Source organism: Gilliamella sp. B2785, from assembly GCF_026537005.1.
In the GTDB taxonomy this organism is placed as follows: Bacteria; Pseudomonadota; Gammaproteobacteria; order Enterobacterales; family Orbaceae; genus Gilliamella; species Gilliamella apicola_E.
The window spans coordinates 1-115,343 of sequence record NZ_JAFNNC010000006.1 but is presented as its reverse complement, the minus strand read 5'-3'; the positions used below and the strand labels follow the sequence as shown (position 1 = coordinate 115,343).

Sequence of the window (115,343 nt, the reverse complement as noted above, 5' to 3'; positions counted from 1 at the left end):
AAAATTAGCAGGTACTTTAATTATTATTGGCAGTATACTCTTTATCCCTTTAGGTTTAATAGGGATTTTTGGTGGAAGAAAAATAATTAACAAAGCTAATGAAAAAACATTAGAAGAAAGACGTAATTTATAGAAAAATTGGATATTAATTTTAAGGATAAAAATGGACTCTCAAAATATAAAATGTTTTCATGCTCGACGACACATCATACTTTTAATTATATTAAGTATAGTTATCTTTTTCGTGTCTTTGTCTTTACCAGGTAATCTAAAGATAAGTATAGGATTGCCCATATTAATAATTATTCGTGTTTTTTGGCAATACAATTTGGTTTATATTTCAATTGGGGAAGACTTTATAACTTATCGACCTGCTGCTCCAATAAGAAGTAGTGTGAGCATACTTTTTAAGGAAATCACATCAGTTAGTTATAAATATAATAAAGTTGTCATCAATTACATAAATAATATTAGTAACAAGCAATACACTGTAAATATTCCTTTATCAGTTATGGAAGACGCGGAAAAAGAGAAACTTTTAAGCACGTTACATATCATTCTGAAAGATAAAGAAATATAAACTATAAAATTTTAACTTTATGCAAAAAAGGTATCTTTACCCATACCTTTTTTTATTAATTCAAAAGTTTATTTTATGAATTTATAATACATTGCCAATGCTGTAATTAAAATTAATTATTATTAAGTGATATAAATCATTAATTTAAATACTTAACTATTGGTTACAGCTTTTTAGCAAAACATAATTAAAAGTTACTTAATGAGCATTGAGAACTATTGTGTAAATTGGCGATAGATGATCAAATTTGAGAACATTATTAACTTATATATTACAGCCTTTATAATAGATTTGTTTACTGGCTATATTGGTTTCTTTTTTACATTAAATACCTTCATATCTCAGCTTACTTTTAAGCTTCATATTTGACAATCGCCTGAAAAATACATTATTGTTGGAATAAATTGATTCCTATTAGCAAAATTTGTTTAAGGTGACAGCTCATACCTCTTTAACTCTATTATTTATTCTATAAGTTTTATAAATAAGAATTAGAGTGGGATGTATAATATCATTAGATAAATTATTTTTTAGAGAATCTGTATTCTGTCAAACACAGTTGTGAGTAAAATCTATTAAGGTTAAGCAATGATAAACCAAATTGGAAAGTTAGCAAAACAAGCCTCATATCAATTAGCACAATGCCCAACTAAAATCAAAAATCAGGCTTTAATTAGTATTGCTGATTTATTGGAGCAAAGCTCTCAAAGCATTTTAGAGGCGAATCAAAAAGATATTGCTATAGCAAAAAATCAAGGATTGAGTGAAGCAATGCTTGATCGTTTATTATTAACGCCAGAGCGACTATCCTCTATTGCTAATGATGTTCGCAAAGTTGTCTCCTTAACCGATCCTATTGGGCAAACTATCGATGGGTCAGTTTTAGAGAACGGATTAAAGTTACAACGTCACCGAGTTCCGCTAGGTGTAATTGGTGTAATATATGAAGCCCGCCCTAATGTTACTATAGATATTGCTGCTCTTTGTTTAAAAACAGGTAATGCAGCGATACTTCGTGGTGGAAAAGAAACGGTTAATACTAATACGGCTATCATATCCATTATTCAACAAGCATTAAATCAAGCCGGCTTACCTGAAACTGCTATTCAATCAATCGATAATCCTGATCGTAAATATATCACTGAGTTACTCAAACTTGATAAATATGTGGATATGATTATTCCTCGAGGCGGTGAGGCTCTACATAAACTTTGCCGTGAACATTCAACCATTCCGGTCATAACTGGCGGTATTGGAGTTTGCCATATCTTTGTCGATGAAAGTGCAGATTTTGACGCAGCTTTTTCAATCATTCTAAATGCGAAAACTCAACGACCAAGTACATGTAACTCTGTAGAAACATTACTCGTACATACTGAAATTGCAAATACTTTTCTGCCTAAACTTAGTCAAATTATGGCTGATAATCACGTCATATTACATGCTGATCCTGATGCTTATAAAATTTTAAATTCAGGTGTAGCAAATCTATTTCCAGTAGAAGATGACGAACTTAGACAAGAGTGGCTTTCCAAAGATCTGAACATAGTGATTGTTGATTCACTTGAATTAGCAGTTGAACATATTCGGGAATATGGAAGTGGCCATTCAGAAGCCATTCTAACTCGAAGTCTACTTAATGCAGAGCAATTCATTAAGCTAGTTGATGCGGCTGCAGTTTATGTTAATGCATCAACTCGATTTACGGATGGCGCACAATTTGGTTTAGGTGCCGAAGTTGCTGTCAGTACTCAAAAATTACATGCCAGAGGACCAATGGGTCTAGAAGCATTAACAACTTATAAATGGATTGGTTATGGTGAAGATTTAATCCGTCAATAATGATATTAGCTAACTGTTTATAAATTCAAACAGTTAGCTAAATAGAGATGGACTAATCAAAATTACGCATTAAAAGCGCATAATTTAAATCGATATCTTCAGCTACCGGAATATAAACAATATGGCCATCACCGAGTCCAGCAGGAACAGGTTGGCCTTTTTTATTTTCCATTCGTTCAATAATGAACGTTGTGTTACCTTTTGGTGTCATCATCTCAACACTATCACCTACTGAAAATTTATTTTTCACAATAATTTCAGCTAATCCATTTAAACGTTGACCACTAAACTCACCAACAAACTGTTGTCTATCTGACACTGAATGGCTATGAACATAGTTCTGCATATCTTCATATTTATGACGACGCAAAAAGCCTTCGGTGTATCCTCGATGAGCGAGTGAATCAAGTTCAGTTAATAAACGAGGATCAAATGGCTTACCTTCACTCGCTGCATCAATAGCTTGACGATAAACCTGAGCGGTTCTAGCGCAGTAATAAAAGGATTTTGTCCGCCCTTCAATTTTTAATGAATGTACGCCAATTTTCGTCAAATCTTCAACTAATTCAACCGCTCTTAAATCTTTGGAATTCATGATATAAGTTCCATGTTCATCTTCAAAAGCTTGCATATATTCGCCAGGACGACCTGATTCTTCTAACATAAAGACTTGATCTGTTGTTGTGCCAATGCCCAAAGTCGGTTCAATTTGCTTTACAGGAATTGGTTCATATTTATGTACTATCTGCCCTACTTCGTCCTCCTTACCTTCGGACACTTTATATTCCCAACGACAAGCATTGGTACAAGTTCCTTGGTTAGAGTCACGTTTGTTAATATAACCAGATAATAAGCATCGTCCGGAATAAGCCATACAAAGCGCACCATGAATAAAAACTTCAAGTTCCATCTCGGGTACTTTTTCACGAATTTCTTTTATTTCATCAAGAGACAACTCTCGTGATAATACAACGCGGGTTAATCCAATATTGTGCCAAAATTTTACCGTAGCCCAGTTAACGGCGTTTGATTGTACAGACAAATGAATTTCCATTTCAGGAAAATGCTCACGTACCAACATAATTAAGCCAGGATCAGACATGATAAAAGCATCAGGCTTCATATTTACTATAGGCTCTAAATCTCGAATAAAGGTTTTCAGCTTTGAATTGTGAGGAGCTATATTTACAACTACATAAAATTTTTTGCCTTGCGCATGTGCTTCATTAATTCCAATCGCTAAATTTTCATGATTGAATTCATTATTTCGAACACGCAAACTATAACGTGGTTGACCAGCATAAACCGCATCTGCCCCATAGGCAAAAGCGTATCGCATATTTTTAAGCGAACCAGCAGGAGAAAGTAATTCTGGTTTTGAATATAAATTTGTCATTAAAAAATGCCTCTGATTTCAAGTCAGTATTACCCTATAAGGTAATAGGTTAAGCAAAATAGGATGGGCATTTTACGCTTTAGCTATAGGATTGGCAAATTAATTGCATTTACAATAAAGATCAAAAAAATCGCAATAAGAAACAATAATTTCACAAATCTAATCTTATCGCCTAATTTTATATGAGCTGTTGACCTAGATTTTTATAAAATTGGATGCGTGAAACGCACTAACTTTGTGACGAAGATCACATAACGCTATTATAAAGCCCAATATTTTTTTGTTTTTATAGCTCACATTTGTGCAAAACCACATAGATAGCAAACTAATTCGATAATAAAATTAGCGCAATACTTTTTAATAGTCATAGAAACATGAGGAAAATTTAAATGACTGAACTCATTAGTTGGTATGGAGCTATAATAGGACTTTTTCTTGCAATATTTCTTATATTACGTGGAATAAATCCAGTCTATTCGTTATTTTTTGGTGCGATAATTGGTGCTTTCATTGGTGGAGCAAATCTAATACAAACTGTCACAATTTTAACTACTGGTACTCAAAGTATCATGGGCACTGTGATTAGAGTATTAGCTGCGGGTATTCTAGCCGGGGTAATGATGGAATCGGGCGCAGCGGAAACTATTGCTCAAGCTGTCGTTAGAAAATTAGGTGAGAAAAAAGCATTACTCGCTTTAGCATTAGCTACAGGTATTATTACTGCATCAGGCGTATTTATTCCAGTTGCTGTATTAATAGTTGCACCTATTGCTTTATCTGTTGGTAATAAAATGGGCATTTCTCGATTAGCGTTATTATTAGCACTTTCTGGTGGTGGTAAAGCTGGGAATATTATATCACCTAACCCAAATACTATCGCTGTTGCCAATGGCTTCAATTTAAGCTTAAGTGATGTGATGATAGCGGGTTTTATTCCTGCTCTATTTGGTTTAATTGCAACTGTCGTTATCGCTTCATTGATAAAAAATAAAGGCGATAAAATTGCTAACGACGAAGTCGTTGCATTACAAAAAAATGATGCTGAACAGAAAAATAAAAATCCATCATTAGGCAAAGCAATCGTTGCTCCTGTAACAGCAATCCTTCTATTAATGGTTAGCCCTATAGGCAATATTTTCCATATTGAAGCACTAGCTAATTTAAAGATTGATGCATTATATGTGCTTCCTGTAGCAGGGATCATCGGCATGTTAGCAATGGGACAACATCGTAACATTGCAATGTATACCAAATCTGGGATTGAAAAAATGACACCAACTGTACTTATTCTTGTCGGTGCTGGTGCTATCGCAGGTTTAATTGGTTCATCAAACCTAGCAGCTCAAGTTATCAATATCATTGATTCAATGGGAATTTCTGGTTATTACTTATCACCAATTTCAGGTATCTTAATGGCAGCAGCTACAGCATCAACTTCAACAGGTGTAATTTTAGCAACAGGTACATTTGGTTCAACCATCACAGATTTAGGAATACCAGCTCTTAGTGCAGCTGTTATGATGCATACTGGTGCAACAGTTATTGATTCATTACCGCAAGGGAATTACTTTCATGTAACTGGCGGTAGTATGAATATGACAATTAAACAACGTATGAAATTGATTCCATATGAAGCGATGGTTGGTGGAACAATGACAATTATTGCCATTATTTTCTATCAATTTATTATGTAATATTAAGAGTAATTTTTATGAAACAGAAAACATTTGTTCTTGCTCCTGACTCATTTAAAGAAAGCTTAACAGCAAAGGAAGTGTGTCAAGCAATGGAGTCAGGTTTAAAAAAGGTATTTCCTGATGCCAAATATATTCATGTCCCAATGGCTGATGGTGGTGAAGGTACAACACAATCACTAGTCGATGCGACTAATGGAACTTTACATGCTTGTGAAGTTACTGGTCCACTTGGTAACAAAGTGACTGCCTATTATGGAATCCTAGGAGATAACACCACAGCAGTCATTGAAATGGCTTCAGCAAGTGGTATCCATCTTGTTACCAAAGAACAACGTAATCCATTAATTACCACAACCTTTGGTACAGGTGAATTGATTCTTGCCTGCTTAAAACAGGGTATTAAAAAAATTATTTTAGGTATTGGCGGTAGCGCGACAAATGATGGTGGAGCCGGAATGGCACAAGCCTTAGGCGTAAAGCTTTACGATAAAAACAATCAACTACTCCCTAAAGGTGGAGGAGCATTAGGCAATTTAGCTAGAATTGATATGTCTGAAGTAAATCCTCAACTTGATAGTGTAGAATTTATTGTTGCAAGTGATGTTACCAACCCACTCTGTGGTGAAAAAGGTGCTTCAAGAGTATTTGGACCACAGAAGGGAGCAACCCCTGAGATGGTTGAACAATTGGATGCGAACTTACAACATTATGCATCAATCATAAAATCTCAGTTAAATAAAGATGTTGCGACTATTCCTGGTGCTGGTGCTGCTGGCGGATTAGGGGCAGGATTAATGGCATTTACCAATAGTAAAATGGAAAAAGGCATCGATATTGTTATCAAATATAGTAATTTAGAAAACCAATTAATTGGTGCCGATTTTTGTTTTACAGGAGAAGGTGGAATTGATTTTCAAACCAAATTTGGAAAAACGCCTTATGGTGTGGCACAAACTGCCAAAAAACACAATATTCCAGTTATTGCATTAGCAGGAATGATTGGTGAAAACATCGAAGAACTTTATCCAGAAGGAATTAATGCCATTTTTGGAATCATCCCATCTCTATCTAAGATTGAAGATTTATTGGCTGATGGATTCAAAAATATTGAACGAACCAGTGAAAATATTGGTCGCTTAATTAGTATTACTAAACTTTAACACTTTTAGACACTAACAAACAAAAGCATGGGGAAATAAAGAGGCTATTCTTTACTCCCCAATTATTATCTAATTAAACATAGATAAATCTTAATATTAAATTAACAGACCTAAAGTCTGCTATAATTAAAAAGTTTTAACACGATCTCAACAAAAGTTATAGTAATAAAATTAAAATCAATGAGTTATGAATTAGAACTTGTTAATAATATAAGGTTTATCGCTATGAAGTCGCAAAGCATCTCACCAATACTTGCTCAATATATTGTTGATAAAACTATGAAAATCATCAACTGTAATGTCAATATAATGAACAATCATGGTGAAATTATAGGTAGTGGTGATACACAACGTATTGGCGAATTACATGAAGGTGCGGTGTTAGCTATATCACAAGGCAGAGTTGTTACCATTGACAATCCAACTGCAAAAAAGCTTAAAGGAGTTAAACCTGGTGTTAATTTTCCACTAAAACTAAAAAAAGAAATTGTTGGCGTTATTGGCATAACAGGTGAACCCGCACAAATAATCCAATTTGCTGAACTTGTGAGCATGACAGCAGAGATGATGATGGAACAAGCTTTATCATTCAATCAACAATCTCAAGAAAATCGGTTAAAAGAAGAGTTTATATTATCAATAATTCAATCAGATAAAACGCTTTCAAATATAAATGAATGGAGTCGAAAATTAAATGTTGACTTATCGTTAGCTTATGTTGCTGTTATTATTGAAATCGAGAGTGGTCAGCTGGGAATTCAAACAGCAATGGAGGAGTTACAACAAATCCGAAATGAACTCGAAACACTAACCAAACTAGTAGCCATAAAGTCACTAACCGAAATTGTTATATTACTACCTGCTTTAAATAAGTTTAACCGATGGGATTTTTCAGAACATAAGGCAAAACTAGAAAAACTAGTTAGCCATACAAAATTACTTAGTCAATTTGCAATAAAAATATCTTTAGGAAAATATTTTCATCAGGGAAACGACACAATAGCAAGATCTTATCAAACAGCTAAAACAGCTTTAGAAATCGGTAAAAAAAGATTACCAGAATACCGTAACTACTATTATCAAGATCTTATCTTACCGGTTTTATTAGATGGTTTAAATCAAGATTGGCAAGCTGAAGAATTACTTTCCCCTTTAAATAAATTAAAAGCATCTGATACAAATGGTTTATTGCAAAATACGCTTGAAACTTGGTTTTTTAATAACTTGCACAATAGCAATACTGCCAAAAATCTATTTATACATCGCAATACACTTGAGTATAGATTAAATAATATTGCTAAACTGACTGGATTAGATTTATCGAAATTTGATGACCGTGTATTGCTTTATATTGCACTACAACTCGATAAATAACCTTAAATTTTCAAATATAATTAAATTATTCATCACCAGCTTCAATAAGCGGCAAATACTCTTGCCAGCGATATTCTCTTATCGGCATTGGATTTGAATTCTCAAAATATAAAACTAGTGCTGGTTTGATGCCATTCCAATTATCGACAAACTCATATCGAGTAAGAAAACCCTCTTTTATCAATTTTTTGGCTTTAGCATGATAATTAAAATAACTCATAATTTATATTATCCTAATTATTGATAAAAATAATAAAAAAATCGCAAGTTAATCAATTTTGAATTATAAATGATAAATCTTCATTGAAGATATAAAGTAAACTTTTAAAAATAAAAATCGGAACCATGGATAAAAGTGCTAACCACAAAGATTTAATAAAAATAAAATGCAACGGCTTAATTTAGTTTATTAATAATATGGCAAGTTCCGATTATCGAGCAATATTAAATAATAAGATATAAATAAATATTACATAAAACCATTAGTGAACTTTGTTAACTTAATGAATTATAAAATTATTTTTAAAAGACTTTGGATTAAGGTTGGTATCTCTACCACTAATCTATAGCAACTTAGTTTTATTACAGAAATTTTAATTAATTAAAACATTGACGTTAATGGAGACGAGTCCCTAGTCGAGGTAGACGGATTTTCAATTTGTTATAATTTTAATTCTTACATATTCTAACATTCTTTCAATTCGCCTCAACGTTGTTAGAGTAAATCTTTTATAACTAAATATTGGTTTTTGACAAATTTAATTAATTTCATTAAATAAGCACACAAAAAAAACAGGCCACCTTGTGTGAGATTTTTATTACTCATAATTTTTACTCAAATAACTAACCTATAAAGAAGATTGGCCTTTCGGACTCAAAGGACTAAGGTATACTAGAGGAAGTACAGCATGTCTATTATCTTCATATTGGTAAAAACATCCATCGTATGGAGTTATACTGATTCCATTTAAAGAGAAATCCATTAAGCAATCAATATAATCTCTATGTGTGCTTTTATTGATTCGATTTTCATTATCATCTGTATCATTCACTAAAGAAAAATCCATTTTAAAAGCCTTATCTTCATTTTTTAATTTACTCATCTTTACCTCTTATTTTTTAGGCCATTATATGATTTATTTTTTATTACGTTCTTAGGTATTCTACTTACCGAGGTATATAGGAAAACGATTTGATAATGCTTTATATTAAATATATCACCGGTTTATCCCTATGTATATAGGGAACACGATCCCAATTGATAATCTGTGTTTTCCCATGGCGGTTTATCCCTATGTATATAGGGAACACCGAATTAAAGAATATTCAAAAGCCTTTTAAATCGGTTTATCCCTATGTATATAGGGAACACCCTTATTATAACTTATTGTTTATTAATTAAAATAGCAAGGTATAAAATTCCACCAATTTTTTTGATGTTTTTTTAATCAGATTACACTTAAACCTCAACCGGTTAAATCTATAATTTTATCAATGTGTTAAATGAAATTAATAAAAAATTCTGTATACTACCCGTTTTTGTGGTTTTTGTTGGTACCAAGCAATATTTTGTTGGTTAATAGTTCATAGCCGATAGTAAGCTCTCGAACATCTAATGTCGCGTTACTTTTATCTTTGATAATTTTAAACATTAAGAAAAGAGAGTTTTAAAAAACTTTTTGTGGATTGGATACATTAAACCAATAGTTTTAATAAAATTTAGCCTGTATTGTTTTACGAACAAAATAAAATTCTTGGGATTTTAATGGAGGCGCGTCCCGGAGTCGAACCGAGGTAGACGGATTTGCAATCCGCAGCATGGCCACTCTGCCAACGCGCCGTAGAGGTCTATCTGAATAGGTGGCAAATATTAGCATTGGCTTACTCTATCGTCAAGGTTAAATAGGTTATAAATACAGCAGTCGTAGCGATTATTTCAATTGTCCTATATTTGGGACATTAATAAAAAATTTAAAATCACCTACGTCAAGATAAATTATTGCAAAAAAAGTTGAGGAACGGGGTTTTTGAGTTTAAAAATCGACTTTATCCGTAAAAAAATACCTTTTTATATACCTAGAAATAAAAAGAATATAATTCGTGTTATAGATTCCAACTTTTTAAAATAATATTTATTTTTGTATAGAAATTGATTTATCACTTGATAATTGACCGTATTTAGTATAAAAATAGCGCTGCATTTAACAATATATTTTTAAGGAAAGGAAATGTTCAAAAAATTACTAGCTGTATCATTATTAAGTTTTGTCCTAGTTGGTTGTGGTGACGATGGACCTAAAATTGATTTATCTACTCAAGAAACTTATGCAACTTCTATTCAAAAAGCTACTGAAAAATTAAGTGACTCTGATAAGCTTGCTTTTGGACGAGCAGTAACTAAAGTAGCTTCTACTGCTGCACTTAACCCAGCTAATGCTGGCGATCAAAATAAAATCTTTACTGAAATGAAAAATAAACTTGATGGAAAAACAGCAAAAGAAATTATCAGTGAATTTGATAAATAATTTTCTTTTATTACACTAAAAACCCGCTTTTGCGGGTTTTTTTATGGAAAAGTTTAATATTATTGAATCTTTTTTATTATTGATAGCAACTAATAGGATTATGTGAAGTAAATTTGATTAATAAATTATAAAATTATTTTTAATTTCTGGGACGAATTTTATATACTTGCTTCACTAAAATAGTTTTTTGAGGTGTGCAATGATTGAACTAAAACTCAGAGAAGTAAAAAAAGACTTATCAACTAAGGAGTTAAAAGTATCCGAATATATTATTGCAAATACTCAAGCGCTAAAAAATATGAGTATACAAACCTTAGCAAAACACAATCATGTTAGCACAACGACCATTTTACGACTTTGTAACAAATTAGGTTATAAAGGTTTTAGTGATTTTAAGGTCGATCTTATCGGCTCAATTCCTCAAAAGCTTAGTACTGAAATTCTTCAAGATGATATTAATTTGAATGACTCTCTTGAGGAAGTAAATAGCAAAGTTCAAGCTATGGAAAAATCCTCTATAGACGAAACTCATTCCATTGTTAATACTCATGCATTAAACAGTGCCATCGAATTAATAATCAAAAGTAACAAAATTGTGATATTTGGCGTAGGAAGCAGTGGCTTGGTTGGTAAAGAGTTTGAATATCAACTAATTAAAATCAAGAAAGATGTAAATTGTCATTTTGATGCTCATATTTCACGTAGTTTGATCAGCACGTTAGACAAGAATGATCTTGTTATTATTATTTCGCATTCTGGTGAAACACCTGAATGTGTAGATTTACTTAAACTTGCTGGACAATCATCAGTCCCTTCTATTGCTATTACTAAAATGGGGCAAAGTCAAATTTCATCATTAGCCTCTTTTGTCTTACATACGACATCTATGGAACACGCTTCTAGATTGATTCCTGTTCGTTCCAAAATTTCACAAATATCAGTCATTAATATGTTGTTAACTAACTTATTTATTCGTAAATATGATGAAAGGTTACTACAGCAAACTCAAAATCGTGAAAAACGAAAATATCCTCGATATACCCAGAAGTAATAACAAATTTACCAATCAAATAATCTCATCAAGTTGAAAAGTCATTAACTTAAACTTTTCCTTTAATAAATTTGATCTTGTTCACAAAATTATAAAAATTTCTTAAAAAATGGATGACTATTTTTAAATGTAGATGTAACTTTATTACTAAACATACTTACATATTTAGTAATAAAGTTACAAACAAGGAAATTTTTATGTCTAATCCTTTACCTATCATTTTAGCAAGTCATGGCCCTTTTGCTCAGGGTGCACTTGAATGTGCACAGATGCTTATGGGCGAGCAAGAAAGTATCCACATTATTTCAGTTTTAGTTGATAGCAATATCAATAACTTACGACAAGAAATGCAAAGTAGTTATAAAAAACTTAATCAAGGCAATGGAGTAATTATTTTGGTTGATATTATGGGAGGAACTCCCTGCAATCTTGCTAGCGAATTACTGATATCCCATGACGATGTTTTACTATTTTGTGGTTTTAATATTCCCGTACTACTTGAAGTTTTAAACAATCGAGAAGGAACATTGAACGATGCCAAACAAGCTATTGAAGAAGCATTTCCTCAAAGCTGTAAAGACGTTAGACAACTGCTAAATATTAAAAATGAAGAAGTTAATGAATTGTAAGGAGAACACCAATGCCAATTAATGTAGCACGAATCGATGACCGATTAATTCATGGACAAGTTATTACTACTTGGGTGAAAAACTATGATATCGAGCAAGTATTAGTCATCAACGATAAAGTTGCTGATGACAAAGTTCAACAATCAGTATTAACCATGTCTGCACCGCCAGGATTAAAGGTTTTGATCTTTGGAGTACAGCAATTTATCGAAATCTTAAAAAAGACACCTATCAAAAAAAGAACAATGTTACTGTTCACCAATAGTATTGACGTTGACGCATTAGTGGACGGTGGATTGTCACTGGAAAAACTCAATGTAGGTGGAATGAGAATGCAAGATGGTCGTCATCAATTATCAAGAGCGGTGTCTGTCACACCAGAAGAAGAACAAGCGTTTAGAAATCTCATTGCAAAAAATGTTGAAGTTGAAATTCAGATGGTGCCTAAAGATCCCATTGTCGATCTAAAAACCCTACTCAGCTAACACTATTTATTAAAACATTTATTTCTATAATTTGGAGGTTAACACATGTTAACACAAGCTATTCTTGTCGCCATTTGGGCGGGAATTTGTTCACTCGATGATGTCGGGCCACAAATGTTACGTCGGCCTTTATTAACCGGTACTGTAGCAGGCATCATCATGGGTGATATGGTTCAAGGATTAGCCATTGGTGCAACACTTGAACTTATGTGGATGGGCGTTGGAAATGTTGGAGCTTACTCAGCGCCAGATATTGTTGCTGGTGCAATTATTGGCGTTTCATTAGGTATTTCAACTGGCGGTGGCGTTGCCACTGGAGTTGCATTAGCCCTACCCGTTTCAATACTTTGCCAACAATTACTTATTCTATGGCGTTCATTTGCTTGTTTCTTAAATCCATGGGCTGAAAAAAGCATACAAAATGGAGATTATAAAGGACTAGTTAAAGTACATTATTTTTCAACACCTATATGGTTTTTAATTAGAGCTGTTCCATGCTTTTTAGCAATTTATTTTGGCAGTGATCTGATTAAAACAATTTTAGACGCTATTCCAAAGAATATAATTGATGGTATGGGTGTCGCTTCAAAATTAATCCCAGCAGTAGGTATTTGTATTTTATTGTTGATGTTATTAAAAGGCTCAATGTGGTTCTTCTTTTTACTCGGATTTGTTTTAACTAGTTACCTAAAACTACCAATCATACCAGTTACCTTTGTTGCACTTGCCTTTGCTGTCTTATATGACATGGCATTCACCGCGGGCAAAAACAATAATCAAAATAATCAAGAAAAACCTATGCAAAATGACAGTATTGAAGAGGAATATGACCTATGAACAATGAAAAGAAAATTACTAAAAAAGATCTTAATAGTGTCTTTTGGAAAATACAAACAATCCCTTTTTCATTCAACTATGAAAAATTACAAACGATTGGATTTGCTCACTGTATGATTCCAATTCTAGACCGTCTTTATAAGGACGCCGATAAAGAAACTCGCGTTAGAGCAATGCAACGCCATTTTGAGTTTTTCAATACGCAAGTTAATGCCGGAGCATTAGTTCTTGGCGTTACAGCTGCTGTCGAAGAGAAAACAACGGAAGAAGAAAAAGATGCGGTCATTTCGTTAAAAGCTGGATTAATGGGCCCGTTTGCAGGTTTGGGTGATAGTCTACTGAAATTTACTTGGATGCCGATATGTGGAAGTATTGGCGCAGCTTTTGCGTTACAAGGTAATATCATTGGCCCCATATTAATGTTTTTCATCTATAATTTAGTCAACATTTTTACAAAATATTTCTTTGTTCATTATGGATATAACAAAGGAATTGATCTTATAGAACAATCTAAAAATTCAAATATTATTCAGCGAATTAGTAACGTTGCTAATGTCGTTGGCGTAATGGTGCTAGGATCGTTAATAGCCTCAACAGTAAAAGTATCAACACCTTATTTAATTGAAGTTGGTGAGCAATCAATAAAAGTTCAAGAAATGTTTGATAAGGTAATGCCAAATTTATTAACGCTTCTTTTTACCTTAGCTGTATTTTTCTTAGTTAGGAAATTTCAAGGTAAATATACAGTATCGCTCATTATTGCTGTAATGGTAATTGGAGTCGTTCTTTCATCAGTCGGCATATTACACTAGGTAGGAAGAAAGTTATGTTAGAAAAAAATAATGAAATATCAGTAATTAGGAATAAGCAAGGAAAATTAGAAGTTACTTTTAATAGTGATAAGCCTGCAGATTTATATTGGACAACCGAAGCTGATGTAAATACTAATAATAAAACGCTAATTGGAAAAGCATTAAAATCCCCAGTAATATTTGATGATCCATTAAATGCTAAAAGCCGAATCTATCTCATATTACAAATAAATGACCAAAAACCATTTTTATTTGGAGAACGAACATTACCAATCAATGGACTAAATAATTTCCGTGATTTTGGAGGTTATGTCGGTGCAAAAGGAAAACGTATAAAATGGGGAATGTTGTATCGTTCTAATCATCTTCATGGCCTAAAACCTGATGCACAACAATATATAAAAGCATTGAATATAAAAACAATCATTGATTATCGTTGTGAAAATGAGGTTAAAACAAGCCCGAATTGTTCAATTGGTGAAAGACAAACTTTTAATTTGGATGCCTCTGCTCAAACAGCAGAATTAGCTGCACAATTTGCAGCTGATCCAAGCAATGAAGATCGGGCATTGATTGAAAGTGTTCTTCGTGATATTCCAAAGGAGTTAGTTAATGGTGACGGTATACAAGTACTTGAGCAATATCGTAACTTTGTACTAAGTGAAAAATCTAAAAAAGCCTATCGAGAAATGTTAAGAGTAATTTTAGATTCAAATAACAGCCCTAGCCTTCAACACTGTCGAGGCGGTAAAGATCGGACGGGTTATGGTGTATTGTTAATTCAAGTTATGTTAGGTGTATCTGAATCAGATATTATATATGATTATATGCTAACACATGATAATCGATTGGAACGCAATAAAATAAAAATGGCTGCTTATCGAGAGATCACTGATAATGAAGACGTTTTGGGTTATCTACTAAGTTTAATTGATACCCGAGAAATCTTTATTAATGAGGTTTTCGATACTATGAGAAAAATTGCAGGCTCACCTAGCAATTACATTAAGCAAGAACTTGGTTTTACCGATGAAGATTTCGAAAAAATGGCATCTATTTATCTCGAAGCTTAATCATTCAGTTAATAATTTAAAAGCGTAATTGTAAAATTGCGCTTTTTTCAATTTAAACAAATTATTGAAATTAATTGTAAAAACATGAAGCATAAATAAAAACTGATGAAAAACTTTAAAATGAGCTTTCTACTTTTTCCACTGTTCAACTAAATCTAATTAATCTCAGTATAATTTTCGAAAACACAAGAAAATCAATAATCACCAATTATCAAAAGATGTCAGATGTATTTCCATGCTGAAGTGAAATTGAATTTATATTCAATAATGAAGAAAAATTTTAAAAAACTGATGATTATAAAGCTATGAATCCATTACTATATTTGATTAAATTCTTAATCTAATGCTTTTAATTATTTTTTGAAGTATTAATTGAGACAAAGAATATAACCATCATTATTAATGCATAACGCTGTAATGTTTATCATGCTAAATGACAAAAACTAATATTGTTAGAAGACATTTAACCCAAAAAAACTTATTTAAAATTTTGTAATATCGTTAACCAATCATCACTTAATTTTGCATGAATAGTGATAGGGGTAGATGTAATGGGATGAATCATTTTAATAGTACTAGCATGTAACATCAGGCGCTTAATATCAAAATATTGACTAAAAGCTCGATTTTGATGAAGATCACCATGTTTACTATCACCTATGATAGGGTGAAAAATATGTTTAAGATGACGACGTAATTGGTGCTTTCTTCCTGTTTGTGGTTTTAATTCAACAAAGCTATATCTAGCTGTTTTATATTTACCCACTTCAATAGGCAACTCTATTTTACTCAAACCTTTATAAAAAGTTATAGCATCTTGGGCCGGCTTATCTTTACGAGTAAACTTATCAGCGATTTTATCCAACTCTTCAACTAAGGGATAATCAATGATTGCTTCATCATCAACATAACCACGTACAATAGCATGGTAAACTTTTTCTATTTGTTTGGATGCAAATTGTTCAGATAACAATCTTGCAATCTCACTAGATAAAGCAAAAATTAATACACCTGATGTTGGTCGATCAAGACGGTGGATGGGATAAACATGCTGTCCGATTTGATCGCGCAACGTTTGCATGACAACGACAGTTTCATTTTTATCAAGCCAGCTTCGGTGTACTAACCACCCTTCTGGCTTGTTGATTGCGATTAAATCATTATCTTGATAAAGAATTTCAAAGACCATCTTAAAATTAATATTTCTAATTTAAAAATATTTTTTCAAGTTCAGCGGCAATACTTGGGCTGTTATTATCGCCAATTGAATAATTGGCTTTTTCTTTGACTTCTTTATCCGCATTACCCATTGCTATGCCTAATCCTGCTATGGATAACATACTGATATCATTGTAACTATCACCAAAAGCTACAATTTCACTTAATTTGATATTTTCATGTTCAGCCCAATGCTTTAATCCGTTTCCTTTAGTATTCCCTTTTACCGCCACATCAGCACGATTTGACCATGACCATTCACAAGAAAACTCACCAAGCGCATCAACCGCATTTGAAAATTGTTTTAATGCTGAAATATCATGGCTACTAGTCGCAAATTTGAAAATCAAATTTGCTTGATCAATCAGTCTCTCGAAGTCATCAACTTTTTTAACTTCTGGTTGTAGAAATTCAGGTAAAGACTTCACCCATTGAAAGAAACCTTCTAAATGATCATCAAGAACTTCATAATTCATAAACTGATCAGTATAAATCATAGTATGAATGCCATATTGGTTAACTAAATTTAACAATGTTTTTGCTTGTTGTTTAGTCATTGGTTTTGCAGCAAAGTTTTGCTGCTTTTCGAAATCGTATAAATAGGTTCCATTACAGCAAATCGCAGGTGTAGATAAATTTAGTTGGTAGTAATAAGGGTGAATCACGGTATGATGACGACCTGATACCAAAATGACTTTAATTCCTTTATCACTAATTCTTTGTATCATATCTACTGTTTCAGGAAGGATTAAACGATTACTACCAAGTAACGTACCGTCCATATCAAATGCGACTGCTTTATATTTCATAAGATTTCTCTTCCTCTTTCTTCTTAATACCCATTAATAGCTAATAATCTGATTGTTGGTAAATTATCAAAAGCTAAAAATCTATCTTTTGTCGCCCAACAAAGGAATGTGACAATGTCGTACCATCAACCATTTCAAGCTCTCCACCCACTGGTACACCGTGCGCAATGCGAGTCGCAACGATATTAAATTCATTACACATCTGGGCGATATAATTGGCGGTAGCATCACCTTCAACCGTGGGATTGGTAGCTAAAATAACTTCACTAATTGATTCTGAACTTAACCTACTTTTTAAAAGGTCGAGACCAATATCATTCGGGCCAATACCATCAAGTGGTGACAGATGCCCCAGTAAAACGAAATAACGACCACTATACTGCCCTGTTTGTTCAATAGCAAAAATATCTGCTGGCGATTCAACCACACAGAGTTGATCGCTACTTTGCCGACGGACATTCGCGCAAATATTGCAGATCTCTTGTTCAGTAAAGGTACGACATTGTTTGCAATGACCAATATTATTCATTGCCTCATTTAACTCTTGAGCCAAATGGAGACCTGCTTGGCGATTACGTTGTAATAGATGATAAGCCATTCGTTGTGCTGATTTTGGACCAACCCCAGGTAAGCAGCGAAGTGCGCTAATAAGTGATTCTAATAACGGACTGATTTGCATGAATTAACCACATAATTAAAAGATGAATAATAATACCTTGTTTGAATTGTCTGTAAAACAAAAAATATTCTATTACTATAATTTAAAAATAATTAATCTTTCATATATCACTAATAACGATTAGTGACTGAAAATTAAGCTTAGTTGTGTTTTAGATTATTTTTTACTGCGACGATAAAAGCTTTTGGGCTCTTCGCCTTTTAATAGGCGCATTATGTTGCTACTATGGCGAATAATGATTAAGCATGAAAGCATTGTAACAGGTAATGTCAATTCTGGTTTAAATAACCAAACATATAAAGGTGCAAAAAGAAAACCGACTATTGCCGCCACAGAAGAATAACCCGTTGTAATTAATGTAAAAAACCAAGTCAACAAAAAGCAACCTGTAAAATCAAGTCCAATCGGCGCCATCATTCCTAACGCAGTTGCAACACCTTTTCCACCACGAAAATGAAAAAAGCATGGAAAAATGTGTCCAAGACAAGCCGAAATACCAATAATACCTAAAAAGAAAGGTGATATTCCAAGTCGATAAGCAATATAGACCGGAATAGCACCTTTTAACATATCAAAGATTAATACAAAAACAGCAGGTAATCGCCCATTAATCCTTAATACATTTGTCGCACCGGGGTTATGAGAACCATATAAAGAAGGATTATGTAACTTCATCAAATGGCAAATTATCATAGCACCTGAAAGTGAACCACAGAGATAAGCAATAATGATCATTAGTATAATCTGTAATGACAAAACCCTTCTCCTATGGTTAACTTTATTTATATAACAATACTTACTACTTTTGCTTTTCCAGTAATGGTTTTAAGTATTTACCAGTATAAGATTTTTTCGATTTAGAAACGTCTTCTGGTGTTCCTTCGGCGATGATTTCTCCACCGCCACTACCGCCTTCTGGACCTAAATCGACAATCCAATCGGCAGTTTTGACAACATCTAAATTATGTTCGATAACTACAATAGTATTGCCTTTATCTCTCAATGAGTGTAGTTGAGCAAGCAATTGTTTTACATCCGCAAAATGTAAGCCCGTAGTTGGTTCATCTAGGATATAAAGTGTGCTACCAGTATCTCGCTTAGATAACTCTTTTGCAAGTTTTACTCGTTGCGCTTCACCTCCAGATAATGTTGTTGCTGATTGACCAATGGTAATATAAGCAAGACCAACATCAATTAAAGTCTGTAATTTGCGTGAAATCATCGGTACCGCGTCAAAAAATTCTCGACCTTCTTCAACAGTCATGTTGAGGATTTCATTAATCGACTTACCTTTGTATTTGATTTCTAATGTTTCTCGATTATATCGTGCGCCATGACACTGATCACAAGGTACATAGATATCAGGTAAAAAATGCATTTCAACTTTAATTAAACCATCACCTTGGCAAGCTTCACAACGTCCACCTTTAACATTAAAGCTAAAACGTCCAGGATTATAGCCTCTTGCCCTGGCTTCTGGTACCCCTGCATAAAGCTCACGAATTGATGTAAAAAAGCCAGTATAAGTTGCTGGATTAGATCGTGGTGTCCGTCCAATTGGGCTCTGATCTATCGCAATAACTTTATCAAAAAAGTTTAATCCTTTAATTGATTTGAATGGTGCAATTTCGGTTTTTTCAGCGCCATTTAATTCGTTTTGAGCTAATGGATATAAGGTGTCATTAATTAATGTTGATTTACCTGATCCAGAGACGCCAGTAATACAAGTAAATAGCCCTACAGGAATGTTTAATGTGACATCTTTAAGATTATTTCCTGTCGCGCCAATCAATGATAACATTTTTTTCTTATCAACTTTATGACGTTTAGCTGGGATCTCAATTTTCTCTTTTCCAGAAAGATATTTACCAGTCAAAGAGTTCTTACTTGCCATAATCTGTTTTGGCGTACCTTGAGCAACAACTTCACCACCATGGACACCAGCGCCTGGTCCAATATCAATCACATAATCAGCAGCCATTATCGCTTCTTCATCATGTTCAACAACAATGACGGTATTACCTAAATCGCGTAAGTGAGTTAATGTATCAATCAAGCGACTATTATCACGCTGGTGCAAACCAATTGATGGTTCATCGAGAACATACATAACACCGACAAGCCCCGCACCAATTTGACTAGCCAGTCGAATTCTTTGAGCTTCTCCACCCGATAAGGTTTCAGCTGAACGTGACAGGGTTAAATAATTCAAACCAACATTGATTAGAAATTGCAGGCGATCATTAATTTCTTTTAGAATCTTTTCGGCTATCTGCGCTCGTTGTCCGGTTAAAGTAAGCTTATCAAAGAAATCTTTAGCTTGTTGTGTACTTAAATCACTAATTGTTGGTAAATTAGTATCATTAATAAACACATGACGCGCAGTTCTACATAATCGTGAACCGCCACAACATGGGCAAGGACGATTACTGATATATTTAGCTAACTCTTCACGGATAGTTTGTGAATCAGTTTCTTTATAACGACGACTAAGGTTATTGATGATCCCTTCAAAAGGGTGATTACGTTTAACGACATCACCACGATCATTGGTATAAACGAACTGTATTTCTTCATCACCAGAGCCATTTAATAAAATATCTTTTACTTTGTCAGATAATTTTTCATATGGCTTATCGATATCAAATTTATAATGGTTTGCTAACGATTTTAACATTTGAAAATAGTAGAAATTACGTCTATCCCATCCTTTGATTGCTCCAGCAGCTAAAGAAACCTCAGGCATTTGAACAATACGCTTTGGATCAAAATATTGTTGTACACCTAAACCGTCACATTCCGGACATGCACCAGCAGGATTATTGAATGAGAATAATCGCGGCTCAAGTTCAGGAATGCTATAACCACATATAGGACAAGCAAAATTGGCAGAAAATAGATGCTCTTCTGCTTTCGGATCATCTAAATTCGCGACTTTGACAATACCATTAGTTATGGAAAGCACAGTTTCGATTGATTCGGCTAAACGTAATTTCAAATCATCCCGAATTCGGAAACGGTCAACAACGACTTCAATTGTGTGTTTTTTCTGAAGCTCAAGTATTGGTGGATCTGAAAGGTCATAAACATCACCATCAACTCGAACTCGAATATAACCACTTGCTGCAAGTTGTTCAAACAATTTAACGAACTCACCTTTACGCTCAGTAACAACCGGCGCAAGCAACATATAGCGGTTTTCAGATGGCAGAGCAATAATACTATCAACCATTTGCGACACAGTCTGTGCAGCTAAGGGTAAATTATGATTTGGACAGCGTGGCTCACCGATTCGAGCAAATAAAAGTCGCAAATAGTCATAAATCTCAGTGATTGTTCCCACTGTTGAGCGAGGATTATGCGATGTTGATTTTTGCTCAATCGAAATGGCAGGAGATAATCCTTCAATATGATCGACGTCAGGCTTTTCCATTAGTGATAAAAATTGACGAGCATAAGCTGATAATGACTCAACATATCGCCTTTGTCCTTCAGCATATAAGGTATCAAATGCTAATGATGATTTACCAGAGCCGGAAAGACCGGTGATAACAACCAATTTATCTCTTGGTATAACTACATTTATATTTTTTAAATTGTGTGTTCTTGCACCACGAATATCGATATCTTTAATTGACATAGATCTCTTCTTATGTGTGTTTTTAGATAAATAAAATTAACTGTATATTATACCAGTATCAAGTGATTAAATATACAACTATATAGCTCAATAGGGTCTATTAGCAGAAATTCAATAATATAAGCCAAAATTGTCAATTAAATAGCACAAATTAAGCATTTTTTACCCCTCAAAAACCCCGTTCCTCAACTTTTTTTCAAAATAGATTAGAACTAAAAGTTATATTTCTATAACTCTAAATTATTGGTTTCTTGAATTTAATCATCTTACAATAAATCATTGATACACTTTTTTGATATAAGGAATAATTTTGAATAACGACGTTTTACAAGCATTAAATTTATTAAAATCGAAAAAATGGATAGATTTGACTCATGCATTTGATCACAATTCGCCCCATTTTTTTATGTTTAAACCGGCTGAAATAAAAACACTATTTGACCACAGTGATGGCTTTTTAGCGCAAAACTTTAGTTTTGCTGGTCAATATGGTACTCATTTAGATGCACCAATTCATTTTGTTCCTAATACTCGATATTTGCATGAACTTGAATTACAGGAATTAGTATTACCTCTAATCGTAATTGACCAATCTATACGTGCAAAGCAAGATCCCAATTTTTCTTTTTCTAAAGATGACGTTTTAGCTTTTGAAAAGCAACATGGGCTAATTGAAGCGGGTAGTTTTGTTGCACTGAGAACAGACTGGAGTAAGAAATGGCCATCACAATCTGCAATGGAAAATAAAGATGAGGATGGAAACAATCAAATCCCAGGCTGGGGACTTGATGCATTAAAATTTTTATTTGAAGAGCGAAAGATTAAAGCTATTGGCCACGAAACTTTTGATACCGATTCAGCGAAAGCATTTCGAGAAAATAATGCGCTAAAAGGCGAATACTATGTTTTAGAGCAAGATACTTATCAAGTAGAATTAATGACAAATTTAGATCAATTGCCAACCAAAGGCGCGGTTATCTTTAATATTGTAGCCAAACCAAATAACGCTTCGGGTTTTCCAGTACGCTCTTTTGCAATACTACCGTAATCTATTTTGCCTAAAAATCGATATTAAATATTTTTAGAGCCAAACTATTCTGATATAAAAAACGGTCATTACTGACCGTTTTATTTACTAACCTTCAATTAGTTTTGGCGTAGCATCCAAAGGAATAATAGCACCTCGATACTGAATCACGGTACCGGCAACTAGGTGACCTTGGCTTGCTGATTGTGAAGGATTTTTACCACTTAAACGTGCAGCTAAATAACCCGCACTAAATGAATCCCCAGCTGCCGTGGTATCAATAACATCTTCTTTAGCGATTTTATTTGCTGGAACGTCAAAACGCCCTTCCACAGAATCAATAATACAACTATCGCTACCACGTTTAATGACTACTTCAGAAACACCAAACTTTTTAGTTCGTTCAATTACTTGTTCGTACGGTAACTTGCCCCATAATAAGTCTTCATCATCTAAAGTTAAAAACGCAATATCAGTAAATGATAAAATATCAGAATAGACACTTCGAGCCAAATCCAAGCTACTCCATAAACGTGGTCTGAAGTTATTATCAAAAATCACTTTACCACCATTGGCTTTAACTTGTTTTAATAGATCTAATAATTTGATAATACTTTCCGCATCTAAAATTGCAATACTGATACCACTTAGATAGACATAATCGTATTTAGCAATTTGCTCAGCAATTTTTGCTGTTTCAGCTGTTTTTAACCAAAATTTAGCAGCTGCATCATTACGCCAATAATAGAAAGAACGCTCACCCTGTTCATCAGTCACAATAGAATAAAGTCCTGGCATTTTATCAGACATTCTTTGTACCAAATCAGTTGAAATATGCTCTTTTTGCCAGCTATCAAGCATCTCTTGACTGAAAGGATCTGTTCCTAAACCAGTCACATAATGAATTGAAAAATCTTTATTTTTTAATAAACGAGATAAATAAACCGACGTGTTAAGAGTATCTCCCCCAAAGCTACGGGTTGTTGAATCTTGTTTTATTGAAAGTTCAATCATACATTCGCCAATAACAGCGATTTTTGTTATCATAGTGCTACCTAAAATCCTTACTTCTATTTATAAATAATCTAATGCGATTTTTACCACAACTTTACGAACCGTTGCAATCTTATTATCGACAGCACAAAGCGGTTTATGTACTTCATTAGGTAAAAATACAATAAAATCGTCTTTCTGTAATACTAACATAGTTTCTTCGTTAGGTGTTTTGATAAAAGCGATATCATTTTCTGCTATTTTATCTTCTAATACTTGTGTATGAGGAGGTAGAGTGGAAACAGCCATTCCTTCTTGACCATCTAAAACAATCTGCACATCAATATACTTTTTATGGTACTCAGGGTTTGCTTCATGAATATATCTTAATGAATTGTCAGAAACCATAAAAAACATATTATCGCTGTCAATATCATAACGACCAGCTGGTGTATTGCTATTAACGTTGTCTTTTACATATTCAATTGATTGTTTAATCTTGGTAGGCAAATAAGGAATTAAATCCAAATGATTAACATTACCTAAAATCATACTTAACGGTCCTTAATTTCTCAAATGAGGTAATAACTTAAATTAGCTTTATCCGCTTTTACTCAATAGCGAAGAAACCTATATAAAAAGAAGTATATACTTAAGTTAGTCATTTTTGTAGATCATTTAGCAATAAGTTTCTAAAGGTTTTTATATTTTAATTAAAATGCTATTTCACACTGAGTGTTTAAGTTTATCCCCTAAACCTTAAAAATCCATCATTCAAAGATAGAAATGATATAAAAAAGCCTTGATAAACAAGGCTTAAGATAAAAAGATTATATGGTATTTGTTGCAATTATTCCCACTCAATAGTGGCAGGCGGTTTTCCACTTATATCATATACAACTCGTGATATTCCATTGACTTCGTTGATAATACGATTTGATACTCGCCCTAAGAATTCGTAAGGTAAATGTGCCCAGTGAGCGGTCATGAAGTCGATAGTTTCAACAGCACGTAATGAAACAACCCAATCATATTTACGTCCGTCTCCCATCACTCCAACTGAACGTACTGGTAAGAATACGGTAAATGCTTGGCTGACTTTGTGGTATAGGTCAGCTTTATAAAGTTCTTCGATAAAAATAGCATCGGCTTGACGCAGTAAATCACAATACTCTTTTTTCACTTCACCGAGAACACGCACTCCTAAACCTGGACCTGGGAATGGATGACGGTAAAGCATATCGTAAGGTAAACCGAGTTCTAAACCAACTTTACGTACTTCATCTTTGAATAATTCTCTTAATGGTTCTACTAGCCCCATTTTCATATCTTCAGGTAAACCACCAACATTATGATGTGATTTAATCACGTGGGCTTTACCTGTATCAGCAGCAGCAGATTCAATGACATCTGGATAGATAGTACCTTGAGCAAGCCATTTGACATCTTTTAATTTTGCCGCCTCTTCATCAAAAACAGCGACAAATTCACGACCAATGATTTTACGTTTAGCTTCAGGATCAGCCTCTCCCTTCAGAGCAGCCATAAAGCGATCTTCGGCATTAATTGCGATAATATTTAACCCAAATTTATCACCAAACATATCCATGACTTGCTTTGCTTCATTTAAACGTAATAAGCCATGATCAACAAATACGCAAGTTAACTGGTCACCAATGGCTTGATGTAATAATAATGCAGTAACCGAAGAATCAACACCACCTGATAAACCTAATAATACTTTATCTTTACCGACTTTTTCTTTTATACGAGCAATTGCATCAGTAATAATAGAAGACGGTGTCCATAGCTTTTCACACTGACAAATATCAATAACAAAACGCGTTAATAACTCTAATCCTTTAACCGTATGCGTGACCTCTGGATGAAACTGTACGCCATAAAACTGTTTTTCATCGTTGGCCATAATGGCGAATGGACAAGTTTCTGTTTGCCCAATTAAGGTAAATGTGTCAGGTAATGAAGTAACTTTATCACCATGACTCATCCATACATCAAGTTGCTCTATACCAGCATCATTGGTGCTATCTAAAATACCGTCTGTTAATTTTGATTTTGCAACAATATCAACTTTAGCATAACCAAACTCTCGTTGATTAGAAGCTGTAACTTGTCCACCCTTACCTACTTGAATTGCCATAGTTTGCATACCATAGCAGATACCTAACACTGGCACGCCAGCGTTGAACACATATTCTGGTGCTCGAGGGCTATTTTGGTCAGTAGTACTTTCAGGACCACCAGATAGAATGATACCTTTAGGGTTAAATTGTTTGATTTTTTCTTCCGAAACATCCCATGGCCAAAGTTCACAATAAACACCTATTTCACGAACCCGTCGAGCAATTAATTGGGTAACTTGTGAACCAAAATCAAGAATTAAAATACGTTGCTGGTGGATGTCATTTTTCATCAAATTTATTCCTAAACTATGGACTAATACAAAATCAAGGCGCTATTGTAACATTTACCGATTAAATTGAACGGATTAAATGAAAAACAATTGTAAATATTTTACATTAATATATTTTAAATCTGTTAAACATTTAATCTTGTTAATTTTATTAGATAATTAATTATATTAAAGAATCAAATACCTGACTATATAATACTTATTTATTCATTACGTTAATTGAGGAATTTTGAATAATCCCACAATTTTAATCTATGCAAAAAATTTTCTTTACCTATTTAATAAGTATACTTATAATAAGCTTACTTATTAAATATAGGAAAAAAATAATGAACACAATTTCAATCTCTTTCGTATTACCAACAAAGGCAAAACCATCTAAAATTTGGCAATACTATACCGATCTTAATTTAAGAAAATTATGGGAAACTGATCTTGAAGACTTTCGTATTTTTGGTGACTTGAAAACCGGCACTAAAGGTATTTTTAAATTACAAAATATACCAGAAATGGAAGTGACTTTATCAAAAATCATTGATGAGCAAGAATTTACTGAACAATTTGATATGCCTGATATAGGTTTATTATTTTTCTCCCATCAAATTGTTGAAATTTCAGAAAATCAATATGCTTTGAAATCAGAGATTTCATTAAAACCAGATACAAAAATGGACACTAAAGCATCCTATGATTTTATAAAACAGATTTCTGATGATATTATTGATAAAACTTACAAATTAAATGGCTTAGTTGAAGGATAAATTATGGCAAAGGGCGATAAGTTTCTGACACAATTTCAAAATGATTCTCAATCCATTGGTTTTATTTTTATGAAAACTTATTCGTCCTGGCATACAAATATCAAAAGTTGTTTGAAAAAACAGTCTATCACTCATCCTCAATTTATCGTACTTGCAACACTTGCTTATTTATCACAATACAACGATGAAATAACACAAGTCACTCTATCCAATCGAACAAATATCGATGTGATGACAATCTCACAAATTTTAGAGAATTTAGAGAAAAAAGATTATATTGAGCGCCACTGTTCAAGCAAAGATAGTCGAGCAAAATCCATTCAACTGACACAAAAAGGGTTTGATAAAGCAAATGAAACTGTACCTTTAGTTGAACAAATAGATACAGAATTTTTTTCAACATTAAAGGCTGATAAAAAACTATTTATGTCAATGTTATTAAGACTATTAGAAAGTCAAGGTGAGTAAAGTAATTATCCTCTATTATATTTATTCAAGTTTAAAACATTAAATGGCTTTAATTCATCTAAAAATCAATTTGTTAAGTATTAATAAATGAGTTCTATTTAACAAAAATTTCATTATAAAATGATTTGTTGGGTTAAATTTATTCCAATCTTAAAAATATCACTTTTGCCATTTGCAATAAGTTTTACGCGATGAACATTAAGCCATATTATTTTATTTAACTTGATTATTAGTTACTTTTTTATAAAAAAGTCTATACGTAATGCATGACTAGCCATTACGTATAGAACAGAGAAATAAACTTATAATTCTAAATTACCATTTATGTTCTATTCCAATATTTCCTTTATAGCCTTGATGCTTGGTACTTCCAAAATCATGTTCATAACGAGCATCACCATAAAGAAAATTATCTTTGCCTAATTCCGTTTTTATACCAACCCCCAATTCTCCCCAAGTAGTTGCATAATTTTCACGTAAACTATCTTTACCTATTGTGACATGAGTTGGCTTAATAAAGTCATGCCAAACATTACCAATTGCATAAATCGACATTATTTGTCGATCTGCTGCTTGATTATTATGGTCTACTCGTACACCTATTCTGCCACGCAATTGATCCTGATTATTCTGATCGACTTGACGATATTTATCTTTAAAACTATCCAAATTAAGATATTGATAAACAAGTTGAGCTTGAGGTTCGATTAGCCATTGGCTTGAATCAAGACTATTTTGACTAAAGTTGAAGGCATGTCCGGCTTCTGCTGAAACAGCTACACCAAAACCATTTTGATGGATAGAACGGGCTTCTTTTCGTGCATCATATTTATTGCGGATTGAAGAGAACTGTCCAACTAAATCTAAATAACTGTTATTAGCAGAAAAATAGGTATTAGTTAACCCAAGGCTAAATGCTTCCGAAGTACCTTTTCCGGTTTTTTTGTTATGAGAAATTAAACCATTAACCGCTCGATATTTATCGGAAAAATCAGTATTAGCTTTAGTATATGAAAGATAAGCACCAGTATAATTGTGGCTTCCATCTTCGAATAAATTGTTTACCAGATCATGGCCAAGTTGTAATCCATAAACGTCAGTTTCTAAATTCAACCGTTTTTTTCCGTCTGATTTGAGATGTTTGCCTAATATTCTTCCCCAAGTTTCACTTAAATGTTCATCGCAAGTACTACAATTAGCTAAGTTAAAGTTAGCATATTCGCCTCTACGTTCATGCAAAGTACCAATACTTAATAATCCTTGTTCTTGGTTTACTCGTGGCATTGATACATAACCAGAAACGGCATTTGAATAGATCACCTTCTTAGGTGGTTTTACTGGTTCAACTGGTTCAACGGGTTTGACTGGTCCAACTGGGCCAACGGGTTCACCTGGATTACTTGCCTTCATAGTCCAATAGTATTCATCACCATTAGTTGTTTGACGTTTTGCCAATTGAACTTCTGTTGCACCTGTCGTTTGTGCATCACCAGTAAAATTGCTTTCTGAGCTTGAAGTTCCTACATTAATAACAGGAATACTATTCAATATTGCAGCAACTTGCTTTATGTTACCATCAATAAAATTTTCAGCTCCATTTGCATTAACAGGAATAACTTTAGTAACACCACTGGCAGCTCCAGTAATTTTTAGTAAGTCTGATTGTGAAGTATTATTATTCCATAACGTATTCATCTTAACTATTGCATTATTTGATGCCGAATAATTACCTTGAATAGTTAAACTATCATTATATTTTCCATGAGAATGATTATCCAAACTAATAATACCACCATCACTAATAACATTACCTTGTAAAATAAACTCATTTGCACCCGCATCATCAAATGCAGCATTAAGTAACGCACCATTTGATAAGGTTAAATTATCAAATAAAGCAGTTTTACTGGTATCATTTGCTTTCAAGTTCCAAGTAAAGCCATTATTTAAGTTTAAGTTGAGTGTAGGCGTTTTATTGGCATCTAAAACTTCACCCTCTTCAGTTTTAACCAAACCTTTATAAACCAGCCCAGTCATACTTCCCTTGTCAGAAGCATTAAAGGTAACTGATGACGCTTGATAATCATCATGACTTTGTTCTGTTCCAGTTTGATCATAGGTATTTGAAAAGAACTGATAACCAGATGCGGTATAATTTCCACTCACGTTAAGAATATAACCCGCATCATTTGCTGTTAGATCAGTTTTATCACCGGTAAAAGATAATACAGTATCGACTTGACCTTGATCGACAAAAATTAAATCTTTGCGACCAACAGAACCACTGATAACCGGGTCAGCACTAGTACCATTCGTAGTAAATATCGCATTTTTAAAGCTTGCACTTACACCATGTGATGCAGCCTGTTCAAATACTCCACTTGAATTCGCATCATCATGAGTCCCGATTTCAAGTGCATAACCATTTGTTTTGATGATTGTCGAACTATCGTCATAATCTGCTTTTAATAAAGAATTGCGAACCATCTTAATACCAGAACCATTTAAAGCATTTGTAGTATCAATATTAAGTTCACCATGAGATTCTAAAATACCAGCACCTTCACCAGTATTACGCGTCTTTCCTAATTTGACACCCACACTGTCCCAGTTCAATGATGAACTATCGCTACCTTTATTCAACACTATGCTATTTTTAGCGCCTTTTAAAATCACTATTGGTGTTAATTGACCATCAGCACCAGTATCATTCGCGCCACCATGATTGGTTGCATTACCCGATACATAAATACCGATGGCGCGATTACCAGTCAAAGTCATATCCAAATCATCATTAACAATAACTCGCCCTGCAGAACCTTGACCATTATTGTCATATGCACCTTGAATAGCACGAATACCATTATTTAATATTGGAGAGGTTTTACCACCTGATGTTGTTTGGTTGATCGTCAGTTTATCAACTGTGACTGTGCTATATTTACCATTATAGGCGTTTCTCTCACCGGCATTTGCAGCTGAACCGGTTAATATCCCATAAGCAGCCACACCACCACTAGAGTTACGACCACGTGTATAGTTATCAGTTATATTTAATACAACATCTTTAGCAGTGATATCGACATTGTGATAAGTCGTAAGCCCCATCACATTACCATCATTCTTTATAGTAAAATTTAAATTGCCCGCTTTAATTGAGCCACCAGAAACACCATAAGTATATTGGTTACCTAAGCCAGTATAATCGGCACTGACATTTGCAGTAAGGGTCGTATCACCCACATTTAGTTGTTCATGCAGTTTACTTCTAGTTAAAATATAAAAACCAGCATTACCACTTTGCGTTGCAGTAGCAGCATTTATATTATTACAACTAGGAGCGTCTTGGCCTACTAAATAAGATCCATCAGGATTTGGTGTACAATCTAACGCAAATAAAGAGGTTGAGGCTGATAAAATTGAAACAGTTATCGCTACTTTACTAACACGTCGTGCCAATTCAGAACAAACTATGCTAGTACCAGTTAGAAAATTAAATTTTGTTTGGTATATTTGATTCATAATTCTTTCCTTATAGACTCTAACATTGAACTTTTTTTACAACGGTGTTTGTTTTTGACTTGTGGTAACCGAAAAAGCAGAGATTATTTTTTAGAACTTTTTTACAAATAGATTTCAACAAGAAAGATTCATTCCGTCCAAATGGGCAAAAGAAAGATAAAAGCCATAATTGTTTACTTTCATCTTTCTTATTACATTGAACAAAATTCACATAACTTTTCGTTTTGTTTAGATATTCCCGTTCCTCATCTTTATTTAAATATGCCCAATTGAGATAACCGAGTGGTCGATTATTTTTAATGAGTAAAATAAAATTCCTAGACTGAATAGTAGGCAGTAAAGTTTCCAATGCTGAACTTATGGCAACATTTCTATAATTGGAATTCCTGTTCCATAACCAAACCATGGCGCCTAATACTTCGGCTTCATTCCATGAAGTATCATGATAAATGCTGGGAGCAATGACTCTAATGGAGTCCTGATTAAGACAATTCATTCCGTTATACCTTTAGTATTTTTAATTAAAAATAATATTGAAAATAAAACTTATCTTTCTTAAAACTTAGGAATATAAAAACAGCTTTGCTTAATCTTTAAACAGGTAATGAAATGGACAAATAATTAACAAATTGATTAAATTAGGGAGATATAGACCATGTGTAGTCATATAGCTTGAATAAATTAATCAAAAAGAACTTTATAATGTATAGAATTGGAACAAAAAACAGCGCTAAATAATGTATAACTTACATCATCCTTAACTAATTTCGTCACTTTATGTGATTGGACTTATCGGACAGATAAAAAATGAGAGGTCTTTGAAAAACCTCTCATAAATTTAAACATAAATATTAATAATTTACTAGCTATTTTTTTCTTGCGCGGATTGAATAGCGGTTAATGCAATTGTATAAACAATATCATCAACTAACGCACCACGAGACAAATCATTAACTGGCTTACGCATACCTTGTAACATAGGTCCAATTGAAACAAGATCAGCTGAACGTTGTACAGCTTTGTAAGTTGTATTACCAGTATTTAAATCAGGGAATATAAACACCGTCGCTTTACCTGCAACTTTAGAATTTGGCGCTTTTGATTTCGCAACATCAGGCATAACCGCAGCATCATATTGTAAAGGGCCATCAATCATTAAATCTGGACGTTTTTCTTGAGCAATACGTGTTGCTTCTTTCACTTTTTCAACATCAGCACCTTGACCAGAACTACCGGTTGAGTAAGAGATCATCGCCACACGTGGTTCAATACCAAAAGCAATAGCAGTATCAGCAGATTGAATAGCGATTTCAGCAAGTTCTTGCGCATTTGGATCTGGATTAATAGCGCAATCCCCATAGATATAAACTTGATCAGGCATTAACATAAAGAACACCGATGAAACAAGCGAACTACCTGGAGCAGTCTTGATTAATTGTAGCGGAGGGCGAATAGTATTGGCCGTAGTATGAACAGCACCAGAGACTAAACCATCAACCTCATTTGCTTCAAGCATCATTGTACCAAGCACAACATTATCAGCTAATTGCTCACGCGCAATAACTTCAGTCATACCTTTGTTTTTACGTAATTCAACTAAACGAGGTACATATTTATCACGAATGCGTTCTGGGTCAACAATTTCAACACCTGCACCTAAAGTAACACCTTGCGACGCAGCCACTTTACGGACTTCATCAGGATTACCAATTAACACACACTTAGCAATATGACGCTCTGCACAAATTGCAGCTGCTTTAATTGTTCTCGGTTCATCCCCTTCTGGTAACACCACCACTTTTTTCGCATTACGTGCAAGCTCAGTTAATTGATAACGAAATGCTGGAGGAGATAATCGACGAGCAGAACTAACCACTTCATTCAGTGATTTAATCCAACTTGGATCAATGTGATCGGCAACAAAATTCTGAGTATTATCCATACGTTCTTTATCATCGACCGGGATTTCTAAATTGAATTGCTGTAAATTGATTGAAGTTTGGAATGTATTGGTTTTAACAGTAAATACTGGTAATCCTGTATCAAAAGCAGGTTGACACAATTTATAGATTTTTTCATCAATATCATAGCCACCAGTCAATAATACACCACCAATAGCAACACCATTCATGGCAGCTAAACAGATTGTTACTAAAACATCAGCACGATCAGCTGAAGTAACTAATAACGCGTTCGGTTGAAGGTGATTAATGATATTTGGAACGCTACGAGAACAGAAAGAAACATGTTTAATTCGACGATTTTTAATACCGCCTTCATTAATGATTTTAGCTTGCAAATGATTAGCAATGTCATATGTACGACAAGAACTTAAATCGATGTTCCAAGGAATACAGCCAAGTACAGGTAATGGGCTATGCTCGCTTAAATCATTAATTGTAATTTTCTTACCATCAAATTTAGGTGTATGATAAATTTCAACAACATCTGGACGAGCGAGATTTTGTTCTTCTACTGGTGCATTGACTTTGTTAACAATCACACCAATAATTTTATCATTTTTGATGCCACCAAAATTAGAGCGAGCAATCTCAATGCGTTCTTTTAACTGCTCTGGATCATCTTTACCCATATTAACCACAAAAATAATCTCAGCGCCTAAAGTTTTCGCGATGTTATTATTTAGTTCATTAGCAAATGGATAATCAATAGTTGGTACAATACCTTCAACTAAAACAACATCTGCACCTTTAGTATTTTCTGCATATAGTGCAACGATTTCTTCCATCAAAACATCTTGTTGATTCAAACCTAATAAGTTTTCAACATAACTCATTTTTAAAGGTTTCAAAGTTGGAATCGATGTATTATTACTAACTAAAGTCGTTGTATTATCAGGCGCATCACCACCTGCTCTTGGTTGGGCAACTGGTTTAAATACATTTAAGTTAATACCTTGACGTTCCATTGCTCGAATAACACCAAGACTTACACCCGTTAATCCAACATTGGTACCAGTTGGAATCAGCATAATGGTACGAGACATAATAAGTTTCCTCTTAATTCTTTATTAAATCCAAAACAAACCGCCTTAACGGCGGTTTTAAAGTGCTTAAGCTGTTAAGCGTGCTGCATCTTGTGCGATGACAAGTTCTTCATTGGTAGGAATAACCATTGCAATAGCAGAACCATCTTTAGTGATCACACCACCGTTACCAAAACGTGCAGCTAAATTGCGTTCTTTATCAATCTCAAAACCAAGTATACTTAATTTTTCTAAAGTTTTACGACGAATACATTCAGCATTTTCACCAATACCACCAGTAAACACGATTGCATCTAAACGGCCGTCTAACAACATCGCATAACCACCAATGTATTTGACTAAACGGTGAACAAATACTTCTAAAGCATTTTTAGCATTTTCGTCTTTATCTGCATTATCTGTTACATAACGGCAGTCGCTACTTACACCAGTTAAACCTAATAATCCTGATTTTTTATTTAATAAATTATTAATACCAGCAACTGACATATTTAAATTGTCATGTAAAAAGAACATGATAGCAGGATCGATATCACCACTTCGTGTACCCATCACTAGACCTTCAAGTGGTGTTAGCCCCATAGAAGTTTCAATACTTTTACCGTTTTTCACAGCAGTGATTGAAGCACCATTACCTAAGTGGCATGTAATCACATTCGTTTGATCAACCGGTTTATTTAATAATTTCGCCGCTTCTCGGCTGACATAATAATGACTAGTACCATGAGCACCATAACGGCGAACACCGTACTTAGTATATAATTCATTAGGAATTGCATATAAATATGCTTCTTTAGGCATTGTAGTATGGAAAGCTGTATCAAATACTGCAACATTCTTATTTTTTAAATGAGGAAATGCAATAAAAGCTTCGCGAATACCAATTAAATGTGCTGGATTATGTAAAGGCGCAAAAGCAGAAGCTTCTTCAATACCTTTTAAAACGGAATCATCAATCACAACTGATTGGGTATACTTCTCACCACCATGAACAATACGGTGCCCAATTGATTTTATGCTGTCTAATAATTCTGGTTTTTGTGGAAAAATGTTATTAACAATGAATTTAATCGCTTCGCTATGTGCTGCACCAGCTCCTAAAGAAGCTTCTTGCTTTTCACCATCTAATTTCCATTTGATACGAGCATCAGGAAGGTGAAAACATTCAGCTAAACCAGATAAAAACTCATCACCATTTTCAGGGTTAATAATAGCAAATTTTAAAGATGAACTTCCACAATTCAGAACGAGAGCGTTATTACTTGATGACATAGTAATTCCTATAAATTGAATAAAAGATTTTTACCAATCAATATTGGCAACTCTACACATTAATCAATGTGTTATATAAGGCGACTTCTGATATCTTGAAATTTGAGATAAAATAAAGAGAGCCCCCAATTTGAATGGCTCTATTTTAAGACAATAAAATGTGAATGTCGAGGAATCCAAACCAGATGAACTTAGTTAAAATTTTTAAGGCAGGTCAAATATATATGGATATTTGCCCAAAAGATAAAGCCCTATCCTATTCATTTCCTGAATTAAAAATTATTAACTACATCAAAGTTGCAAAAAAAATTTTACCGCCGATCATCATCGGCTTAATTCTTTGGCAATATTATTTACCCGCGCAATTAGCGGTAACAGCAATCACAATTCTATTTGCCTTAAGTTTACCTATTCAAGGGATCTTGTGGTTAGGATATCGTTCTCAATCGCCATTACCGCTCAACTTAATTGACAGCTACAACCGAATCAAATTGCAATTAATTGAAAAAAAGATATTAAGTCCGAATAAAAATCCAAATGAAAAATTAACTTTTGAATCGTTAATGAAACTAATAAACTTATCTAAAATTCATTTAGGGAATTATTTTGGGCAAAATGACGATAACCAACCATAAAGATATATCCATGCAAAAATTTTTGGAAAAATTGAAAAATCAAATAAACGAGCTTGAACAGCATTTGAACTTATCCGAACAACAAAGCTATCAAGAGCATTATTTTGATGAGCATCTGTTTAACACCAGTAAAATTGAAACCGACAATCAATTCTATTTAGATAAAGTAAAGCAAACCTATCTAGCACTTTGTGATGCAGTACTTTCGGAAAAACGCACACAAATCGAATTTTTATCAGAAAGACTTATAAACCAAATTACCGCCCTAACACGTGAGCTTGCCACAGTACATTTACGTAAACAAACTACTGGCCATATTATTACAGAAACATTAGCTGAAAAACATTCAAGACATTTAGATTATTTACGACGATTACAAGAGATGAAATATGAGCTCGAACTCTCTTTAGAGTCAATAGAACACACCAAAATCGCTGCCCTTGATAATCGAATATACCGCTGCGAACAAGCTATTAAAAGGATTGAATTAGACATGGAAAATAGTTTCATTGAATAATGGTTTCATAGATAATCATAAATTTCTGAATATTTGATGATCAACGATTACCTAACTTAAAATAATGTCTTAACAAAACACGCCTGAATATGGCGTATATGTAAATTCACATTTCAATACTATAGTAAGATCCCAGCACTAAAAAGGATACCAGCTAGTCAAAATAAAGGCCCTTATATCAAAAATGCATATGAATATAATTAATAATTAGTATCATCTTTTCAGTTCAATCTATAATATAGTCATCAACATTAATTAATTACTTGCCACCACTTTTGAATCTAAGAATAAACTAATAAGGACTTTTTCCATGAGTAAGATATTTGATGATAACTCACAAACCATCGGCCATACTCCCCTAGTTCGATTAAAACATTTTGGGAATGGTAATATATTAGCTAAAGTCGAATCTCGTAATCCAAGTTTCAGCGTCAAATGCCGAATTGCATCAAATATGATTTGGGATGCCGAAAAACGTGGTTTACTTAACCCTGACGTCGAACTTATAGAGCCAACTAGTGGTAATACTGGTATCGCATTAGCTGCTGTTGCCGCTGCTCGTGGTTATAAATTAACCTTAACCATGCCAGAAAGCATGAGTATTGAACGCCGCAAACTTCTAAAAGCGTTAGGTGCAAACCTTGTATTAACTGAAGCTGCCAAGGGAATGAAAGGTGCGATTGAAAAAGCGGAAGAAATCGTTGCTAGTAATCCAAAACACAATATTATGCTCCAACAATTTAGCAATCCCGCCAATCCAGAAATTCACGAAAAAACCACTGGGCCAGAAATTTGGCTTGATACAGATGGTAAAATCGAGATTTTCGTTGCAGGAGTGGGAACTGGTGGAACCTTTACTGGTGTAACAAAATACATCAAAAAAGTTCAAGGAAAAAACATTACGGCTGTCGCAGTTGAGCCAACTACCTCACCTGTAATTACGCAAGCACTTGCTGGCGAACCCATCAAACCTGGCCCACACAAAATACAAGGTATCGGAGCTGGATTTATTCCTGGTAACTTAGATTTGAGTTTGATTGATTTGGTCGAAAAAGTATCTAACGAAGAAGCAATCGAAACAGCTCGCATTATAATGGAAAAAGAAGGTATCTTAGCAGGAATTTCATCTGGTGCTGCGGTATTTGCAGCTGATCGTTTGGCTCGATTACCAGAAAATGCGAATAAAACCATCGTGGTAATATTACCCTCTTCAGGTGAACGTTACCTTAGTACTGATTTATTTAGTGGTATTTTCACTGAGAAAGAACTTGGTTAATTATCCTATAAACGCAAAACACCGCCATTTGGCGGTGTTGGATTAAAAATCGGATAATTCAAATTAAAATAAATCAAATTAATCATCTTGAACAATACCAAAATGTCGATAAGCATGAGGTGTTGCAATCCGTCCTCTTGGTGTTCTTTGGATATAACCTTGCTGAATTAAAAATGGCTCTAACACATCTTCAATCGTTTCACGTTCCTCACCAATTGCTGCAGCAATATTATCTAATCCTACTGGACCACCCATGAATTTTTCGATGATGGCAAGAAGTAGCTTACGATCCATATAGTCAAAGCCTTCATTATCCACATCTAACATATCTAAAGCTTGAGTCGCAATACGCTCATCAATAACACCTTTGGATTTAACATCCGCATAATCTCTCACACGTCGCAATAAACGATTAGCAATACGAGGCGTTCCGCGTGAGCGTTTAGCTATTAAAAATGCCCCCTCTTTAGAAAGATCTAAACCTAAAAACTTAGCACTACGACTAACGATATACTCCAAATCCTCAACACGGTAAAACTCAAGGCGTTGCACAATCCCAAAACGATCGCGTAATGGCGATGTTAACGAACCCGCTCGAGTAGTGGCGCCAATAAGCGTAAAGGGCGGAAGATCGATTTTAATTGAACGTGCGGCTGGACCTTCACCAATCATAATATCGAGCTGATAATCTTCCATAGCAGGATATAATATTTCTTCAACAACTGGAGATAAACGATGGATTTCATCAATAAACAGCACATCATTAGGCTCGAGATTGGTTAACATTGCAGCCAGATCACCTGCTTTTTCCAACACTGGGCCAGAGGTAGTGCGCAAATTAACATTCATTTCATTAGCAACAATATTAGCTAAAGTGGTTTTACCAAGACCAGGAGGACCAAAAATTAAAACATGATCAAGCGCATCACTACGTTGCTTGGCAGCCTGAATAAAGATTTTCATCTGCTCTCGCACTTGAGGTTGACCAATATACTCATCCAAATATTTAGGACGAATAGCCCGATCTAACGACTCTTCTTCTTTTTGAGCCTGTGGCGCAATTAAACGATCCGCTTCAATCATCATCGTTCCCTATTTTCTTTATAATGCTGACTTTAATGCTTCACGTATTAGCATTTCACAATCCATGTCTGGCTTAATGACTTTACTAATAATACGACTTGCTTCTTGTGGTTTATAACCCAAAGCGATAAGTGCCGAAACGGCTTCACCTTCAATCTGACTTGAGGATTTTTTAAGACTTCCAGTCTCAACAGTTACGTTTACATTAGCTAACTCTTCACCAAACCGTTTAACTCGATCCTTCATTTCGACAATCAATCGTTCAGCCGTTTTAGTACCCACGCCAGGTAATTTAACTAACGTCTTGATTTCACCTTGCTCAACTGCACTAATAAATTGCCCTGCTGACATTCCTGATAAAATTGCTAACGCTAATTTGGGACCAACACCATTCACTTTAATCAACTCACGAAACAATTCACGCTCTTGTTCATGATTAAAGCCATACAGCACTTGAGCATCTTCACGAACGGCAAAATGAGTTAACACAATCACTTCTTTACCATTATCAGGTAATTCATAAAAACAGGTCATTGGCATAAACACTTCATAGCCAACACCACCAACTTCAATTAACACTTTGGGTGGTTGCTTTTCAATAATGATTCCACGTAAACGACCTATCACAATATATCCTTAATAAATAATGTCAATTAAACAACATTGATCAATCAGTATTAAACGAAAACTCTCGTTCAACATCAGCCTAATTATTATGATCAAAATTGAATGTGAATTAAAAAAACAATTGTGAGTTAGTTTACCTGATAGGAGGAAATTAATAAAGACAAACTGTATAAATAAACAGTCAGTAGACAAAAATATTGCCGACAAAAGTCAGCAATATCAGAAAAATAGAGTTAAAGATTCAAATTAGAATGGCATTTTAAAACCAGGTGGTAATTGCATTCCACCAGTAACTTGAGCCATACGTTCTTTTTGAGCTTCTTCCAAACGGCGAGTAGCATCATTATAGGCTGCAGCGATAAGATCTTCTAACATCTCCTTATCATCTTCGGTTAATAAAGACGGATCGATATCAACGCGTTTACAACTATGTGCACCATTTACAGTAACTTTAACGATACCCGCGCCAGACTCTCCAGTAACCTCTAATTTAGCAATCTCTTCCTGAGCTTGCTGCATTTTTGCTTGCATTTGTTGGGCTTGTTTCATCAAATTGCCCAAACCACCTTTTCCACCTGGAAACATAATTATTCCTCATTAAAAACATTTAGTCTGTAATTATACAGGACGAATACTCGATTCATCAATCTTGGCATCAAAATATTGACAAATCGTCTCAACTTTAGGATCTTGATGTATCGTTTGTTTAGCTTGTTCAAGCTTCTGCTGATATAAATCTTCACGTAATTCTAATGGCGTTTTTATATCCTTACTATCATCAATCACAACCTCTAAATTAAGTGTTTTTTGACGATAAGCTGACATCGCAGTTCGTAGCTTAATACAATTTGCCGACGACTTAGTTAAATGCTCAACAGCCGAACGCGTATGCAAAATTACACTATTATCATCGACTATTTCAGGATACGAATTAACCGCAATCTGTTTAATTAGCGGTGCAATCTCCAATTTTTCAATTTCCGCACTCCAAGCATCTTTTTCGATCATCTCTTCAATCAATTTTTTTGTCATCTCTGGAGTTTTATCAACCTTAAGTGACTCCCTAACTGACTTCGCATCTATCACCGGCTCATTCTTAGACTCAAACAGTCCAGTCGATTGCCATTGATAATTTTCTGCTGTAATTTCCTCTTCGTCGTCCTCTACAACCTCATCCACCACTGCACTATTAACTTCAGTCTTAGTAGCCTGTTTAACACGGCTCAAGTTAACTAAATCGCTTGATGGTTGATTGGCACCAACCGGTTCAGACTTTTTTGAACTTTGTTCCTCCATTAACTGCATTCGCATCTCTAAAATATTTTTAGTGATAGACGAAGCATCATCTGGAAGCGATATAGAATGGGCTGGCATCGAATTATTAGCTTGATGCACAGGAGAAACATTATTATCAGCTAATGATGATTGTGAATGTGCCGTTGATTGAACTGATGACTTAGCTGCATCCTTCTTTACTGGAATCGGTGGCACAGAAGCTGATGTTGCTGATTCAACTTTTGGCGGATTAGACTTTGGGACAGGTGCGTGTCCTACAGCTGAAGGATTAGTGGTTGAAACCGGTTGAGAAATCGAATCAACATCTTTTGGCATAAAGGCTAACGCGCGTAAAAAGCTCATCTCCACGCCCATTTTCTTGTCAGGTACAAGCGCGAGTTCTTTTCGACCCATCAATAAAATTTGATAAAACAATTGCACATCATTTGGCGAAATGTATTGAGCTAAAAAACGCAATTGCTCCTCACTATCGGCATAATCACCTAAGGCTGTAGGTACTACTTGTAATAAAGCAATTTGATGCAACAAAGAAATGCTTTCAGCTAATAAATTATCCCAATCCGCTCCTTGCATTGCCGCCAATTCAATTTGTTGCATTAACGCATTACCATCGCCTTGGTAAAGTGCATTAACTAACGCAAAAGGAATAGCCTTATCTAATGTTCCAAGCATTGATGCAACTGATACGGCATCGACTTTACCATTACCTAGCGCAATAGCCTGATCGGTTAAACTTAACGCATCTCGCATACTTCCATTGGCTGCTTTGGCTAATAAATGAATAGCTTTTGGCTCACTTTCAATATGCTCTAATTGTAAAATGTGATTTAACTGATCACCAATTAAAGATGTGTCAAGCACATTCAAATGTAAATGCAAACAGCGAGACAAAATAGTAATAGGTAATTTTTGAGGATCGGTTGTCGCTAACAAAAATTTAACATGTTCAGGTGGTTCTTCCAAAGTTTTTAATAATGCATTAAAACTGTTGCGAGACAACATATGCACTTCATCGATCAAGTAAACTTTAAAACGCCCTTTAGTTGGCAAGTATTGGATATTATCTAGAATTTCACGCGTATCTTCGACTTTAGTTCGTGATGCAGCATCAATTTCTAACAAATCAACAAAACGACCTTGCTCAATCTCACGACAATTATCACAAACACCACAAGGTGTTGCAGTGATACCACTTTCACAATTCAAGCCTTTAGCTAACAAACGAGCAATCGACGTCTTTCCTACACCTCGTGTACCAGAAAACAGATAAGCATGATGCACCCGACCAAGAGAGAGGGCATTAGATAAAATTTTCAACACATGTTGCTGCCCTACTACCTCAGAAAACGACTTTGGTCGCCACTTACGTGCTAAAACTTGATAACTCATAATCACCATTACTTATTACGATTAAATTTTGCTAATCATATCATAAAGAGCCAAATTAGTCTTTAAGATGCCACTTTTCGAATTAATAATAGACCTTAATTAATTTATAAACAAATTAGATTATAAAAACGCAATTTTAAGTAAAACATATAATAATTAGCGTCATATTACAGGATTTTTTTGCTCAAAAACCCCGTTCCTCAACTTTTTTTTCAACGAATAAATTGATTTAAATTTTAACTTACAGCGTTATATATTTTTAATTACAAAGTCATTAATCTCATCCAAAAACAGATTGCCGTATTTCTCCAATTTAATTTTACCAACACCTGACACATTAATAAGTTGTGTCTTACTTTCAGGCATCGTTTGCACCATTTCAAGTAAGGTTGCATCACTAAATACAATATAAGGAGCGATATCTTCCATATCGGCAATCTCTTTACGTAATCGTCTAAGATTATTAAATAAAATTCGCTCTTCATAAGATAGAATAGTCGTTAAATTAATTGATCGAGCATAACGATTTAAACGACTCTTCTTAACAATTTCTAATCGTGGTTTTGCTAACTTTAACTGCACCTCACCTTTCAATATTGCCCGTGCGTTTTCAGTCAATTGCAAAGTATTAAAATTGGAAATATTTTGCCGCAAATAGCCTAAAAAAATTAACTGCCTTATTACACTAAGCCAATAATCAGCGTTATGCTCTTTACCAATTCCATAAACTGAAAGCTTATTATGTCGATTATCTTTAATTTGTGAACGCCCCGAACCACGTAAAATATCCACTATGTATTGGGCACCATAGCGCTGCTCAACCCGATAAACACAAGACAAAACTTTTTGCGCATCAATCAACGCATCATATTGCTTAGGTGGATAAAGGCAAATATCACAGTTATTGCAAGGCTCAGTTCTATGTTCACCAAAATAATTTAACAACACAATACGGCGACACGTCATACATTGCGCAAATGACTCCATCGCCTGAATCTTATGAAGCTCCACTTGCTTCTGATCGTTATCATACTTTTCAATGATTTGCTGCTTATACCAACTTAAATCATTACTTTTAAACAATAGCATCGCTTCTGCAGGAACACCATCGCGCCCAGCACGACCTGTTTCTTGATAATAAGCCTCAATTGAACGCGGACAATCTGCATGAACAACAAACCGAACATTTGGCTTATTAATCCCCATTCCAAAAGCAACTGTTGCCACAATAATTTGTGTATTATCCTTTAAAAAACTCTCCTGAGCGCTTTGCCGTTCGCTTGTAGACAATCCAGCATGATAAGCGATAGCCGAAAACCCTCTTGCCACAAGCCTTGTTGTCATGTCCTCAACTTTAGAACGGCTAGAACAATAAATAATCCCGCTATTCCCTTTTTGCGTTTCAATAAACGACACAACTTGTTCAGTAAGATTAAACTTTTCTACCACGGTATAGCGAATATTCGGCCTATCAAAACTACGAACCACAAACAACGGATCAACTAAATTGAGCTGATTAAGAATATCCCTCTGTGTCATTTCATCGGCAGTGGCTGTAAGCGCGATAATTGGTACATCAGGAAAACGTTTTGATAACTGGTTTAATTGGCGATAATCAGGTCTAAAGTCATGTCCCCATTGTGAAATACAATGCGCCTCATCGATCGCAATTAAAGAAGGAGGATGCTGATCCAGTAACGCGCCAAAAGATGATACTGTCAACCGCTCGGGGGAAATATACAACAATTTAATTGAATGGTTTAGATACTGGTTGATAACATTTTGTTGTTCGATGCCTGATTGAGTTGCATTTAAAAATGCGGCAGGAATACCATTCACCAACAATTGATCGACCTGATCTTTCATTAACGAAATAAGTGGCGAAATGACTATAGCTGTGCCTGGTAATACGACCGCTGGAATTTGATAACAAAGCGACTTACCGCCACCGGTAGGGATAACGGCCAAAACATCACGCCCGTCAATCACTGATTCAATAATATCTTTTTGTTGATTCCTAAACGACTTATAACCAAAAATATTATGTAGAACATCTTCAATCTGATCTTTAAACGACATAACAACCTGAACCAGTAATAACTTAACGACGCTGTGGAGTATAGCTAATTTAGCACCAACAAACCACCGAGAACATGCATTTACCTATAAACAATATTAAAAACAGAATCCATATCGAACTGTTAAATGAATTAGTGAAAATAAAAAGTACAAAAATGTGACAAATATCTGAATTTTCAATATTGGTTTTGCCTATTTTATCACCAATCTAGTTCAAAAGATTAAAAAAACAGCTATTTTTAATTATTTTACTTGAAACAAAACTATTTGCCCGCTAATATTTGCGTGTTTTCTAAATATACGCCCGTAGCTCAGTTGGTTAGAGCATCACCTTGACATGGTGGGGGTCAGTGGTTCGAGTCCACCCGGGCGTACCATCCTAAAGCCTTATACTAAAAGGCTTCATAAAGGTTCTGTTTCACATCATTTTTTTGCTGGGGTAAAACCGGGGTAAAACTCATACCATTTTTATCAAATTTTTGCGATCCACTTTTTCATAATTTCACATCATAGCTTCACACTTTAGAAGATTAATTTATTATGAATAAAATACAAAACGACTTGAGGCGCCTTGATTTTTAGTAAAACAATGAATAGCCCAACTTTAGTTCAGGCCCATTTTTATTTTAATTAAATATGCTTCCTAATTTATTTCATTGTTTTTGGCAACTACTATTATCCACATGAATGACTAAAGGCTCTCCATTATCAAAAGAATATACATAAGATGCCCCATTTGGGAATATATTTTTTAGACGTTGCAGTATTTTATTGTCAGACTTATCAATATCACAGTATTTATCTACTGCAAATACGCTTAAAAAGGCTTTTAATGTTTCATCATTAGCATCTTTTATTGAAAAATTTTTTATGGTTAATTTAAAGAACAATTCATTATTATTCTTATAAACATCTTGCAATACTGTGTATACATCTAAATCTTTAGGAGTCTGTTTTTTAAAGCCTTCTATAATTTTATCCTGCAATATATTCAAATAATCTTGAAGTTTTTTTCTATCAACTTTATGACTAAAAGGGTTTACTGTGTTAAATTCACAAAAAGGCTGGGTATTCTTACCGGTGGTGTTTAAGAAATTGATTTCTAATTTATTGTAAAAGTAATCTGGCATGTCATAGACAAGTTTTAGTCTGGAGTTTTCTATATTTTCTACTTTTAGTTTTTCGATATATCCATCCTCAACTAATAATTCGCCTAAGTATATAACTCCATCCTCTACTTTATATTGCTTAAAAAATTCGCCATCATATAATGCTTTTTGGGAATTATCATTACAAATATAAGTTTTATAACTAACTTTTCCATCATCATAAAATGTAACAATTTGTGCTCGTTGACCAATTTGATACATATTCCACTTTCCAATAATTTTTTGTTTAATTTCTTGATTTGATAAACTCTGTTTATCATTAGCAAAAACAAAAAACGGAATCATTAAAAGAATTAACAGTATTTTTTTCATATCTATTTCCCTTAGAATAATTAATCCAAATATTAACAAAAATAATGAGGAGAAATACCCAAAAAATTTAATTTTTGAGTACTTTTGTTCATTTTCAATTTATTGCAATCGATATCTCTCAATAAAGTATTTACGGGGAATAAAGTTAAATGCATCAAGCTTCATGCTGTCGATATAGAATTGATTGAGTAAGCAAGTCCCAGACTTTTATATCGCAAAGTCTAAAGTTGTCATTAATGCAGTTAAGTCCAATTAAAACAACAGGCCAAATTAACTAAAGCGAAATAATAGCATAGCAAATTTACCACATAACTCCCTTACACCATCTCTCTGTTTTTGTAGGAGTAATTAACTCAAAGTTATTTCTGCGCATACATTGTTGAAAATGATACTTATTAAAATAATAGAAAAACTGAGAATCGGGACCGATTCCTTGATAATGATAACGTATGTTATTTTGGGGTATATAACGAGCACATGCTTTATGAAGTAAATCTGCATTAAGCGGTTTATTTTCGATATTTTCGCCTAAAAGCCGGAGAAAAATTTGGTCCGTTGTTCCTATCAAATTTTTAGGTCTTGATCTAAAATGGTCCTCAAGATAATTGTGCTGAATCGCAATTGCATTAGGTAAATTTTCCTGAGATATATGCCCACTTGAACACAACTCGGTAAAGATATTAACCATAATTACTCTTGTATTTTCTGTTTCTTGATTACATTTTTCAAGATCACTTTTTGAAGCTTTTGATTTATTCTTTACAACTGATCGCCAATATTCTTTATCATAATCTGGAAATTCATTGTCAGTATAGCCAAACAAACATAAATCGCCTCTACTTGAACAGGAGTTCACGCTAATAACCATCAGCGTTAAAATAAAAATTCTTATTAATTTAGCCATTAATTATTTCCTAAATAATTCATATAAAATACATTTTATATTTATACATATATTTTCATTCATTACAATACTTTAACAGCAAAGGTTTAAGCTTTTTGTTTTTAGATAAATATTATCGATATATCAACAATCTTTTATCGTACAAGAGAAAGATTAAGAAAAGAGATGCAGAAGATGTTCAAAAAACCCCGCTCCTCAACTTTTTTAATTGAATAAATTACAAGATTAATAGGCAGGATTAAAGTAAAAAGGCGTCATAATGAATATAAGGGAATTTGACCCAGCAGGAATTAATTTAAAATATTAATTAGTTAATTTATAACAACATCCTTCATGATACAAAGTATGTCTTATATCAAATACAAAATCACTAGATAAAATAGTAAATTTTGCTATATCTGGTAACCAATTGCTGTTATTTTTAAATAAATTGTTGCTAATTAGTTGAATCAAATATATATTTATCACTCAGCAGTATTGTAAATTATGTTAGTGAAAAGTTAATTAATGAAAACATTTGTAATAAATCTGGACAGCGCGGTTGATAAACGAAATAGAATTTCTAATTTATGTGATAAATTGAAAATGGATTTTGAGATTTTCACAGCTATTGATGGGAGTAAACTAGATGAAAGTTTTATACGTGACAACGTTTACGATTATCAAAATTGTTTTTTGACAAACGGAGAAATTGGGTGTGCGCTCAGTCATATTGGCGTATACAGGGAAATTATAAGCAGAGGTTTACCATACGCGCTAATTATCGAGGACGATGCTGTCCTTGATAATAGAACTCTAGATTTTATGAGGGATTTTGAAAAAAAAACAAAAAACGGGATTTTTTTGCTAACTGGCGATTTCGAATACGCAAAAAATAAAAAAATTAAACTCGGCAATTTTAAGGTTTTTCCCGTTGCCAAAGCTGTTCGAACTACTGGTTATATTATCACGCTAAAAACAGCAAAAAAAATGGTTGATTTTTTGTTGCCAATCAGATACGAAGCCGATATGTTTGAAATTTTCAGAACGTGCGGAAATGTAAAAATATATGCCACCCTGCCGCATCTAATTGAAACCAACGATCGAGATAAAATTAGCTCCTCAATAGAGGCGGAGCGCAAATTGGTTGTTGCTGATCGAGAAAATTACCGACAAAAATTATACAGCCTAGAAAAGCGACCTAAAATCAATTTTGTTTTTTCAATACTGCAAAAACTATCAAAAAAACCTAAATATAGGAATTATCTAGATTACTGACTGATTATCAGGCAGTGTAGGGAAATCAATATCAATACTATTAACGTCACCACGCGTAAATAGTATTCAGTGTTTTCCATAATTCTAATGATTAAACTCATCGCTCTCAAACGTCTCAAGTTTGATTATATCCTGTAAAGTTGAAATTTTTTATTAGTAATATTAATCAGTTAATGTTTTTCCAAATTATTTTTGTTAATAATTTGCTCAGCAGTAAAAACTAATTCTGAGATCATAATGTATGAATGCAAGCTTTAATAATAAGGCAATTTATTTAGTTTAGTTTTTATGTTGAGGTTTAGATTGATTTAATTGTTAGCATGATTTACGGTATTTTTCATTACGGTATTAAAATATACCGTAAATATACCGTAAAAAAATTTGCGTTGTCAAACGTAAAAGAGAGTGTGGCGGAGTGATAAAAATACTATAAACCCAGTTTTATAGAGGCTTTGAGCGTAAGAGGGAGTAATAATGAATATAAGGGAATTTGACCCCAGCAGGAATCGAACCTGCAACTAGCCCTTAGGAGGGGCTCGTTATATCCATTTAACTATGAGGTCATCTCGGGCGGTTATTCTAATAAATTTATCAAGATATTACTATTTAAATAATGAAAAATTTTCTATTTTGAACAAACATGATACAATCTTAACATTCGTCAATTATGATTTATAACATTATGAAAAAAAGAATAATAGGTATGATGTTCTCGGTTTTAGCACTGACAAGTTGTGCCACTTATCAAGCTGAAACCAACAGTTATAGTGACCCATTATCGGGTTTTAACAAAACCATGTTTGATGTTAACTATTATGCCCTTGATCCTTATATTTTACGCCCTGCAGCTGTGGTATGGAAAGATTATGTACCAACACCTGTGCGTAAAGGCGTTGTTAATTTTTCATCTAACCTTTCTGAGCCAGCTTCAGTAGTTAATAGTGCACTACAAGGTGAAGGCCGTGAATCTGGTAAACATTTAGCTCGATTCTTTATCAATACCGTTTTTGGTGTGGCGGGTATATTTGATGTTGCTGGAATGGCGGATCCTCAATTGCAAAAAGGCTCTAAACGTAGTTTTGGTCAAACATTAGGTCACTATGATGTACCTTATGGTCCTTATGTTGTATTACCTTTCTATGGTTCTGCGACACTTCGTCAGGAAGGTGGTGACATCGTTGACACCTTATACCCACCACTTGTTTGGTTAGATTGGGAATGGGCACTAGTTCGTGGCGTTGTTGATGGCGTTGAAGCTCGTGCCGTAGCTATTGAGTATGAAGATCTGCTTAAAAATAGTGATGACCCTTATAACTTTATGCGTAATGCTTACTTCCAACGTAATGACTTTAATGCGTCAGGCGGTAAAGTTGATGAGAAAAAAGAGAAACAACGCCAAGAAAGCATCAACGGTATTATTAGCGATATCGACGCCCAATAGAATTTTCCCTACATTAATAAAAAACGCCGGCTTGTTCGGCGTTTTTTATTTTTGCTGCATTTCAGGTAAGTGTTGCCAAAATCGTCTTGGCATATTTTGTCGTTGTAATTTTGGGTTAATTCTTTCTTTTATCGTTAGTGCATTACAATAACGGTACCACATGGTCTGAAAAAGTTTTTCATCATCAGTTAAATAATCTTGGTTAATTTTGTTATTGACAATCAGATCATCGTTTAACGATATTTTCTCTAATTTTTCTAAATCATAAAAATAACCATACTGGCGTTTTTCATCATAAATAGCCCATTTTTGGTCGGCATAACGATCTTTAAAGAATCGTGTCGTTAATGGTAAAGCATTATAAATGGGACCAATAACCGCAAAATAGATCTTTTCATCACTTGTTGGATTTTTGATAGCATTAAATCGAACAAATTGTTGGATATGGTGTTTTTCTTTATTCACTTTTTTAGCGATATCATGAATGACTAATACATCTGGATCGCCAAAATCAGTTTCAATTGAATAGTTAGATTTAAATACTTTGCAAATATAACGAAAAATGATTAAATCACTTTCAGGCAGCTCTGATAACCAAGTAAATAAGATCTGATTTAGTGCAATCTTGGATAACTTTTTTTGTAGCGCCGAGTATACCCTTTCATACTTGCTATTACGAAATTCAACATGGTGAGAATCAGATACCAAAAGCGGTACAACATCATCATCCGACAACAAGCATTCCGGCATTTTTTTAAGTTTAAACGCATCAAAAACCGCGCATAACAATCCTTCGAAAGATTTGTCATAATAAAAAGCTAGCATAACTTACCATCCCATCACAAGCTGCTGAGGAATAGGATCTTTTTTAGGTTCAAGTAATGGCGGATCTTGCAGGTTCAGTCGAATATATTCAGCAGATGACTCGAGCAATTTATAGGTACTCATTTCGTGACATACAATAAAAAATTGCGCACGTTTAAGCACAACGCCTATGCGTTTTAACGCTTCAATATTAAGTTTTCTATGTCGCCTTGCCATCACTATTAGTTTTGCTGATTTAACACCAATGCCAGGAACTCGCAAAATTTTTCGATAACTGTCACGATTGATATCTACCGGAAAAAACTGCGGATTACGAATCGCCCAAGACAATTTTGGATCGACAGTTAAATCAAGATCAGGATGTTCATCATTAACAATCTCATCAACGCTAAAATCATAAAAACGAAGTAACCAATCAGCTTGGTATAAACGATTTTCGCGAACGCGTGGAACTTCTTGCAACACCGGCAATCGCTTGTCATAACTATTGACCGGAATAAACCCCGAATAGTAAACCCGCTTCATGCTTGGGCGTTTATAAAGTTTGGCGGTAAGTTGTAATATTTGATTATCGGTTTCATCTGTCGCCCCAATAATAACCTGGGTGCTCTGCCCTGCTGGTACAAATTTTGGAGTAGACTTAATTTTTTTGCGATCTTCAATATTTTCCATCAAATTTTGTTGGATATGACGCATTGGTTGATAGATCGTTTGATGATCTTTATCTGGTGCAAGTAATTTTAAATTACGTTCAGTAGGAATCTCTAGATTGACACTCATTCTATCTACTAATAAACCGGCTTCTTTGATAAGCTCATTACTTGCGCCAGGAATAGCTTTCATATGGATATAACCATTAAAATTGTATTCTTGACGTAGAATTTTGACTACCCGAATCATTTTTTCCATTGTGTGATCAGCACTACGCATAATGCCAGAACTTAAAAAAAGTCCTTCGATATAATTGCGACGGTAAAATTCAATGGTTAAATCGGCTAATTCTTTTGGAGTAAATCCAGCTCGTGGGATATCATTACTTTGGCGATTAATACAGTAAGCACAATCAAACATGCAGTAATTGGTTAGCATAATCTTTAATAATGAGACACATCGACCATCGGCGGTAAAAGAATGACAGATACCACAACGAGAGGCACTACCAATACCTTTATTTTTATTATTGCGTGAGGTACCGCTTGATGCGCACGAAATATCATATTTTGCTGATTCTGCCAAGATCTCAAGCTTTGACATCATTTTGTCTTGAATCATAATTACCACCAATGACTGTATATATTTACAGTATTATAGCTATTTTACTTGCATCTGCAAGTAAATTATCAGATCAAAAATAGGAAATATTTGCTCAATAAAACTGCATATAAACTCTACTTTATTAAGAGACTATAAATAAAATGTAAAAAGCGGGAGTATTATTGATTACTTATTCCACTAACCCTATCTTATTTAAAAATTGTGAAATAAAATCAATCATAGGGTATTGTTCAGCTTACAAGTGTACGCTATAATCACACCAATTTTTCATACGAAGCTGGTTAACTTAGGAGTAAAGCATTAGATGAAACGTGTAGTAATCACAGGATTAGGTATTCTTTCAAGTATTGGGAATAATACCAAAGAAGTTTTAGAATCATTGAAAGTGGGCCGAAGTGGTATTACTTTCTCTCAAGAAATGAAAGATAGCGGAATGCGCAGTCATGTATGTGGTAATGTAAAATTAGATACAACTGGGCTTATTGATCGCAAAGTTGTCCGTTTTATGAACGATGCATCTATTTATGGTTATCTGGCTCTACAGCAAGCAATCGAAGATGCAAAATTAACCCCAGAACAAGTATCCAATCCTCGTACTGGTCTAATCGCTGGTTATGGTGGCTCAACCAAAACTCAATATAATGTCGTTGCCGGCATGAAAGAAAAAGGTTTAAGAGGTGTTGGTCCTTACGCAGTAACTAAATCAATGTCATCTGCAATATCTGCATGTTTAGCCACACCATTTAAAATTAAAGGTGTTAGCTACTCAATGACATCTGCTTGTGCAACATCAGTTCACTGTATTGGTCATGCAGCAGAACTTATCCAACTTGGCAAACAAGACATTGTATTTGCTGGTGGTGGAGAAGAACTTTGCTGGGAAATGTCATGTGAATTTGACGCAATGGGCGCATTATCAACCAAATACAACGACACCCCAGAAAAAGCATCACGCGCTTATGATAAAAACCGTGACGGTTTCGTTATCGCTGGCGGTGCTGGAATGGTAGTTGTTGAAGAACTTGAACACGCCCTTGCACGTGGTGCACATATCTATGGTGAACTAGTTGGTTACGGTGCAACATCTGATGGTTATGACATGGTTGCACCATCTGGTGAAGGTGCTATGCGTTGTATGCAACTCGCTATTCAAGGTCTTGACGCACCAGTTGATTATATCAACACACACGGAACTTCAACACCAGTTGGTGACGTTAAAGAATTATGGGCAATCAAGCAAGTATTTGGAGATAACATTCCAGCTATCTCTTCGACTAAATCAATGACAGGTCACTCATTGAGTGCAACCGGAGCTCAAGAATTAATCTATTCATTACTTATGCTTGAACATGGCTTTATCACACCAAGTATCAACATCGACGAACTCGCTGATGAAGCAGTTGGAATGAACATTATTACCGAGCCAACTGAACGTGAATTAACAACAGTAATGTCAAATAGCTTTGGTTTTGGTGGCACTAACGCTTCAATTGTCATGAAAAAATATAAAGCTTAAGTCTGATAGTTAATGTTTAATAAAAAACCGCACTCATTAGTGCGGTTTTTTTATAGCTTAATCAATCAAGTAGATCAATTATAATACTTTACTTAAAAATAGCTGTGTTCTTTCATTTTGAGGATTATTAAAAATTTGCTCAGGCGAACCTTGCTCTTGAATGATGCCCTGATCGATAAAAATAACACGAGTTGACATCTCTCTAGCAAAACCCATCTCATGCGTGACAACCACCATGGTCATCCCCTCTTGAGCAAGTGCCTTCATCACGGCTAAAACTTCACCGACTAACTCAGGATCTAACGCCGAAGTAGGTTCATCAAAAAGCATAACTTTCGGGTCCATCATCAATGATCTAGCAATCGCGACACGTTGTTGTTGACCACCGGATAATTGATTTGGATAAGCATCAATCTTATCAATCAAACCAACCTTAACTAATAAACCTTCAGCCTTATTAATTGCATCATTTTTTGGCATCTTCTTGACATCCATTGGTGCCAAAATTAAATTACTTTTAGAATAAACAATTCATCAAAGAAAAAATACTCAAACCAAGTTTGAGTATTTTCCCAATATTTCTCATCATGTTGATTAACTAAATATTCATCTTTTTAATGAAAAAGGTCAATACCGCTGAGCTTATTAACGCGATCACCATAAATAAGAAGGCGTGGTTGTAGCCTCCGTTGGCGTTGTCGATAAGGAAGCCGATAATGAATGGTGATAATACGCCTGCAACTTGTCCACCAAAGTTGACGATACTTGAGGCTTTGCCCATGATTACCGGCGGAATCATATGCATTAGCATTCCCCAAAAGATAGCAAATGCGATAAACATAAAGAGTGCTGATACGCATTGGAAGACTATAGCAGCCTCAAGATTATCGACTTGGAACATTAAGAAAAGAAATATCCCAGAGATAAAAGCGGTTAAACCATATACATATTTTAATTTTTGTTCGAACTTATCAGCAAAATAGCCACCAACTAAGGTCCCTAATGCACCAAATAAGAATGGGATTGCAGCTAAGATACCGGTTTTGGAGAGCGATAATCCTCTTGCCTCAAGTAAATAACTTGGTAACCATGTGGTGAATCCCCAGAATGTGATATCAAATAAGAACCAAATTAGCGATAACTTCCAGAGTATTGGCATTTTCAATACATCTATTAACGAAGACGAGCTCTCTTCGACTGAGACATTATCGTTGATTATTTCTAATTCTTGCAGTTCATCGGCACCAATTAGACTATTTTCAGATGGATTATTGCGAATAAACTTATAGATAAAAAAGCCTAATATAAAACCAGGAATACTTAAGATGATAAATACATCGCGCCAACCTAACCATTCAATAATGGCAACTGCCACAATTACAGATATTGCTGGTCCTAATGTATTGACGGAAGATTGAATTGCCGTTGCTCGTCCTCGTTCTTTGGCAGGGAAATAAGTGGCGATAGTTTTCCAAGACGAAGCAGGGAAACAACCTTCACCGGCACCAAACATGAAGCGAGTCAGTAACATTAATGGCAATACATAAATTAGACCGGTAAAAAGCGTAAACATCGACCACCAAATAATGGCAAAAGCCATCACTTTACGCGGACCAAATTTATCTGATAAATAACCACCGGGAATTTGGAACAGTGCATAACCAATAAAAAATGCACTAATAATTGAACCTTGTACAGTTTTATCGATACCAAGATCATGGCCAATAAACGGCAATGATACATTCATTACCATACGATCAAGAAACGAAAGTAACCAACCTGACCATAATAGTAATAAAATGGTATAACGCCCTTTCCATTTTTTTTGATTATACCCAGAGGTAGGAATTTTAGTATTCAATTTATTCATAAAATTTCCTTAAATAATATCATCCCAATTAACTTAAAGTTAACATTTTTGCTACTATTTTAAATTTACTCTATTTTTAGAGTAATTTGTTGACATTTTGACCAACAAATTACTTCGTTCTAAATTAAAAGCTCAAAAATCCAATGGGTATAATTCCGCTCACTTCAGTGAACTTTTATTATTATTTAATTATTAGCTGTTATAAACGTTCCAGGCAGCTTGTAAACCAGCCCCTTGTACTGTTTTAAAACCAACTCGATTTAACACAGCTTCAAACGCGGTTAATGTTTGCATGACACAAGATTTTCTAGCATTATAGCCCATAGTACCAATACGCCATACATTACCTTTAAGCGGACCGAATGAAGCACCGATTTCAATACCAAAATCATTTAACATTAAATTACGAACTTCAAGGTCATTAATATGTTCCGGACGAACCACACCAACGACATTATTCATTTTATGATCGAGATCGCCAAACAACTCAAGTCCCATAGCTTGTAAACCAGCAACCATTGCAGCCCCATTAACGCGATGACGCTCAATCACGTTATCTAAACCTTCTTGTAACACAATTCGAGCACATTCGCGTGCAGCATAAAGCATTGAGGTCGCTTCAGTGTGGTGGTTGATACGTTCAGAACTCCAGTAACGGATAATCATATCGATATCAAAATAGTTAGAATAGATCATCTCATCTCGGCCACCCGCATCATTTTCAGCACGAATACCCAGTTCAACACATTTACGAGCTTGAATAATTTCGACCATTTTTGGACTTAAAGTAAGAGGAGCAACACCTGGAGGTCCACTTAAACATTTTTGTAAACTCACTGAAACGCCATCAAGTTGCCATTTATCAACTTCAAGTGGGTTACCCACAATCGAAGCAGTTGCATCGACATAAGACAACACACCATGGCGACGACAAATTTCACCAATTTTATCCAATGGTTGCAATAATGTGGTTGAAGTGTCACCTTGCACGCAAAGTAATAGTTTGGGTTTGACTTTTTTGATAGCATCTTCAATAACATTAGGATCAAAAACTTCACCCCATGGCACTTCAATAGTATGCACATCAGCACGACAACGGTGGGCAATTTCACAAAGTAATAAACCAAAACGACCAAATACGGGTACTAATACTTTGTCACCCGGTTTAATTGTTGACACAAGAACGGCTTCAATACCGGCTCTTGCAGTACCATCAATAACAAAAGTTTGTTCATTTTTGGTTTTAAAAATATCTCGATAAAGTGACATAGTCTGATTCATATAATCAGTCATAACTGGGTCAAACTGGCCAATTAAAGGTGCTGCCATCGCTCTAGTGACACGAGGATCAGCATTGATTGGACCTGGTCCCATTAATAGTCGCGTAGGCGGATTAATTTGGTCATATTTATCTAGGTCTAACATTATTTTTTCCTTTATTAATATCGAGTTAATTGTTTGAAGATTACACTAACTCATCTTCTCTTATCTATATTTTTCAAAAAATTATTGGCAATGGGATGATGAAACTTAAACAGATTAACAATTTCATTCATCACTTTGCCCATATGCGATTTTTTCCATGCTAATGACAATGGCGATGGCTTACGCTCATTAACCACTTTACAGGCAATCAATTCACCTGAATCTAAATAAGATTGGCAGATTGATTTGGGTAAAAAACCAATACCTAATCCTCTTAAATGGCAAGCCAACTTAGTGGTAATATTTGGCACAATAATCTCAGATTGACTTGGTAATAACCAAGCCACTCGTTTATTCATATGCACAGAGGTATCTTCAACATTAATTGCCGGATACTTACGTAAAGTATCATTAGATAACGCCCCATCAATTTGGGTGATCGGATGATTTTTGGCTGCCACAAACACCCAACTTACTTCACCAAGAGGTAGTATATTAATCATCGTATCAAGCGATTCAGTGCCTGTTGCACCAATCGCTAAATGGCACTCACCATGCAATAACGAATCCCACACTCCCATATAAACTTGTCGATTTATATTGAAAGTAGTAAAAGGGAATTTCTCTTTTAAAAACGTCAACAAATCGGCTACCGCCTCAACATCATAGAGCAGATTATTGATGGTAATATTAATTTTTCGCTCAACACCATCACGAATCTGTTGTAACTCATCAGGCATGGTTGATAACCAAAGCAACCATTGGCTACATTGCTCATAAAGATGTTGCCCTGCCAGCGTTAGTGTCACAGTCCGTGTGGTTCGTTCAAAAAGTTGAGTATTAAGATCAGCTTCCAATGATTTAATACGATAACTAATTGCTGCTGGTGTTTTGTAAAGTAGCTTAGCCGCTTTTGAAAAGCTATTGCTCTCAACTACTTTAATAAAGGTCCGCATGGTTTCTGTATCTAGCACGATTTAATCCCTTAAAACAAAACGATCAATACCTAACCATATACCAAGTAAGAGATCGGATCCAGAGGTGTGACCATAATTCGATAAATTTTTTATTGATGAATGGTGATATTTATGTTGTGCAAATGAATTAATCACTTGTAGCACTAACAACGAAAATTTACCTTGCAGTGCATAAGTCAAAAAACTAGCACTAACAGTTGTGGTTAACAAATGTAATGACAAACGTTCAAAGGCGAATTTAAGCTGTCGAATTTGATTGTCAAAACGGCAATCGCTTGAGATAACCGCCAACATCCCCACGATAATATCATCAAAACTTGGCGTTAAACCCGGTCCTAAGCCAATAAACGGCGTAATATCATCTGCTTTACCATTCATCAAATTAGTCATGGTATTACATAATAATTCGAGTTGATATTGACCCGATAAATTGTCACTCAATTTACCAAATAAGCCGGTAGGAGTTTCTATCTCTTTCAATAGATTAGCAATTTGTGATTTATTAGCTAATGAATGTTTTTTTATATTTAATTGACAAACATGCGTATCAAGTGAAATAAAAAAAATCCCAACTTGCAAATCACCCGTTGCCGATTGATAAATAGATAAATCACTAACTAACGACAAAACATAATCAAAATCAGACGATTTAAGTACAATGCCCATGGGCGACAAACCGCTGTTATAACGATGTATAGTAATTAATTGCTGATCATCATTGATTAAATTAATCGTTTGCTGATGAGTACTAAAGAGCGACAACTCACCCGCTTTTATCGGAATATCCGCACTAACTAAAAGTGGTTTGATAATATGAGATGCTTGCGACAAGCCACGCTCTTGCAAATAATCAACAGCGGGGATAGTAAGTCGCTGATTATTTAGCGACTTATTTAAGCATTCATCATCTACATACATCAAACTCATTGCCTATACGTCTAGTTTTTTTGCTAATGCCTCGAGTGCTTTTTCAAAACAAGCTAACGGTGCTCTAACTGTACCTGCACCAATTTGGCCCACTCCTGCTTGTTTATGGGCAATACCAGTATTAATTAATGGCGTGATCCCTGTTTCGACAACTAAACGAAGATCTAACCCTAAACAGCATCCTTGGAAATTCCATGTAGGAATTTGGAATAACATATTATGTTCTAAATAGATTTCACTCATCTCTTCAGATACTTCATATGCAACATCCGTGCCACCGGCACCAACAAAGCGAGTTACCCCTGGTGCTGCAACCATAGCTGCCCCACCTATACCAAAGGTTTCAGTAATAGCACTATCACCTATATCTGGGTTTGCATCTTTTTGTGAATAACCAGTAAAGAATAGGCCTTGTGGAGTATTAACTGGCGCGGTAAACCACTGATCGCCAAGACCACTGACTTTAATACCAAATTCTTTACCATTACGCGTCATTGCTGTAACGATAGATCCCTCTTTAATTTGCGCTGCGCTATCCATAATTGATTTACAAAATGCCATAGCAACATTTAAGAAGAACTGATCTGTCACGCTTAAAAAGCTAAAGATTTTCTCCATTTCCGCTTTACTACGATCAAGTAAAATTAATTTTGGTGAAAGCGTTCTTAATAATAGTGCTGAAGCGGCAATATTACGTTGATGGAATTCATCACCCATTGTAATAGCTTGTGCCATCAAAGCGGTTAAATCGATACCATTATCAAACAGTTTTAATGCATCATTCAAAGCTGGCCCTAACGACTCTTTCATCCAACGATGACGGTCTAAAACCTCCTGACCATAAGCACCAAAACGCATCACTTTACCAATACCTTCATTTAAATTGCAGTAAGCACGATTACCATGGGTAATGTTTTCAACCACAATCATTGGCATATTGGCTGACGTAATTCCTCCCATTGGACCAACTGCATTAACAGAATGGCAAGGGATAAATTCAACTTGGCCTGACTCTAACAAATGCAAAGCTTGCTTCTCATCTTGAGCCCAGCCTTCAAACAAGCAAGCACCAATACAAGCACCTTGCATTGGCCCAGTCATATCATGCCAAACAATCGGTGGTCCAGCGTGAAGTAATTTTTTACCTTGCGCCAAGGTTGGTACAGCTTCTTTAGCGGATATAACGCCTACCCAATGAGGTCTAGCAGCTTTAATTCGTTCAATAATTTTTTGGTTTGCTTCATTTATTGCAGTACGTAACATATCAAAACCTCTTAATTTAATTTTTGCAAAATAGCCGCTAACTTTTTATTACCGCCGGCTATTGGCGCCCATTGATAATGCACAACAGGAATATTCGATGATTGAAGATCTTCAGCAAAACTTCTTAAACCAGCATTAATCACACTAATATGGCTTAATAAAGGATATGGTTTAATGAAATTATTTGATTTAACCGGCGTAATCAGTTTTTTAGCTAACAAAATAGCTTCCGGTAAATTATTCATTACAACAATATTCGCTGATTCTAACGCCTCAATTTGCTTACTACGACATTGCGGATCTTGCTCTGAACCAGTCACAGTTGCGATAGCTATCAGTGGATGATTATCACCTCGTTTAGCACAGGCTTTTTGATAACCTGAAATGACAGACTCAGCCGGATTGGCATTTGCGCCATAGCCAATAACCAAATCAACAAGTAATACACCTACGTCGTGATTTTCACCAAGCTGAGCGATTTTATCTTCGCGAATAGATGGATCAATCATAGGATGAGGTTTACCTACAGTGTAAAAATCATCACCTAAATCAATAATTTTATGCCCCTGTTGATCTAACATAATCCCTTTATCATGATGATGACTGGTAGTGAGATTTAGTTCTTGAGCAAGCAACATCGCCGCTTCTGAAGCTAAGGTACCGCCAGTATATAACCCTGTAATCGTTTTATTGGCTAAATTAGGCAACTTATTCGCTATCGCTTCAACTGGACTTAATAAACAGGCTAATCGAGCTGCTTCATCTAATGTTCGTGCAAAATAGATATTATCGTCTTGAGGTTTATCGATTTTCGAGCCCAAAAATAAAGCCACCACCGGTTTAGGGATTAACTTCATGGCTGAAATCACTTTTTCCCGCACACTGTCTGCTGGCGGTTTAGAAATAAAGGTAATCACTTGTGTATCAGCATCGGCAGCGAGCATATTTAAGGCAGTAAGCGCACTAATCCCCCCGACTTCAAGCGACAAATCACGCCCACCCAAACCGATAGCTTGCGTAATACCTTGATTCAATAGAGCGATTTGTGAAACCACTTCTTGAATACCCGTACCAGACGCCCCAATTACCCCAATATTCCCTTTAGGAATAACATTAGAAAACGCTAAGGGTGCCCCCGCGATAAAGGCCGTCCCACAATCGGGGCCCATCACAATTAAATCTTTTTTAGACGCTTTAGTTTTTAAACGGATTTCATCTTCGATTGATACATTATCAGAAAAAATCATCACGTTCTTATTATCATCTAAAGCTTGATCAGCTAACTCAGCGGCGTACTCCCCAGCAATCGAAATTAACACTAAATTAGCATCAGGTAATTTTTTCGTTGCGCTAGCTAAACGCCTTGCTTTAAGTAGTTTTGCACCACCTTGCTGAGCTTGAGCGATATTTTTTAGTGCATCCTCAAGTTGTTGACTAATCAACTCGACAACATCATTAGAGTCATCTTTGGTTTTAATCGCGACACAAATATCATTTGGCGTTGCATCATTAAAACTATCACTCCAAAAACCTGTTGCGGTTAATAAAGATTTATTAGCAGGAGTACCCATCATGACAGATACTTCATCAACCTCATCAAGATTACTCAGTTTTTTTGATATCAACATCAAACTAACAGAATCTTGAAAGCTTCCCTTTTTTATAAAAGATTGAATCATGAGAATAGGCTCCTCAAATATGATAAGTGCTGTTAACTTTGAACCTCATTAAGCTCATTAAAAAAATCTAATAGTTAGATTATATTTATATATTACGGAAAAAATAAACAATAAGCAGGTTATACATCACAAAACATTAACGATATCAAAAATATAATATTATTTAAAATCAGTACCATAAAAGATTGTTAAAAAATTTTTTATAATAATAACTACTTAATTTAATTAAATTTCACAAATATAAAAAAGCTAGTTTGATCACATTATTATTTGATATTAATAGTATGGTAAACAAAAAAAACATTTAAAATGATCCGTAGTATCGACACGATATGTGCGGTTAACATTAAAAGCAAAATGTTAACGATGATGGAGTTTTAAATAGCAGGTAGATATTTATGAATATTTTATATGATGATGTTGCTAATGCAGTTAAATGGATATCGAGCTTTGGTGGTTTAGAACAAGGCGGAACAACTCGATTACTTTATACTGAACAATGGCTTACTGCCCAAAATGCAATTAAAGAAAAACTCTCACAAATTGGCATGAACACCTATTTTGATGATATTGGTAACTTATATGGTCGATTTGAAGGCAGTAAATATAAAGAACAAGTCATCATGTCTGGCTCGCATGTTGATACCGTTGTTAATGGTGGCAAACTTGACGGCCAGCTTGGCATCATTGCAGCTATGCTTGCCATGAAATACCTAAAAGAGAACTACGGCCAACCATTACGCACCTTAGAACTTATCTCCATGGCAGAAGAAGAAGGCAGTCGCTTTCCTTATGTCTTTTGGGGAAGCAAAAACGTATTTGCCATCGCCAACAATGATGATGTTGCCGATATCGAAGACAACAATGGCATTAAATTTGTCGATGCAATGAACAACTGCGGATTTAAATTTAACACCCAAAAAGCACGCACCGATATCAAAGCCTTTTTAGAGTTACACATTGAACAAGGAGGCGTACTTGAGCGGGAAGAAAAAAGCATAGGGGTTGTAACCAGCATCGTTGGACAACGTCGTTACAACATCCGCTTAATAGGTGAAGCAAATCATGCGGGCACCACACCAATGAGTTACCGTAAAGATGCTATCTACGCTTTTAGCCGAATATGCAACGAATCCATTAACAAAGCAATTAAAGTGGGTGATCCATTAGTATTAACCTTCGGTCATGTTGAACCAAAACCCAATGTGGTTAATGTCGTTCCGGGAGAAGTGATGTTCACAATAGACTGTCGTCACACTAACCAAGAAGAACTTAAAAGCTTTACCGAAGAGATTGAAGCTGACATGATCCGCATCGCCAAAGAACTGGGCCTTGAGATCGAAATAAATCGTTGGATGGATGAAGCCCCAATTCCAATGGATGACAAACTCATAAAAATGCTCGAAAACATCTGCAACCAAGAAAAACTAAGCTATCGCGTAATGCATAGTGGTGCCGGTCACGACTCACAAATTTTTGCACCACGAGTACCGACCGCCATGTTATTTGTACCAAGCATCAAAGGCATCAGCCACAACCCTGCTGAAGATACTAAAACCGAAGACTTAGTTGAAGGAATAAAAGCATTAACTTATGCCCTTTACCAATTGGCTTATCAAGAATAATAAGGAATTAAAATGACAGAAAAAAAAGGTGGCATACAGTACTGGCATAAAATCGTCGCTTTATTATTCCTCGGTTGGTTAGTGATGTGGATTTATCGCCCCGTATTAGCAGCGATTTTTCCTGAAATTCAACAAACTGTAGGACCTCAATCAAATACTGAGCTGGGCTTAATTGCTAGCTGTTACTTTTTTTCCTACACCTTAATGCAAATTCCAGCTGGGATCTTAGTTGACAAATATGGTAAAAAAGCCGTCGTGATTCCTGGCTTCATACTCTTTACTATTGCCGCTATCATGATTGGTAATGCACACTCAATGATGATGATCTATATTGGTAGCTTACTGGCAGGTCTTGGTTGTGGTTCTTACTATGGTTCGGCTTGGTCACTATCAGCCGAAAATATTCCAGCTGAAAATCGTAGTTTCGCCTCTGCCATTATCAACACTGGTGCGGCGTTAGGTATGGGCGTTTGCTTATTATCCACCAGCTTCTTAGTTAAAGCGTTGGATATGCCATGGCAATATATGCTCTATATTATTGCGGCTCTAACACTCTGCTTAATTGCTGGATTTGCAATTATCATTAAAGAGCCATCGATTAAAAGCGTCATCACTCAAAAACAGAAAACGGAAACGGCGCCGAAAGAAAAACATAACTTTTTTAGTAGCCCAATGGTTGCTTGTTACATTATGTACTTTGCAACATGCTATGGCTATTACATGGTGGTAAGCTGGTTACCCAACTTTCTTGAAACTGAACGAGGCTTTACTGGCGGAAGCATTGGCTCTGCATCATCTTTAGTCGCATTCGCCGCTATTCCTGGCGCACTTGTCATCAGTAAAATCTCGGATAAATTTCGTGCTAAACGACTATTTTTTATTATCGTATTAGAACTGCTTTCAGCCGGAACACTATTCATGGCTGTCCAATCATCCACCATCACCTTATTACTGATGGGATTAATCCTCTATGGATTATTTGGCAAGTTTGTTGTTGAACCGATTCTAATATCTCACGTGGCTGAAATTGCCCCAAAAAGCAGTTACGGCACAGCATTTGGTGTATTTAACTTCTTTGGCATGAGCTCATCAGTGATAGCACCACCATTAACTGGATTATTAGCGGATATAACAGGAACCAAAATTACGGGGTTCTATGTGGCTATTGCAATCTTAGTTATTGCAACAGCATTATTCTTTTTAATTAATTTGCGTAAACACATAACCAACTGATTCACGCAAAAGCATCGACTATTTATCGATATTTGATAAATAGTCGAAAAAAGTAGTACTCACGGCAAACCTTGCCTAAATCTAAAGCATATGTTCCAAGGAGATCATTATGGGATATATCAATAACAACATCGGCTACCCAAAAGACCTATTAGCGTCCCGCGCGATAATCAAACGTCATAATTTTGCCTTAATACCGCCTGATGGCTTAGTTAAAAATATCATTCCCGGCTTTGAAAATTGTGACATCACCATCTTAGCCACACCTAAACTAGGGGCATCCTTTGTCGATTACCTTGTCACCATGCACCAAGGTGGTCAAAACTTACAAGGATTTGGAGATGATGATATTGAAGTATTTGCCTATGTGATAGAAGGTGACGTCAACGCAAAAGCCAATGACCAATCACACCGTTTACAAACTGGTGGCTACATCTACTGCCCCGCTGGGGTTAAACTCTATTTACAAAATATGACTGCTTCATCACGTTTATTTCTGTACAAACGTCGCTACAACCCTATTTCAGGTTATCAAACACGTGTGATTGCCAATCATATTCAACAACTAGAACGCATGAATTATGAAAATATGGATAACGTATTTATTCAAGACCTTCTCCCCAAAGAACTCGGTTTTGATATGAACTTCCATATTCTTACCTTCCTACCGGGTGCAAGTCATGGCTATATCGAAACCCATGTACAAGAACACGGCGCCTACTTACTTAGTGGTGAAGGTATGTACCTACTTGATAACCAGTGGATACCGGTTAAAAAAGACGACTACATCTTTATGGGAGCCTATGCGCTACAAGCGTGTTACTCTGTTGGCCAACAACCACTGAGTTATATCTACTCAAAAGATTGTCATCGGGATGTGGACATCTAAACAAAAATAAAGGACACCGTATGGAACTAATAGTTATTGCATTAGGTGGTAATGCGATTTCAAAACGAAATGAATTACTCTCTATTGACAACCAATACCAAAACATCAACAGCACGACCCAATTTATTGCCAAATTAGCCAATAAATATCGACTTGTTATTGTTCACGGCAATGGACCACAAGTTGGATTACTTGCTCTACAAAATGCCAGCTACCCAAGCGTACCCGCCTACCCGCTTGATGTCCTTGTTGCTCAAACACAAGGCATGTTAGGGTATATGATACAGCGAAGCTTACAGCAATATGTCAACCAAGTTACCTGCGTATTAACACAAGTCGAAGTAGACAGCAACGACCCATCATTCAAAGATCCAACCAAATTTATAGGTCCGGTATATCAACCTGAAGAACAACAAAAACTACAAGTCCAATATGGTTGGCAATTTAAACAAGATGGCAAATACCTAAGACGCGTTGTTGCATCCCCAAAACCGAAAAAAATTATCGAACTTAATACCATCAAAGAGCTAATTAACCAAGATACCATCGTCATCTGCAATGGTGGGGGCGGAATTCCCGTAATAAAAGATAAATCGGGTTATAAAGGTATCGAGGCGGTTATCGACAAAGATCATAGCGCTGCCCAACTGGCAATCGAACTAAAGGCTGACCACTTAATGATATTAACCGATACTGACGCCGTTTATGAAAACTGGGGCACACCTGAGCAAACCGCTCTAGGCAAGGTTGATACCAAACGAATACAACCAATGGCAATCGATGATGGTGCTATGGGACCAAAAATCAAATCCGTTATTGAATTTGTCGAACAAACTGGCAATACCGCCTATATTGGCAACTTAACAGATATCGAATCGCTATTAGCACAAACAAAAGGCACTATCATCACCAAATAGCGACTATAGATAGGAGTGATAAAATGAGACTAGACAGACAGACACTACACAACTTAATTGCCAAAAAACTACATAAAGCTGGATTAACTCAAGAGCACGCCGATATTGCTGCCGATACGCTTGCATTTGCTGATGCACGAGGCATCCACTCGCATGGCGCCGTACGAGTTGAATATTATGCTGAACGCATTGCAAAAGGAGGCATGACTCACTCCCCCAATGTCACCTATAAAGAAACCGGTCCATCATCAGCAATATTAGATTTTGATAACGGATGCGGATTAGTTGCCGCTAAAGTTGGTATGGACAAAGCCATAGAAATGGCGAAGAAAAATGGCGTTGCCGTAGTCGGAATTCGTCGAATGTCACATAGTGGCTCGCTTTGTTACTTTACCGAAATGGCAGCTAAACAAAACTTAGTCGCCATATCCATGTGCCAATCTGACCCAATGGCGGTTCCTTATGGTGGCGCAGAAGAATTTTTTGGAACCAACCCAATCGCATTTGCAACACCAACGAACGACGAAAGGATTGTCTCATTTGACATGGCAACCACTGTCCAAGCTTGGGGAAAAGTCTTATACGCCAGATCAAAAGGCGCCTCCATTCCCCCAACATGGGCGGTTGATGAACATGGTGAACCAACAACCGATCCCCACAAAGTAAACGCCCTACTACCAATAGCCGATGCCAAGGGTTATGGACTAATGATGATGGTCGATGTACTTTCAGGCATATTACTTGGCTTACCATTTGGTAAAAACGTTTCATCAATGTATGCGGATCTATCCCAAGGGCGCAACCTTGGTCATCTGCATATTGTGATCAACCCACAATACTTTGTTGGACTCGAAATCTTTAAACAAACCATGTCAGCTATGCTTGACCAACTAAAACAAACCAAACCAGCCAAAGGCAATAGTGAAATCTTCTTTCCAGGCGAAAGAAGCAAAAAACGTGAAGCCGATTACTTAAAAAATGGCATAGAGATAGTTGATGATATCTATAATTATTTAATTAGTGATGATATTCATTACAATCGTTATGATCATAAAAATAAATTTGCCGAATAATATCAAGGTTTCAAAAACCCCGCTCCTCAACTTTTTTAAACATCTTAAAAAATCCGCCTCAAATGAGGCGGATGGCTTATCGCTTTAAAACAACAATATTGTTTTCTATCACTCGATAGGCGTTGACTCTTAGTTTACTTTTAATGACTTAATACTATTTTTAATCACCCCACTCCCAGCCTAAGGATTAAGGACAAAGAAATTAGAACTAAGGATAGGTACAAAGCCCGTGGTGGTTGTGGTTGTAGCCATAGTACGCCGGATACACCCAACCACTGTTCATTAACACGATAAACAGGCCGCTACCCTTCGGGTCACTAGTCCAGCAAAAAGCGTCTAGAAAGCTGTCAAAGCCAGAGTAATCGCCTATAATGCCCCACTCAGCTAAAAAGCCAGAACCTATATGACGCATGTACCCATTCTCAGGCGAGGAAGGGGTGGCGCCGACTAAACCATGACACAAAGAATCGTCGTTAGGAGGACAAGATGAATTGGTTAAATCCTTTACCTTAGGTGCTCGATAACCAATACTATTACACCAAGATAATGTATTAGAAGGAGTGTCCTGCTTAGAACCACGGTGGACGAACCACTGCTTCAAAGTAAAACCATATTTAACAACAGGAGTACCATTATTATCACGACCGACCAACTCGAAGGTCTGAGGCAAAGTAGGTTTAGAAATAGGAATAGGACTGGATGAATTAATCTGGGATTCGGTAGCGTAAGGACCCGTTAAAGTAACGCGTACCCCTGTAGTAACTGGTGAATTTGTCATAGTAGCAGTAATACCACCCTTAGATATCGGAGACCAAGACAACGAACCTCCACCACCTATATCTAAATCAAAGTACAGTCCATTAGCACCAGTTGTAGGAAAGTTTCTACCGTAAAGTGATGAATCAGTTGACTGAGGAATAAAACCATTATACGGGTCCCACATCGAAGATGGGCCAGCATGATAATCTGTACCAAAACCCAAACCAGGTCTGGCAAAACAAACCACCGGCGCAGCCTTAGGATTGACATAATAAGTCACACTATTGGCACGTAAATCACTACGATTAGGAAATCCGTAACGAGTAGATAATGTACCGTCAGTACTAGATAGCGTAACCTTATAAGGTGCCTTACAAATCTCTGGCACGGTACTACGTGATACCGTTTGACCGCTTTTATCGACGATAGATAAACTTAAAGAACCAGTAACAGTAACGTCACTATCACCATCATCATCCCCCCAATAATTATTAGGAGGACCGATAAGTGTACTTAAATCGACTGAATTTGTATCAGTAGGAACGAACATACTTATATCAGCAAAACTCTGACCCTCAACGGGCAAGGAGATTGGGGTTGTAGATGATAAATTGGTAAAAGGCGTATATTGCGTACCATCAGATAGTGTAATCCCAAGCAGACCGTTAGCATCGACCGCACGTGTACGACCACCGTCGAAAGTCAGATAAGGCGGAGTACCCTGTATCTGATTTGCTGTTGTCTGTGATGTCAATGCGTGACCAGAAAAAGGAAGGAAAAAGACCACGAAAAAAACAATCTGCCGGGATAATTGGGAAAAGGATCGAAAACCGGATCTGAAAGAGGATCCGAAAAACGACCGGAAAAAAGATCGAAAAGAGGATCGCGGAAGCGATCGCGCGAAATTTCGCAGAATTTCACTTGATTGCGTGGAAAAATAAGCTTCAGTGAAAAATTTAAACTGGGTGCTGGACTTAGACGAATTTAAAAGATAGGTTGGCCAGGTTGCCTGTTGCCTGTTGCCTGTTGAAAATTATAATGCATTTTAGACTACCTTGTCAAGTAATTTTTTGATTTATTTGTGATTTTATACTTTTATATCAAATTTTAGCCTATTAGCTAAAACCGTGTAAAAAGTATAGTGATTGGAAAAACACGATGCAACACTTTTTTTCGCTCATTTGTGTTAACTTTTGTAAATTGGATCTAAAAATAATCTAAGTTGCAATTGGTTATCTATTGTTTTAATTAAGTATATCATCATTACAAATCTTTATAATCAGAACGATTGATCCTGAAAATTTTATTTTAGGGCTTAAAACAAGAATTTTGATCATTTAATAATTTTTAAGTGAAATTTAGAACCCCAAAAACCCCGCTCCTCAACTTTTTTTGCGATAGGAACCTCAAAAATAAACCCGCGGGTAATTCAAACGTCGCTAAGCCGCTTAATCGCTTATTATGATTTCTTCGACTATTTAATTTTTAAATACATATCCTCTCCCTTTACGAAAGGATTTTATGCAATAACTTATTTGATCATATTTCATCCATTCGTAAGTCTGAATTTTTTCTAAATGATAGTTATGATCTTTTACTACATTTCTATTTTAATTAGTTTTTGTTCGTTTTATAATCAATCCCCTCAACTTCTTACAATCTTCGATTTTTAATAAAAACAATGTGTTAATTAAGAGTAAATTTTCAACGCAAGGGAGTATTAACATGAATGATGGGTTAAAGCTAGAAAAAATAAAAGCCTTATTTGAAAAACTTGAATTACCCGATTTTAATAGCTCATCAATAATTTATGGTTCTATCCACCCAAAACTTTGGAGATTTGCACTTTTTCAGGGCGCAGCCGCTTTTGATATTAAACACTACCTTATTTATTTTAATTCCGATGAAATTATTTTAATTGGCTTAACTCTCGGTGCAGATTTAACGAATGATGTTATTCGAATACCAATGACGTCAATTTCAAATTTCAAGTTCAAGAAAGGCTGGATTACCAGTAAATTTGAATTTACTATGGCTGGAAACAAAAGATATCCATTTATAGTACCTAATTTTGTGTTCATCGCAAAATGGCAAAAGCCAAATTTAACCCATATTGTTTCCACCTATTTTAATCAATAATTAACTCAATTATCTTTTACCTATATGATGAAAAATAATTACCTAATATATTGTATTATTGGGTAATTTAATTTCATTTTTTACGTTTAATGTGTGATGCAGTCCTTGCCCGCATCGGAAATCCGTGAATTTGATTATAGTGCTTAGCGCTTTATAAAAAGTCCGAATATGTTCTAACTTGCATATTTCTGTTTTCTAGTTTAATTTATCGTCACTAACCCATTCACTTTTTGAGATGAGACATGACGATATCATTTAAAGAGCAGCAACAACGGATCAATTTTGTTAAACAATTTTTTGCTGAGCAATTAGCTAATAATTTATCACTAATTGAAGTTCAAGCCCCACTTTTGAGTCAAATTGGTGATGGTGTTCAGGATAATTTATCTGGGACTGAGAAGGCGGTTCAGGTTAATATTAAGAGTATTCCTGATGCGCAATTTGAAGTGGTTCATTCACTCGCTAAATGGAAACGCAAAATATTGAGCCAACATAATTTTCCAGTTGGTGAAGGTATTTATACCAATATGAAAGCGCTTCGCCCTGATGAAGATAAGCTCTCCCCTATTCACTCTGTTTATGTCGATCAATGGGATTGGGAAAAAGTGATTCGTCCTGAAGATCGCAATCTTGCTTATTTAAAACAGACGGTAGAGAAGATTTATAGTGCCATTAAGGCTACAGAAAAAGTGGTTTCAGAAAAATATCATCTTTCTTGTTTTTTACCAGAGTCGATCACTTTTATGGATAGTGAGCAGTTATTAAAACGTTATCCTAATTTGTCACCAAAAGAGCGCGAAAACGCGATTACTAAAGAGTTAGGCGCAGTATTTTTAATCGGTATTGGCGGTGATTTGTCAAATAAAGAAAAACACGATGTGCGCGCCCCTGATTATGATGATTGGAGTAGCGATAATGAGATGGGTTCTAAAGGATTAAATGGTGATATTTTAGTTTGGAATCCAGTTTTAAATAGTGGTTTTGAAATTTCGTCAATGGGTATTCGCGTCGATCCTGAGACGTTAAAACGTCAATTAAAATTAACCAATAATGAAGATCGTCTCCAATATGCTTGGCATAAGGCATTAGCTAATGGTGATTTTTTACAGACAATTGGTGGCGGGATTGGACAATCTCGACTAACTATGTTGCTTTTACAACAACATCATATTGGGCAAGTCCAAGCAAGTGTTTGGGATGATGTAACCAAGCAAAACTATCAACAACTTTTATAATTCATGCTCAGCATGTTTTATCTAAAATGGTAAAACATGCTGTTTACTAGTCACTTTTATCCAATGCCATTTGCCAAAAATTTATTTCCAGTTGCGTCGCTTGCTTAAATATTTGGCTTAATTGTTTAAATCGGTTTTCACTAATATTAAGTAATTGTTGTTCTATCCAAGCAATTTCTTTTTGTACTGCTTGTTGAAACTCCTTACTAGCATACATCTCAATCCAAGAGCGATATGGGTTGTTTTCTTCCCAACCTTGAATCCAATTGGCAATCATGCCATACCCAATTAAACAGGGTGCCATTGCTATGTGTATATCTAATATATCGCCGTGTAATCCTATATCAAGCACATAACGTGTATAATCGCTATTGGCTTTGGCTTCCTTTAATGTGCTTAGTTCATATTCAGATATGTGCCATTTTTTGCAATATTCAATATGCAGATCGAGTTCAACTTCAACAATGGTTTTTAAACTCTCTAATGATTGCCGAATTTGAGCAATGTCGTGACTTTTATATACTGCAAGTCCCCAAGCTCGGGAAAAGTTGATTAAAAAAAGATAATCTTGTTTAAGGTAGTATTGAAAGCAGGTTAAGTCTAATGTGCCTTTTCCTAATTGTTGAACAAAATCATGTTGAATATAGTGTTTCCACTTGCTTGATTCAATCAGTGAGTTAAATGATGGCATAATGACTCCTTTTTTGACAAATTCGCTATAAGGAGTTAAACAGATTTCTATAATAGACGTGTTTTAAACTCCCTTCGTCGGTATTAACCGAATCAGGTTCAACGGGTATAATCTCAGCCTATAGCACCCCGGTTAAACAAATTATAAAATTTATAAAATGGTTACTTAAATTTCTCTTTATTCTGCTTTTTGTTCAGTTTCCTGAGATTCTGTAGAAGTCGGCTCTGGAGTTTGAACTTTTTCTACTGGTGCCGAAGCTGGCGTTTGAACTGGAGCGTTACTAGGGCTGTCGCTCTCGACGGGTTGTGGTGTGATTTCAACAGGTGTTTCAGGCTCATCTTTAACTGATTTTGATGATGGTGTACGAATATAAACAATGCTTTGTTTACCTCGATCACATGATCCAACGATTTTACCTTCAATATTTTGTTCACCTTGAGGAACAAGTTTTAATTGGAAGCTATTTTCATTAACACCGTTATTTTTAATTTTTTCGGCGATATTTGCACTAATTTCGTCACAATTGGACGCAGATGCAATAACTGGGAGACCTAATAATAAAACTACTGCTAACTTTTTCATGATCTTTCCTTAAGATTATCGAGTAACTGATGCATTATAAAACGATTGTTTAAACTGTCCATATCGTTTTGAATAACGCTGCAAATAAATTTTATCAATAGATTTGAAAAAGCTAGCTTAGTATAGATTTTTTAGTTAATTCTGCTCTTGGTGTTGGTTTTCGAGTAATTTTAATTTATCTAGAACCCATGAGCGAATATCGGATAATTCGGCTTCAGATAATTGATTTACAAAGTCTCTTTTTGCGTGGAGTTGTTTGCGATCTTCTTCAGTCAAAACCACACCTTTTAAATTTAATAATACCTCTTTACGGTACATTGAGTAGATAAAATCTTTTATCAAATCATCGGAAAGATTAATATCAGCCATGGTGATTTCCTTATTTTATAAAACTCATTTGTTAATCATCAAATTTAGTTAATCTTTGTATAAATAACATTCTGATAGATTTTAAAGATGAATCCAGCCTAAAAAATAGGCTGACTTTTACTATAGTCTAATCACTATTAGATAACAATAGTAAATCGATAAATTAAATTAATTGATTAAATTATTCACTTTATTATTTGATAAGTATTTAACAAACCTGTTGATAACTCAATAACAATATAATAATTAATAAGTTATATGCAAGGTTAATTTTTAATCTTCTCTGATTTCTCAATTTTTGAGTAACAATTATCTAGCCTATTTCACAAAAATTGTGATTATAAAAAAATACAGCATATATTATGCTGTATAAAGAAAATATAAGGGAGTTAAAACAAGAATTTATAAAGCAGTAATAAACGCGGTTAAACCAAATAATACCCCTGGAAAATTAGCTATTGCAATTGGCCAATCCTTTTTTTGTCGTAATAAGCCATAACAGACCCATAATGAGCAGTTAATTGCTGCCGCTAAAGGTTGAGTTGGATTAGCTTTAAATCCATGAAGATTGTCGATAATTTGTGGGATATACGATACGTACATTCCTAATGATGCAAGTGTTGCGATAACACCCAAATAGTGAAAAGCTTTTGGAGAAAGATTCAAAATCAGCCTACCTGCTTATATATGAAAGGAGCAAATAATCTAACATATATAACAAGTGAGTTAAATATTGGTGTACCGTGGTTTCAGATAATATTTTGTAAATAAAATGATAAGATTTTTTATGTGAATCTATTTTAAGTAATCGGATATGGTTTTTAATAATAAATGTTATTGCTACGAAGGCCTTATATCAAGCGCAAATTGTTATATCATATAATGTAGCTAATAAGGCATAAAAACCGCGATTTTTTGATAGTTTTGTGATTATTTAGCTGAGATTCAATCCAATAATGAGATTTGAAGTTTACCGATTAACCCTGCCTTGTTTGTCTGGGCCGTTATGATCTATTTATTAACGCCAAATACCTGTTAGAACAATCAATAAAAACTTAGTTCGCTTTATCTCATCAAATCTTTTGCAAAATGACCATAACTTAAACGTATAGCGCCAACTCGATCCCCAAAGTCAGTGCCTTGTGACACGATTATATGCTTTGCTAGTAATTGATTTAAAATAGCCAACTCCTGCGCCTGACTGCTAACGGGCAAATGGGCATATAGATGAAAACCGCCTGTGGGTATCTGGTAATTGATGTCACCTTTAAAATAGTCATCAAGCCAATCTATTAGTTGGTTAGCCTTCTGTTTTAATTGCTGGCGTAACCATTCTTGATGGGATTGGTAGTGATGAGTCAAATATTCTTCAGCTAAAAGTTGCGGTAATATACTTAATCCCGAGTCAATGTGATGCCTTATATTGGCTAGTTTTTCGATAATTTCTTTCGGTGCAATCATCCAACCAATACGTATGTTGCGACCAATATATTTGGATAATGATCCTAAATAGATAACTTGATTACTGGTATCATATTTTTTTATCGGGTCGATATGACTCTTTTGATCAAAAGTTAACCCACTATAAGCATCATCCTCAACAATACCAATACACTGCTTTCGACAAAATGCCAATATCTGTTTTTTTCGATGATTACTCATCACACATCCCGTTGGATTTTGAAATATTGGATTTAGAAATAGCCATTTAATTTGCCGTTCTAAACTGACTTTTTGTAAACTCTCTAAGGTTATCCCTTCGGCATCACACTCAATACCATATAACCGCAAGCCTGCTGCTTGAAATAGTGGTAATGAATAGAAATATGAAGGTGATTCAATGCCTATTGCATCGCCAGGTTTTAATAATCCTTGAGTAATTAAAAAGAGGGATTGCTGCGTTCCTGAGGTTATTAAAATTTGATCGGTATCAACCATCATGCCAAATTGGTTCAACATATAATTTGCGATCTGCACTTTGAGTGTGGGTAGACCCAATTGCAATGTGTCGCTTTGCTTTTCATAAGCAACCATTTCATGAGAGGTGATATTGGGTAACATTAATTTGGGCATCATATGAGTTGGTAAATCGCCATTAGCCAAATCACAGATGTTCGCCATTTGCTGACGAGTCTGAAATACTTTTTGTTGATATACGCTTTTGCGATTTTGATAGAAATGGGCTGGTAGTCGCCAGTTAATAGTGGAGTAAGCTTGAAGCCCCCATTTTTGATCATTAATAAAGGTTCCACTACCCTGCTTACGAACCAATATATTTCGTTCAGTTAAGATATCTAGTGCATGGACAATAGTTGAGCGGTTAACGTGCAGATTTTTAGCCAACTCTCGCTCTGATGGTAATCTCTCACCCGCTATTAATACCCCTTGTTCAATGTAATTTTCAATCAACTGGATCACTTTTTTAAATAGTGCTCCGTCAAAAGCCGCTAATTTTTGTTTATTCCACATCGTCTATCAGTTTTTTGATTTATGCATAATTGGATGGGTTAATTATAGTCCAATTGGCTGTTTATTGTAGCAATTTTATTTTGAATAATAGTTTATTTAATTAGGAGTAATCATGAAAACAGGTACACAAACAGTAAAACGTGGCATGGCACAGATGCAAAAAGGCGGTGTGATTATGGATGTAGTTAATGCCGAACAAGCAAAAATTGCTGAGCAAGCAGGTGCAGTGGCTGTAATGGCTTTAGAACGTGTTCCCTCTGATATACGCGCTGCTGGAGGCGTAGCACGAATGGCTGATCCAACAATCGTTGAAGAAGTGATGAAAGCAGTCACCATACCTGTTATGGCAAAAGCGCGAATCGGTCATATCGTTGAGGCACGCATTTTGGAGTCTATGGGCGTCGATTATATTGATGAAAGCGAAGTGCTGACACCAGCGGATGAACAATATCATTTATTGAAAGATGAATTTACCGTACCTTTTGTTTGTGGTTGTCGTGACTTAGGCGAAGCACTGCGTCGAATTGGTGAAGGAGCTTCGATGCTACGCACCAAAGGTGAACCAGGAACAGGTAATATTGTAGAAGCAGTAAGGCATATGCGCCGAGTAAATGAACAAATTCGTTTAGTTGTTGGTAAATCAAAAGATGAGTTGATGACATTTGCTAAAGAGATTGGTGCACCTTATGAGTTGATATTACAAATCAAACAACTGGGTAAACTACCGGTTGTTAATTTTGCTGCTGGCGGCATTGCTACGCCTGCTGATGCTGCATTGATGATGCAACTTGGTGCCGATGGTGTGTTTGTTGGTTCAGGTATTTTTAAATCGCAAAATCCGGAAAAATTCGCTAAAGCAATCGTTCAAGCAACAACTTATTTTGACGATTATCCAAGATTAGCTGAACTTTCAAAAGGATTAGGTGAAGCGATGAAAGGTATCGAAATCAGCAAATTAAGCGAATCTGAAAGAATGCAGGAGCGAGGTTGGTAATGAGCTCAAAAGCAAGTAAAACCATTGGTGTGCTTAATTTACAAGGTGCAGTGACTGAACATTTAAATATGCTTGCAACTATTGATTTAGTCATCCCAATTGCAGTAAAAAAGCCCGAGCAATTGAGTCAAGTTGATGGTTTAATTATTCCGGGTGGTGAATCAACTGCAATAAGTCGTTTAATTCGACAAAATGGCTTATTTGAACCAATCCAAGAGTTTGCTAAGCAAGGTAAAGGGATTTTTGGTACCTGCGCGGGTTTGGTGCTTTGCGGTAATGAAACAAGCCATAGCGAAGTTGAACAACTGGGGTTGATGGATATTGTGGTTGAACGTAATGGATTTGGTCGGCAAATTGCTAGCTTTGAGACGATGTTAGATATTGCACCTATTGGCCAGCAAGTTCCAGCTGTTTTTATCCGAGCGCCCTATATTGCTAGGGCGGGCAAGCAAGTCACACAACTTGCTTTTATTGATAATCATTGCATAATGGCAGAGCAGAATAATATTTTAGTCTGCTCATTCCATCCCGAACTAACGACCGATAATCGCATAATGCGCTATTTTATTGAAAAATGCTGACCGTTTTTCTCTTATATAAAAATATATTCGATTATAGGCACTAATTATTGGTGCCTTTTTCTCCTCAAAAACCCCGCTCCTCAACTTTTTTTCTATTTTTTAAATTATTTCCAACTTATTTCTGATTTTAATGTATTTGAAGGGAATAAATGGATAAATAAAAAAGTAAATTTAGTTTATTTGATTATTGGTACTAATTATTGGTGCTTTTTTTCATCAAAAAACCCGCTCCTCAACTTTTTTTATCTATTTTTAAATTACTTGTAACTTATTTCTATCTGTCTTTATAATGTGTTAACAAATGATAAATAAAAAAGGTAAATAAATTATGATGACAGGAAGTTGTTTATGTGGCGAGGTTGTCTATCAACTTAATAATGAGATTAAAACAATTGTGTATTGTCATTGCTCGCGTTGTCGCAAACAAACTGGTTCGGCTTTTAATGCTGCAACAGCCATTAACAAGGAAGATTTAACTTTTATTAAGGGCGAAGAAAAGATAAAAGTTTTTTCATGCTCAGGCGTTAATCGCCATTTTTGTGGTCAATGTGGTTCACACCTTTTTTCTAGTCGTGATAATGATAATAATAGTTATCGATTACGTATTGGCCTAATTAATGAACCAATTAATGCGGAAAAGCGTATTCATATTTATACCGGTTCAAAAGCGAATTGGGATATTATTTGTGATGGTTATCCTGAATTCGAAGAAGGAATCCCCCCAAAATAATTCGATGTTAATATCATTCGCTGGATGATGTTTATTTTCGAAAGCTAAGTCTGCTTTTAAAGCTCTTCATTACGTTGCCAATGGGTTTTATGCGCAAAACCCATTAGGTTATTTGTCATCTTGATTTGTTGCAATTGAATAGACCAAATCGGTGCTTTCATCACTCTGGCAAAAGGAAAGGCATGATAATAAAGTTTATAAGCATGACTTGCTTGATTTTCAGCAAGCAATTGAGCATTGCCTGTAAATTGTATCCCTTGTATTTTAGCAACCGATTTTGGACTAATGCTAATCGTGCCAGCAACATTAGGATTTTTTAGCATCGCTTGTGCGTGTTGGGTTTTCAATTCTGATAAGAAATATAAGCACCAATTAACTTCATCAAATACATAAAATGCGTTGCATGACCATGGTTGGTTTTCTGCTAATATTAGGCTCAAACTTAACACATGTTGCTGTTTAATAAATTGCACGATTTTATGGTCAGATGATTTCATTATTTTATTCAGATTTTTGATTAAGACTCATATCCTCACCCCAGCGCGGTAAACTAGGTACATCAATATCAAACAGATCAAGCGCTCTGGCAACACTATGAGTGATAATATCATCGACACTTTCAATATGTTGATATAACGCAGGAACAGGTGGAAAAATAATTCCCCCCATTAATGTCACCGCTTCCATATTTTTAATGTGTCCTAGATGTAATGGGGCTTCTCGTGTCATTAACACTAAGCGACGACGCTCTTTTAAAACGACATCAGCAGCGCGTGTTAATAAATTATCAGATAGACCATGAGCTATTGCTGCCAGTGTTCGCATCGAGCAAGGTGCAACTAACATGCCCATTGTTTTATATGACCCACTAGCAATGGCAGCGCCAATATTGTCAACCGAATAGACCATATCGGCTAAAGATTCTAATTGTGCTAACTGGGATTTAGAATGTTCGTAATTCCCGGTTATTTTGGCCGCTTTTGATATGACAAGATGGGTTTGAATGTCCATTGGTTTTAGGAGTTCTAAAGCTTTTATACCATAAGCAAAGCCTGTTGCGCCACTTATACCAACTATCATTCTTCTCATATTGATTCCTACAGTCAAATTTCTGAATTTATTTTAACTTAGATTAGTGCGTTAAGGTATGGGAATTTGTTTAATCGCGGAGTGAAAGTCACCGCTAACCTTTTTGTTAGCGGTGGAATTTGATATAACTTATTCTTTAGCCATTGGTTGTTCAACGACTTTTGTAGTTTGTTTACCTTGAATGGTTTTAATTTTGTCACCATAAGTTTTTACGGCTTCTTTATTTGATAATAAGCTATATGTTAGCTTAAAGTCAGCGCTTTTACCTGGTTCTAATTGAGGAACACGTTTTTGTTCACGTTCAATAGTAACAGGATAGGCAAAGCTTGTACCTGGCTCAATACCAGTCACGTAACCTTGTTTAAGCGTATCGGTGTTTTTCCATAATGTAAGCACTGGTAACTGTTTAGTATTAAATGAAATACCAACCCCTTTATCACCTGCTTTGTTAGCCAACATCACTTGAGTTTGATTTTTTGAATCCGCATAAGGGAAGATGTTATAAACCATTTCGTCAAAGTTTTTTGTTGGTCCTAAATAGGTTTGCCAATTTTTAAGGCCGGTAGCCGCATAATCATTGAATGGTGAAACTTCTTTAACAGGTGCAACAAATTTTGCCCCTTCTTCAAGGATTGGTGTACCAAAATTGCTGTGATAGATAATTTGATAATCACGCGGGTAATCACCTTGGTTAGTCACAGTATCGTGAACAGTAAATTCTTTAGTTCCTGGTACATGAGAAATTCTAACCCAAGTTTCTAAATTGCTCTTTTTGAAAGCTTTTTCTTTGATAAGACCACTAACGGTAATGGTGTATGGTGCTTCGTCTTCAATATCAACAAACAGTTTTGAAACTGGTGTATTTTGCGCGCGCCCATGAAGGGTATACATCATTCCATCAGCTTGTACCGCATGACCTGTCCATTCAAATCCACAACGAACCATCATTTCATTAAAGCCATCTAACCAACCATTACCGCCACGGCTTTCTAAGTTGATATTATTTGGATGAACGACTTCTTCAACCGGGGAATCCCAACCTAAGCGCACTCCATCACCTTCAACTGAAAGGATACCTAGACCACGAGTTGGGCTTAATTTAATAGTCAGTCCATCACTTATAAGAGTTAAGACTTCAACATCTTCTTGAAGCCCACCTCTAAGTACACTATTTTGCATACTAAAAGTTGGTGCACCCTTTGCATGTTCGACATTTGTTAGATACCAGCCACCTTTTCTAACTTGAATGTCGGTGTCAGTAATAATGTAATGTGTAGCATTGGCAGCATAGGAGATTACTCCAAGCGCGACAGCTAACGTAAGATTTCTAATTTTCATGAGATTAATTCCTTATAATTATAATTAAAATATATATCCATCATGAGCAAGGATATGCGTTAATTGGGTCTAACCTGCCCTGCTTTCCAGTGTTTTCGACAAACTGAATGGTATTCACTATCACCAAGATGAATTGAATTACCAAATTTAACAATTTGTCCGTTTTCACCTTCTAACAGAATCATTGTCGCTTTTTTACCGCACCAGCATACGGTTTTAAGTTCTCTATAATTATCAGCAATTTCTAATAATGTTTTCGAACCTTCAAACAAATGTCCCATATAATCGGTCTTTAATCCAAAAAACATCATCGGAACGCCAAACTCATCACATACGTCTGACAACTTCCATATGGTATTGGACGATAAAAATTGACTTTCATCAATCAAAATACACGCATAGTTATTTTGTTTGATCTGTTCAATAATACCATCAACAGTATTATCATCAAGTTGTAATGCTTTTTTACGTAATCCAAGTCGAGATACAATCTCAACTGCGGAGTCGCGAGTATCGACCGATGATTTAAGTAATAATGTCTGCATATTATTACTTAAATAGTTATGATCTATTTGTAGTAATTCTGTGGATTTTCCGGCGTTCATTACGCCATAAATATAGTAAATTTTAGACAAAATTTGCGTCTCAAAAAGTTAGATAGTAATTATCAGTAACACTAAAAGTAAAAGGTAAGTCTCTCGACTTACCTTTTTAATGAATAAATTTATTTGGCTTTACCTTGGTTTGCTACCGCTGCTTGTTTAGCTGCGATTTCATCAGCATTACCTAAGTAGTAATGTTTAACAACTTTCATGTTGTCATCAAATTCATAAACTAATGGTACGCCAGTTGGAATGTTAACATCGATAATGTCATCATCACTGATATTGTCTAAATGCTTAACTAGAGCACGAAGAGAGTTACCGTGAGCGGCAATAATAACACGTTCACCTTTTGCAACACGTGGTGCAATAGTTGATTCCCAGTAAGGAAGTACACGTTTAATTGTTAATGCTAAGCTTTCAGTTAATGGTAATTCTGATTCTGGTAATTTGCTGTATCGTGAATCGTGACCAGGGAAGCGCTCATCTGATTTTTCAAGTGCAGGAGGAGTGATAGCAAAACCACGACGCCATAATTTAACTTGATCATCACCATATTTAGCAGCAGTTTCTGCTTTATTTAAACCTTGTAACGCACCATAATGACGTTCGTTTAATTTCCAGTTCTTTTCAACCGGTAACCATGCTTGATCAACTTCATCAAGGATGTGCCATAATGTATGAATAGCACGTTTTAAAACTGAAGTATATGCATAGTCAAATGTAAAGCCTTCTTGTTTTAGTAATTTACCTGCTTCAGCAGCTTCTTTGTTACCTTTGTCAGATAAATCAACATCAGTCCAACCACAAAAACGGTTTTCTTGATTCCAAACGCTTTCTCCGTGACGAATAAGAACTAATTTTTTTACTGCCATGAATATAACTCCTTAGTTACGTAAAATAAAATGGTTAAATGAATTGGACTTTCGTTAAAAATGCACGTTTGATTAAGTGCATTTTTAACGTTTTAATCTTTTTAAACACTTATTATTTAGATAAGTATTTTAATGGATCGACTGATTGCGCTTTATAACGAATTTCAAAGTGTAGTCGTACTGATGAAGTTCCCGTTGCGCCCATTGTCGCAATTTGTTCACCAGCTCGAACATTTTGTTGTTCTTTAACCAAAATAGTTTGGTTATGCGCATACGCCGTTAAATAGTCATCATTGTGTTTTACAATGATTAAGTTACCATAACCTGGTAATGCATTACCAGAATAAACCACTCGACCATCCGCTGCTGCAACGACTTTAGCGCCTAATGAACCAGCAATATCTATACCTTTAGTGGCATTAGAAAATTTTTCAATGATCTTACCTTGCGCCGGCCACTGCCATGTAATATTGGCAACATTCGATGTTGAGCTAGATGGCGATGGCGATGTGGTTGAAGCCGGTTCAGTTACAGTTTCAGTAGTTTCAACTGTATTGGTTGGTTTATTAGTACCAGATGTAGTAGTTGTTGTAGTAGTTACTGTTGTTACAACTGGTTTGGTTGAACTAGTCTGAGCAGGCGTATTAGTTGATGTGGTTTTTTTAGTTTCAACGATCGTTGTGCCACCGCTAACATCAAGCACTTGACCTACACTTACAGCAAAAGGTTCTTTGATATTATTTTTAGCAGCTAATGCTCGATAATCATTACCGGTTACCCACGCGATATAAAACAGTGTATCGCCTCGTTTGACGGTGTAAGTATCACCTTGATAGCCACCTTTTGGAATATCATTATAATCACGATTATAGACAATACGTTCATTTGATGTCACAACACCTTGACTAGTTGAACCGCTAGTCGAATTACGAGATGCTGGCGCCGATGGTGTATAAGTTGATGTAGATGATGGCGCTCGATTACCTTTGGAAATAATTTCAGGCGGTTTTGTGTAAACCGAGGAGGTAGAAGATCTCGAAGAATCAGATATATCTTCGATATCAGCTGGATTTGTCTGCGTACAAGCAGAAATCATCAAACTTAAACAACTTAATGTGAGAATTTTTTTCACAATAACACCTTTCATTTATATATATAGTTTTAATACGAACATTTTATCGTTTTTATAACAAAAAGCTATTATATTAATTACCAGCAAGCTAAATCAATAAAATCACAGCTAAAATAGCATTTTTATTGCTTAAAAACTGTAAATTCGGCAAATTTTACAGTTTATGTTGCTTATTGTAAGTTATTTAGGCGATATTTAGATGAAATCTATCACCAGTATAAAATGATTGCTAAAATTTGGTTTAATAAATGCCCTATTATCCGTCTATGTTTCATTGATTAAGACTTTTTTCGGCACTAGGAGTATGTACATTAAATTTGGTATAGTATATTTAAGACTTAAAAATTTACAGTGATCCCAAAATAATGACTTTATATATTGTAGCAACACCTATTGGTAATTTAGATGATATTACCCTTCGCGCGATTAATACACTTAAGCAAGTTGACTTAATTGCGGCTGAAGATACCCGTCATAGTGGACTGCTTTTGCAACATTTGGGGATTAAAGCCAAATTGTTCGCCTTACATGATCATAATGAGCAAGAAAAATCACAACTATTAATTGAAAAACTTAAATCAGGATTATCAATAGCGTTAATATCTGATGCAGGCACACCATTAATTAATGATCCCGGTTATCATTTAGTGAAAGCTTGCCGTGAAAATAATATTAATGTAGTACCCATCCCTGGTGCATGTGCGGCCATTGCGGCACTCTCAGTGGCTGGATTACCTTCGGATAGATTTAGTTATGAGGGATTTTTACCGGCTAAAACAAAAGCACGACAAGATTATCTCACTACGTTAATTGATGAACCACGAACTATGATTTTTTACGAATCAACGCATCGACTTTTAGATACCTTGCATGATATGCAAACCATTTGGGGAAGCGATAGACAGATTGTGTTAGCTAAAGAGCTGACCAAAACATGGGAAACCATCGTCCATTTTTCCATAAAAGATCTGATTGAATGGTTAGAAGAAGATAGTAACCGACAAAAAGGCGAATTCGTTTTAATTGCCGAAGGTGTGAGTAAAACGGATGATGTGATTGATGCAAAAGCAATTAATACACTAAAACTATTGTTAAATGAGCTACCTTTAAAAAAAGCCGCTGCGATTACTGCTGAAATTTATGGACTGAAAAAAAATCAATTATATCAGCTCGGATTAACCTTTCAAAATTAGCTAACAATCATACTGTTAATAAAACTATTTTGAGATTAAGCAGAGTATCGTTTTAAGTGTTGATTTCGATCTTCTTATATCATCAACATTAGCACAATTAGTGCAATTTAGTATATAATCAATGTTTAAGATTTTTATAACACAAGGTAATAAACAATATGGGATTTAAATGTGGAATTGTCGGTCTACCAAATGTGGGTAAATCAACGCTTTTTAATGCACTAACTAAAGCTGGGATTGAAGCGGCTAACTTTCCGTTTTGTACTATCGAACCTAATACAGGCGTAGTGCCAATGCCCGATCCGCGTTTAGATCAATTAGCGGAAATTGTTAAGCCGCAACGAACATTACCAACGACCATGGAATTTGTTGATATCGCAGGTTTAGTAAAAGGTGCATCTAAAGGTGAAGGACTTGGAAATCAATTCTTAGCTAATATTCGTGAAACCGAAGCAATTGGCCATGTTGTTCGTTGTTTTGAAAACGAAAACATTGTTCATGTTGCAGGTAAAATCGATCCAGCTGAAGATATCGAAATTATTAACACAGAACTTGCGTTAGCCGATCTTGAAGCCTGTGAACGCGCTATTACCCGTTTACAAAAACGAGCTAAAGGTGGTGATAAAGACGCTAAATATGAACTTGAGATTCTTGAAAAGTGCCTTCCTCACCTTGAACAAGGTAAAAAATTATTACTTTTAGATTTAAGTAAAGAAGAACTAGATGCGATTAAATATCTTAGTTTCTTAACGTTAAAACCAACTATGTACATCGCGAATGTCAATGAAGATGGTTTTGAAAACAATCCGTTTTTAGATAAAGTGAAAGCCATCGCTGAACAAGAAAAAGCAGTCGTAGTACCAGTTTGTGCAGCTATTGAAGCAGAACTTGCTGAGCTTGATGATGCTGATCGTGATGAATTTATGCAAGATCTTGGTTTAACCGAACCGGGTCTTAATAGAGTTATCCGCGCGGGTTATAGTTTACTTAACTTACAAACTTATTTTACTGCTGGCGTTAAGGAAGTTCGTGCTTGGACTATCTCTGTTGGTGATACTGCACCTCAAGCAGCGGGGAAAATTCACACCGATTTTGAAAAAGGATTTATCCGTGCACAAACCATTGCCTTTGAAGATTTTATCAAATATGGTGGTGAACAAGGTGCTAAAGAAGCAGGAAAAATGCGTTCAGAAGGAAAAGATTATGTCGTGCAAGATGGCGATATTATGAATTTCTTATTTAATGTATAATCAAGTTTTAATGGGTGCAGTTTAATACCGCACCCTATTTATTTCAATTTTGTAAAATTATTAACTCGCCAATATCACTCTTCCCTGAATGGATAATCAATTATAAGGAGCTTCATTTATGTTATTAACCTTTGAGCAAGCTAAAAAAAATATACTTGAAGCATCATCATTATACAATCAACTTTCAAGTGAAAAAGTTGCATTATTTGACGCCTTAGATTGTGTTACTGCCGACCCGGTTATTTCTCCAATTAATGTACCAAGTTTTAACAATTCGGCTATGGATGGTTATGCGGTAAGGTTAGCTGATATCAATCAATCGAAATTATTACCTTTAGCCGGTACTATTTTTGCTGGAGATGATATCTCAAATCTGAATTGGCCTTCAGGGAGTTGCTTACGCATTATGACTGGCGCGCCTGTTCCTGAACAAGCTGATGCTGTGGTGATGCAAGAAGAGACAGAGCAAACAGAGTCAGGTATTAATTTTTTAGGTGATATTAAATTAGGTAGCAATATTCGTTGTATCGGCGAAGATGTTAAACAAGATTCGGTGGTGGTGACTAAAGGTACACGTTTAACCATTCCAACACTATCAAGTTTAGCCACGCTTGGTATAACTGAATTAGTCGTATATAAAAAAATAAAAGTCGCTATCTTTTCAACCGGAAATGAATTAACCGATATTGGTGATCCGCTAACAAACAAAAGTGCAATTTATGATAGTAATCGATTTACGCTAAAATTATTATTATCTAAATTAAATTGCCAAATTATCGATTTAGGTATTATTGCCGATGATCCGAACCGAATTAAGCAATCACTTGAAACAGCGTCTAAACTTGCTGATTTAGTGATTACCAGCGGTGGCGTTTCTGTTGGTGATGCAGATTATACAAAAACAGCTTTAGAAGCACTGGGTAAAATTAATTTCTGGAAAATTGCTATAAAACCCGGTAAGCCGTTTGCGTTTGGAAAGATAGGTGATGCGTTGTTTTGTGGATTACCCGGCAATCCAGTTTCGACATTGGTCACTTTCTATCAGTTAGTTCAGCCTTTGATTTTAGCACTGTCAGGAGAGCATTTAACCTCTAACAATCTGTCATTTAAAGTGAAAGCAGCAACGAATCTTAAAAAAAGTGTTGGCCGATTAGATTTTCAACGCGGTGTGTTGCAAGTTAATTCTGAAGGTGAGTTAGAAGTTGCTTCAACGGGTCAACAAGGCTCACATCTAACTCAGTCGTTTAATCATGCCAACTGCTTTATCATCCTTGAGCAAGAAAGAGGCAATGTTGCTAAAGGTGAATATGTGACAGTTGAGCTGTTTAATAATTTATTAAAATAGCGCAACTAAAACAGCACCTGCAGCAATCATGGCTACACCAATGGCAGAAAGAAATGAAATTTTTTCGCCAAAGATAATAACAGCAAAAATTACGGCAAAAACAACGCTAAGTTTATCAATCGGGGCAACTTGCGAGACTTTACCTTCTTTGATTGCCATGAAGTAGAATAACCAAGATAATGCCCCAGCGACTCCACTCAATGCGATAATAAGTAATGCTTTCTTATCGTTAAAGAACGTGTTAATTAGATTTAGCTTTCCTTGCACGGCAACCACGCCAACTAAAAAAATCGCCATAACAATAGCCCGTATTGCGGTTGCAGTATTGGCATCAAGGTGTTGTAAACCAATTTTACCTAAAATTGCAACACAGGCAGCGGTAATTGCCGATAGCAAAGCATAAACAAGCCAAGCGCTCATATTAATACCTATCTATTTGGAATAAATACTGTTGATTGTTTGAATTCTTTTGGCATTGTTCTGATTTATTCATCACTCCTCGGCAATCTTCAAGCACACCGTGAGCTTTTGACCAATGGTACTGTTTGCCTTCATCATTTTTACCACCACAAGCTGTTAAACTTAAACTTAGTGTAAGGCAAGTTAGTGCGATAATTACTGGTTTCATCATATCCCCTCGCAAATATTTCGTTATCTTATAATTTATTCATTATTCTAATGCATTATTAAACTGATTGATAGCAAAGCTATCACCTATTTTTATTACGTGAAAAGCACGACCTTTCTTCAAAGAATTTAATAAAAACGGTGGTTCATCTAACGATTCATCCGCTAATTCAAAAGCTCCCCAATGAATGGCGATCGCTGATTGGCAATTTAATTCATCATACAGTTGCAATGCTTGTTGAGGGTCGATGTGCTGTGATTGCATAAACCAACGTGGTGCATATGCGCCGATGGGGATCAAGGCTAGATCGATTTGCTTAAACCTTTCGCCTATTTTCTTTAAATTGGTTGAATAGCCGGTATCCCCCATAAAGTAGATATTTTTCGATAACGGCGAGTCATCATTCTGCATTACCCAACCACACCATAATGATTTGTTGACATCAAAAGCACCACGATTACTCCAATGCTTTGCTGGTGTCGCAGTAAACGTTATTCCACCAATATTAGAAGATTGCCACCAGTCCAACTCAATAACTTGCTTCGCTCCCCATTTTAATAGTTTGGTTTTGAGCCCTAGGGGAACTAAAATAGTCATTTGTGGAAAACGTTTTACCAGTTGCCTTATACTATTAGAATCAAGATGGTCATAATGGCTATGCGATATCAAAACCACATCAATCGTTGGTAATTTATCGATAGTAATAGCGGGTTTGGTTCGTCGTTTGGGGCCAATAAATTGGAACGGCGAGACTCGGTTGGAAAAAACCGGATCGGTTAATATCCATTTATTATTAAGTCTTATTAACGTAGTTGAATGCCCTATCCACCAGACTCTATCACCTTCTAAATTTAAATCAATTGAGCTACACCAAGTTTGGTTAAATACTTGATATCCCGCTTTTGGGGGTAAGACTTTACGTTTAAGGCGCCAACGTAAAGCGTCAGTCAATTTAATTGAAAAAGGCTCGCTATTTTCAAAAGCTGTATGATGTAAATTATCACTTTCGTTTTTTTTATTCATTAATTTGTTGAGTTAATTGATACCACGTTCAATAATCACGGCAACATTGCCTGCATTAGCAATCGCATCTGGTTTTGAAACTTTGATTTTTAACCATTGAACTGAAAATTGTTCAATAACTAACTGTGCAACGCGTTCAGCTACCGTTTCAATAAGCTCAAATTTATTTGCTTCAATTAATGATGTTATTGATTGTGAAACAACGAAATAGTCTAAGCAAAATTCTACATTATCACTCTTTCCTGCTGGCTTATTATCCCAAGCCATTTCTAAATCAAGGACTAGCTTCTGTTTGATGTTTTTTTCCCAATCATAAACACCAATTGTGGTATAAACTGTTAGAGATTCAATTAATACTCTATCTTTAATCGTTAATGTCATATTCAATTCCAAGCATTGATATTGTTTAAAATAGAGATTACCGAATCTTATTAAATTACGCTATAATTTATTTCAAATAATAGTGAATAAAAGATGATATGACTCGAATTTTTCAACCCTACACCATCAACCAAAATAGCTTAATTACCTTGGACGATAATGCTTTTAATCACCTGATCCGTGTATTAAGAATGAAGCCTGGCGAATCAGTGACGTTGTTTGACGGCTCTAACCAAATTACGCCAGCAGTGATCCATGAAGTAAACAAAAAAAACGTTGTTGTAAAAACAGCAACGACTGTTTTTGATGATCGAGAATCACCTTTAAACATTCATTTAGGCCAAGTTATTTCTCGTGGTGATAAAATGGAGTTTACTATTCAAAAATCAGTTGAATTAGGCGTGAGTACCATTACCCCACTACTTTCTGAACGCTGTGGCGTAAAGCTCGATCAAGAAAGGCTTGAAAAAAAGGTTCAACAATGGCAAAAAATTGTTATTTCTGCCTGTGAACAATGTGGGCGTAACATCATCCCTACCGTAAACTCGGTAATGAAATTAGAAAATTGGTGTGCAAGTTTAACTGATAGCTTAAAGCTCAACTTACATCCAAAAGCAGAAAAAGGCATAAATCAACTGTCGTCTGAGGATAAAAACATTAGTTTATTAATTGGACCAGAAGGTGGGCTATCTAACGAAGAAATTCAGATGACGCATCAATATCAGTTTACAGATATTTTACTCGGTCCACGAGTTTTACGAACTGAAACAGCTGCACTAACAGCAATAACCGCCCTTCAAGTTCGTTTAGGTGATTTAGGTTAATCACCCAAAATGAATGAGTTAACAATTGATTGCTTTGCTTATTAATCGGTAACGAGTATGATAGTTCAAAACTTGATTTTTATTGCTAAAACCACGCTCGGCCTTGTTTTCTCATAAGCGATATTAAATAGGTAGAAAAGTGTGCAAGTCATCAACAGCAAATTCAATGCAATCAGATAAAATCAGTAAGGAGTCAACATGATTAAACTTGGTATTGTTATGGACCCCATCAGCCATATCAAATTAAAAAAAGATACCAGCTTTGCTATGCTGCTTGAAGCACAAAAGCGAGGTTATCAACTCTATTATATGGAGATGAATGATCTGTTTTTACGTAATGGTGAAGCAAGTGCAACCACTCGTATACTAACAGTTCATAACAATAGTGAACATTGGTTTGATTTTGGTGACGAGCAAACAATAGCATTAAGTGAACTCGATGTGATACTAATGCGTAAAGATCCGCCTTTTGATACCGAATTTATCTATGCGACTTATATTTTAGAACGCGCTGAAGATAAAGGCGTATTAGTGGTTAATAAGCCACAAAGCTTACGTGATTGTAATGAAAAATTATTTACTGCTTGGTTTGCTGATTTTACGCCGGAAACTTTAGTTACTCGCCAAACATCACAAATTAAGGCTTTCCACCAACAATTCCATGACATTATTTTAAAACCACTTGATGGTATGGGCGGTTCGTCAATTTTTAGAATCAAACAAGATGATCCCAATGTGTCTGTGATAATTGAAACACTTACCGAGCATAATACTCGTTACTGTATGGCGCAAAATTTTATCCCAGCAATAAAAGATGGTGATAAACGTATTTTAGTTGTCGATGGTGTTCCGGTTCCTTATTGTTTGGCGCGGATACCTCAAAAAGGTGAAACACGTGGAAACTTAGCCGCTGGCGGACATGGTGAAGTAAGAGCTTTAAGTGATAGTGATTGGAAAATTGCCAACAGTATTGGACCAACATTAAAACAAAAAGGACTTTTATTTGTCGGACTTGATGTAATTGGGGATAAATTAACTGAAATTAACGTCACTAGTCCAACTTGTGTACGAGAAATTGAAACTGCCCATCCAGATTTATCAATCACGGGGCTTTTAATGGACGCGATTGAATCAAGATTAAATAAGAAGAGTTAAAAAAATGATTAGAGAATACCAACCAAAAGATTTAGATGCCATTATGAAGATATGGCTACAAGGTAATGAACAAGCTCACAACTTTATTGATCTTGAATTTTTTAAACAGAACTACGATATAGTTAAAATGTTGATTCCAATGTCAACTATTTATGTCCAAGATCTTAATGGCGTAGTAGGTTTTATAGGTTTAACTGAGAATTATATTTCTGGACTCTTTGTTGAAGAAGGTTTTCGTCATCACGGAACCGGAGCTGCGCTAGTTGAAAAAGCAAAACAGCGTCACAATGAATTATTGGTACATGTGTATAAACAAAATAGTGATGCGATTAACTTTTACTTATCGCAGGATTTTGAAATTATTGGTGAATCAATTAATGAAGAAACCAATCATCCAGAAGTATTAATGCGTTGTAATGTGGAACATAAAGTCAAAATTGGTAAATGTGCATTATAATTTAACAACAATGTGAGCGTATGAATTTAAAAAATCATTTTATTATTGCTATGCCAACACTACATGATTCAGTATTTAGTCGTTCTGTGGTGTATATCTGTGAACATAATCGTGATGGTGCAATGGGTATTATTTTGAATAAGCCTATTATAGATCTCAATGTTGAAACCGTATTGTCCCGTCTTGAAATCACTGCCTCAAAAAGTTGTGCTGAACTTGAGCATCCAGTATTTTGTGGTGGACCACTTGCCGAGGAGCAAGGTTTTATTTTACACACGCCTCATAAGGGGTTTGCATCAAGTATACAGATTTCTGATGATGTGATGATAACCACATCACTTGACGCATTGAAATCGATTGGCTCTCCAGAACAACCAAAAGATATCTTTCTAGCACTGGGTTACTCAAGTTGGCAATCATTACAACTTGAAAGTGAAGTTGCCAAAAATGACTGGTTAGTTACCGAAGCTGATCCACAAATTATTTTTGAAGTGGCTATTGAGGATCGTTGGAAAAAAGCGGCTGAATCATTGGGCATTAATATCAGTACTATTTCTCACCAAATGGGTAATGCATAGACAATGGCAACTATTATTGCATTTGATTTTGGTACTGCAAGTATTGGTGCAGCTATTGGTCAGGACATCACCAAAACCGCTAACCCACTTTGTTCATTTAAAGCTCGTGATGGAATACCTAATTGGCAAGCGATTGAAAAAGTACTTAATGAATGGAAACCCGATTATTTAGTGGTTGGACTACCACTAAATATGGATGGCACAGAACAACCTTTAACCGCTAGAGCTCGCAAATTTGCTAACCGTTTGCATGGTATGTTTGGTTATCAAGTACATCTACAAGATGAACGATTATCCACAGTTGAGGCTAAATCACACATTTTTGCTTCACGTGGTTATCGGGCGCTTGAAAAAGGTCATGTTGATGCAACTTCTGCCATTATTATTTTAGAGAGTTGGTTTGAGAACAATGAATCTCTTTAATTAATAAGTTATTTTATCAATAATTAGTCGCCAATAAATTTCATCCTTGCTAAAATATCAAACAATTTTTCTACTGTAAGGACTGCTCCCGTGTCAAATAACAAATCTCTTAGCTATAAAGATGCCGGTGTCGATATCGATGCAGGCAATGAACTGGTAAATCGCATTAAATCTGTTGTAAAAGAGACCAAACGTCCTGAGGTTATGGGTGGACTAGGTGGTTTTGGTGCATTATGTGCAATTCCGCAAAAATATAAGCAACCTATTTTAGTATCAGGTACTGATGGTGTTGGCACAAAATTACGTCTGGCAATGGATTTAAACCGCCATGAATCAATTGGTATTGATTTAGTTGCAATGTGTGTTAATGATTTGATTGTTCAAGGTGCGGAGCCGTTATTCTTCTTAGATTACTATGCAACAGGCAAACTTAATGTTGATGTTGCTGCAACAGTCGTTACAGGTATCGCTGAAGGTTGTAAACAATCAGGCTGCGCTTTAGTTGGCGGTGAAACAGCCGAAATGCCGGGTATGTATCACGGTGATGATTATGACTTAGCCGGCTTTTGTGTTGGCGTAGTTGAAAAAGCAGAAATGATTGATGGGAGTAAAGTACAAGATGGTGACGCTTTAATTGCTCTAGCATCAAGTGGCGCCCACTCTAATGGCTACTCTTTAGTTCGAAAAATAATTGAAGTGAGTGGTGTAAATCCAGCTACTGAACAATTAGATGGAAAACCATTAGCTGATCATCTACTTGCTCCAACCAAAATTTATGTCAAATCTGTTCTCGATTTGATTTCCAAAATCGACGTTCATGCAATTGCCCATATTACTGGTGGTGGCTTTTGGGAAAACATTCCTCGTGTTTTACCGGATAACACTCAAGCGATTATTGATGAATCAAGCTGGCAATGGCCGTCAATCTTCAATTGGTTACAACAAGCTGGTAATGTCAGTCGCCATGAAATGTATCGTACTTTCAACTGTGGTGTTGGTTTAATCATCGCTTTACCAAAACAGTTAGCTGACCAAGCCATCAATTTGCTTAATGAGCATGGTGAAAAAGCCTGGCTACTAGGTGAAATAAAAACATCATCATCAACTGAGCGTGTAATTATTAAATAATACTATTCGTTTATATTATCCAACTATTTGGATAATATAAACTTTTTATCTAATCAATGCTATTGATACTACTCATTGGTAAACTTTCAAAAAATCTTCAACTTAAATAACTTGTCAAGTTAGCTTAATCATCAACTTTTGCAATTCGATTTACCAATGATAATTCGCTTGGTCATGATTAAAAACAGATAGTCATAACGGAAAAATTTAACACAAAAATAACTAAAAGCTATCTTACTTTCTGGTACAATAGTCAAAAAATATAATAACTAAGTAATGTCATAAAACGATAAAATACAAGGTTTTTTAATGATCATATCAGATGCTAATAGTGCGGTGTCATCTGTCGCATATCGTGCAAACGAAGTCATTGCTATTTATCCAATTACACCGAGTTCATCAATGGCTGAGCAAGCCAGCACATGGGCAGAATTTAATAAGCCCAACGTATTTGGTGATACCCCAAAAGTAGTTGAGATGCAATCCGAAGCTGGCGCAATCTCGACCGTGCATGGCGCATTAATGACTGGCGCACTAGCAACATCATTTACCTCATCACAAGGTTTACTATTAATGATTCCTTCGCTATACAAAATAGCGGGAGAATTAACACCATTTGTTTTACACGTTGCTGCTCGTACCGTTGCAACTCATGCATTATCTATTTTTGGTGACCATTCAGATGTCATGTCAATCAGGCAGACTGGCTTCGCCATGCTTTGTTCTAGCTCAGTACAAGAAGCTCAAGATTTAGCGTTAATTTCACAAATAGCAACACTCAATAGTCGTATACCATTTGTCCACTTTTTTGATGGATTTAGAACCTCACATGAAGTCAATAAAATTTACCCAATCAGTGATGAACAAATTCGTAACTTACTACCTAATCAAGCTATTGAAGCTTTTCGTGCTCGCGCATTAACACCAGATAAGCCGGTAATACGCGGGACATCAGCTAATCCTGATACCTACTTCCAATGTCGTGAAGCCATTAATCCCTATTATGAAAATGCTTACAACCATGTTGTTGATGCGATGCAGGCATTTGAAAAAGAGACAGGTAGAAAATACCAGCCTTTCGAATATTATGGCGCAGAAGATGCGCAACGTATTATTGTCATTATGGGATCGGGGGTCAGTACCACCAAAGAAGTGGTTGATCATCTAATCAAAAATGATGAAAAAGTTGGCGTAGTCATCGTCAGATTATACCGCCCTTTTTCAGCAAAACATCTGCTTGATATTATTCCTCAAACCGTAAAAAAAATCGCGGTGATGGATCGCACTAAAGAACCAGGCGCTCAAGCAGAACCACTTTATTTAGATGTAATGACAGCATTTGCTGAAAGCTTTTCTCGCGGTGAACGTAGTTATTTACCACAAATTATTGGTGGTCGTTATGGTCTATCTTCGAAAGAGTTCGATCCTCGCTCGGTATTAGCTATTTTTAATGAATTAGCTGTTGAGAAGCCAAAACCTCGATTTACTGTTGGTATTTATGATGACATAACTGGATTATCATTACCATTACCAGAACAATCAATACCACAAAAATCGGCACTTGAAGCATTATTTTATGGTTTGGGAAGTGATGGAACCGTATCTGCAACAAAAAATAATATTAAAATTATTGGTGATAACTCACCATTTTATGTTCAAGGTTATTTTGTTTATGACTCGAAAAAGGCAGGTGGTTTAACAACCTCTCATCTTAGAGTCAACCTTGAGCCTATTGATTCACCTTATTTAATCACCAGTGCTCATTTTATTGGTTGTCATCAAGATCAGTTTATTGACAAGTATCAGATCGTTGAAAGATTGAAAGACGATGGAATCTTTTTGCTTAATACGCCTTATAGTAAGGATGAAGTCTGGCATAGATTACCCAAAGAAGTGCAAGTTCAATTAATTAAGAAAAGAGCACACTTTTATATTATCAACGCGGCTAAAATTGCTCGAGAATGTAACTTAGGGGCAAGAATAAACACCGTAATGCAAGCCGCTTTCTTCCATTTATCTGAAATATTTAAAAATGATTTCAGTATCACTCAACTGAAAGAAGTTATTGCCAAAAGTTATAGCAGTAAAGGGCAAGATATTGTTGAAAATAACTGGAAAGCGCTTGATTTAGCCATCGCATCACTTGAACAAATTCCATTAAGTTGTGTTGATGAAAGTAGCTCATTGCGCCCATCAGTAGTACCAAGCAATGCGCCTGATTTTGTTAAAATGGTTACTGCAACAATGTTAGCCGGCTTAGGTGATACTTTACCCGTTTCGGCTTTCCCGCCCGATGGAACATGGCCAGTTGGCACCACCAAATGGGAAAAACGCAACATTGCGGAAGAAATTCCAATTTGGAAACCCGAACTTTGTACCCAATGTAACCATTGTGTAGTAGCTTGTCCTCATGCAGCTATTCGAGCCAAAGTGGTTAGTGAAATAGTTAATGCACCAGAATCGTTAAGCTCACTAGAAGTGAAAGCGCGAGATATGAAAGGTCAACGCTACGTATTACAAGTTGCGCCTGAAGATTGTACTGGATGTAATTTGTGTGTTGAAGTTTGTCCTTCACGTGACCGCAATAACTTTGATATCAAAGCTATTAATATGCAGTCGCGCATTGATAATCTTGAAACACAGCGGACTAATTATGAGTACTTTACAGCACTACCAGATCGTGAAATAAAAACCCTCGAACGTATAGATATACGCACATCGCAACTATTAACACCATTATTTGAATATTCTGGTGCATGTGCGGGTTGTGGTGAAACACCTTACATCAAATTATTAACGCAATTATATGGTGATCATCTCGCTATTGCTAATGCCACCGGTTGTTCATCAATTTATGGGGGTAACTTACCGTCAACACCATATACCACCGATCGCAATGGCCGAGGACCAGCATGGGCAAATTCATTATTTGAAGATAATGCCGAATTCGCCCTTGGCTATCGAATTACCTATAACCAACATAAAAAACGAGCATTACGTTTGTTGGAACATGTTGCAGGCGAAATTTCACCAGAAATTGTAATCAATTTACAATCGCCAGATCTTTCAATTGATGAAAAACGTACACAAGTCAATTTACTGCGTCAACAATTAGCTCATTTAACCTCATCGGAAGCTAAAGAGCTAATACAAGATGCTGACTACTTAATTGATAAATCAGTATGGGCAATTGGTGGTGATGGTTGGGCATATGATATTGGGTTTGGTGGATTAGACCATGTAATGAGTCTCACTGAAAACGTAAATATCTTAGTTCTTGATACTCAATGCTACTCAAATACTGGTGGTCAACAATCGAAGGCTACGCCAATGGGTGCTGTATCAAAATTTGCTGATTTAGGTAAAAATAAAGCTCGTAAAGATCTAGGTGTGAGTGTGATGATGTATGGTCACGTTTATGTTGCTCAAGTTGCCTTAGGTTCACAACTAAATCAAACCCTAAAAGCATTACAAGAAGCTGAAGCCTATAACGGCCCTTCTCTCGTTATTGCTTATAGTCCTTGTGAAGAACATGGTTATGATTTATCTAAATCTCATGAACAAATGAAAGATTTAGTAAAATCAGGTTTTTGGCCACTATACCGTTATGATCCTCGTCGTATGCAAGAAGGAAAACCGGGTCTAGTGCTAGACTCAAAAGCACCAAACAGTGAATCATTAACTGATGTGTTACTCAAAGAACAACGATTCCGTCGTTTAGAAACACTTGAGCCTGTGATTGCTAATACCTTGCATGAACAATCTGCAAAAATGGTTAATTCCAAATTTAAATTCTTGCAGATGCTAGCAACCTATTCCGATATAGAAACGCCAGCTGACAGCTAAATCTAAAAACGGATTAGTTGGTTAAATTAATCCGTTTAATCTCTTTAATGAAGATCTAATTTTTGGGAATAAAAAAACTCTCTAAATATAGAGAGTTTTTATTATATTTATTAAACTTTTTTAACGACCAGTCACACGACGTGTCATCCAGTAATGTTTTTTCCAGTAATCTTCATTCAGATTTGAATAGATAACACCTTTTGAAGTTGAAGCATGTAAGAATTTACCATCTGCATAATAAATACCAACATGTAATCCGCTACGACTACGTCCGGTTTTGAAGAAGACTAAATCACCCGCTTTAGGCGTGGTAACTTTATAACCTAATTTAGCTTGTTCAGCAGCACTTCTTGGAAGGGTCTTTTGTAATCTATTTTTGTAGAAGTTCATAACTAAACCAGAACAATCACTACCAGCTAAAGTAGTACCACCATAACGGTAAGGTGTTCTCTTCCATTTTGAGTAGTGCTGTTCAATTTTGGCTAACATCACAGGATCAGATTTAACTGATACTTGGCTATGACTGCTACTACAACCAAATAATACGAATAATGATAAAATTAGTGAGCTTACTAATAATCGCTTTTTAACGCTACCGCAGCTGCTGCGCAACTTCGTTAATAATCGATTGTCTTTTCTTGTCATTTCTTCTTGTTCCTTTATTCAACGTAGACCACTGCGAATAACGTCTTGCTACCTTTAAACTTTTAGGTAAAACGCCTTTTTGCCACTTATTCTCATCAAGTTTAGACAACTTAATTGGGCTAAGGTTCGCGTGGCTGCGAAAATTTAAACTCTCTTTAAGCTGAACTAATCGTAAAGAAAGAAAACAAATGATCACATCATCAACACTTAGTTTACTAAATCCAGAAAGCTGATAGCGCATTCTCGATCCATAATGCTTAGCAGTTTGCATTAAACTACCAACGGCTGCACCTATTAACGCAGCTGAACCAAATGATAATCCACCAGTTGCTAAATCAATGCTAGCACCGATTGTAGCGCCCGACACAAAACCTTTGGTCAAGTGAACCCCCATCGTTTTTAATGCATCAAGATTAAACAAGTCTGCATTATAACGGCCTTTGATTAAAGGCAAATTCTCTTCACTCTCTTGAGTTGAATCGAATTGATAGAGCTTCAATAAATCATTAATTGCTTTCTGTTCACGTTTCCTGACTTTATTTTGCATGTCAGCGACAGCTTGCTTATCATCAGATTTTGCCATTTCATAAAAAGCAGTCACATCAACTAATGCTTCTGCAATGATTTGGTTAGCTGTACGATTACGTGATTCACGAGTTTCAGCAATATTAACTAGCCAATTATCCAATATTTTTTTTGCTGGTTCAACCAATAACGCCAAGCTATTGTACAATTTTTCTTCACCGTCTAAGGGTGGAAAAACAGCGTTGAACCCAATGATAGCATGAATCCCCATTCTTGAAAGCAATCTTTTCCATTCCTTTTCATTCTGTTCCTCAGCTGAAATGAAGTTAAGTACTGCAAGAATCGGTTTATCGCTATTGGCTAAGATAGCTAATTCATCGTGATATTTAGGTAGAACGGGCTCTCGCACGTCGATCACATAGATAGCAGCATCACAATTTAACACCTGTCGGATTACTTTTGCTTCTTGATTGAAGAGGTTTTCAGCTTCTGGACTTTGTAAAAAAATCGTTAATTTATCGACTCCATCAAGCTTACTATTTGGCGATACAAGTTGATTGATATAGTCATAAAGCGCCAAACTGTCTTCAAATCCAGGTGTATCATAAAAAGTGATGTCGGTGTTATCCGCTAGTGGAAGTTTGATTGACTCTACATGTCTAGTAGTACCTGGCTTATCAGAAACATCACCAAAATGACTATCTCTTATTAATGCACGCAAAAGTGAAGTTTTACCAAAATTTGCATGTCCAACTATCGCTAATTTCAATGAAGTTATCATATTAATTATCCTGATCTAACCAGCTAGGATTAGCTAACGGTAAAGATAACGATTGCCAATTATGTAATTGTTTACCTTGATTAATAAACCATATTCGACTTTGCTGTGATTTATTCATTAATTGTTGAACAAAATTTAATACCCCGCGATCTGGTGCTCGATCAGTATCGATTGCAATTAACACTTTATACGCGGGTTTTAATTGCAAAAGATCTAATATTGCATTTCGCTGCTCACGAGTATTTAAAAATCCGTAAAAATGCCTGTCATGCGGTGGATTCCAACTCTCATCTACATCCACAGCCACTAAATAGACACCACTTCCTTCTTCAATCTGTGAGATTGGTAGTTGCCATTTAGGTTCGCCTAACTTATCTTCATCCACCATTTGGGTTAAAAGTGGCTGTAATTGTTGGGATAGGATTTGAAAGTCAGGATCATCCAAATTTAATTTAATTTTTCGGCTACTCACAACCCAAGCGATGCCACAAAAAGTCATTAATAGAAATCGAACGGCTAATCCATAACAGATAAAAACACCTAATAGCCAAATTGCCCAAGAAGAACGAATGTCACCCTCACTTAAAGCGTGTTCACTAAGCTTAATCACATCATCATTTGGAATCGGAAAACCAAACAAAGATGGAACATAACCTAAATAATGCGTTAACTTAATAATGGTATCAGAACTTAATAAAGTAGTTTTCCACTCAAAACTGTAGTGCTGAGTTGAAAATAGCATCAATAAAACGAATAAAGCACTACATAAAATAACGACCCAAAAAAGATTCAGAACAAAACCAAGCAACCAACGGATTGAAGAACCAAATAAAGTGATAAAAGCCGGTACAAGCTGTTGCACAGTCTTTTTTTGATAAAGCTTTTGGGCTATCCACAACCAACAGTGGATTAATAAACTACCACCAAATCGAGAAAAGAAAAAAAATGAACCAATCCAAATAATGAGCGTAATAAAATGAACACCTAATAAACACAATAGCGCCCAATACAAATTGATTGGATTTTGACTCAAAGCGCTAAATGTTAATGAACCACCTAAAAAAATCGAAATTAACAGTAATAAACAGAAAGAAATTTTAATAGAACGTAAAATAACCTTTTGCGCAGAATATAAACCATTTTGTTTAGACAGTATCGTTGCGCGGGTAATAATACGGTTAACCAAAGAGGTTGGCATAGCTTTAACTTGTCGATTAATATCTTGATCAGCAAATCGACCTGATTCGGATTCTATTAAATGGATGGTTTGAGTAAGCCACAAAGATTTTAGCTGTTCGCGCATTTAAATATCATCTTCACATTAATTAGTCGTCATAAAAGAAACGCGACCTAAGTCGCGTTAAAAAAATTGAATCATTTACTGGGTTATTTCACCAATTTTGCTTAAAAGGGTTTGAATACGTTGTTGCCAAACTTGTTGATCTTGTTTTAACTTCTCATTTTCGTCACGTAATGCTTTCATCTCATCTGAACTATCATTAATTAATTGTTCAAGTTCATGATTGCCTTGCTTTAATCTCGAAATCTCTTCTTTCAAGGTATTAATAGTGTTTACAGTGTTTTGAATTTTAGTTTCTAATTGATTCAATATTTCTAATGACATATTTTTCCTCAAGCTCAATTTATTTGGTGTATAATAAGGAGTATTATAACGAATTCATTCTGAAATCAACACCTTTTTAAATCTTAAGTTGGAGAAAATTATGCGAAAACCACTCGTAATGGGTAACTGGAAACTCAATGGAAGTATCGAAATGGCTAAAGACTTAGTTGCAGGACTAAGAGCTGAGCTATCAACTGAAGCAAATTGCGATATTGCAATTGCACCACCGACTGTGTACTTAGATTTCGTTAAACATCAATTAGGTGGCTCAACTATTCTTTTAGGCGCACAAGATGTTGGTGTTCATCTTTCAGGTGCTTATACTGGTGAAGTCTCAGCCACTATGTTAAAAGAAATCGGTGTGACTCACGTGATCATTGGTCACTCTGAACGTCGTACTTATCATAAAGAATCAGATGAATTTATCGCTCAAAAATTCGGCGTTTTAAAAGAAGCTGGACTCGTTCCTGTACTATGTATTGGTGAAACAGAAGCTGAAAACGAAGCAGGTCAAACTCAAGCAGTATGTGCTCGTCAAATTGATGCAGTAATTAATGCATTAGGTGTTCAAGCATTTAATGGTGCTGTAATTGCTTATGAACCAGTTTGGGCAATTGGGACTGGAAAATCTGCAACTCCAGCTCAAGCGCAAGCAGTACATAAATTTATTCGTGACCACATTGCAAAACAAGATGCCGCTGTCGCTAAACAAGTTATCATTCAATACGGTGGTTCTGTAAATGACAAAAATGCAGCAGAACTATTCACTCAACCAGATATTGATGGTGCATTAGTTGGTGGAGCTTCATTAAAAGCAGATGCTTTTGCAGCGATTGTTAGAGCAGCAGAACAAGCTAAAAAATAAGCATTAAAATAAAAAAGACGCCTATAAAAGGCGTCTTCTTTTTAACTAAATAAAATTTTGTAACTTATTTTTTAACCTTATTTTCATACCTAGATGGCCAAATTTTCTCAACAGGCACTTGCAAATATTCAGAGATAATACGTTCATATTTAGGACAATGACGATATAAAGCATTACGTAAAGTATCAGCCTGTAAACCACTTGATCGTGAAAGCGCCCTTAAATTTCCGCCTCGAATTTTAATTTCACCTACAACTCTTGATGGTGTCCAGTCTTGATCTTGTTCTCTCATTATGAGATCCTCTATTGGTTAAATTTTTTGCTATTGTAAAGATTATCGGTGTTACGATTCTAGATCGATAAAAAGTTACCGGCAAAGAATAGCACATAAAAAAACGAATTAAAACAATAAAAACAAAAAAACAGCCACAAATGGAATAAAATATAATGGAAACGAAAGAAAAAAAACCTAAAACCAAAGAAAAAACACGAACTTTTAACGATACTTGTGTTGAAACTTTTAAAAACCGATTAACGCTCCTATTAGAAGGTCGTTCAGGCAATGCATTTGCCAGAAGTGTTGGTATGTCCGAAGCGGTAATCCGTGATTACTTAAGTGGAAAAACCTATCCATCACTCAGTCGATTAGCTACTATCGCAGATAAATGCGATGTATCAATTGAATGGTTAGCAACAGGTAAAGGTGAATGTCGCTTACTACCTGAAACGCTAAGCCGAGGTACAGTGAATGTTCCGTTTCTTAATAAGAACGAAACTATTAACGCATTCACAATTTTAGATACGATCCCATTTGATCTCACCTTAACTAAACATCAAGGTTGTGAAGCAGATGATCTTGCTGCGGTTTGGGCTAAAGGTGATTGTATGGAACCAACTATATCCAACCATGATATAGTCATTATTAATACAGCAAATAATAAACCAGTTGATGGTTTCCTTTATACTGTACAATATGATGATCAAATTACTATTAAACGAATTCAAAATCAAGGTTCAAATCTGTTATTGATTTCAGACAACCCAAAATACCCGACTATTACGAAAGCTAAAAATGAGCAAAAAGATTTTAAAATAATTGGTCATGTAATCTATTTATTGAAAAATCTCAATTAATATTGCCATTGTGCTTTTTTTATTTTTACTCCATTGATGCAAATCAATGGAGTTTTTTATCACTCGATATTGCATTTTTTTCTGCGAACAACTTTGTAATAAAAATGTCATTAACAAAATTAAGCAATCTAATCACATTCCATACAGCATAACCTTATACATTTAGCCTTAATTATGCTAAAATCACCACAAAATTTTTGCCCATTAATTTAGTTATTATGCCAAATGTAAACACTCGAAAAAAAGTCGTTGTCGGCATGTCTGGCGGCGTAGATTCTTCCGTTTCTGCTTATTTATTACAACAACAAGGCTATGATGTTGTTGGTCTATTTATGAAAAATTGGGAAGAAGATGACACAGAAGAATATTGCTCTGCAGCTATCGACCTCGCTGATGCACAAGCAGTCTGTGACAAATTAAATATCAAACTCCATACCATCAACTTTGCTGCAGAATATTGGGACAATGTCTTTGAACATTTTTTATCTGAATACAAAGCAGGCCGAACGCCGAATCCAGATATTTTATGTAACAAAGAGATCAAATTTAAAGCATTTCTTGAATATGCAGCAGAAGATTTAAATGCCGATTATATTGCAACAGGTCATTATGTCCGTAAACGCGAAAATGGCGACAAAGTGGAATTACTCCGTGGAATCGACAACAACAAAGATCAGAGTTATTTTTTATATACGCTTAGTGAAGACCAAATTCGTCAAAGTTTATTTCCTGTTGGCGAACTTGAAAAACCACAAGTAAGAAAGATAGCAGAGCAACTTGGCTTAGCAACCGCAGCCAAAAAAGACTCAACAGGTATCTGTTTTATCGGAGAACGAAAATTTAGTGACTTCTTAGCGCGTTATTTACCTGCACAATCAGGCGTTATTCGAACCGTAAATGGTGAAGTTATTGGTCAACACCAAGGATTAATGTACCACACATTAGGTCAACGCAAAGGGCTTGGCATTGGTGGTCTAAAACAAGCCGACGACACTCCATGGTACGTAGTTGATAAAGATATTAAAAATAACGAATTAATTGTTGCTCAAGGTCATGACCATCCAGCACTATTTTCAAATGGTTTAATTGCCCAACAACTGCACTGGGTTGATCGTAAAATTGTTACCCAACCATTTCATTGCACAGTTAAAACGCGCTATCGTCAACAAGATATCTCTTGTTGTGTTACACCACTAGGTGAAGATAAAATTGAAGTCATGTTTGACAAACCTGTTGCAGCTGTCACACCAGGACAATCAGCAGTGTTTTATCAAAATGAAGTTTGCCTTGGCGGTGGAATTATCGAGGAACGAATTATAAGCAGTAAGGAGCATTAAAGTGAACAATAAATACCATCATATTGCAATAGCTCTTGCCGGCGCGACACAAAGCGCAACACTTATCCCCCAGCTTGCTAATACTGGGGTTTGTAATACGGCAATTTATCAAGTATCGATAAAAAGCATATTCAACACATCACCAAAAACCACTGATGATGTTTATGATGGTATAAACAATATCAAAACAGGGTTAGAAACACTGATTACCCTACTCTCCTCTAACCAAAAACAACATGTTGAACTGATTCGTTACCTTTTTGGCACCTTAAGTATTACCAGCAAACTATTAAAAAATAATGAAGCGTTAGATAAAATAGATCAACGTTTACAACGAATATCAGGCCTATATCCTGAAATGAATAATGAAACAATCGACAATCATATTGACGACCTATCTTATTCATTAGCTGGAATCTATTCTGATATCATCAGCCCGTTAGCAACAAAAATCAAAGTGGTAGGTAAAGCTGAATATCTACAAAATTCATTAGTTCAAGCCAAAGTCAGATCTTCACTATTGAGTTGTGTTCGCTCGGCCATTTTATGGTATCAAGTTGGAGGAAGTCGCTTCCAATTCCTATTAAGTCGCAAACGAATAGCTAATGCAGCGCAAGAGTTATTAAAAGAAATTAATCAACAAAGTTATTAAATTAAAAAATAGCAACGGAGTAAAACCGATGGAATTATCTGCTCTAACCGCCCTATCACCAATTGATGGTCGTTATGGTGACAAAACAACAGAATTACGCACAATTTTTAGTGAATATGGTTTATTAAAATATCGCGTTCAAGTTGAAGTACGTTGGCTACAAAAATTAGCTAGCCAAGCAGATATTCTGGAGGTCCCAGCTTTAAGTGAGCTTGCCACTAAACATCTTAACCAAATTGTAGAAAACTTTGATGAACAAGATGCACTACGCATTAAAACCATCGAAAAAACCACAAACCATGATGTTAAAGCGGTTGAATATTTCCTAAAAGAGAAAGTAAACAGTAACGAAGAGCTACAAGCTATTAACGAATTTATCCACTTTGCCTGTACCTCTGAAGATATTAACAATCTATCTTACGCATTAATGCTAAAAACAGCGCGAGATACAGTAATCGTTCCTTATTGGAATAAATTGATTGATATTATCACCGCTCAAGCTAAAGCTTATCGTGACCTTCCATTGCTATCAAGAACGCACGGACAACCCGCTACACCATCTACCATTGGTAAAGAGTTTGCTAATGTAGCCTACCGTTTAAAAAGACAACTTAAACAACTACAGTCAATTGAAATACTAGGTAAAATCAATGGGGCGACAGGTAACTATAATGCACACATGGTGGCTTACCCACAAATCAATTGGCACAAATTTAGTGAAGAATTTGTCACATCATTGGGATTACAATGGAATCCATACACCACGCAAATTGAACCACATGATTATATTGCCGAATATTTTGATTGTGTAGCGCGTTTCAATACCATCATGATCGACTTTGATCGTGATGTTTGGGGTTATATTGCACTAAATCATTTCAAACAAAAAACCATCGCTGGTGAGATCGGCTCTTCAACCATGCCACACAAAGTGAACCCAATTGATTTTGAAAACTCTGAAGGTAACTTAGGTATAGCTAACGCTATTATGAGTCACTTGGGTAGCAAACTACCTATTTCTCGTTGGCAACGAGATTTAACTGACTCAACAGTATTACGTAACCTTGGTGTAGGTATTGGTTATGCGATCATCGCTTATCAATCGACCCTAAAAGGCTTAAATAAGCTTGAAGTCAATCAAGAATATCTACTTGAAGAGCTTAACCGTAATTGGGAAGTGCTAGCCGAACCAATTCAAACCGTAATGCGCCGTTATGGTATCGAAAAACCATACGAAAAATTAAAAGAACTCACTCGCGGTAAACGTGTTGATGCACAAGGAATGCAACAATTCATTGACTCGTTAGCTTTACCTGAACATGAAAAAGGACGATTAAAACAATTAACACCGGCAAATTATATTGGTTATGCAATTCGTTTTGTCGATGAACTTTAAGCCGCACATTTAAACCGTAAAAAAATAAAAATGTCTTCATGCCTAAAGCACTCAAGACTTTAGGCAAATCGACTGAAGAGTTAAAGAAAAGATAAACAAAGATTTGAAAGGAATGGAAACACCATTGAAAATTCGCATCGCCACACGTAAAAGCCCCTTAGCACTTTGGCAGGCTAACTATGTAAAAGAACAACTGACAGCTACCCATAGCGATCTGACCGTGGAACTTCTTCCTATGGTAACCAAAGGTGATGTGCTTTTAGATAGTCCACTGTCAAAAATTGGTGGAAAAGGATTATTTGTAAAGCAACTAGAGCAAGCCATATTAGACAACGAAGCTGATATTGCTGTTCACTCAATAAAAGATATTCCCGCCCAATTCCCGGAGGGACTAACCCTATCAACCATCTGCCAACGCGATGACGTACGTGATGCACTCATATCAAACCAATATCAAAGCTTGGACGATTTACCGCAAGGTGCCATTGTTGGCACCTCAAGTCTAAGACGCCAATGTCAATTGCGAGCAAAATATCCACATCTCATTATAAAAGATTTACGTGGAAATGTAGGCTCTCGTCTAGCGAAATTAGACGATCAACAATACGATGCAATCATCCTCGCCGCTGTCGGTTTAAAGCGATTAGGATTACAAGAACGAATCAAACAATATATAACAACAGATTTAATCTTACCGGCGGTTGGGCAAGGTGCGGTTGGCATTGAAACCCGATCAAATGATGACACGATTCTTAAATTACTTGCACCTCTAGACGATAAAAACAGCCGAATTTGTATCCAAGCAGAAAGAGCAATGAATCAAGCCTTACAAGGTGGTTGCCAAGTGCCAATCGCCTGCTATAGTCAATTAACGAATGATTTATTAACTTTAACCGGGTTAGTTGGTAGTATTGATGGGAGCAAAATCATTAAAGCGACGCTAACCAAATCAGCAACCGAGCCTGAAACCTTAGGTCAACAACTGGCATCAGAATTGTTAGCCAAAGGAGCTGATAAAATTTTAGCGGAAATAATTGATTGATGATTTATATTACTCGCCCTTCCCCCGAAGGGGATAAGCTAACCCAGCAATTAAATCAAGCAAATATTCCGGCAACCCATCTCCCATTATTCAAAATCTTAGCAGGTCATGGACTAAATAACCTTCAACAACAGCTCAACCAACTTGCCCCATCAGATATCGTAATTGTGGTATCGCCACAAGTCAGCTATATGATAAAAGAACATCAACCTAATCTAAGCTTTCCTAAACATCTACGCTATTTTGCCATTGGCAAAAAGTCAGCTCAATTGTTTAGTCAACAAGCTGACGTTCACGTTGATTATCCAAGTGAGGAACATAGTGAGGGATTATTACCACTATTGACTGACTTGCAAGGCCGTTCCGTTTTAATTTTGTGTGGAAACAATGGACGGCAATTTCTCTCTCAAGAGTTGCAACAAAAAGCAAACGTGACCTCAATACAATGTTATTTTCGTCAACCAATTCAATATCCAGCCAACATACTAACTGATGATATTGCTCAACAAATCCTACTCGTAACAAGTGTCGATCACCTACTCCAACTCGACACATATTGCCAAAATAAACATAAATATGAAGCACAATTGGTGGTAACTAGCCCACGGATATTCGAAAAAGCCAAGCAACTAAATTGGCATAACGTTTTACAAATTGTTAGCGCAAATAATGAATTTTTATTTAAAACAATGATAACTCTATGTCATAATGCGGAAAATATTTCTCAAAAATCTAAATGAGGTAATTTATGCCATCTAGATATTATGGTGCCAATGCAACACTATCAAACATCAGCACCACTTCATTTAGCCAAATAAAAAAGACAGAAGCGAATAATATGATGAATATAAATAAAAAAGAGCCAAAACCTTCTAGTCCTCAACCTGAGCCATCAGTCAATACGCTAAAAGCGCCAGTATCAAAACTCTCAATACTCGCCATCGGATTAACAGTTTGCTTAGGTGGATTGATCTATTTTCAAGGTTATAGACAGCTCCAAAACCAAACACATGAAATCTCAACGCTACAAGCTGAAATTGCCAATTTAAAACAAAATACCAAAGCAAGTATCATTAAAGATCTTCAAAGTAATATTGATGATGCCATCAATAAACAAAACCAACAGTTTTCATTATTAACACAACGCGTTGACCGTCAATTAAGCGACAACCAAAAAGCTCAGCAGCAACTTACTGAACAAGTTAATGATACCAATAAATTAAACGAGCAAAACCTAAATAGCCTAAACGAACGTTTAGCAGCCGTATCGACTCTGGATAACAACGTTTGGCTCATCTCGCAAGCAAACTACCTAGTGCATTTAGCCGGTAGAAAAATCTGGAGCGATCAAGACTACACCAGCGCCCGTTTATTACTCAAAAGTGCAGATGAAAGCTTAGCGAAAACAAATGATCCAAGCTTACTCCCTGCTCGACAAGCCATCACCAAAGATATTAACTCACTATCTCAAGTCACTTTTGTTGACGCTGATGGCATAATCCTAAAATTACTTGGTTTAACTGAATCAATAACAGAATTACCATTAGTTGGAAACTATAAAGATATCGATCTGGGCATGAATCAATATGACGATACTCTTGCTAACAACGCCAATACTTCAGCAGATAATGTCACCCATTCAACAGATGATTGGTCAGATAATTTACTTGCTAATGCTTCAACATTTATGGATAAATTCATCAAAATTGAAAAATTAGATGTAAAAGATAACCATTTTTCTGAGTGCCTAGACAAAGCTGGAAGTGACGAAAAGCAAATTGTTAAATGCCAGATCCTAAAAACACCACTTAGTGCAGAACAATCACTTTACCTGCGCGAAAATATCCGTTTCCGTCTATTAATTGCTGCTCAAGCAGTACCAAGACATCAAGAACTCATTTATCAACAAGCACTAAATGATACCGCAATTTGGGTCAATGCGTATTTTGATGGTAATGCCCCAAGCGTAAAAGCATTCATAGATGAGCTTGAAAACTTACAAAACCAACCAATCAGTAACCAAAACATACCTGATAAACTCGACAGCATTACTGAACTTGAAAAATTAATGCAAACCCGCGTTAAATCGATATTAGGTAAATAGGAGAATAATAATGTTCAAAATACTCATTATATTCCTAGTGTTAGTTGGTGGATTTTTCCTTGGGCCATTGTTTGAAGGCCACCAAGGTTCTGCGGTATTTGAAGTTGCCAAATATCGTATCAGCATGTCATTTAACTCATTTATGATATTGCAAATCATTGGCTTGCTCTGCCTATACCTAATCTATAAATTATTCTCTAAAATCTTCAATACCAAATTGGGTAATTGGTTTAGATTACGATCGCCAAAAAAATCAATTAAACGTATTGAACAAGCGCAATTTTATTTATTAGAAGGTGATTACCGACAAGCAGCAAAACTATTTATGAAAAGTGCCAAAGGAGCAAAAAGTTCGACACTATCTTACTTACTTGCTGCTCAAGCACAAATTGATGATGACCAACTTATCGCCGCTAATCAATCTTTAGAGCAAGCAGCTAAAAGTTGTCAACCAAATGAATTATTTGCTTTTCAGATTGTACAAATTCGGTTACAAATCAAAAATCATGAATATAGCTCAGCTAAAATCACAATCGAAAAACTGCTAAACGAAAAACCGCGTAACATTGAGCTCCTAAAATTAGCAGACCAGCTATATTATGAATCACAAGATTATCAAGCGGTGATTGAACTGTTACCGATCTTATACAAAACCAAAGCTTACCCTGATTCGCAACTCGATCAGTTCAAACAAGCGGCTTATATTGGTCGTATAAAACAGTTATCTACGGATATTGATCCTTTAGCCTTAATAAAATGGTGGAAAAAACAACCAAAATCTATCATTAACAATCTTGCCAATCAAAAAGCAATGGCCAACTACCTAACTCAATTAGGTCAAACTGCCGAAGCTGAAAGACTAAAAAGAAACATCATGCGATTAGAGCAAAAAGAACAATGTTGACATAAAAAAACAGGGCAATCGCCCTGTTTTTTTTATTTATCGCTAGAGAATAAAATACCGAATCAAAGCCATACAACTCATACCAGTAATCACCACCCACATCAGGTTTCGTGTCAATACCGCCACGATAATAGTTGGCACAGCGGCTAAACAATATTCCAAATTAAAAGAAGGAAACTCACCTTGCTTAACAATAAACAAATTTTGCACAAATAGCGCAGTTAAAATACAGATAGGCACATAAGATAGAAAACGAATCACGATTTCAGGCAATTGCAATTTTCTAACTAATAAAAATGGAATAACTCGCGGTAACCAAGTCACCACACCACTCCCCAAAATAATCAACAAACTATACAAACTCATGCCTTACGCTCCACAATAATACCCATAAAGCAGCCAGCAAAAGTACTAAATAATATTGCCATTTCTGACGATACAAATCGCAATAAAAAGACCAGCACCACAGTTACAGTTAACATTGCAATAATCAGATTTCTAATGGTTTTTGTTTTATCACCAGTTAACTGCAAATATAATAAACCAATAAACATCGCAACTAATGCATAATCTAAACCAAACTGAGCAGGATTCGGCAACCACTCGCCGATCAATGCACCAACTAAACAGGATAATATCCACGCCAAATAAGCAGTAACATTCAGCCCATGCATCCAAGGTGGATTGATCGGCGTTTTATTAGCAATGGCATTCATCGCAACCGCAAAACTCTCATCGGTTAATAAGCTACCAATCCCAATATTATTTAAAAGCGAAAAACGCCGAAAAGCAGGAGCAGTAGCCATACTCATCAAAAAATGGCGTGAATTAACCAAAAAAACAGTAAATATCACAGCCGAAATCGGAGTTGCTACAATCATTAAACCCGTGATGATAAATTGCGATGCACCCGCATAAATGATAGCAGCCATCAAGGTGATTTCTAACACTGACAAATTAGAGGCTTTACCCACTACACCCGCAGCGATACCAATTCCAATATACCCCAATAAGGTGGGAATACAGGCGCGCACACCATCTTCAAACGTTAATGACATCTTTCATTCCTTACAAACTGATATCTTGAATAATTATAATGATAAAGATTAGATTGCAGACAATTAATTAGACTAAAAACAATAAGCCGCATTTTATAATCAAACTTTGCTATAATAGAGTATAACAACGCTCTATTAAAACTATTTATTATATTACGGTAAAATTATTTATGTATACAGGCACTTTATTTATCATTTCAGCACCAAGTGGTGCAGGCAAATCAAGCCTGATTCGCGCCTATCTAGCGCAAACTAATCACCATCCGGCTAAAGTTTCAATCTCTCATACAACCAGAAACCCAAGACCGGGCGAAAAACAAGGTGAACACTACTATTTTGTAGACAATCAAGAATTTGAATCGCTTATAAAACAAAATGCCTTTGTTGAATATGCTCACGTCTTTGACCACTACTATGGCACATCCAAAGCTGAAATCGAACAATCATTACAGCAAGGAATAAATGTCTTTCTTGATATCGATTGGCAAGGTGCACAGCAAGTAAGACAGCAAATGCCTGAATCAAAAAGCATCTTCATTTTACCGCCATCACTAAAAGAGCTTGAAAATCGACTGATTAAACGAGGCCAAGACGACGCGAATATCATCAGCAAAAGAATGCACAAAGCTCAATCTGAAATATCGCATTATAACGAATATGACTACATCATAATAAATGATGATTTTGATGAATCATTAACAGCACTTAATGCCATTATGACAACAGCGAGTCTTGAGCAAGCAAAACAAACCATCACACACCAACAACTTATTGATGACCTGCTTGCACCAAAATATTAATAGATTTGAAAAAAATATCGCCGAAAAATCGGCGATATAACGTATTAATTACCTAACGCTTCAGACGCTTGGCTATTTTGAATTAACTCAAGTTTATAACCATCGGGATCTTCAACAAAAGCAATAATCGTCTTACCACCTTTAACCGGCCCCGCCTCACGAGTCACACGACCACCCGCTTGACGAACGTCTTCGCACATCTTAGCCACATCATCAACCCCGATAGCAATATGACCAAACGCCGTACCATGATCATATTTATCCGTCCCCCAATTATAGGTCAACTCAATCACCGAACTTTCAGACTCATCACTATAACCAACAAAAGCAAGCGAGTATTGATATTCAGGATTCTCACTTGTTCTAAGCAACTTCATTCCCATTATACGAGTATAAAAATCAATTGAACGTTTTAGATCGCCGACGCGGATCATAGTATGTAAAATACGCATTGCAGTACTGTTCCTTATTACAATTAAACATCTAACTTGAGTTTATCTATTTGCACCAAACCAAGCAAATTTTTATGCTGACAAAATAATCAATCAAGAGAATTTAAAAATAGGAAAAATGGGAAAAATGGGAAAAAAGGAAAAAAAGGAAGAAAGGGAAGAAAAAAAATGCCTTCACGAATCATACAATAAGTGAAGGCGAACAAATCAGTAAGATTTGAAAAGGAACCTTTAATATCTTGAATTATATTTTGGTGCTGCACTAATACGTTTACCGTTAGAGATCAGTTTCACTTTTTGACCAGGGTAAAACTGCTTAGCATCACCTTTTTGAACAATAACAATCGTTGAACCTTTATCTTGTTTGATTTCTAATTCAACCGCTGCAGCTTGGCTTGCTTTGTTTTCGATAGCATCACCTAAAATTGCACCACCTACAGCACCGGTAGCTGCAGCTAAAATTCGCCCAGTACCATTACCAATTGTATTACCTAATACTCCCCCGATGACTGCGCCGCCTAAAGGACCCGCAACATTGCCACCATTTTTGCCATCAGAGTTAGCTTGAATCTTCACAGCTCTTACAGCAACAACTGTACCATAACTTACTTGTTGAACTTGCTTAGCTTGATCGGTTGTATAAACATCGCCAGAATAAATATCACTATTACTGCACCCAGATAAAATTGCTGCTAGTATAGTTAATGTGACGATTTTTTTCATAATTTATTCCTCATATATTGAGTATAAAATTTTATACCTCTAATAGCATAATATTCTTTTGCAAAAACGACAACATCATTTTCACAATTTTATCATTTGATAATACAATTTATAATCAACTTAGGTTATACTCAGCTCAATAGTTAATCTACCATACAATAAGTACATGAAACGGTTATTTTTTCCTTTAATATTATCAGTTATGATAACTGCCTGTCATGATGAAAATCAAAAAGCAACGACGAAAAATGAAACCGTCACTCATCAATCTAAGCTTGATTGTATGAATGACAAACCGAATTTAAATCTTGACGCCATCGCAGCTGATGGTTGTCCAGTAAAATAATTTTATAGGCAAAATAACAGCATGAAAACTATCGAAATCGACGAAGAACTTTATAACTTTATCGCAGGCCAAACTAAATATATCGGTGAAGATGCCTCAAGTATTTTAAGACGATTATTAAAGTTTAACCAATTGTCAGCAATCGAAATTGCCCCATCAGAACTCATTGAAAACAATTATTCAGTTATTGAAAACCTGATTAAAAGTGAAAGATTTACTAAAGAAAGATCCACCATCAGTCGATTTTTAATGGTATTAAACGCGCTATACAACTACAACTCTGCACTATTCTCCATTGCAGCGACCTCACTCCATGGTAGAAAGCGTCAATACCTAGCAAAAGACCCAACAGCACTCGAAACCTCAGGTAAAAACACCAAACCACGAGAAATCATTGGCACCCCATACTGGGTCATTAGCAACACCAATACTGCTCGTAAAATACTCATTATAGAATCGATTATGAGCGACATGGGAATATCAGAAAGCATGATAAACCAAGTGACTCATGTATTCTCACCATCAAGTAAATAAAAATTCACTCAATGAACACAAAAGTGAATAAAACGAATTGTGAAAGAGGAGTAAAAAATGGATAAGCCAAGTCGTGCGGGATTGTTAGCGCAACCGACAGACCTAATAAATGTCGAAACATTAAAAAACAATTACTACCAAATCAAACCAGATACAGACAATATCAGCCAACTGGTCATCTTTGGTACATCGGGTCACCGTGGTAGCTCAAACAAAGGCACCTTTAACGAAGCTCATATTCTAGCCATTGCACAAGCGGTGGCGGAATACCGCAAAGCTAACAACATCACTGGTCCTTGTTTTATTGGCCAAGATTCCCACGCCTTATCCGAACTTGCGCTAAAATCCGTATTAGAAGTCTTTATTGCTAACGAACAAACCGTAGTCATCGCTCAAAACTGGGGTTACACACCAACGCCGGTAATATCGCACGCCATCTTAACTTACAATAAACAATCACAATTAGCTGACGGCATCGTTATCACGCCATCACACAACCCACCTGAAGATGGCGGAATCAAATACAACCCAACTAACGGCGGGCCTGCTGATACTGACATCACCAAACAGATCGAAAATCGCGCTAACGAACTACTCAAAGCCAACCTAAATGGTGTCAAACGCGTCACGATCGAAAAAGCGATAAAATCTGACTACCTGCATACTAAAGAATATGAAACCGATTATGTTAATGACCTACAAAACATCATCGATCTATCGCTTATCAAATCATCATCACTCAAAATTGGGGTTGACCCGCTGGGTGGCGCCTGTATTACCTATTGGCCACGCATTGCTGAAAAATATGGCCTAAACCTTGAAATCGTCAACAACAAAATCGACCCAACATTTAGCTTTATGCATCTTGACCATGATGAAATTATCCGCATGGATTGCTCAAGCCGTTGGGCAATGGCAGGATTACTAAATCTAAAAGACAAATTCGATCTAGCCTTTGGCAACGACACCGATGCTGACCGCCACGGTATCGTCACCCCAAAAGGACTAATGAACCCAAATGCCTACTTATCAACCTGTGTAAACTACCTATTCCAAAACCGCCCACAATGGCACAAAGATATCGCAATCGGTAAAACACTTGTAACCAGCTCAATGATCGACCGCGTAGCTAACAGCTTAAACAAAAAATACCTTGAATATCCGGTTGGTTTCAAATGGTATGCTGATGGACTCTATCACGGCAAACTCGGATTTGCTGGTGAAGAAAGCGCTGGCGGATCATTTTTAAGAACCAACGGCAAAGTCTGGACAACTGATAAAGATGGCATCATCTTATGTCTACTTGCTGCAGAAATGACGGCCAAAATTGGCAAAAACCCACAAGAACAATATCAAGAGCTTGAAGACAAATTTGGTGTCTCATACTATGGACGCATTCAAGCTTCGGCTACATTTGCTGAAAAACAAAAACTGGCCAAACTTGATGCAAGCCAATTAACCACAGACAAACTAGCCGGTGAAGAAATAACCCAATGCCTCACTACCGCGCCAGCAAATAATGCGCCAATTGGTGGATTAAAAGTGATCACCGAAAACGGCTGGTTTGCAGCTCGCCCATCGGGAACGGAAGACGCATATAAAATCTATGCCGAAAGCTTTATCAGCAACGAACACCTTGCCATCTTACAGCAAGAAGCACAACAAATAGTGGCAAAAGCAATAAAATAAAAAGCAGATAAGTTAACGGATAAACGGGGTAATAAGGCTAAATATAATTATTTATTAGCCCCAAAAACCCCGTTCCTCAACTTTTTTTGATGCAAAAAAACAGCTACTAAAAAGCGCTACAGTTTAAAGCAGAATTATTTATTTAA

General features: G+C 35.7%; 109 protein-coding genes, 3 tRNA genes, 1 pseudogene and 1 riboswitch (1 of these 114 running past the window's edge). Of the genes and pseudogenes, 55 read left to right on the top strand and 58 right to left on the bottom strand.

Annotated features, from left to right (window positions below):
* Both J3U24_RS08270 and proA read left to right on the top strand, forming a co-directional pair.
* Positions 1 to 133, top strand: the end of a protein-coding gene (locus tag J3U24_RS08270; RefSeq protein ID WP_065734059.1) for a hypothetical protein. The gene continues 158 nt to the left of window position 1, outside the view; the window shows 133 of its 291 coding nt (coding positions 159-291); its start codon lies beyond the left edge, outside the window; its stop codon occupies positions 131 to 133.
* Between the two features lie 1,035 nt (positions 134 to 1,168).
* Entirely contained in the window at positions 1,169 to 2,422 is a 1,254-nt protein-coding gene (gene proA / locus J3U24_RS08265) for a glutamate-5-semialdehyde dehydrogenase (RefSeq protein WP_065734057.1), read from the top strand.
* A gap of 52 nt (positions 2,423 to 2,474) precedes the next feature.
* Here the strand turns inward: proA and yegQ are convergent, their stop codons facing one another.
* Positions 2,475 to 3,818: a tRNA 5-hydroxyuridine modification protein YegQ gene (gene yegQ, locus J3U24_RS08260; RefSeq protein ID WP_267337599.1), complete on the bottom strand. Its 1,344-nt coding sequence runs from the start codon at positions 3,816 to 3,818 to the stop codon at positions 2,475 to 2,477.
* 389 nt (positions 3,819 to 4,207) lie between these two features.
* Between yegQ and J3U24_RS08255 the strand changes: the two genes are divergently transcribed.
* The 3 genes from J3U24_RS08255 (at position 4,208) to J3U24_RS08245 (ending at position 8,049) form a co-directional block, all read left to right on the top strand.
* Complete coding sequence (locus J3U24_RS08255) at positions 4,208 to 5,512, top strand: GntP family permease (protein WP_065734055.1); 1,305 nt, start codon at positions 4,208 to 4,210, stop codon at positions 5,510 to 5,512.
* A 17-nt stretch (positions 5,513 to 5,529) separates the two neighbouring features.
* The gene (locus J3U24_RS08250) at positions 5,530 to 6,675 is read left to right on the top strand and encodes a glycerate kinase (RefSeq protein WP_065734054.1); all 1,146 of its coding nucleotides are present in this window, start codon (positions 5,530 to 5,532) and stop codon (positions 6,673 to 6,675) included.
* Between the two features lie 225 nt (positions 6,676 to 6,900).
* Positions 6,901 to 8,049, top strand: a complete 1,149-nt coding sequence (locus tag J3U24_RS08245) for a sugar diacid recognition domain-containing protein (protein ID WP_267346992.1) — start codon at positions 6,901 to 6,903, stop codon at positions 8,047 to 8,049.
* Positions 8,050 to 8,074: 25 nt separating this feature from the next.
* Here the strand turns inward: J3U24_RS08245 and J3U24_RS08240 are convergent, their stop codons facing one another.
* The 3 genes from J3U24_RS08240 to J3U24_RS08230 all read right to left on the bottom strand — a co-directional run bounded on the left by J3U24_RS08240 (position 8,075) and on the right by J3U24_RS08230 (position 9,889).
* A complete protein-coding gene (locus J3U24_RS08240) occupies positions 8,075 to 8,269 on the bottom strand; it encodes a thermostable hemolysin delta-VPH (RefSeq protein ID WP_065734052.1) in 195 nt (64 codons plus the stop codon).
* Positions 8,270 to 8,897: 628 nt separating this feature from the next.
* Positions 8,898 to 9,152, bottom strand: coding sequence for a hypothetical protein (locus J3U24_RS08235; protein ID WP_267337601.1), 255 nt, complete (start codon positions 9,150 to 9,152; stop codon positions 8,898 to 8,900).
* A gap of 663 nt (positions 9,153 to 9,815) precedes the next feature.
* Positions 9,816 to 9,889, bottom strand: a tRNA-Cys gene (locus tag J3U24_RS08230).
* Between the two features lie 388 nt (positions 9,890 to 10,277).
* On the opposite strand from J3U24_RS08230, the gene J3U24_RS08225 reads away from it, so the two are divergent.
* The 7 genes from J3U24_RS08225 (at position 10,278) to J3U24_RS08195 (ending at position 15,461) form a co-directional block, all read left to right on the top strand.
* A complete protein-coding gene (locus J3U24_RS08225) occupies positions 10,278 to 10,574 on the top strand; it encodes a DUF6694 family lipoprotein (protein WP_220225993.1) in 297 nt (98 codons plus the stop codon).
* 199 nt (positions 10,575 to 10,773) lie between these two features.
* A complete protein-coding gene (locus J3U24_RS08220; protein ID WP_065734047.1) occupies positions 10,774 to 11,625 on the top strand; it encodes a MurR/RpiR family transcriptional regulator in 852 nt (283 codons plus the stop codon).
* 197 nt (positions 11,626 to 11,822) lie between these two features.
* A complete protein-coding gene (locus J3U24_RS08215; protein ID WP_065563527.1) occupies positions 11,823 to 12,254 on the top strand; it encodes a PTS sugar transporter subunit IIA in 432 nt (143 codons plus the stop codon).
* Between the two features lie 11 nt (positions 12,255 to 12,265).
* On the top strand, positions 12,266 to 12,739 hold the full coding sequence (locus J3U24_RS08210; protein WP_065563528.1) for a PTS system mannose/fructose/N-acetylgalactosamine-transporter subunit IIB: 474 nt from the start codon (positions 12,266 to 12,268) through the stop codon (positions 12,737 to 12,739).
* A 45-nt stretch (positions 12,740 to 12,784) separates the two neighbouring features.
* Complete coding sequence (locus J3U24_RS08205; protein WP_065563529.1) at positions 12,785 to 13,576, top strand: PTS mannose/fructose/sorbose/N-acetylgalactosamine transporter subunit IIC; 792 nt, start codon at positions 12,785 to 12,787, stop codon at positions 13,574 to 13,576.
* Positions 13,573 to 14,388, top strand: coding sequence for a PTS system mannose/fructose/sorbose family transporter subunit IID (locus J3U24_RS08200; protein ID WP_065563530.1), 816 nt, complete (start codon positions 13,573 to 13,575; stop codon positions 14,386 to 14,388). Before J3U24_RS08205 ends, J3U24_RS08200 begins: the two co-directional genes overlap by 4 nt.
* Positions 14,389 to 14,402: 14 nt before the next feature.
* A complete protein-coding gene (locus tag J3U24_RS08195; protein ID WP_267330755.1) occupies positions 14,403 to 15,461 on the top strand; it encodes a tyrosine-protein phosphatase in 1,059 nt (352 codons plus the stop codon).
* Positions 15,462 to 15,939: 478 nt separating this feature from the next.
* Here the strand turns inward: J3U24_RS08195 and truC are convergent, their stop codons facing one another.
* The 5 genes from truC to uvrA all read right to left on the bottom strand — a co-directional run bounded on the left by truC (position 15,940) and on the right by uvrA (position 21,801).
* Positions 15,940 to 16,650 carry a tRNA pseudouridine(65) synthase TruC gene (gene truC, locus J3U24_RS08190; RefSeq protein ID WP_267337603.1) on the bottom strand — a complete coding sequence of 237 codons (711 nt, stop codon included), beginning with the start codon at positions 16,648 to 16,650 and terminating at the stop codon, positions 15,940 to 15,942.
* Between the two features lie 16 nt (positions 16,651 to 16,666).
* Complete coding sequence (locus tag J3U24_RS08185; protein ID WP_267337604.1) at positions 16,667 to 17,488, bottom strand: pyridoxal phosphatase; 822 nt, start codon at positions 17,486 to 17,488, stop codon at positions 16,667 to 16,669.
* A gap of 73 nt (positions 17,489 to 17,561) precedes the next feature.
* Positions 17,562 to 18,167, bottom strand: a complete 606-nt coding sequence (recR, locus tag J3U24_RS08180) for a recombination mediator RecR (protein WP_267337605.1) — start codon at positions 18,165 to 18,167, stop codon at positions 17,562 to 17,564.
* Between the two features lie 156 nt (positions 18,168 to 18,323).
* Complete coding sequence (plsY, locus tag J3U24_RS08175; protein WP_141673967.1) at positions 18,324 to 18,923, bottom strand: glycerol-3-phosphate 1-O-acyltransferase PlsY; 600 nt, start codon at positions 18,921 to 18,923, stop codon at positions 18,324 to 18,326.
* Positions 18,924 to 18,966: 43 nt separating this feature from the next.
* A complete protein-coding gene (gene uvrA / locus J3U24_RS08170) occupies positions 18,967 to 21,801 on the bottom strand; it encodes an excinuclease ABC subunit UvrA (protein WP_416380507.1) in 2,835 nt (944 codons plus the stop codon).
* 316 nt (positions 21,802 to 22,117) lie between these two features.
* Here uvrA and J3U24_RS08165 point away from each other — a divergent pair, with 316 nt between their 5' ends.
* Complete coding sequence (locus tag J3U24_RS08165; protein WP_267337607.1) at positions 22,118 to 22,855, top strand: cyclase family protein; 738 nt, start codon at positions 22,118 to 22,120, stop codon at positions 22,853 to 22,855.
* Between the two features lie 87 nt (positions 22,856 to 22,942).
* On the opposite strand, the gene J3U24_RS08160 is transcribed toward J3U24_RS08165, so the two are convergent.
* From J3U24_RS08160 to guaA, 3 genes are all read right to left on the bottom strand, one after another.
* On the bottom strand, positions 22,943 to 23,881 hold the full coding sequence (locus J3U24_RS08160; RefSeq protein WP_267337608.1) for a sugar kinase: 939 nt from the start codon (positions 23,879 to 23,881) through the stop codon (positions 22,943 to 22,945).
* 27 nt (positions 23,882 to 23,908) lie between these two features.
* Entirely contained in the window at positions 23,909 to 24,379 is a 471-nt protein-coding gene (locus J3U24_RS08155; protein ID WP_065734038.1) for a YhcH/YjgK/YiaL family protein, read from the bottom strand.
* A gap of 298 nt (positions 24,380 to 24,677) precedes the next feature.
* Positions 24,678 to 26,261, bottom strand: coding sequence for a glutamine-hydrolyzing GMP synthase (gene guaA / locus J3U24_RS08150; RefSeq protein WP_065563541.1), 1,584 nt, complete (start codon positions 26,259 to 26,261; stop codon positions 24,678 to 24,680).
* A 329-nt stretch (positions 26,262 to 26,590) separates the two neighbouring features.
* On the opposite strand from guaA, the gene J3U24_RS08145 reads away from it, so the two are divergent.
* A complete protein-coding gene (locus J3U24_RS08145) occupies positions 26,591 to 27,022 on the top strand; it encodes a hypothetical protein (RefSeq protein ID WP_267337609.1) in 432 nt (143 codons plus the stop codon).
* Between the two features lie 3 nt (positions 27,023 to 27,025).
* The gene (locus J3U24_RS08140) at positions 27,026 to 27,490 is read left to right on the top strand and encodes a MarR family winged helix-turn-helix transcriptional regulator (protein WP_267337610.1); all 465 of its coding nucleotides are present in this window, start codon (positions 27,026 to 27,028) and stop codon (positions 27,488 to 27,490) included.
* Between the two features lie 315 nt (positions 27,491 to 27,805).
* Here J3U24_RS08140 and J3U24_RS08135 read toward each other — a convergent pair whose 3' ends face one another.
* The 4 genes from J3U24_RS08135 to J3U24_RS08120 form a co-directional block, all read right to left on the bottom strand.
* The gene (locus J3U24_RS08135) at positions 27,806 to 31,012 is read right to left on the bottom strand and encodes an autotransporter outer membrane beta-barrel domain-containing protein (RefSeq protein WP_267337612.1); all 3,207 of its coding nucleotides are present in this window, start codon (positions 31,010 to 31,012) and stop codon (positions 27,806 to 27,808) included.
* Between the two features lie 19 nt (positions 31,013 to 31,031).
* Entirely contained in the window at positions 31,032 to 31,508 is a 477-nt protein-coding gene (locus tag J3U24_RS08130; RefSeq protein WP_065734034.1) for a toxin-activating lysine-acyltransferase, read from the bottom strand.
* A gap of 366 nt (positions 31,509 to 31,874) precedes the next feature.
* The gene (gene pta / locus J3U24_RS08125; protein WP_065734033.1) at positions 31,875 to 34,019 is read right to left on the bottom strand and encodes a phosphate acetyltransferase; all 2,145 of its coding nucleotides are present in this window, start codon (positions 34,017 to 34,019) and stop codon (positions 31,875 to 31,877) included.
* A gap of 66 nt (positions 34,020 to 34,085) precedes the next feature.
* Entirely contained in the window at positions 34,086 to 35,291 is a 1,206-nt protein-coding gene (locus J3U24_RS08120; RefSeq protein ID WP_267337613.1) for an acetate kinase, read from the bottom strand.
* A gap of 185 nt (positions 35,292 to 35,476) precedes the next feature.
* On the opposite strand from J3U24_RS08120, the gene yfbV reads away from it, so the two are divergent.
* From yfbV to cysK, 3 genes are all read left to right on the top strand, one after another.
* The gene (yfbV, locus tag J3U24_RS08115; protein WP_065734032.1) at positions 35,477 to 35,926 is read left to right on the top strand and encodes a terminus macrodomain insulation protein YfbV; all 450 of its coding nucleotides are present in this window, start codon (positions 35,477 to 35,479) and stop codon (positions 35,924 to 35,926) included.
* Positions 35,927 to 35,936: 10 nt separating this feature from the next.
* Complete coding sequence (gene priC, locus J3U24_RS08110; RefSeq protein ID WP_267337614.1) at positions 35,937 to 36,443, top strand: primosomal replication protein PriC; 507 nt, start codon at positions 35,937 to 35,939, stop codon at positions 36,441 to 36,443.
* 310 nt (positions 36,444 to 36,753) lie between these two features.
* Positions 36,754 to 37,719 (top strand): cysteine synthase A, encoded by a 966-nt coding sequence (gene cysK / locus J3U24_RS08105; protein WP_267337615.1) that lies wholly within the window; start codon positions 36,754 to 36,756, stop codon positions 37,717 to 37,719.
* Between the two features lie 78 nt (positions 37,720 to 37,797).
* Here cysK and ruvB read toward each other — a convergent pair whose 3' ends face one another.
* The 5 genes from ruvB to recQ form a co-directional block, all read right to left on the bottom strand.
* Complete coding sequence (gene ruvB / locus J3U24_RS08100; protein WP_267331857.1) at positions 37,798 to 38,802, bottom strand: Holliday junction branch migration DNA helicase RuvB; 1,005 nt, start codon at positions 38,800 to 38,802, stop codon at positions 37,798 to 37,800.
* Between the two features lie 18 nt (positions 38,803 to 38,820).
* A complete protein-coding gene (gene ruvA / locus J3U24_RS08095; protein ID WP_065563044.1) occupies positions 38,821 to 39,429 on the bottom strand; it encodes a Holliday junction branch migration protein RuvA in 609 nt (202 codons plus the stop codon).
* 246 nt (positions 39,430 to 39,675) lie between these two features.
* Positions 39,676 to 40,014: a YbaB/EbfC family nucleoid-associated protein gene (locus J3U24_RS08090; protein ID WP_065563043.1), complete on the bottom strand. Its 339-nt coding sequence runs from the start codon at positions 40,012 to 40,014 to the stop codon at positions 39,676 to 39,678.
* 33 nt (positions 40,015 to 40,047) lie between these two features.
* A complete protein-coding gene (dnaX, locus tag J3U24_RS08085) occupies positions 40,048 to 42,114 on the bottom strand; it encodes a DNA polymerase III subunit gamma/tau (protein WP_267337616.1) in 2,067 nt (688 codons plus the stop codon).
* 249 nt (positions 42,115 to 42,363) lie between these two features.
* Positions 42,364 to 44,193, bottom strand: coding sequence for a DNA helicase RecQ (gene recQ / locus J3U24_RS08080; protein ID WP_267337617.1), 1,830 nt, complete (start codon positions 44,191 to 44,193; stop codon positions 42,364 to 42,366).
* A 300-nt stretch (positions 44,194 to 44,493) separates the two neighbouring features.
* Here recQ and J3U24_RS08075 point away from each other — a divergent pair.
* A tRNA-Val gene (locus tag J3U24_RS08075) sits at positions 44,494 to 44,570 on the top strand.
* A 276-nt stretch (positions 44,571 to 44,846) separates the two neighbouring features.
* Here the strand turns inward: J3U24_RS08075 and J3U24_RS08070 are convergent.
* Together J3U24_RS08070 and J3U24_RS08065 are read right to left on the bottom strand one after the other, a co-directional pair.
* Complete coding sequence (locus J3U24_RS08070; RefSeq protein ID WP_267337618.1) at positions 44,847 to 45,674, bottom strand: hypothetical protein; 828 nt, start codon at positions 45,672 to 45,674, stop codon at positions 44,847 to 44,849.
* A gap of 301 nt (positions 45,675 to 45,975) precedes the next feature.
* On the bottom strand, positions 45,976 to 46,578 hold the full coding sequence (locus J3U24_RS08065; RefSeq protein WP_267337619.1) for a hypothetical protein: 603 nt from the start codon (positions 46,576 to 46,578) through the stop codon (positions 45,976 to 45,978).
* Between the two features lie 507 nt (positions 46,579 to 47,085).
* Between J3U24_RS08065 and J3U24_RS08060 the strand changes: the two genes are divergently transcribed.
* The gene (locus tag J3U24_RS08060) at positions 47,086 to 47,835 is read left to right on the top strand and encodes a glycosyltransferase family 25 protein (RefSeq protein WP_267337620.1); all 750 of its coding nucleotides are present in this window, start codon (positions 47,086 to 47,088) and stop codon (positions 47,833 to 47,835) included.
* 491 nt (positions 47,836 to 48,326) lie between these two features.
* Here the strand turns inward: J3U24_RS08060 and J3U24_RS08055 are convergent.
* Positions 48,327 to 48,398, bottom strand: a tRNA-Arg gene (locus tag J3U24_RS08055).
* Between the two features lie 119 nt (positions 48,399 to 48,517).
* Between J3U24_RS08055 and J3U24_RS08050 the strand changes: the two genes are divergently transcribed.
* Entirely contained in the window at positions 48,518 to 49,276 is a 759-nt protein-coding gene (locus tag J3U24_RS08050) for an MlaA family lipoprotein (RefSeq protein WP_065562984.1), read from the top strand.
* Positions 49,277 to 49,321: 45 nt separating this feature from the next.
* On the opposite strand, the gene J3U24_RS08045 is transcribed toward J3U24_RS08050, so the two are convergent.
* Together J3U24_RS08045 and J3U24_RS08040 are read right to left on the bottom strand one after the other, a co-directional pair.
* Positions 49,322 to 50,101 carry a TIGR03915 family putative DNA repair protein gene (locus J3U24_RS08045; protein WP_267337621.1) on the bottom strand — a complete coding sequence of 260 codons (780 nt, stop codon included), beginning with the start codon at positions 50,099 to 50,101 and terminating at the stop codon, positions 49,322 to 49,324.
* Between the two features lie 3 nt (positions 50,102 to 50,104).
* Positions 50,105 to 51,370: a putative DNA modification/repair radical SAM protein gene (locus J3U24_RS08040; RefSeq protein WP_416380508.1), complete on the bottom strand. Its 1,266-nt coding sequence runs from the start codon at positions 51,368 to 51,370 to the stop codon at positions 50,105 to 50,107.
* Between the two features lie 310 nt (positions 51,371 to 51,680).
* Between J3U24_RS08040 and fabB the strand changes: the two genes are divergently transcribed.
* Complete coding sequence (fabB, locus tag J3U24_RS08035) at positions 51,681 to 52,892, top strand: beta-ketoacyl-ACP synthase I (RefSeq protein ID WP_267337623.1); 1,212 nt, start codon at positions 51,681 to 51,683, stop codon at positions 52,890 to 52,892.
* Between the two features lie 78 nt (positions 52,893 to 52,970).
* On the opposite strand, the pseudogene J3U24_RS08030 reads toward fabB, so the two are convergent.
* From J3U24_RS08030 to fdrA, 7 genes and pseudogenes are all read right to left on the bottom strand, one after another.
* Positions 52,971 to 53,405: pseudogene (locus J3U24_RS08030) on the bottom strand (amino acid ABC transporter ATP-binding protein); the annotation flags it as partial.
* Between the two features lie 85 nt (positions 53,406 to 53,490).
* Positions 53,491 to 54,762, bottom strand: coding sequence for an MFS transporter (locus J3U24_RS08025; RefSeq protein WP_065733979.1), 1,272 nt, complete (start codon positions 54,760 to 54,762; stop codon positions 53,491 to 53,493).
* A gap of 192 nt (positions 54,763 to 54,954) precedes the next feature.
* Positions 54,955 to 56,187 (bottom strand): pyridoxal-phosphate-dependent aminotransferase family protein, encoded by a 1,233-nt coding sequence (locus J3U24_RS08020; RefSeq protein WP_065562977.1) that lies wholly within the window; start codon positions 56,185 to 56,187, stop codon positions 54,955 to 54,957.
* A 50-nt stretch (positions 56,188 to 56,237) separates the two neighbouring features.
* Positions 56,238 to 57,161, bottom strand: coding sequence for an HTH-type transcriptional activator AllS (gene allS, locus J3U24_RS08015; RefSeq protein ID WP_065562976.1), 924 nt, complete (start codon positions 57,159 to 57,161; stop codon positions 56,238 to 56,240).
* 3 nt (positions 57,162 to 57,164) lie between these two features.
* A complete protein-coding gene (locus J3U24_RS08010) occupies positions 57,165 to 58,091 on the bottom strand; it encodes a DUF2877 domain-containing protein (RefSeq protein ID WP_267346991.1) in 927 nt (308 codons plus the stop codon).
* 3 nt (positions 58,092 to 58,094) lie between these two features.
* Positions 58,095 to 59,354: a DUF1116 domain-containing protein gene (locus tag J3U24_RS08005; RefSeq protein ID WP_065562974.1), complete on the bottom strand. Its 1,260-nt coding sequence runs from the start codon at positions 59,352 to 59,354 to the stop codon at positions 58,095 to 58,097.
* An 11-nt stretch (positions 59,355 to 59,365) separates the two neighbouring features.
* Positions 59,366 to 61,033, bottom strand: coding sequence for an acyl-CoA synthetase FdrA (gene fdrA / locus J3U24_RS08000; protein WP_065562973.1), 1,668 nt, complete (start codon positions 61,031 to 61,033; stop codon positions 59,366 to 59,368).
* Between the two features lie 398 nt (positions 61,034 to 61,431).
* Between fdrA and allC the strand changes: the two genes are divergently transcribed.
* The 5 genes from allC (at position 61,432) to allD (ending at position 66,770) form a co-directional block, all read left to right on the top strand.
* Positions 61,432 to 62,658, top strand: a complete 1,227-nt coding sequence (gene allC, locus J3U24_RS07995) for an allantoate deiminase (protein WP_065562616.1) — start codon at positions 61,432 to 61,434, stop codon at positions 62,656 to 62,658.
* Between the two features lie 12 nt (positions 62,659 to 62,670).
* Positions 62,671 to 63,891, top strand: a complete 1,221-nt coding sequence (locus tag J3U24_RS07990) for an MFS transporter (protein ID WP_065733976.1) — start codon at positions 62,671 to 62,673, stop codon at positions 63,889 to 63,891.
* 109 nt (positions 63,892 to 64,000) lie between these two features.
* A complete protein-coding gene (allE, locus tag J3U24_RS07985) occupies positions 64,001 to 64,780 on the top strand; it encodes a (S)-ureidoglycine aminohydrolase (protein WP_267337625.1) in 780 nt (259 codons plus the stop codon).
* 20 nt (positions 64,781 to 64,800) lie between these two features.
* Positions 64,801 to 65,697 carry a carbamate kinase gene (locus J3U24_RS07980; protein ID WP_065562619.1) on the top strand — a complete coding sequence of 299 codons (897 nt, stop codon included), beginning with the start codon at positions 64,801 to 64,803 and terminating at the stop codon, positions 65,695 to 65,697.
* Positions 65,698 to 65,720: 23 nt separating this feature from the next.
* Positions 65,721 to 66,770, top strand: a complete 1,050-nt coding sequence (allD, locus tag J3U24_RS07975; RefSeq protein WP_267337626.1) for an ureidoglycolate dehydrogenase — start codon at positions 65,721 to 65,723, stop codon at positions 66,768 to 66,770.
* Positions 66,771 to 66,978: 208 nt separating this feature from the next.
* Here the strand turns inward: allD and J3U24_RS07970 are convergent, their stop codons facing one another.
* Complete coding sequence (locus J3U24_RS07970) at positions 66,979 to 68,316, bottom strand: hypothetical protein (RefSeq protein ID WP_267346990.1); 1,338 nt, start codon at positions 68,314 to 68,316, stop codon at positions 66,979 to 66,981.
* A 938-nt stretch (positions 68,317 to 69,254) separates the two neighbouring features.
* Here J3U24_RS07970 and J3U24_RS07965 point away from each other — a divergent pair.
* Together J3U24_RS07965 and asnA are read left to right on the top strand one after the other, a co-directional pair.
* On the top strand, positions 69,255 to 69,668 hold the full coding sequence (locus J3U24_RS07965) for a hypothetical protein (RefSeq protein WP_065733967.1): 414 nt from the start codon (positions 69,255 to 69,257) through the stop codon (positions 69,666 to 69,668).
* Positions 69,669 to 69,910: 242 nt separating this feature from the next.
* Positions 69,911 to 70,903: an aspartate--ammonia ligase gene (asnA, locus tag J3U24_RS07960; RefSeq protein WP_065562623.1), complete on the top strand. Its 993-nt coding sequence runs from the start codon at positions 69,911 to 69,913 to the stop codon at positions 70,901 to 70,903.
* A gap of 46 nt (positions 70,904 to 70,949) precedes the next feature.
* Here the strand turns inward: asnA and tenA are convergent, their stop codons facing one another.
* The 5 genes from tenA to J3U24_RS07935 form a co-directional block, all read right to left on the bottom strand.
* The gene (tenA, locus tag J3U24_RS07955; RefSeq protein WP_267337787.1) at positions 70,950 to 71,594 is read right to left on the bottom strand and encodes a thiaminase II; all 645 of its coding nucleotides are present in this window, start codon (positions 71,592 to 71,594) and stop codon (positions 70,950 to 70,952) included.
* 52 nt (positions 71,595 to 71,646) lie between these two features.
* Positions 71,647 to 71,735: riboswitch (TPP riboswitch) on the bottom strand.
* A gap of 36 nt (positions 71,736 to 71,771) precedes the next feature.
* Positions 71,772 to 72,176, bottom strand: coding sequence for a DUF1161 domain-containing protein (locus J3U24_RS07950; RefSeq protein WP_220225956.1), 405 nt, complete (start codon positions 72,174 to 72,176; stop codon positions 71,772 to 71,774).
* Positions 72,177 to 72,311: 135 nt separating this feature from the next.
* Entirely contained in the window at positions 72,312 to 72,545 is a 234-nt protein-coding gene (locus tag J3U24_RS07945; protein ID WP_065562626.1) for a hypothetical protein, read from the bottom strand.
* A gap of 402 nt (positions 72,546 to 72,947) precedes the next feature.
* Positions 72,948 to 73,211: a SemiSWEET family transporter gene (locus J3U24_RS07940; RefSeq protein WP_081299490.1), complete on the bottom strand. Its 264-nt coding sequence runs from the start codon at positions 73,209 to 73,211 to the stop codon at positions 72,948 to 72,950.
* Positions 73,212 to 73,610: 399 nt separating this feature from the next.
* Positions 73,611 to 75,014 carry a PLP-dependent aminotransferase family protein gene (locus tag J3U24_RS07935; protein ID WP_267337786.1) on the bottom strand — a complete coding sequence of 468 codons (1,404 nt, stop codon included), beginning with the start codon at positions 75,012 to 75,014 and terminating at the stop codon, positions 73,611 to 73,613.
* A gap of 109 nt (positions 75,015 to 75,123) precedes the next feature.
* Here J3U24_RS07935 and pdxS point away from each other — a divergent pair, with 109 nt between their 5' ends.
* From pdxS to J3U24_RS07920, 3 genes are all read left to right on the top strand, one after another.
* On the top strand, positions 75,124 to 76,008 hold the full coding sequence (pdxS, locus tag J3U24_RS07930) for a pyridoxal 5'-phosphate synthase lyase subunit PdxS (RefSeq protein WP_176713947.1): 885 nt from the start codon (positions 75,124 to 75,126) through the stop codon (positions 76,006 to 76,008).
* Positions 76,008 to 76,589, top strand: coding sequence for a pyridoxal 5'-phosphate synthase glutaminase subunit PdxT (pdxT, locus tag J3U24_RS07925; protein ID WP_267337785.1), 582 nt, complete (start codon positions 76,008 to 76,010; stop codon positions 76,587 to 76,589). The genes pdxS and pdxT overlap by 1 nt, the downstream gene beginning before the upstream one ends.
* A 328-nt stretch (positions 76,590 to 76,917) precedes the next feature.
* On the top strand, positions 76,918 to 77,319 hold the full coding sequence (locus J3U24_RS07920) for a GFA family protein (RefSeq protein WP_267337784.1): 402 nt from the start codon (positions 76,918 to 76,920) through the stop codon (positions 77,317 to 77,319).
* Positions 77,320 to 77,375: 56 nt separating this feature from the next.
* Here the strand turns inward: J3U24_RS07920 and J3U24_RS07915 are convergent, their stop codons facing one another.
* The 6 genes from J3U24_RS07915 to nlpD form a co-directional block, all read right to left on the bottom strand.
* Positions 77,376 to 77,816, bottom strand: coding sequence for a pyridoxamine 5'-phosphate oxidase family protein (locus tag J3U24_RS07915; RefSeq protein WP_267337783.1), 441 nt, complete (start codon positions 77,814 to 77,816; stop codon positions 77,376 to 77,378).
* Between the two features lie 4 nt (positions 77,817 to 77,820).
* Entirely contained in the window at positions 77,821 to 78,408 is a 588-nt protein-coding gene (locus J3U24_RS07910) for a UbiX family flavin prenyltransferase (RefSeq protein ID WP_220225950.1), read from the bottom strand.
* Between the two features lie 129 nt (positions 78,409 to 78,537).
* The gene (locus tag J3U24_RS07905) at positions 78,538 to 79,746 is read right to left on the bottom strand and encodes an aldose 1-epimerase family protein (RefSeq protein ID WP_267330723.1); all 1,209 of its coding nucleotides are present in this window, start codon (positions 79,744 to 79,746) and stop codon (positions 78,538 to 78,540) included.
* Positions 79,747 to 79,805: 59 nt separating this feature from the next.
* Positions 79,806 to 80,381 carry a thymidine kinase gene (locus tag J3U24_RS07900; protein ID WP_065733958.1) on the bottom strand — a complete coding sequence of 192 codons (576 nt, stop codon included), beginning with the start codon at positions 80,379 to 80,381 and terminating at the stop codon, positions 79,806 to 79,808.
* Between the two features lie 89 nt (positions 80,382 to 80,470).
* On the bottom strand, positions 80,471 to 81,223 hold the full coding sequence (gene gpmA, locus J3U24_RS07895) for a 2,3-diphosphoglycerate-dependent phosphoglycerate mutase (protein ID WP_065562634.1): 753 nt from the start codon (positions 81,221 to 81,223) through the stop codon (positions 80,471 to 80,473).
* A 112-nt stretch (positions 81,224 to 81,335) separates the two neighbouring features.
* Positions 81,336 to 82,355: a murein hydrolase activator NlpD gene (gene nlpD / locus J3U24_RS07890; RefSeq protein ID WP_255305724.1), complete on the bottom strand. Its 1,020-nt coding sequence runs from the start codon at positions 82,353 to 82,355 to the stop codon at positions 81,336 to 81,338.
* Between the two features lie 365 nt (positions 82,356 to 82,720).
* On the opposite strand from nlpD, the gene rsmI reads away from it, so the two are divergent.
* The 3 genes from rsmI (at position 82,721) to moeA (ending at position 86,143) form a co-directional block, all read left to right on the top strand.
* On the top strand, positions 82,721 to 83,548 hold the full coding sequence (gene rsmI, locus J3U24_RS07885) for a 16S rRNA (cytidine(1402)-2'-O)-methyltransferase (RefSeq protein ID WP_267330722.1): 828 nt from the start codon (positions 82,721 to 82,723) through the stop codon (positions 83,546 to 83,548).
* A 158-nt stretch (positions 83,549 to 83,706) separates the two neighbouring features.
* Complete coding sequence (ychF, locus tag J3U24_RS07880) at positions 83,707 to 84,798, top strand: redox-regulated ATPase YchF (protein ID WP_220225946.1); 1,092 nt, start codon at positions 83,707 to 83,709, stop codon at positions 84,796 to 84,798.
* A 118-nt stretch (positions 84,799 to 84,916) separates the two neighbouring features.
* Entirely contained in the window at positions 84,917 to 86,143 is a 1,227-nt protein-coding gene (moeA, locus tag J3U24_RS07875; RefSeq protein ID WP_267337782.1) for a molybdopterin molybdotransferase MoeA, read from the top strand.
* Here the strand turns inward: moeA and J3U24_RS07870 are convergent.
* The 4 genes from J3U24_RS07870 to folB are packed head-to-tail and all read right to left on the bottom strand — an operon-like array spanning position 86,135 to position 88,175.
* Positions 86,135 to 86,563 (bottom strand): EamA family transporter, encoded by a 429-nt coding sequence (locus tag J3U24_RS07870; RefSeq protein ID WP_065562639.1) that lies wholly within the window; start codon positions 86,561 to 86,563, stop codon positions 86,135 to 86,137. The two genes, moeA and J3U24_RS07870, sit on opposite strands and share 9 nt — an antisense overlap.
* Before the next feature lies 1 nt (position 86,564).
* Positions 86,565 to 86,771, bottom strand: a complete 207-nt coding sequence (locus J3U24_RS07865) for a hypothetical protein (protein WP_065562640.1) — start codon at positions 86,769 to 86,771, stop codon at positions 86,565 to 86,567.
* Positions 86,772 to 86,813: 42 nt separating this feature from the next.
* Positions 86,814 to 87,794: an MBL fold metallo-hydrolase gene (locus J3U24_RS07860; RefSeq protein WP_267337781.1), complete on the bottom strand. Its 981-nt coding sequence runs from the start codon at positions 87,792 to 87,794 to the stop codon at positions 86,814 to 86,816.
* Between the two features lie 12 nt (positions 87,795 to 87,806).
* A complete protein-coding gene (folB, locus tag J3U24_RS07855; RefSeq protein WP_267337780.1) occupies positions 87,807 to 88,175 on the bottom strand; it encodes a dihydroneopterin aldolase in 369 nt (122 codons plus the stop codon).
* Positions 88,176 to 88,273: 98 nt separating this feature from the next.
* Between folB and rsmE the strand changes: the two genes are divergently transcribed.
* The 7 genes from rsmE to nifJ all read left to right on the top strand — a co-directional run bounded on the left by rsmE (position 88,274) and on the right by nifJ (position 96,586).
* Positions 88,274 to 88,999 (top strand): 16S rRNA (uracil(1498)-N(3))-methyltransferase, encoded by a 726-nt coding sequence (rsmE, locus tag J3U24_RS07850; RefSeq protein WP_267337779.1) that lies wholly within the window; start codon positions 88,274 to 88,276, stop codon positions 88,997 to 88,999.
* A 198-nt stretch (positions 89,000 to 89,197) separates the two neighbouring features.
* On the top strand, positions 89,198 to 90,154 hold the full coding sequence (gene gshB, locus J3U24_RS07845) for a glutathione synthase (protein ID WP_267330718.1): 957 nt from the start codon (positions 89,198 to 89,200) through the stop codon (positions 90,152 to 90,154).
* A gap of 4 nt (positions 90,155 to 90,158) precedes the next feature.
* Complete coding sequence (locus J3U24_RS07840) at positions 90,159 to 90,611, top strand: GNAT family N-acetyltransferase (protein ID WP_267337778.1); 453 nt, start codon at positions 90,159 to 90,161, stop codon at positions 90,609 to 90,611.
* A gap of 20 nt (positions 90,612 to 90,631) precedes the next feature.
* Entirely contained in the window at positions 90,632 to 91,189 is a 558-nt protein-coding gene (locus J3U24_RS07835; protein WP_065562646.1) for a YqgE/AlgH family protein, read from the top strand.
* A 3-nt stretch (positions 91,190 to 91,192) separates the two neighbouring features.
* Positions 91,193 to 91,612 (top strand): Holliday junction resolvase RuvX, encoded by a 420-nt coding sequence (ruvX, locus tag J3U24_RS07830; protein WP_065562647.1) that lies wholly within the window; start codon positions 91,193 to 91,195, stop codon positions 91,610 to 91,612.
* 90 nt (positions 91,613 to 91,702) lie between these two features.
* Positions 91,703 to 92,740, top strand: coding sequence for a phosphoribosylformylglycinamidine cyclo-ligase (gene purM, locus J3U24_RS07825; protein ID WP_267337777.1), 1,038 nt, complete (start codon positions 91,703 to 91,705; stop codon positions 92,738 to 92,740).
* Positions 92,741 to 93,049: 309 nt separating this feature from the next.
* Positions 93,050 to 96,586 carry a pyruvate:ferredoxin (flavodoxin) oxidoreductase gene (gene nifJ / locus J3U24_RS07820; RefSeq protein ID WP_267337775.1) on the top strand — a complete coding sequence of 1,179 codons (3,537 nt, stop codon included), beginning with the start codon at positions 93,050 to 93,052 and terminating at the stop codon, positions 96,584 to 96,586.
* Positions 96,587 to 96,706: 120 nt separating this feature from the next.
* Here nifJ and J3U24_RS07815 read toward each other — a convergent pair whose 3' ends face one another.
* The 4 genes from J3U24_RS07815 to zapB form a co-directional block, all read right to left on the bottom strand.
* The gene (locus J3U24_RS07815; protein WP_081299493.1) at positions 96,707 to 97,231 is read right to left on the bottom strand and encodes a C40 family peptidase; all 525 of its coding nucleotides are present in this window, start codon (positions 97,229 to 97,231) and stop codon (positions 96,707 to 96,709) included.
* Positions 97,179 to 98,537: a DUF3482 domain-containing protein gene (locus J3U24_RS07810; protein ID WP_065733948.1), complete on the bottom strand. Its 1,359-nt coding sequence runs from the start codon at positions 98,535 to 98,537 to the stop codon at positions 97,179 to 97,181. The genes J3U24_RS07815 and J3U24_RS07810 overlap by 53 nt, the downstream gene beginning before the upstream one ends.
* Before the next feature lies 1 nt (position 98,538).
* Positions 98,539 to 99,840, bottom strand: coding sequence for a DUF2868 domain-containing protein (locus J3U24_RS07805; RefSeq protein ID WP_267337774.1), 1,302 nt, complete (start codon positions 99,838 to 99,840; stop codon positions 98,539 to 98,541).
* 75 nt (positions 99,841 to 99,915) lie between these two features.
* The gene (gene zapB, locus J3U24_RS07800) at positions 99,916 to 100,161 is read right to left on the bottom strand and encodes a cell division protein ZapB (protein ID WP_065562652.1); all 246 of its coding nucleotides are present in this window, start codon (positions 100,159 to 100,161) and stop codon (positions 99,916 to 99,918) included.
* A 100-nt stretch (positions 100,162 to 100,261) separates the two neighbouring features.
* Here zapB and tpiA point away from each other — a divergent pair, with 100 nt between their 5' ends.
* On the top strand, positions 100,262 to 101,026 hold the full coding sequence (tpiA, locus tag J3U24_RS07795; protein WP_065733946.1) for a triose-phosphate isomerase: 765 nt from the start codon (positions 100,262 to 100,264) through the stop codon (positions 101,024 to 101,026).
* A 64-nt stretch (positions 101,027 to 101,090) separates the two neighbouring features.
* On the opposite strand, the gene J3U24_RS07790 is transcribed toward tpiA, so the two are convergent.
* Positions 101,091 to 101,318: a helix-turn-helix domain-containing protein gene (locus tag J3U24_RS07790; RefSeq protein WP_065562654.1), complete on the bottom strand. Its 228-nt coding sequence runs from the start codon at positions 101,316 to 101,318 to the stop codon at positions 101,091 to 101,093.
* Positions 101,319 to 101,473: 155 nt separating this feature from the next.
* Between J3U24_RS07790 and J3U24_RS07785 the strand changes: the two genes are divergently transcribed.
* The 8 genes from J3U24_RS07785 (at position 101,474) to J3U24_RS07750 (ending at position 109,595) form a co-directional block, all read left to right on the top strand.
* The gene (locus tag J3U24_RS07785; RefSeq protein ID WP_065733945.1) at positions 101,474 to 102,160 is read left to right on the top strand and encodes a LexA family transcriptional regulator; all 687 of its coding nucleotides are present in this window, start codon (positions 101,474 to 101,476) and stop codon (positions 102,158 to 102,160) included.
* 218 nt (positions 102,161 to 102,378) lie between these two features.
* Positions 102,379 to 103,497, top strand: a complete 1,119-nt coding sequence (mnmA, locus tag J3U24_RS07780; protein WP_267330713.1) for a tRNA 2-thiouridine(34) synthase MnmA — start codon at positions 102,379 to 102,381, stop codon at positions 103,495 to 103,497.
* 1 nt (position 103,498) lies between these two features.
* Positions 103,499 to 104,149: a high frequency lysogenization protein HflD gene (gene hflD / locus J3U24_RS07775; protein ID WP_267337773.1), complete on the top strand. Its 651-nt coding sequence runs from the start codon at positions 103,499 to 103,501 to the stop codon at positions 104,147 to 104,149.
* 28 nt (positions 104,150 to 104,177) lie between these two features.
* Positions 104,178 to 105,545, top strand: coding sequence for an adenylosuccinate lyase (purB, locus tag J3U24_RS07770; RefSeq protein WP_267337772.1), 1,368 nt, complete (start codon positions 104,178 to 104,180; stop codon positions 105,543 to 105,545).
* A gap of 112 nt (positions 105,546 to 105,657) precedes the next feature.
* Complete coding sequence (gene hemC, locus J3U24_RS07765) at positions 105,658 to 106,587, top strand: hydroxymethylbilane synthase (protein WP_267337771.1); 930 nt, start codon at positions 105,658 to 105,660, stop codon at positions 106,585 to 106,587.
* Complete coding sequence (locus tag J3U24_RS07760) at positions 106,587 to 107,327, top strand: uroporphyrinogen-III synthase (RefSeq protein WP_267337770.1); 741 nt, start codon at positions 106,587 to 106,589, stop codon at positions 107,325 to 107,327. The genes hemC and J3U24_RS07760 overlap by 1 nt, the downstream gene beginning before the upstream one ends.
* A gap of 8 nt (positions 107,328 to 107,335) precedes the next feature.
* Complete coding sequence (locus J3U24_RS07755; RefSeq protein WP_267337769.1) at positions 107,336 to 108,691, top strand: uroporphyrinogen-III C-methyltransferase; 1,356 nt, start codon at positions 107,336 to 107,338, stop codon at positions 108,689 to 108,691.
* A 10-nt stretch (positions 108,692 to 108,701) separates the two neighbouring features.
* The gene (locus J3U24_RS07750) at positions 108,702 to 109,595 is read left to right on the top strand and encodes a heme biosynthesis HemY N-terminal domain-containing protein (RefSeq protein ID WP_267337768.1); all 894 of its coding nucleotides are present in this window, start codon (positions 108,702 to 108,704) and stop codon (positions 109,593 to 109,595) included.
* Positions 109,596 to 109,637: 42 nt separating this feature from the next.
* Here the strand turns inward: J3U24_RS07750 and J3U24_RS07745 are convergent, their stop codons facing one another.
* Both J3U24_RS07745 and J3U24_RS07740 read right to left on the bottom strand, forming a co-directional pair.
* On the bottom strand, positions 109,638 to 109,961 hold the full coding sequence (locus J3U24_RS07745; RefSeq protein WP_267337767.1) for an AzlD domain-containing protein: 324 nt from the start codon (positions 109,959 to 109,961) through the stop codon (positions 109,638 to 109,640).
* The gene (locus J3U24_RS07740) at positions 109,958 to 110,653 is read right to left on the bottom strand and encodes an AzlC family ABC transporter permease (RefSeq protein ID WP_267330708.1); all 696 of its coding nucleotides are present in this window, start codon (positions 110,651 to 110,653) and stop codon (positions 109,958 to 109,960) included. Before J3U24_RS07740 ends, J3U24_RS07745 begins: the two co-directional genes overlap by 4 nt.
* Before the next feature lie 170 nt (positions 110,654 to 110,823).
* Here J3U24_RS07740 and gmk point away from each other — a divergent pair, with 170 nt between their 5' ends.
* Entirely contained in the window at positions 110,824 to 111,453 is a 630-nt protein-coding gene (gene gmk, locus J3U24_RS07735) for a guanylate kinase (RefSeq protein WP_267330707.1), read from the top strand.
* Between the two features lie 44 nt (positions 111,454 to 111,497).
* Here the strand turns inward: gmk and gloA are convergent, their stop codons facing one another.
* Both gloA and J3U24_RS07725 read right to left on the bottom strand, forming a co-directional pair.
* Positions 111,498 to 111,905, bottom strand: a complete 408-nt coding sequence (gene gloA, locus J3U24_RS07730) for a lactoylglutathione lyase (protein ID WP_255561379.1) — start codon at positions 111,903 to 111,905, stop codon at positions 111,498 to 111,500.
* Between the two features lie 231 nt (positions 111,906 to 112,136).
* Positions 112,137 to 112,631: a glycine zipper 2TM domain-containing protein gene (locus J3U24_RS07725; protein ID WP_065733935.1), complete on the bottom strand. Its 495-nt coding sequence runs from the start codon at positions 112,629 to 112,631 to the stop codon at positions 112,137 to 112,139.
* Between the two features lie 163 nt (positions 112,632 to 112,794).
* Here J3U24_RS07725 and J3U24_RS07720 point away from each other — a divergent pair, with 163 nt between their 5' ends.
* From J3U24_RS07720 to pgm, 3 genes are read left to right on the top strand one after another with little or no spacing between them, the layout of a single operon-like run.
* Positions 112,795 to 112,974 (top strand): hypothetical protein, encoded by a 180-nt coding sequence (locus tag J3U24_RS07720; RefSeq protein ID WP_065733934.1) that lies wholly within the window; start codon positions 112,795 to 112,797, stop codon positions 112,972 to 112,974.
* Positions 112,975 to 112,995: 21 nt separating this feature from the next.
* The gene (locus J3U24_RS07715) at positions 112,996 to 113,508 is read left to right on the top strand and encodes a hypothetical protein (RefSeq protein ID WP_267337766.1); all 513 of its coding nucleotides are present in this window, start codon (positions 112,996 to 112,998) and stop codon (positions 113,506 to 113,508) included.
* A gap of 57 nt (positions 113,509 to 113,565) precedes the next feature.
* A complete protein-coding gene (gene pgm / locus J3U24_RS07710) occupies positions 113,566 to 115,197 on the top strand; it encodes a phosphoglucomutase (alpha-D-glucose-1,6-bisphosphate-dependent) (protein WP_267337765.1) in 1,632 nt (543 codons plus the stop codon).
* Positions 115,198 to 115,343 lie beyond the last annotated feature (146 nt).

Bases quoted from the DNA above. Each gene is read 5' to 3' on its own strand.
- proA (WP_065734057.1), top strand. From the start codon at position 1,169: ATGATAAACCAAATTGGAAAGTTAGCAAAACAAGCCTCATATCAATTA.
- yegQ (WP_267337599.1), bottom strand. From the start codon at position 3,818: ATGACAAATTTATATTCAAAACCAGAATTACTTTCTCCTGCTGGTTCG.
- J3U24_RS08255 (WP_065734055.1), top strand. From the start codon at position 4,208: ATGACTGAACTCATTAGTTGGTATGGAGCTATAATAGGACTTTTTCTT.
- J3U24_RS08250 (WP_065734054.1), top strand. From the start codon at position 5,530: ATGAAACAGAAAACATTTGTTCTTGCTCCTGACTCATTTAAAGAAAGC.
- J3U24_RS08245 (WP_267346992.1), top strand. From the start codon at position 6,901: ATGAAGTCGCAAAGCATCTCACCAATACTTGCTCAATATATTGTTGAT.
- J3U24_RS08240 (WP_065734052.1), bottom strand. From the start codon at position 8,269: ATGAGTTATTTTAATTATCATGCTAAAGCCAAAAAATTGATAAAAGAG.
- J3U24_RS08235 (WP_267337601.1), bottom strand. From the start codon at position 9,152: ATGAGTAAATTAAAAAATGAAGATAAGGCTTTTAAAATGGATTTTTCT.
- J3U24_RS08225 (WP_220225993.1), top strand. From the start codon at position 10,278: ATGTTCAAAAAATTACTAGCTGTATCATTATTAAGTTTTGTCCTAGTT.
- J3U24_RS08220 (WP_065734047.1), top strand. From the start codon at position 10,774: ATGATTGAACTAAAACTCAGAGAAGTAAAAAAAGACTTATCAACTAAG.
- J3U24_RS08215 (WP_065563527.1), top strand. From the start codon at position 11,823: ATGTCTAATCCTTTACCTATCATTTTAGCAAGTCATGGCCCTTTTGCT.
- J3U24_RS08210 (WP_065563528.1), top strand. From the start codon at position 12,266: ATGCCAATTAATGTAGCACGAATCGATGACCGATTAATTCATGGACAA.
- J3U24_RS08205 (WP_065563529.1), top strand. From the start codon at position 12,785: ATGTTAACACAAGCTATTCTTGTCGCCATTTGGGCGGGAATTTGTTCA.
- J3U24_RS08200 (WP_065563530.1), top strand. From the start codon at position 13,573: ATGAACAATGAAAAGAAAATTACTAAAAAAGATCTTAATAGTGTCTTT.
- J3U24_RS08195 (WP_267330755.1), top strand. From the start codon at position 14,403: ATGTTAGAAAAAAATAATGAAATATCAGTAATTAGGAATAAGCAAGGA.
- truC (WP_267337603.1), bottom strand. From the start codon at position 16,650: ATGGTCTTTGAAATTCTTTATCAAGATAATGATTTAATCGCAATCAAC.
- J3U24_RS08185 (WP_267337604.1), bottom strand. From the start codon at position 17,488: ATGAAATATAAAGCAGTCGCATTTGATATGGACGGTACGTTACTTGGT.
- recR (WP_267337605.1), bottom strand. From the start codon at position 18,167: ATGCAAATCAGTCCGTTATTAGAATCACTTATTAGCGCACTTCGCTGC.
- J3U24_RS08160 (WP_267337608.1), bottom strand. From the start codon at position 23,881: ATGATAACAAAAATCGCTGTTATTGGCGAATGTATGATTGAACTTTCA.
- J3U24_RS08155 (WP_065734038.1), bottom strand. From the start codon at position 24,379: ATGATTTTAGGTAATGTTAATCATTTGGATTTAATTCCTTATTTGCCT.
- guaA (WP_065563541.1), bottom strand. From the start codon at position 26,261: ATGAAAAATGACATCCACCAGCAACGTATTTTAATTCTTGATTTTGGT.
- J3U24_RS08145 (WP_267337609.1), top strand. From the start codon at position 26,591: ATGAACACAATTTCAATCTCTTTCGTATTACCAACAAAGGCAAAACCA.
- J3U24_RS08140 (WP_267337610.1), top strand. From the start codon at position 27,026: ATGGCAAAGGGCGATAAGTTTCTGACACAATTTCAAAATGATTCTCAA.
- J3U24_RS08135 (WP_267337612.1), bottom strand. From the start codon at position 31,012: ATGAATCAAATATACCAAACAAAATTTAATTTTCTAACTGGTACTAGC.
- J3U24_RS08130 (WP_065734034.1), bottom strand. From the start codon at position 31,508: ATGAATTGTCTTAATCAGGACTCCATTAGAGTCATTGCTCCCAGCATT.
- pta (WP_065734033.1), bottom strand. From the start codon at position 34,019: ATGTCTCGTACCATTATGCTGATTCCAACTGGTACCAATGTTGGATTA.
- J3U24_RS08120 (WP_267337613.1), bottom strand. From the start codon at position 35,291: ATGTCATCAAGTAATAACGCTCTCGTTCTGAATTGTGGAAGTTCATCT.
- yfbV (WP_065734032.1), top strand. From the start codon at position 35,477: ATGAACTTAGTTAAAATTTTTAAGGCAGGTCAAATATATATGGATATT.
- priC (WP_267337614.1), top strand. From the start codon at position 35,937: ATGCAAAAATTTTTGGAAAAATTGAAAAATCAAATAAACGAGCTTGAA.
- cysK (WP_267337615.1), top strand. From the start codon at position 36,754: ATGAGTAAGATATTTGATGATAACTCACAAACCATCGGCCATACTCCC.
- ruvB (WP_267331857.1), bottom strand. From the start codon at position 38,802: ATGATTGAAGCGGATCGTTTAATTGCGCCACAGGCTCAAAAAGAAGAA.
- J3U24_RS08090 (WP_065563043.1), bottom strand. From the start codon at position 40,014: ATGTTTCCAGGTGGAAAAGGTGGTTTGGGCAATTTGATGAAACAAGCC.
- dnaX (WP_267337616.1), bottom strand. From the start codon at position 42,114: ATGAGTTATCAAGTTTTAGCACGTAAGTGGCGACCAAAGTCGTTTTCT.
- recQ (WP_267337617.1), bottom strand. From the start codon at position 44,193: ATGTCGTTTAAAGATCAGATTGAAGATGTTCTACATAATATTTTTGGT.
- J3U24_RS08070 (WP_267337618.1), bottom strand. From the start codon at position 45,674: ATGAAAAAAATACTGTTAATTCTTTTAATGATTCCGTTTTTTGTTTTT.
- J3U24_RS08065 (WP_267337619.1), bottom strand. From the start codon at position 46,578: ATGGCTAAATTAATAAGAATTTTTATTTTAACGCTGATGGTTATTAGC.
- J3U24_RS08060 (WP_267337620.1), top strand. From the start codon at position 47,086: ATGAAAACATTTGTAATAAATCTGGACAGCGCGGTTGATAAACGAAAT.
- J3U24_RS08050 (WP_065562984.1), top strand. From the start codon at position 48,518: ATGAAAAAAAGAATAATAGGTATGATGTTCTCGGTTTTAGCACTGACA.
- J3U24_RS08045 (WP_267337621.1), bottom strand. From the start codon at position 50,101: ATGCTAGCTTTTTATTATGACAAATCTTTCGAAGGATTGTTATGCGCG.
- fabB (WP_267337623.1), top strand. From the start codon at position 51,681: ATGAAACGTGTAGTAATCACAGGATTAGGTATTCTTTCAAGTATTGGG.
- J3U24_RS08025 (WP_065733979.1), bottom strand. From the start codon at position 54,762: ATGAATAAATTGAATACTAAAATTCCTACCTCTGGGTATAATCAAAAA.
- J3U24_RS08020 (WP_065562977.1), bottom strand. From the start codon at position 56,187: ATGTTAGACCTAGATAAATATGACCAAATTAATCCGCCTACGCGACTA.
- J3U24_RS08010 (WP_267346991.1), bottom strand. From the start codon at position 58,091: ATGAGTTTGATGTATGTAGATGATGAATGCTTAAATAAGTCGCTAAAT.
- J3U24_RS08005 (WP_065562974.1), bottom strand. From the start codon at position 59,354: ATGTTACGTACTGCAATAAATGAAGCAAACCAAAAAATTATTGAACGA.
- fdrA (WP_065562973.1), bottom strand. From the start codon at position 61,033: ATGATTCAATCTTTTATAAAAAAGGGAAGCTTTCAAGATTCTGTTAGT.
- allC (WP_065562616.1), top strand. From the start codon at position 61,432: ATGAATATTTTATATGATGATGTTGCTAATGCAGTTAAATGGATATCG.
- J3U24_RS07990 (WP_065733976.1), top strand. From the start codon at position 62,671: ATGACAGAAAAAAAAGGTGGCATACAGTACTGGCATAAAATCGTCGCT.
- allE (WP_267337625.1), top strand. From the start codon at position 64,001: ATGGGATATATCAATAACAACATCGGCTACCCAAAAGACCTATTAGCG.
- J3U24_RS07980 (WP_065562619.1), top strand. From the start codon at position 64,801: ATGGAACTAATAGTTATTGCATTAGGTGGTAATGCGATTTCAAAACGA.
- allD (WP_267337626.1), top strand. From the start codon at position 65,721: ATGAGACTAGACAGACAGACACTACACAACTTAATTGCCAAAAAACTA.
- J3U24_RS07965 (WP_065733967.1), top strand. From the start codon at position 69,255: ATGAATGATGGGTTAAAGCTAGAAAAAATAAAAGCCTTATTTGAAAAA.
- asnA (WP_065562623.1), top strand. From the start codon at position 69,911: ATGACGATATCATTTAAAGAGCAGCAACAACGGATCAATTTTGTTAAA.
- tenA (WP_267337787.1), bottom strand. From the start codon at position 71,594: ATGCCATCATTTAACTCACTGATTGAATCAAGCAAGTGGAAACACTAT.
- J3U24_RS07950 (WP_220225956.1), bottom strand. From the start codon at position 72,176: ATGAAAAAGTTAGCAGTAGTTTTATTATTAGGTCTCCCAGTTATTGCA.
- J3U24_RS07945 (WP_065562626.1), bottom strand. From the start codon at position 72,545: ATGGCTGATATTAATCTTTCCGATGATTTGATAAAAGATTTTATCTAC.
- J3U24_RS07935 (WP_267337786.1), bottom strand. From the start codon at position 75,014: ATGTGGAATAAACAAAAATTAGCGGCTTTTGACGGAGCACTATTTAAA.
- pdxT (WP_267337785.1), top strand. From the start codon at position 76,008: ATGAGCTCAAAAGCAAGTAAAACCATTGGTGTGCTTAATTTACAAGGT.
- J3U24_RS07920 (WP_267337784.1), top strand. From the start codon at position 76,918: ATGATGACAGGAAGTTGTTTATGTGGCGAGGTTGTCTATCAACTTAAT.
- J3U24_RS07915 (WP_267337783.1), bottom strand. From the start codon at position 77,816: ATGAAATCATCTGACCATAAAATCGTGCAATTTATTAAACAGCAACAT.
- J3U24_RS07910 (WP_220225950.1), bottom strand. From the start codon at position 78,408: ATGAGAAGAATGATAGTTGGTATAAGTGGCGCAACAGGCTTTGCTTAT.
- J3U24_RS07905 (WP_267330723.1), bottom strand. From the start codon at position 79,746: ATGAAAATTAGAAATCTTACGTTAGCTGTCGCGCTTGGAGTAATCTCC.
- gpmA (WP_065562634.1), bottom strand. From the start codon at position 81,223: ATGGCAGTAAAAAAATTAGTTCTTATTCGTCACGGAGAAAGCGTTTGG.
- rsmI (WP_267330722.1), top strand. From the start codon at position 82,721: ATGACTTTATATATTGTAGCAACACCTATTGGTAATTTAGATGATATT.
- ychF (WP_220225946.1), top strand. From the start codon at position 83,707: ATGGGATTTAAATGTGGAATTGTCGGTCTACCAAATGTGGGTAAATCA.
- moeA (WP_267337782.1), top strand. From the start codon at position 84,917: ATGTTATTAACCTTTGAGCAAGCTAAAAAAAATATACTTGAAGCATCA.
- J3U24_RS07870 (WP_065562639.1), bottom strand. From the start codon at position 86,563: ATGAGCGCTTGGCTTGTTTATGCTTTGCTATCGGCAATTACCGCTGCC.
- J3U24_RS07865 (WP_065562640.1), bottom strand. From the start codon at position 86,771: ATGAAACCAGTAATTATCGCACTAACTTGCCTTACACTAAGTTTAAGT.
- J3U24_RS07860 (WP_267337781.1), bottom strand. From the start codon at position 87,794: ATGAATAAAAAAAACGAAAGTGATAATTTACATCATACAGCTTTTGAA.
- folB (WP_267337780.1), bottom strand. From the start codon at position 88,175: ATGACATTAACGATTAAAGATAGAGTATTAATTGAATCTCTAACAGTT.
- rsmE (WP_267337779.1), top strand. From the start codon at position 88,274: ATGACTCGAATTTTTCAACCCTACACCATCAACCAAAATAGCTTAATT.
- gshB (WP_267330718.1), top strand. From the start codon at position 89,198: ATGATTAAACTTGGTATTGTTATGGACCCCATCAGCCATATCAAATTA.
- J3U24_RS07840 (WP_267337778.1), top strand. From the start codon at position 90,159: ATGATTAGAGAATACCAACCAAAAGATTTAGATGCCATTATGAAGATA.
- J3U24_RS07835 (WP_065562646.1), top strand. From the start codon at position 90,632: ATGAATTTAAAAAATCATTTTATTATTGCTATGCCAACACTACATGAT.
- ruvX (WP_065562647.1), top strand. From the start codon at position 91,193: ATGGCAACTATTATTGCATTTGATTTTGGTACTGCAAGTATTGGTGCA.
- nifJ (WP_267337775.1), top strand. From the start codon at position 93,050: ATGATCATATCAGATGCTAATAGTGCGGTGTCATCTGTCGCATATCGT.
- J3U24_RS07815 (WP_081299493.1), bottom strand. From the start codon at position 97,231: ATGACAAGAAAAGACAATCGATTATTAACGAAGTTGCGCAGCAGCTGC.
- J3U24_RS07810 (WP_065733948.1), bottom strand. From the start codon at position 98,537: ATGATAACTTCATTGAAATTAGCGATAGTTGGACATGCAAATTTTGGT.
- J3U24_RS07805 (WP_267337774.1), bottom strand. From the start codon at position 99,840: ATGCGCGAACAGCTAAAATCTTTGTGGCTTACTCAAACCATCCATTTA.
- zapB (WP_065562652.1), bottom strand. From the start codon at position 100,161: ATGTCATTAGAAATATTGAATCAATTAGAAACTAAAATTCAAAACACT.
- tpiA (WP_065733946.1), top strand. From the start codon at position 100,262: ATGCGAAAACCACTCGTAATGGGTAACTGGAAACTCAATGGAAGTATC.
- J3U24_RS07790 (WP_065562654.1), bottom strand. From the start codon at position 101,318: ATGAGAGAACAAGATCAAGACTGGACACCATCAAGAGTTGTAGGTGAA.
- J3U24_RS07785 (WP_065733945.1), top strand. From the start codon at position 101,474: ATGGAAACGAAAGAAAAAAAACCTAAAACCAAAGAAAAAACACGAACT.
- mnmA (WP_267330713.1), top strand. From the start codon at position 102,379: ATGCCAAATGTAAACACTCGAAAAAAAGTCGTTGTCGGCATGTCTGGC.
- purB (WP_267337772.1), top strand. From the start codon at position 104,178: ATGGAATTATCTGCTCTAACCGCCCTATCACCAATTGATGGTCGTTAT.
- hemC (WP_267337771.1), top strand. From the start codon at position 105,658: ATGGAAACACCATTGAAAATTCGCATCGCCACACGTAAAAGCCCCTTA.
- J3U24_RS07760 (WP_267337770.1), top strand. From the start codon at position 106,587: ATGATTTATATTACTCGCCCTTCCCCCGAAGGGGATAAGCTAACCCAG.
- J3U24_RS07755 (WP_267337769.1), top strand. From the start codon at position 107,336: ATGCCATCTAGATATTATGGTGCCAATGCAACACTATCAAACATCAGC.
- J3U24_RS07750 (WP_267337768.1), top strand. From the start codon at position 108,702: ATGTTCAAAATACTCATTATATTCCTAGTGTTAGTTGGTGGATTTTTC.
- J3U24_RS07745 (WP_267337767.1), bottom strand. From the start codon at position 109,961: ATGAGTTTGTATAGTTTGTTGATTATTTTGGGGAGTGGTGTGGTGACT.
- J3U24_RS07740 (WP_267330708.1), bottom strand. From the start codon at position 110,653: ATGTCATTAACGTTTGAAGATGGTGTGCGCGCCTGTATTCCCACCTTA.
- gmk (WP_267330707.1), top strand. From the start codon at position 110,824: ATGTATACAGGCACTTTATTTATCATTTCAGCACCAAGTGGTGCAGGC.
- gloA (WP_255561379.1), bottom strand. From the start codon at position 111,905: ATGCGTATTTTACATACTATGATCCGCGTCGGCGATCTAAAACGTTCA.
- J3U24_RS07720 (WP_065733934.1), top strand. From the start codon at position 112,795: ATGAAACGGTTATTTTTTCCTTTAATATTATCAGTTATGATAACTGCC.
- J3U24_RS07715 (WP_267337766.1), top strand. From the start codon at position 112,996: ATGAAAACTATCGAAATCGACGAAGAACTTTATAACTTTATCGCAGGC.
- pgm (WP_267337765.1), top strand. From the start codon at position 113,566: ATGGATAAGCCAAGTCGTGCGGGATTGTTAGCGCAACCGACAGACCTA.